Source organism: Sphingomonas aerolata, assembly GCF_003046295.1.
GTDB classification, from domain to species: Bacteria; Pseudomonadota; Alphaproteobacteria; order Sphingomonadales; family Sphingomonadaceae; genus Sphingomonas; species Sphingomonas aerolata.
The window spans coordinates 628,005-741,520 of record NZ_PZZN01000002.1; the positions used below are offsets into that span (position 1 = coordinate 628,005).

The window sequence follows — 113,516 nt, forward strand, 5'->3', positions numbered from 1 at the left end:
CGCGCCATGCGCGGCGGCAACGCGCGATGCACGCGTGCCGCCCGAGCCGGCGCCGATGACGAAGAGGTCATAGTCGAATTGGGTATCGGTCACGGGCTATCCTTGTACGTCGCGCTGCGGCTTTGGATGCCATCTGGGGCAGGGGGGATGCGCGGACAAGACCGGTGCGGCGATCAGGGTAATCGGCTGGCTCTATCGCCGACCCGCCCTGCGCATCGGCATCGCGTCGATCGTCCGCTCCAGCACGACGGCGGGGAAGGGGTGTGCGCTGCGCAGTTTTTCGCCGCCATCCTTGCCGATGAGGATCGCGGTGAAGGTGGCGGGGAGGCGGAACTTGCGGCGTAGCGCGGGGGCGCTGTCCCCGGCACCGCGAACCTGATCGCCGACGATTTCGACGACAGCGAGGTCGCGCTCGTCGCGTTTCGCAGTCCAATTGTCGAGGATGCGGCGCTGCTCGGCGAGTTCCGGGTCCTGCGGGGCGGGGGCCGCAACGATCAACACGCGGCGATCCCAGCGCATCTGCGCGAGGGTGGGAGAGGCGGCGAGCGCTATGGCGAGGAGGATGGGCATACCGCGGTAACGCTCGAGGTGCGCGCACGGTCCCCCCAAATACCAACCCGGCGAAGGCCGGGGTGGCGGAGTGGGGTGGGGCGCACTCAGCGCACGCCCACCCCAAAAATCACCCGAAGGCGCGCTTGATCAAATCGTCGGTCGAAGGATCGAACGTCTGCCCGCCCTTCTCCGCGGCCTTCGCCATTTCCTTGCCCAGCTCGACCCCGAACTGGTCGAACGAGTTGATCCCCAGCAGCACGCCGTTCACAAACACGCGGTGCTCGTAGAACGCGATCAGCGCGCCCAGCGTGCGCGCGTCGAGATCGTCGAGCAGCAACGTCGACGATGGCCGGTCGCCCGAATAGCTGCGCGCGGGATCCTCGACCTGCTTGCCCGCCATCAACGCCGCACCCTGCGCAAAGGCGTTGAGCAACAGCGCCTTGTGATGCTCCTCGGGCAGCGTGTCGCCCGGCTCGATCGACGCGACGAACTCGACCGGCACCAGATGCGTGCCCTGGTGGAGCAGCTGGAACACCGCATGCTGCGCCTCGGTGCCGACCCCACCCCAGGTGATCGCCGCCGAAGGCCGCCCGAGCGGCTGGCCATCCGCGGTCACCGACTTGCCGTTCGACTCCATCTCCAGCTGCTGGAGATAGCTTGGCAGCAACCGCAACCGCTCGTCATAGGCAAAGGTCGCACGCGTCTCGGCATGGCGGATCTGCGTGTAATAGAGGTCGGCAAACGCCGCGAGCGCCGGCGCATTCTCGTGCAGCGCGGCGAGGCGGAAATGGCGGTCCATCTCGGCCGCCCCCTCAAGCAGCTCCTCGAACCGGTCCCAGCCGAGCGCGATCGCGGCCGGAAAACCGATCGTCGACCAGAGCGAATAGCGCCCGCCGACGCTCTCGGCGAACGGCAGGATCCGCGTCTCGTCGACGCCCCATTCCATCGCCTTTTCGGGCGCGGCGGTCAGCGCGATCACGCGGCCGTAAGGATCCTCGACATTATGCTCGTTCATCCACTGAAGCACGGCTTCGGCGTTCATCAGCGTCTCGGTCGTGGTGAAGGTCTTCGACGCGACCACCAGCAACGTGGCGGCCGGATCGAAGCGTTCGAACACGTCCTCCAGCGCGACGCCGTCGACATTGGCGACGATCCCGACATCATATCGCTTGTCGTCACGCCCGAGCGAATCGACCAGCAGCTGCGGCCCCAGCGCGGAGCCGCCGATGCCGACATGCAGGATATGCCGCACGGGGCCGAGCGCATCCGCCTCGATCGCGTCGATCAGCGTGCGCATCCGCGAATGGCTCGCCTGTGCGATCGCGACGCTCTCGTGCTTGCCCTCACCGCGCTCGGCGGTGTGCTCGACCGCGCGGCCTTCGGTGACGTTGACGATCTCGCCCGCGAACATTGCCTGGCGCTTGCCCGACAGGTCCTGCGCCTTGGCCATTTCCTCGAACGCGCTGACCATGTCCGTGGTCAGGTGCGTCTTCGACCAGTCGAAGTGGATGCCTGCGACGTCGAGGCTCAGCTTGGACAACCGCTCAGAGTCGGCGGCGAACAGGTCGGTGAGTTTGGCGGCGGGCAGGGCTTCGATTTTGGACCAGTCGGCGGTCATGCAAAGTCTCCGATTTGGAATTCGTGCGCACCGATACGGCGACGCGAGCAAGAACACCATAACGTCCCGGGAGGCGATTGGGTCTCCGGGGGTGTCCGGATCGTATCCGGACATGGCGGATGCTGCATATGCTTGACGGCGCGCGCCGGTTGAGCAAACCCGCGGCCATGGCAAAAGACGCGAAGACCAAACCGGCCCGATCCGAAACCGCAGAGACGTTCCGCTTCCTGCTGAAGCTGGCGGTGGTCGTATTGATCCTGCGCAGCTTCATCTTCGCGCCGTTCAGCATTCCGTCCGAATCCATGCTGCCCCGGCTGCTGATCGGTGATTATCTGTTCGTGTCGAAGTGGAGCTACGGCTATTCGCGCTGGTCGCTGCCGGGTGGCGTGCCGTTGATCCCCGGACGGATCTTCGGCAGCACGCCGACGCGCGGCGACGTCGTCGTCTTCCGCGCCCCCGAAGTGCTCGATCACGACGTCATCAAGCGCGTGATCGGCCTGCCCGGCGAGACGGTGCAGATGCGGCAGGGGACGCTGTACCTGAACGGCACCGCGATCCCCAAGGCGCGGATCGCCGACTTCACGATCCCGCTGACCGCCAATTTCGATGCGGAGAAATGCGGCGCGCCGTTCGTCGATGTCGCCGACGGCGTCCAGATCTGTCGCTATCCGCGCTACCGCGAGACGTTGCCCGGCGGCCGCAGCTATTCCGTGCTCGACCAGGCGCAGCTGCCCGATCGTGACGACACGGGTGTCTATACGGTACCCGCCGGCCATATCTTCGTGATGGGCGACAACCGCGACGACAGCGGGGACAGCCGGTTCCCCGCACCAAGCGGGATGGGCTATGTTCCGCTCGAGAATGTCGAGGGCAAGGCGGTCGTCAGCTTCTTCTCGACCGACGGCAATGCCGAATGGCTGAAACCCTGGACCTGGGTCAGCGCCGCGCGCTGGGAGCGGATCGGGGAAGGCTTTTGAGCGACCTCGGCGACTGGCTGGCGGGCGTATTCGGTCGCCGGCCGCGCGATCTGGCACCCTATGAGCGCGCATTGACGCATGGCAGTCAGGCGAAGGCGAATTACGAGCGGCTGGAATTTCTCGGCGACCGCGTCCTGGGGCTGATCGTCGCCGAATGGTTGTACGAACTGTTCGCGACCGATCCCGAGGGGTCGCTGTCGAAACGGCTGAACGCGCTCGTCACGGGCCCGGTCTGTGCCGAGGTGGCACGCGAACTGGGGGTGCGCGCGCATCTGAAGCTCGGCAAGCAGGCGCGCGACGATGGCGCCAGCGACAGCGACAATGTGCTGGGCGACGTGATGGAGGCACTGATCGGCGCCTGGTACCAGGAGGCAGGGCTCGACGCCGCACGTGCGTTCGTCCGCGGCGCCTGGGGGGACCGCGTCCAGGCCGGTGCCAAGGCGCCGCAGCACCCCAAGTCCGCGCTTCAGGAATGGGCGGCCGCGCATAACCGCAAGCCGCCCGAATATACGATCGTCGAGCGTACCGGCCCCGGCCACGCGCCCAAATTCACGATGCTGGTCTCGATCGGCAAACTCGCCGAGGCGACGGCGACCGGCTCGAGCAAGCAGGAGGCCGAAACCGCGGCGGCCAAGGCGTTGCTGGAGAAGCTGGGCTAAAAAAGTTTTGTTCGCGCGGAGGCGCAGAGGACGCGGAGATGCTGCGAATGAGGCTCGCGGCCGCTGCGATCACGCGCCGCCGAATATCTCGGTGTCTCGTTGGGCACGACCTTGCCGCGATCGCACCACCTCCGCGTCCTCCGCGGCTCCGCGCGAACAAACTCCCTTTCTCGAAGTATCCGCGACGCGATGACGGACAGCCGTTTTCCCTGTACAGGTGCGCACAACACCAGTTCGAAAAGAGCATATGTGACTGAAACGAATACCACGCCCAATACCAAGCATTGCGGCCTCGTCGCCATCGTCGGCGCCCCGAACGCAGGCAAGTCGACGCTCGTCAACGCGCTCGTCGGCCAGAAGGTCGCGATCGTCAGCCCCAAGGCGCAGACCACCCGCGCCAAGCTGATGGGCGTCGCGATCGAAGGCGACACGCAGATCCTGCTCGTCGACACGCCCGGCATTTTCGAGCCCGAGCGCCGGTTCGACCGCGCGATGGTCGCCGCCGCCTGGGGCGGCGCGGAAGGCTCGGACATCATCGCGCTGGTCGTCGACGCCAAGGGCGGGATCGGCGGCAAGGTCACGACGATCGTCGAGTCGTTGGTCGGCCGACCTGAGCCGATCTGGCTAATTCTCAACAAGGTCGATCTGGCCGACAAGACCAAGCTGCTGATCCACGCGGAAAAGCTGAACGCGCTGCTCCCCTTCGCCGAGACGTTCTTCATCAGCGCGGGCACCGGCGACGGCCTTGCGGACTTCAAGACGCAGCTTGCCAAGGCGATGCCCGAAGGTCCGTGGCATTATCCCGAAGACCAGGTGTCCGACTCGACCGAACGCGCGCTCGCGTCCGAGGTGACTCGCGAGCAGCTCTATCTCCAGCTGCACGCTGAACTGCCCTATGCGAGCACGATCGAGACCGAGCAGTATATCGAGCGCCAGGACGGGTCGTTGGAGATCCACCAGCAGATTCTCGTCGAACGCCCGACTCAGCGCGCGATCGTGCTCGGCAAGGGCGGCGTGCGGATCAAAGAAATCGGCGCGCGCTCGCGCATCGAACTCGCCTCGATCACGGGCAAGCCAGTGCATTTGTACCTGCACGTCAAGGTGAAGCCGGGCTGGGACGAAGACCGCGAAGTGTACCGTGATATCGGGCTAGACTGGGTCGACTGACCCGCGACCACAACCACAATTACTACACGCCACCCCGGCGAAGGCCGGGGCCCAGTTGGGAGACGGGCGTCACGACGGACAGCGCTCCGTTACTCAGGCCTTCCCAACTGGACCCCGGCCTTCGCCGGGGTGGTAGTGTTCGGGCGAAGAACAGGCTTTGGCTCGGCACTCCGTCACGCCCACGCCCACGCCTATTGTACCAAACCCGCGACCTCCTGAAATCTATTGATGCTACCGTAAACCTCACCGGCTGACCCGGACGAGGACCACGCGATGCTAACCCTGATCGATGCGACGTCCGCGATCCGCTACGACCAGTTGCATCTGTCCCCGGTGGCGCTGGATTTCGGCCTGTTCCAGCTCCGATGGTACGCGCTCAGCTATATCGCGATGATCGCGCTGGGCTGGTGGTATCTGCGGAGGATGCTCCGCCGGTCCGGTGCGCCGATGACGGCGGGGCATGTCGACGATCTCGTCTTCTACCTGACGCTGGGCATCATCATCGGTGGTCGGCTCGGCTATTGCCTGTTCTACCGGCCCGAGATCTGGCGCGCGCCGCTCGACGTGCTGAAGCTATGGCAGGGCGGCATGTCGCTGCATGGCGGGTTCTTGGGCGTGATCGTCAGCCTGGTCCTGTTCACGCGGCGCCACCGGCTGTCGCTGCTCCGGGTGTGCGATTACGTGGCGTGTGCAACCCCGTTCGGCCTCGTGCTGGTGCGGATCGCCAATTTCGTGAATGGGGAGTTGTGGGGTCGGTTAAGCTCGTTTCCCTGGGCGGTGATCTTTCCCGGCACGCAGGACGGCATACCCCGCCACCCGAGCCAGCTCTACGAAGCCGCGCTCGAGGGCGGACTCAGCATGATCATGCTGGCCTATCTGTTCTGGCGCACCGACGCGCGGCTTCGTCCCGGACACCTGCTCGGCGCGGGGCTGATCCTGTACGGCACCGCGCGCTTCCTGCTCGAATTCGTCCGCCAGCCCGATGCCGGGCTGGAGCATCTGTGGTGGGGGCTGACGATGGGGCAGACTCTGAGCGTGCCGATGATCGGCGCCGGTATCTGGTTCTACGTCCGGTCGTTCAAGAGCGCGCGCGTCGCCCCGTGACTATCGCCCCAGGACCTCATTGACCCACGCTGGCACCAGCACCCCGGCCGCGCCGATCCGCGTCTCCTCGAAAAACACGCTCCCCATCGAAGGGTCGAGGTTCAGCTCCAAGGTAGCGGCGCCGTGATAGGCCGCGGTCTGCACGAAGCCGGCCGCCGGATAGACCGCCCCCGACGTCCCGATCGACACGAAGAGATCGGCCTGCGCCAGTGCTGCCTCGATCCGCTCCATCTGGTACGGCATCTCGCCGAAGAACACGATGTCGGGCCGCAGCGCCGCCGACCCGCAGGCGCCGCATATCGCCCCCTCTGGCAAGCTGCCGGCCCAAGGCTCGCGCGCGCCGCAGACGGCACACAGCGCCGACCGCAGTTCGCCGTGCATATGCAGCATCCGCGTCGCGCCCGCGCGCTCGTGCAGGTCGTCGACGTTCTGCGTCACGATCAGCAACTCGCCCGGCCACGCCGCATCCAGCCGAGCCAGCGCATGATGCGCCGCATTCGGCTCGACGCCCGCGAGCGCCGCGCGGCGCAGATCGTAGAATCGGTGCACCAACTCCGGATCCGCGGCGAGCGCCTCGGGCGTGCAGACATCCTCGACCCGGTGTCCTTCCCACAAGCCGCCCGGGCCGCGGAACGTCGCGATGCCGCTTTCGGCAGAAATTCCTGCGCCCGTCAGAATGACGATGTTTCGTAGATCCTGCATCGTCACCCTCTACGTATGGCGCTGTCGCCAGGATAGCCGGAGTCACGCCGATATCTCGCGTCTCCGAGCATCGGGTCGGCGGGATGCGCCCGGTTGCTCGTTTACGGCGTTGAACCGAACCGACCATGTCTTTGTGGCCGGCCGCACACCGTTCGCCGATGCCGTCATGGCACCGCGCGCCATGATATTCGAAGGATCCAATGCGATGGTGACCAAAAAATTGATGCTGTTGAGCGGCGTGATCGCGGTCCTTGGCGGCTGTGGCGACACGACATCGACCGGCGCCAACACTGCCACCGTCAATACCAGCGCGGCGGCAAGCGCAGCGTCCGACGTCACCCGCGTTCGCGGCGTGATCACCGCGGTCGGCGCCGACGCGGTGACCGTCCAGACCTATGACGGCAAGTCGGTCAGCGTTCCGCTCGACGCCAAGACCAAGGTCGCCTGGGTGGTGAAGTCCGATCTGTCGACGCTGAAGGACGGCGACTTCATCGGCACCGCGACGACCGGTCCCGACGACGCACTGCGCGCGGTCGAGCTCGTCATCTTCCCCGAGGCGATGCGCGGGACCGGCGAGGGCCATTATCCCTGGGACGTTCCCGGCGTGGTCGCGGCTGCCGGCGGCGGCGCGGCCGATGAGCAGAGTGCGATGACCAACGGCACCGTCGACGGGCAGAGCGCGATGACCAACGGCACCGTCGACCAGCAGAGCGGGATGACCAACGGCACGGTGACCGCCGGCGCGGGCAAGCCCGGCGAGACCAGGCTCAGCATCTCGTACAAGGGCGGCAAGGCACAGGTCGTCGTGCCCGTCGGCACGCCGATCGTCCGGTTCGAGCCGGCCGAGCGATCGGTCCTTGCAAAGGGCCAGAAGCTGTTCGCGATCACCTTGGCCGGCGCGTCGGGGGCGAGGTCCGTCGCGGTCGGCAAGGATGGCCTGACGCCGCCGATGTAAGACTGCTGCACGTAATCACAGCCTGAGGGGCTGGAGTGGTGATGTGTCCACTCCAGCCCCTTTTGTTTGGAGAACCTCGCACGTCGGACCTCGTGCCGGCGCGAACGTCGTGGCGGGTCGCGCGGCGATCGCCCGGCCGACCCTATCTTCATAAATCACCCGATCGCCGCTAAGACGCCTGCAAACCCGTATCCGTAAAGGCGCTGCATGACCGTCATCACCGAAGCCGACCTGATCGAAAGCGTCGCCGACGCGCTCCAGTTCATCAGCTACTACCACCCGATGGATTACATCCGTGCGCTGGGCGTCGCGTACGAGGCCGAGAAGAGCCCCGCCGCCAAGGATGCGATCGCGCAGATCCTGACCAACAGCCGGATGTGCGCAGAAGGCCACCGCCCGATCTGCCAGGATACCGGCATCGTCACGATCTTCGTGAAATGGGGCCAGGACTGCCGTCTCGACTCGACCCGCTCCTTGCAGGAGGTCATCGATGAAGGCGTCCGGAAAGCGTATCTCAATCCCGAGAACAAGCTGCGCGCCTCGATCCTCGCCGATCCCGCCTTCACGCGGCGCAACACCAAGGACAACACGCCGAGCGTGATGCATGTCGAGATGGTGCCCGGCAACACCGTCTCGATCGACGTCGCGGCCAAGGGCGGCGGCAGTGAGAACAAGTCGAAGTTCAAGATGATGAACCCGTCCGACTCGATCGTCGACTGGGTGCTCGAGATGATCCCGCAGATGGGCGCCGGCTGGTGCCCGCCGGGGATGCTCGGCATCGGTATCGGCGGCACCGCGGAAAAGTCGATGATCCTCGCCAAGCAGTCGCTGATGGGCGCGATCGACATGGCGCAGCTGAAGGAGCGGGGCCCCAGGAACGACATCGAGGCGCTGCGGATCGAGATCTACGACAAGGTCAACGCGCTCGGCATCGGCGCGCAGGGGCTGGGTGGGCTCTCCACCATCCTCGACGTCAAGATCTTCGACTGGCCGACGCATGCCGCGTCGAAGCCGGTCGCGATGATTCCGAACTGCGCCGCCACGCGCCACGCGCATTTCGTGCTCGACGGCTCAGGCCCGGTCTATCTGGAGGCGCCGAAGCTCGAGGAGTGGCCCGACGTCAACTGGACGCCCGACAAGGCCGCGATCCGCGTCGACCTCGACACGCTGACGCCCGAGGTCGTGCAGACGTGGAAGCATGGCGACCGCCTTTTGCTGAACGGCAAGATGCTGACCGGCCGCGACGCCGCGCACAAGCGGATCGCCGACATGCTGGCCAGGGGCGAGGAGCTGCCCGTCGATTTCCGTGGTCGCGTGATCTATTATGTCGGGCCGGTTGATCCGGTCGGCGACGAGGTGGTCGGGCCCGCGGGCCCCACTACCGCGACGCGGATGGACAAGTTCACGCGCATGATGCTCGACCAGGGCCTGCTCGCGATGGTCGGCAAGGCCGAGCGCGGCGGCGATGCGACTAAGGCAATCGCCGAGGCCAAGTCGGCCTATTTGATGGCGGTCGGCGGTGCGGCCTATCTGGTCGCGCGCGCGATCAAGGGATCGAAGGTCGTCGGCTTCGAGGATCTGGGTATGGAAGCGATCTACGAATTCGAGGTCGCCGATTTCCCGGTGACCGTCGCGGTCGATTCGGCGGGCGAGAACGTCCACCAGCTGGCGCCGCTCGTCTGGCGCGAGAAGATCGCGCGGGAGGGGCTGCTCGCGCCGGCGTGACCGTTCGTCCTGATGACGTGGAACGGGGAGGGCAGCCCTTCCGTTGAGCTTGCGAACCAGAGGAGTTTCGTATGTTCAAGCCCGCCAACCCCGTCGTCGCGATCGCGGTCGCAACATTGATGACGACGAGCGCCGTTGCCCAGAGCGGGGCACCCGCGCCCGCGCCGCGTACGTCCAGCGGGGGCCTCGGTAGCTTGGGTGACAGTCTTGGCGGGCTCGGCGGCGGACTGGGTGGCCTGCTTGGCGGTGGCGCGTCGAGCATCGGTTCGATCGGGGCTGGCAATGCAGCAGGTCTGCTAGGCTATTGCCTCAAGAACAACCTGCTCGGTCAGGGCGGCGCACTAGGCGCGTTAACGGGGCGGCAAACGGCGCCCCAGACCCGGACGCAGTCCCCTGCGACGGGCCAGGCGGCAGGCGCGCAGTCGATCCTGCAGCGGTTGACCGGGCGGCAGGGCGTGCGGACGTCGCCTGGCTTTGCAGCGGGACAGGCGGGGGAGCTTCAGGCGCCGAACGGTCAGGGGCTGTCGCTCGACAATCTCGGCGGACAGGTGAAGACGAAGATGTGCAGCCTCGTGCTCAACCGGGCCAAGGCGTTTCTGTAACCGGCGCATGCGCTAGGGCGGCTAGCCGTCGCCCGTCCCGTCATCCTGACGAAAGTCAGGATCAGGGTAATTAGGGGCAACCTGCGTGGCTCTGGATCCTGACTTTCGTCAGGATGACGGTGTGGGTTGGGGGAGCACCGTTCTCTTAAGGATGCGGGGAAACGTCCGCATCCTCCAAACAAAACCACCCAGAAATGAAAAGAGGTTGCCGGGGCGTCTCACGACGACCCGACAACCTCCTGACATGGTCAGCGGCCGGAGAGCTCCAGCCCGGAGGACCATGCGTACCACCTCATCCTGTGCCATGCGCGTTGATTGGAGGGCGATACCTCCCGCACATGCCGTCGGATATCAGTAGCGCGTCCCCCGAACGAACCGAACCGAACTCACTGCTGAACCATGAGACATCGGATCACCTCCTTTCGCTTGTTGAAACAACGCGGCCAAGCCTGACCGCAACCGCAATGTGTGCCGGGTGCCCTGTTGATACAAGTCTTGTTTTGCAGAAGATTTCGCGCAATCCTCAAAGGCTGTGCGGCACGCTGGGCATATGCCCGCCCTTACCCGCGACAATCCTCGGTCACGCGTTCGATCTCCGCCCATGAGGGGATGACGAGAGCGGGCTGACCCTCCTGGTCGATCACGAACCGACCGCGGCTGAACCCCATCGCCTCGAGCAGCGGATCGCTGGCCGGCAGCGTCGCCGTCACGGTGCCGGGCGTGCTGCCGGGCTGGACCGACAGCGCGCGCGTGACGCTCGACGTGCGGATCGTCATCGGCGTGGCGGCCGCGGCGGTGCGCGACAGATGGATTTGCCGCGTGCCGGTATCGCACTGGAGTGTCAGTGCGGGCAGCGCCGCCTGCGCTCCGAAACTCGCCACCGATCCGCGCGGATCGCGGCGATAGGTCCAGCTTCCCGGCGTATAGGGCCAGTCGCGCCAGTCAGCCGCAAGCGGGGCGGGGCGTGGGGCGGGGGCGGGCGCCTCGACGCGCGGTGCCGGCGGCGGCGGTTCGGCGCGGGGCGGCGCAACGCAACCGGCGATCAGCGTCAGCGTGGCGAGGCCGGCGGCGATGGGCCAGCCAGCGGCGATAGGGGTGTGGGCGCGCATGACCCGCTATGCGGCACGCCCGGCGGCCGCTCAAGGCGCGAGGACGGCGATCGCGTGGGAACCGGCGCACGCTGCTACCGGTTCAGCGACGGAACACTGTAAATCAGGAGACGATCCATGTCCGATACCGTTGCCCAGACCCCCACCCAGCTGCTCGTTCAGGCCAATATTTCGGGGACGATGAAGGTCGAGAGCCGCGATGGCGACGCGGTCGGGACGGTTTATGCCTTCATGGTGCACAAGGGTACCGGGCGCGCGACGCATGCCGTGCTGAGCCTCGGCGGGTTCCTGGGCATGGGCAAGAGCTTTTACCCGCTGCCGTTCGCGCTGCTCCAGTTCGACGCGGTGCGTGACCTGTATGTGGTGACGATCGACAAGCGCGTGCTCGAGGGAGGCCCGAGCTGGTCGAACAACGCGCCGGTCTTCGACCAGGCCTATGCCGACCGGGTGGCGAGCTATTATGGGTCGAGCAGCGAGGATCTCGTCGTCGGCTGACGCGAGCGCGGGGAAGGGGCGGTTTTTGCGGCTCTGGATCCTGACTTTCGTCAGGATGACGGAATGGATTTAAGCTTTGCGCTGTCCACCCCTTCCTCGTCATCCTGACGAAAGTCAGGATCCAGGGTTACCAGCCTTAACCGGCGTTTAAAACGGCAGCAAGGCGCGACCTTAGCGAGACCGCGAGCCACCCATCCGCATTTTCTGGCTCTTCCCGTAGCGCGTTTTCCGCGTGCCTGGCTTGCCCTCGTTCGAACGGCCCATGACCGGCGCCTTCTGCTGGTCCACCGGCAGGCCAAGCTCCTCGTTCTCCAGCTGCCGGATCTCGTCTCGCAGCCGCCCGGCGGTCTCGAACTCCAGATCCGACGCGGCCTTGCGCATCTGCTTTTCCAGATCCTCGATATAGGCACGCAGGTTGTGGCCGACCATGTGCGGGCGGTCCTCGTCGATCGGGACGGTGACCTGATCCTGGCTGGCGACGTGCGCGATGATGTCGCCGATGTTGCGGCGGATCGTCGTCGGCGTGATGCCGTGTTCGGTGTTGTACGCGACCTGCTTCTCGCGGCGCCGCGCCGTCTCGTTCATCGCGCGCTCCATAGAGCCCGTGACGCGGTCGGCGTACAGGATCACGCGGCCGTCGACGTTACGCGCCGCACGACCGATCGTCTGGATCAGCGAGGTCTCGGACCGCAGGAAGCCCTCCTTGTCCGCATCAAGGATCGCGACCAGCCCGCATTCGGGGATGTCCAACCCCTCGCGCAACAGGTTGATGCCGATCAGCACGTCGTACACGCCCAGCCGCAGGTCGCGGATCAGCTCGATACGCTCGAGCGTCTCGACGTCGCTGTGCATGTAGCGGACCTTGATCCCCGCCTCGTGCATATACTCGGTCAGATCCTCCGCCATCCGCTTCGTCAGCGTGGTGACGAGCGTACGGTATCCAAGCGCGGTGGTCTTCCCGACCTCGACGATCAGGTCCTGCACCTGCTCCTCGACCGGCTTGATCTCGACAGGCGGATCGATCAGCCCGGTCGGGCGGATGACCTGTTCGGCGAACACGCCGCCGGTCTGCTCCATCTCCCAGCTGCCGGGAGTCGCCGAGACATAGGTCGTCGGCGGGCGCATCGCGTCCCATTCGTTGAACCTGAGCGGCCGGTTGTCGATCGCGCTCGGCAGGCGGAACCCATATTCGGCGAGCGTCAGCTTGCGGCGGTGATCGCCGCGCGACATGCCGTTGATCTGGCCGATCGTGACATGGCTCTCATCGACGAACAGCAAAGCGTTGTCGGGCAGATATTCGAACAGCGTGGGCGGCGGCTCACCCGGCATCCGGCCGGTGAGGAAGCGCGAGTAATTCTCGATCCCCGCGCAGCTGCCGGTCGCCGCGATCATCTCGAGATCGAAGTTCGTGCGCTGCTCGAGCCGCTGCGCCTCGAGCAGCTTGCCCTCGAGCACCAGCTCCTTCAGCCGCTCGGCCAGCTCGTGCTTGATCGCCTCGCCCGCCTGTTTCAGCGTCGGGCCGGGCGTCACGTAATGCGAGTTCGCATAGACGCGCACCGAGTTGAGCGACGCGACCTTCTTGCCGGTCAGCGGGTCGAACTCGGTGATCTCCTCGATATCGTCGCCGAAGAACGAGATGCGCCACGCGCTGTCCTCGTAATGCGACGGGAAGATCTCGAGCGTGTCGCCCTTCACGCGGAAATTGCCGCGCTGGAACGCCGCGTCGTTGCGCTTGTACTGAAGCGCGACGAGCTTGCGCACGATCTCGCGCTGGTCGACCGTCGTGCCCTTTTTCAGGTCGAAGATCATCGCCGAATAGGTCTCGACGGAGCCGATGCCGTACAGGCACGATACCGACGCGACGATGATCACGTCGTCGCGTTCGAGCAGCGCGCGCGTCGCCGAATGCCGCATCCGGTCGATCGACTCGTTGGTCGAGGACTCCTTCTCGATATACGTGTCCGACCGCGCGACATACGCCTCAGGCTGATAATAATCATAATAGCTGACGAAATATTCGACCGCGTTGTCAGGGAAGAACGACTTCATCTCGCCGTAAAGCTGCGCTGCGAGGATCTTGTTGGGCGCGAGGATCAGCGCAGGCCGCTGCACGCGTTCGATCACGCTCGCCATCGTGAAGGTCTTGCCCGATCCGGTGACGCCCAGCAGCACCTGATCCTTCTCGCCCTCGCCGATCGCCGAGACGAGTTCGGCGATCGCGGTCGGCTGGTCGCCTGCCGGCTCATATTCGCTCACGAGCTTGAACCGCTTGCCGCCCTCGACCTTTGCGGGGCGCGCGGTCGGGCGGTGCGGGACGAAGGTGTCGCCGGTTTCGGGTTCGGCGAGGCTGGTGCGGATCTGGATGGCCATCGAGGGGGAATATGGGGAACAGGTGGCACGACGACAACGCCGCCATTGCCGGCATTCGTCAATCCGCAAACCACCCGTCGTCCCCGCGAAGGCGGGGATCCATAGCCTACCCCGCCAGCATTTTAAGGGAGAGCGCTGCCAGTAGGGATTCCCGCCTGCGCACCAATGACGGACGTTCTAATGCGGCGAGCATTGTGCGGCCCCAAGCTTTGCTAATGTTGACCCACTGCACGCGCATCCATAATGCGACCGTTTCGCAAGCCATCGACCCGCCGGCGCGAATCCGCGCGGCCAAGGAATAGACGCATGACCGCCGAAACCCTCGAAACCCGCGCGCCCGTGCTCATCCCGGAGACCCCCGCGTTCCTCAACGCCAAGGTTCTGTGGGTGCGCCACTGGAACGAGCATCTGTTCAGTTTCGCGATCGAGCGCCCGTCGACCTTCCGCTTCCGCTCGGGCGAATTCGTGATGATCGGCCTTCCGCAGGAGGGCGGCAAGCCGATCATGCGCGCCTATTCGATCGCGAGCCCGCATTATTCGGAAGAGCTCGAATTCCTGTCGATCAAGGTCGAGGACGGTCCGCTGACGTCGAAGCTCCAGCTGATCCAGCCGGGTGACGAGGTGTATCTGGGCAAGAAGCCGACGGGCACGCTGGTGCTAGACGCGCTGCTCCCGGGCAAGCGCCTCTTCATGTTCTCGACGGGCACCGGCCTTGCCCCCTTCCTCAGCCTGATGCGCGATCCCGACGTTTATTCGGCCTATGAGCAGGTGATCGTCGTGCACAGCGTGCGCCGCGTCAGCGACCTTGCCTATCACGACGAGATGGTCGCGTTGCTCGCCGAGGATCCGCTGATCGCCGAGGAGGCGGCCACGCAGTTCCACTACATCCCGACCGTCACGCGCGAGCCGTTCCGCACCACGCGGCGGATCGGTGCGCTGATCGAGGACGCGTCGCTGTTCGGCCATCCGGTGCGCGGCGACCAGAAGCTGAACCCCGAGACCGACCGCGCGATGCTGTGCGGATCGACCGAGATGATCAAGGAGTTCGCGGTGATGCTCGAGGCGCAGGGCTTTGAAGAGGGCGCGAATTCCAAGCCCGGTACGTTCGTGATCGAGCGCGCCTTCGTCGGCTGACCCGCCAGGGCGCTTGGCGCGCCGTCCGATCCCCGATAGCGTCCAGGCCAAAGGGGGACTGAAAATGCGCCATATCATCACGGGGATCCTGCTCGCCACCGCCGCCATGCCAATGGCGGCGGCGGCCAGGACCGTCGCGGTCGAGGAACGCTCGATCGATCAGCTTCAGGCGAGCATGACGGCGGGGACGGCGAGCAGCGTCGATCTGGTCCGGGCATATCTCGCGCGGATCGCGGCGATGGACCGCAAGGGGCCGACGCTGCGCAGCGTGATCGCGCTCAATCCCGATGCGCTGGCCCAGGCCAAGGCGCTCGACGCGGAGCGTCGGGCAGGGCGGGTGCGCGGACCGCTGCACGGCGTGCCGGTGCTGATCAAGGACAATGTCGAGACCGCCGACGCGATGCCGACCACCGCGGGCAGCCTGGCGCTCAAGGACAATATGACGCGCCGCGACGCGCCCGTGGTCGCGCAGCTGCGCGCGGCGGGGGCGGTGATCCTCGGCAAGACCAACCTCAGCGAATGGGCGAACATCCGGTCGACGCGGTCGATGAGTGGGTGGAGCGCGATCGGCGGGCTGGTCCGCAATCCCTATGCGCTCGACCGGACCGCGTGCGGATCGTCGAGCGGGTCGGGCGCGGCGATCGCGGCGAGCTTTGCAGCAGCGGCGATCGGCACCGAGACCGATGGCTCGGTCGTGTGCCCGTCATCGATCAACGGGCTGGTCGGGCTGAAGCCTACGATCGGGCTGGTCAGCCGGACGCATGTCGTGCCGATCAGCCATAGCCAGGACACGCCGGGGCCGATGGCGCGCAGCGTGCGCGACGTGGCGACGATGTTCTCGGCGATGATCGCAGCGGATCCGGCGGATGCCGCGACCGCGGGGGCAGGCGCGTACAAGCGCGACTATGCCGCCGCCCTGTCGACCAGCGCACTCTCGGGGTTGCGGATCGGGGTCGTCCGGCCCGAGATGACCGCGGACGTCGCGGCGCGGTACGAGGTGGCGCTGGGCGTGCTCAAGGCGGCGGGCGCGGTGCTCGTCGAGGTCAAGCAGCCCAAGCTCGACGGGATCGGCGAGGCGGAGCTGCTGGTACTCCAGACCGAGCTGAAGGCGGATCTCGACACCTATCTCGCGACCACCCCCGCGGCGGTGCGGACCCGGACGCTCGACCAGGTGATCGCGTTCAATCGCGCCAATGAAGCAGCGGAGATGCCGTTCTTTGCGCAGGAGACGTTTGAGGCGGCGGCCAAGACCAAGGGGCTCGACGACCCGGCCTACAAGGCGGCCCGTGCGAAATCGCTGCGGCTTGCAGGCGCGGAGGGGATCGACGCGATGCTGAAGACCGCGCGGGCGACGGTGCTCGTCGAGCCGACCTATGGTCCCGCCTGGCTCAGCGAGCCGGTCTATGGCGACCAATATGGCGGGCCGAGCGCGAGCGAACTGCCCGCGGTCGCTGGCTATCCTAACCTGACCGTGCCGATGGGGCTTGTCCGCGGGCTGCCGGTCGGGCTGTCGTTCATCGCGACACGCTACGGCGACGGCACGGTGCTGAACGCAGGCTATGCCTATGAACAGCGGGCCAAGGCGCGGACCGCGCCGCGTTACCTGCCGTCGGCGGCGGTGGGCACCGGACTCGACGGGGCCCGCTGCCCGGGGGCGACGAACACGCGGTCGTTGCGCAGATAGACGGCGCTGCGATCCTTCAGCCGGCGCGTGGTGAAGACGAGGCGATAGTCGCTCGCGAGCGTCGCCTTCAGCGCGCGCAGGCTGCCGACGTTCCAGATCGACAGGCGGCGCGTCGAGGTGACGATTACCGGCGGACGGTTGGCGAGGATACGGCGGACCTCTGCCGCCTCGTTGATCCCGGTCGCGCCCTGCTCGGTCGACAGGCTGAGCAGGTTGGGAAAGGCGTAGGGCGTCGGCACGCAGGTCCGTGCGAGCAGATAGGTGACGGTGTCGCCGCGGAACACATAGGGGCATTCGTCGCCACTGTTCGCCTGGACGATGCGGGCCAGCGCATAGGCGCCGGCGGAGTCGTCGCGCCGGACGACGCGTTCGACCGCAAGGATCGTGAAGGGGACGATCAGCGCGATGGCGAGCAGCTTGGCATGGCGTGACAGCGCGGGCGCGGCGGCGATCGCCAGCGGGGCGACCAGCGGCAGGCCGTAATGATCGAAGAAGGTACCAATCGCGAGGAAGCCGAGCGACGCCGCGATCAGCCAGCCAAAGGCGAGCCGCGCGACCGCACGGTCGATCCCGAGATGCGCGCGGCGATGCCAGGTGATCGCCGCGGCGGCGATCAGCGGCAGCAGCTGGACGAGGATGCCGAGCAGTCGCATCACCACCTGCGCGAGCGGATAGCCGGGGCGCAGGAAGATCGAGGTGACGTTGGCGAACCAGAAGGTCGCGAACAGGTCGTGCGCGGTGTACCAGCCAAGCGCGGCGAGCGACGGCGCGAGCCCGACGGCGATCCACAGCAGCGCCGCACCCAGCGTCGCTGAGACCGGCGCGCCGGTGCGGCGGTGGAACCAGAGATGCGCCAGCCCGAAGAACGCGCCTTCGAAGGCGGGCGTGTATTTCATCTGGATCGCGATCCCTGCGAGCAGGCAGGCCAGCGCGCCGCCACGCACGATCGCGCGGCGGTCGTTCGCCGCCGCGAGTGCGGGCAGGCGGAAGGTCAGCAGCGCGGCGATGGCGATCGGCAGATTGTAGAAGACCGGCGCCTGCCCGCCGCCGCCGCTGAGCAGCGACAACCCGGCCAGATAGGTCGCTCCTGCCGCCAGCGCACCACGCCGCGTCGCGCCGATCCGCATCGCGCCGTGATGAACGAGGACCGCAGTCAGCCAGGCGCAGCCGGTCGCGACCAGCTGATAGGCGAGAATCCCGTCGCCGGGGAGCAGCCGGATCGCCGCGAACAGCAGGAAAAGCCCGATCGGCTTGCGATCCCAGATGTCGAGAAAGGGGATCGCGCCGTGCAGCATACGGTCGCCGACTAGCAGATAATATTGCTCGTCGACGGCGATCACCGGATTGCCGAAATCCCAGACGCGGATCGCCAGCGCGATCATCAGCAGGATCAGCGCGGGGGTCCAGCGGGATCCGGACGATGCAGTCGTGGACGATGTCATCAGTAGAAAGTCCTGAGCGTCAGCGTGCGCGTCGTCCCGTCGCACAGCCCGAGTCGGACGACGCTGCCGGGCGGGCGGATGGTCCAGTCCGCCAGCGGGCTGGTTGGATAGTCGCGGGGGATGGGCTGGCCGTCGATCGAACAGATCAGGTCGCCGACCTGCCACCCGCTCGCCTCGGCCGGGCCGCCGCGCATCACGTGCAGGACCTTCAGCCGGTTGCTTTCGACACCCATCAGCAGGCCGCTGGTCGACCGGATGGGGCGGGGATCGGCGACGTCACCGCGGCGCAGGACCATCCGCGCCGCGCTCGGGTCGAGCAGCACGCGATAATGCTGGAGAAACCCCGAGCCGAGCCGCCCGGCGGCGCCGATCGACTGCGAAAAGCCCGCCTCGGGCTCGATCCGCACCTCGGTGTCTCGCGCGACGAGCGTACCGACCCGGATCTCGGGGGCGATCGCGAGGCCGCTGACGACCGAGCCGCCGAGCCCATAGGCGATCGCGGTGGTGGTCGGCAGCCCCGGCGGCGCGGCACGGCGCCAGCCCGCCGCGGTCACGGTGATCGCCGATCCGTCGCCGGTATCGACGACGATCGGCGCCAGCGCGTGCGTGCCGATCCGGATCGCGCTTTCATAGACGCGCCGATCGGACGAGATCGTCAGCGGCGCGGTATCGCCCGCAAAGGGCAGCCGCCCGGTCGGGATCAGCCGGAAGCGGCGCGCGGGATAATCGATGTCGAGCGCATGCGCGGCTAGCAGGTCCCGCCCGACCAGCAGGTCGACCGCGGTCGCGCTGCCGGTCGCGAGCGCAGGGAGGGCGGCAACACTGACACCGCCGCCGCTGCGCGTCAGGCCGCCGAGCGTGATCGACCGCGTCGGCATCCAGCGCAGCGCGACCGACCCGCCGATCGCGCTCGCCCGCCCGCCGGGCTTCAGCGCGCGCCGGACGACCGCGGGGGAGGTGTCTGCGAGCAACGTATAACTGACCCCCGTATCGAGGATCGCGGTGATGCTGCGCCCGTCGATCTGCATTACGAACCGGATCTGGTTGCCCGGCGTCAGGTCGAACGGCACCCAGCGTGTTTCGGTATCGGCGGCAAGACGGGCGACGCCCTGGTCGCGGTCGGCGGGGGAAGTGGCGGGGCCGGGGGATGTGCCGGGGGTGGAACCGGACGGATTGGCCTCGGGCACGGCCTCCGATGCCGGCTGCCGCGCCGAAACGCTCAGAACCGCCAATAGCGGGACGATGGCGAGGGTAAGCATACGCATGTGCACCCGTCCCTAGCGCGTTGGCGGGGCCTTACAAGCTGCACCTCCCTCGGGGGCAGGTAGGCTAGAGAGGAAACCGGCCGGGCGGCGTCTGGTGAAGCCGCAGTTTGTCGGCGCCGTTCATCCAGACTGGTGCGCCGCTCGCACGTAAGAGCGCGCTGTCTGCCCTTCCTGCCGCTGTCTTACGCTTCCATTGCAATGGTCCGACGCTTGTCCCGTCGCTCCTGACGACGGCGGCGTTGTCCGTCAGACGCCTACCGCCTACCCGACAGCGAGTGCCGCCCGTCGTCCGCGAAGCGATAAGCCTGAAAACCGCCCCCCCAAGGCCAGCGTCGTAGAATGCCGGTGTCCCATTTGGCACACCGGTACGCCTCACCCATCAACAGGATCAGCGCAGCCCCCATCGCAACGGCGCCGAACAGGGGCAGTATCCCGTAATTGAGCCTGGTTACCTGCGCGACCTCGCCGGCGCGGCCCCATACCGGGTCAAACGCGATGTAGCTGTCGGCAATAAATGGCACATAGGACAGGAGAGACGCTGTTTGGGCGAGGAGCATGGGTGCAAGGAAACGACGGTCACGGCAAGCCAGCGCTACCATAACCGGATCGACCAGATAGAAGTATCGATCATGCATTTTAGGTGTGACGTAGGGGACAATGATCAGCAGGATCGCCGCAGCCAACAGAAGCCCATTGCGCGCATGCAGCGTGCCTGCGCGCCATAGCAGCAGGATGGCAGTACCCGTCAGCATCACCGCGCAGGGCAGGCCCAGCATCAGGCCGCGTTCGTAACTCATCATGCTCTGCCCGACCTGCCAGACATTCGGCGCATTGACGGACAGAATTGCAAAAAAGTCGTATTGCTGGCTGTAGACGCCAAAGATCTCGATCGCTGAACGGCCCGCCATGGCCATGGGCAGCGCGAACAGCACGTACGTGAGCGGGACAAGCGCAAACGAACATAAGGGTTGGCGACGGTCCAGCCACAGCAGCACAAGCAACGGTGCGACCAAAATCGCCTGCAGCTTGACCGCAATGGCAGCCGAGAAGGCAAGCATCGCCCATACCGGCTTCTTTCGCAGAGCAGCGGCGATGCAAGCAGCGACCATGGCCCCATAGATCGCATCGGACTGGGCGAGCAGGGCCGAATTCATCGCGATGGTCGGCAGCGCCAGCGTAACTGCCGCGGCGAGCAGTCTTCTGCCTCGCGGCACGAGACGCGTGACGCTAAATGCCAGCACCCCGTCAAACAATACCCCAGAGATCTTGATCCGCAGGACCGCGGTTCCGGGAAACAGCGCCATGAGCGCCATGCAATGTTCGTAGAATGGCGTGTAGTTAGTGAACTTGTGTCGCAGATAGCTTCCGCCTGCTCGTTCGGCAGCCTGCAACCATGGCGTTTGATAGATCCCCATGTCCGACGTGCGCACCGGCAAAAATGCAAGCCGCTCGGCCAAGCCCAGCACGATCAACAGTGCACACAACAACACCATTCGGTGACGAACGAGAAAAGCTAAGCTAGATGGACGTTGGTGGTGCATATCGACGCTGATAACGCTGGCGCGCTCTTGGGCCGGACGGTCCGCCGCTCGCTTTACAATCACCGCTCGGAGGACAGGTAAAACAAGTCGAACAAGATCATCAGATTAAAATCAATAAACGACAATAGCTGGATAGTAGCGCAGACGATCCGAACGTCCGGAACTGGGCACACACAGACTGGCATTTTTAGCACGGTCTCAACCACCTGTCCTATATGCGGCCAGCAGAAGTCAGAGGCACGCCTCCAGATAGGCCTGGTCGAAGCCGAACTGCTTGGCCTTGTCGAGCGTGTAGGGGCGCAGGCCCATCGAGCGGTATTCGCCGAGGATCTTGCCGTCCGCGCTCTCGTCGAGATATTCGAACTTGAACAGCTCCTGCGTGACGATCACGGGGCCCTCCATGCCTATCACCTCGGTGATGTTGGTGACGCGGCGCGAGCCGTCGCGCAGGCGCTTCACCTGGATGATCAGCTCGACCGAATCGGCGATCTGACGCGAGATCGCCTCCTTCGGAACCTTGATGTCCGACATCATCACCATGTTCTCCATACGCGCGAGCGCCTCGCGCGGGGAGTTGGCGTGGAGCGTGCACATCGAGCCGTCGTGACCGGTATTCATCGCCGCGAGCATGTCGAAACACTCGGACCCACGGATCTCGCCCAGGATGATCCGATCGGGACGCATACGCAGCGCGTTCTTGACGAGATCGCGGATGCTGATCTCGCCCTGGCCCTCCAGATTGGCGGGCCGCGTCTCGAGCGGGAGCCAGTGCGGCTGTTGAAGGCGAAGCTCGGCGGCGTCCTCGATCGTGAGCACGCGCTCGCCCGGGTCGATCATTTTCGACAGCGCATTGAGCATCGTCGTCTTGCCCGAACCGGTACCGCCCGAGATGACGACGTTGAAGCGCGACGCGCCCGCGATCTTGAGCGCGGTCGCCATCTTGGGGCTCATGCTGCCGAACCCGGCCATCATGTCGAGCGTGATCGGCTTGGCCGAAAACTTACGAATCGAGATCGCGGTGCCGCGCAAGCTCAGCGGCGGCACGATCACGTTGACGCGGCTGCCGTCCTTGAGGCGGGCGTCGGCGAGCGGGGTGGTCTGGTCGACGCGGCGACCGACCGAATTCACGATCCGCTGCGCGATCTGGAACAGATGCTCCTCATCGCGGAACTGGATGGGGGCGAGTTCGAGCTTGCCCTTGCGCTCGACATAGGTCTGTTCGGGGCCGTTCACCATGATGTCGGTGATGTTCGGATCCGCGAGCAGTTCCTCCAACGGCCCGAGCCCGAGCAGCTCGTCGACCAGCACCTTTTCCAGCGCGAACTGTTCGCGGCGGTTGAGCGTCAGCTTCAGCTCGGCGAGCACCTCGCCGATGATCGGGCGGAATTCCTCCGCCAGCTCGTCCTTGCCGAGCGTCGCCGCGGCCTCGGGATCGACACGTTCGAGCAGGCGGGGGAGCACCTGTTCCTTGATCTTGTGGATCGACTGTTCGAAGCCCTCGACCTTGCTCGCGCCCGCATCGCCCGACGCGGCCTGACGATCCGCGAGTCGCTGCATCGCGTCGACCTGGCCGATCGGCACGCCGCCCTCGGTCTCGCCGGGCATCGGCAGGAGGGTGTCGAGCGCAGGAAATTGCGCGCCGCCTTCGGGATCGGGTCGCGGGGCGGGGCCGCCGCCCTGCATCGGTCGCGCGACGCCGAACGCGGGCCGCGCTGCCGTTCCGCCACTCATCCCACTGCGTCGTCCGAACGCGCTCATGCACCAGTCCCTCGATCGTTAATGCCGGGGTTACCGGCGAAGCCTTGCCAATTCGCTAACCAATCGGTCGGCGACCGCGCGGCGTCCGGAAACGGGTTCTGCCGCGGCGCGCGGGCGGATAAGGGGGGCGCATGCTGATCCGCCTGCTTACCCTGCTCGTCCTTCCGCTCGCCGCGCTCATCGGCATCGCCGCCCCCGCCAGCGCCGACGACATCAGCGCGACCGGGCGCGGGGTCGTGCGTGTTGTGACGATCGCGGTGGTCGACGACCAGGTCGTCGGCTTCGGTCATGGCAGCGGCTTCGCGGTCGCGCCCAACCGGATCGTCACCAACGCGCATGTCGTCGAGCTGGCGGAACGCTATCCCGACAATGTCGTCGTCGGCGTGGTGCCGACCGAGGGGGACAAATCCTATCAGGGCAAGGTGATCGCCTATGACGTGCAGCGCGATCTGGCGCTGATCGAGTTCACCGGCGCGCGCCTGCCGCAGACCGCGCTGTATACGGGACCGATCGATGAGGGCGGGGCGGTGGTGTCGCTGGGCTTTCCCGGCAATGTCGACCTCGCCACCGCGCGCTCGGCCGCGGACTATATCCGGCCGACCAGCCCAGTGCGGTCGGAGGGCGTCTTCTCGGGCCGGCGCAGTCTGAGCGATGTCGAGGTGCTGTTGCACACCGCCAATATCGCGCGCGGCAATTCGGGCGGACCGCTGCTTGACCGGTGCGGCCGCGTGATCGGCGTCAATTCGGCGATCACGCGCGGCGAGGAGGGCGATTCGACGTTCGGCTTCGCAATCGCGGACACCGAGCTCGCCGCATTCCTGCGCGAGGCGAAGCAGCCCTATACCGCGGTCGGAACGCCGTGCACCTCGATCGAGGAGCGGTTGCGGCAGGACAGCGACGCAGACGTGCGCGCGGCGGCCGATGCGGCGGCGGCGCGGCGTGATGTGGCGACGCAGGCGGCGCTGTCGCGTGAACGCGCGCTGGAACAGGCGCGTATCGAGGCGGAGCGCCGGCGCGAGAACGTCATGGCGATCGCGGGGCTGCTGCTGGTCGCAGGCGCGCTCGGGATCGGTGCGGCGGGGCTGCTCGAATCGCGCGGCCGGCGGCGTGCGGCGATCTGGACGGCAGCAGGCGGTGGCGTCGCGGTGGTCGCGGCGGTCGTCGTGTTCGTGGCCAGGCCGTCGGGCGCGGTCGACCTTCCCACGGCGTCGGTCGCGCGATCGGGGCCGGTGGTCGAGGACAAGGCGCTCGGCCGGCTAATGTGCCGGCTGATCCCCGAGCGGAGCCGGATCACGATCTCGTCGAGCGAAGACGTGCCGCTCGGCTGGGGTGCGGGCGGCTGCGTCAACGGCAAGACCCAATATGTCGCGGGCAATGGCCGGTGGGAACGCGTGCTGGTGCCCGAGGCCGAACAGACGGTGTCACTGCTGTCGTTCGACCCGGCGACGCGGACCTATGCCAATACGCGCTATTTGATGTCGGCGGCGGGGATGACCGCGGCGCGGGCGGCGCGTGGCGACACGCCGGGGCAGTGCACAACCGATCCGGCGGCGATCACGCGGCTGGTCGGTCAGCAGTCGGCAGTCCGGGCCACGCTGCCGCCGCTGCCCAACGAGAAGCTCGTCTATTCCTGCACATCGGCAGACTGATCGAGACTCCGTTTACCCCCTCGGCACGCGCCGATCCGCATGGCAGGATGGCGGTGTTGAGGGGGATGGCGATGCGGGTAATGCACAGAGTTAGGCATGGGGTGGCGTGGAGCGTCACGATCATGGCGGGACTGGTCGCGGCCTGGACGCCGGCAGCGGCGAAATGGGCGCACGCGACCTCCGATCATTTCGAGATCTATGCCGACATGTCGCCCGCCGCGCTCACGACGATGGCGACGCGGCTCGAGCAGTTCGACGGGGCGATCCGGCATCTCCACCGCACGCCGGAGGGCACCGGCGCGAAGGGCGCGAACCGCGTCACCGTCTATGTCGCGAACGACGTCGCGGCGATCCGCCGATTGTCGGGCGATCGCGGCATCGCCGGATTCTACCTGCCGCGCGCGAGCGGGTCGGTCGCCTTCACCCCGCGGATCGACGAGGGCGGGGACGGCAGCCGCTCGACGCGCGGCGGCGGGATCCCGCAAATCGTCCTGTTTCACGAATATGCGCATCACTTCCTGCTGGGCAATTACGCCGCCGCCTATCCGGCGTGGTTTTCCGAGGGCTATGCCGAGTTCGTCTCGACCGCCGCGTTCGAGAAGGAGTATGTCCAGCTCGGCGGCGCGGCGCAGCACCGGGCGTACAGCCTGCTCGCGGCGAAGCCGGTGCCCGCGGCGACCTTGTTCGCGACCGGGCAGACGCTGACCGACGAGCAGCGCGGGGTGATGTACGGGCGCGGCTGGTTGCTGACGCACTATCTTATGTTCGATGCGGCGCGCGGCCGGCAGTTCCAGCAGTATCTGACCGCGCTGAACGCGGGAACGCCGAGCGTTGCTGCGGCTACTGCGGCGTTCGGCGACTTGCGCGCGCTCGACAAGGCGCTCGATGCGTATTTGCGCCAGTCGCGCATCCCGGGGCTGCGGATCGCATATGATAAGCTGCCCGTCGCGCCTGTGGCCGTGACGCCGTTGTCGCCGGGCGCCGCGGCGATGGTCGAGCTGCGGATGCAGTCGGAGCGCGGCGTCAATCGTGCCACCGCCGCACCGATCTTCGCGCGCGCCGCCCGGATCGCGGCGGCCTATCCCGACGATGCGCTGGCGCAGGGCTGGCTGGCGGAGATGGCGTATGATGCGGGGCAGGACGATGTGGCGCTGGGTGCTGCCGACCGCGCGCTCGCCGCCGATCCGACGTCGCGGCAGGCGATGCTGTACAAGGCGCAGGTGATGATGCGGCGCGCCGCTGCGGCGACACCGCGCGATGCTTCAGCATGGAGTGCGGCGCGGCGCTGGATCGTCACGGCCAATCGCCAGGCGCCCGACGATGCCGAGGCGCTGTCGCTCTATTATGACAGCTTCGCCGCGGCGGGCGAGACTCCCAGCGCGGCCGCGATCCTCGGGATCGGTCGCGCGCTCGAGCTCGTGCCGCAGGACCCGGCGCTGCGCTTCAAGGTCGCGGCGCAGGCGATCCTGGATGGTCAGACCGATGCTGCCCGACGCGCACTGCGCCCGCTCGCCTATGACCCGCACCAGTCGGCAGACAACCCGGCGGCGCGGCTGATCGCGATCCTCGATACCGGCGTGACGGGGCCCGCGGCGATGCTGGCGCTTGCGAAGGCACGGGGGGAGACGGTGGCGGCGACGCCGTCGGGGCCGACACCGGCGAATTAGCAAGGAGGGCGCGGACCCCGACCGTCGTCACGATGTCGAAGGTCGGGGATCGCCTGAATGTGCTGGCGACAGGGTGGGTTGGCGCGGCGCCTCTTTCGCCAGCAGCGCGCGTTTGCGGTCGAGGCCATAGGCGTAGCCGCCGAGTGTCCCGTCGGTGCGAAGCGCGCGGTGGCAGGGGATGAGGATGGCGATCGGATTGGCACCGCACGCACTGCCCACCGCACGGACCGCGGCCGGGGTGCCGGCGGCAACGGCGAGTTGCGTATAGGTGCGCGTCTCGCCCGCGGGGATGCGGGCGAGTGCCTGCCAGACCGCCTCCTGGAACGCGGTGCCGCGGACGTCGAGTGGGAGGTCGTGCTGGCGGTCGGGTGATTCGACGCTGGCGACGACGCGCGCCGCAAGATCGGCGAGTACCGTATCGCCGGGCGTGACGATCGCACGGGGGAAGCGCGCGACGAGGTCGGCCGCGTCCTCGTCGAACGCCACGCGGCACAGCCCCGTATCGGTCGCGGCGATCAGTAGCGGCCCGAGGCTGGTCGCGACGATCGTCCAGCGGATCCGGACCCCGTCGCCGCCGCGCGCCCAGACGCTCGGCGGCATCCCCATGCGCGACGCGGCGCCGGCATAGAAGCGACTCGGCGCGGCATAGCCCGCATCGTAGATCGCGGCGGCGACGTGGGCCTCACGGGTCAGCGCGTCGGCGGCGCGTGCGCTGCGCAGGCCGCGGGCATAGGCGGCCGGCGTGACCCCGGTCGCGCGCTTGAACAGCCGGTGGAAATGATGCGGCGCATAGCCCGCTTGTGCTGCGAGCTGGTCGAGCGAGAGGCGGTCGTCCGTGGCTTCGAGCAGCGCGACGGCGGCGGCGACCGCTATCCGGTCGCGGCCCACGGAGTCCGGGGTACAGCGAAGGCAGGCCCGGAACCCGGCCGCACGGGCGCTAGCCGGGTCATCAAGGAAGACGACATTCTCGCGTCTGGGATGGCGGGCCGGACAGCTCGGCTTGCAATAGATGCCGGTGGTCTTCACCGCGACGATGAACCGACCGTCCCACGCCCGGTCCCGGTTGGCAAAGGCGGTCCAGGCGGTGTCCGGATCTGGGGCGATGTGCGTCATGGCCAAGATGTAGCGCGTCGGTCGGGGTGCTGCATCCCGCGGCTTGCGGTCAAACCGGGGAGCAGACGCCAGCGCTTGTCAGCCGCCGTTCGCGTGGAACAGCGCAAGCGTGCGGGCCTTTGCAAGATCGGCGCTCGGCTCGTGATAATCCTTGCGGCGATCCGAGTTGAAGCCGTGGCCCGCCTCGTAGACATTCACGGTCGCGTTCGGCCAGTCCTTGGCGATCACCTGCTCGACGCCCTCCATCGGGATGCCGTGATCGTGGCGGCCGAAATGGAGGATGACGGGGACCTTGGGCTCTTCGTCCGCCGCCGCCGGGATCATGCTGCCATAATAGCCGCTCGCGGCGGCCACGCCGGTGAGGCGGGTAGCGGCGAACCACGCGACCGACCCTCCATAGCAATAGCCGACGACGAACACCGGCCCGGCGGGGGCGAGCGAGTCGATGCAGGTCTGGACGTCGGTCAGCGACAGTTCGAACGGATGGAGCTGCCGCGCAAGCTCGATCCCGCGGGCGAGGCCGTCACCCGAATAGTCCGCCTCGAAGCCCGGATGCTCCCGGTCGAACAAGGCGGGTGCCAGCACTTCATAGCCATCGGCCGCATAGTCGTCGCACAGATCGCGGATATGGTCGGTGACGCCGAAGATCTCCTGCACGAGGACGAGCCCGCCGCGACGGTCTCCCGTCGGTTGCGCATGATAGACCGCGATCCTCGCGCCGTCGGACATCGTCATGCTTTCCATCGTGCCGGTCATTCCGATTCCTTGTCGTGTGATCCTGTTCCGACCATTATCGTCATTCCCGCGGACGCGGGAACCCATAGTGGCAGGCCCTGCGATGAATGCGCTGGGTCCGGAGGATATGGATCCCCGCCTGCGCGGGGATGACGAAGAGGGTGAGGTGGGCCTTCCAACCATCTACCGATGACAAAACAGTCACAAACCAGTCGTCTCCTCCGCCCGCCCGGCTTGCCAATGCTGGAACCCGATGCTACCCGCGCCGCGTCCCGGTAGAGGTGCTTTCGCGCCCTCTTCCCTTGTGGGACGGCGACATTCGGTTTCAGACGAGGATTGACAGGTCCGTGGAGACACTTCCCGGTAACGGCGGCGGCGCTATCCAGGCGAGCTTAGGTGGGCGTTATGCGCTCGCCCTGTTCGAACTGGCGCGTGACGCCAAGACGATCGACGCGGTCGAGCAGAGCCTGTCGACCGTGCGCGACGCGCTGGCGCAGTCCGACACGCTCCGCGACCTCACGACGAGCCCGATGGTATCGCGCGGCGCGGCGGTGAAGGCGATCTCCGCCGTCGCCGACGAACTCGGCGTCGATGCGACCACGAAGAATTTCCTGGGCGTGCTGGCCGAGAACCACCGGCTCGGCGCGCTGGCCAAGATCATCAAGGCGTATCGCACGCTTGCCGCGCAGCATCGCGGCGAGATCGCAGCCGAAGTGACCTCTGCGCATCCGCTGTCCGAAGAGCAGGTGATCGAGCTGAAGCATCAGCTCCGCCAGCGGGTCGGCCGTGAAGTTTCCGTCGACCTCAACGTCGACCCATCGCTGCTGGGCGGACTCGTCGTCCGCGTCGGCAGCCAGATGATCGATTCGTCGATCCGCACCCGTTTGAACACGCTCGCGCAGGCGATGAAAGGCTGACCATGGATATCCGCGCCGCAGAAATCTCGAAGATCATCAAGGATCAGATCGCCAATTTCGGCACCGAGGCCCAGGTCAGCGAGACCGGCCAGGTGCTGAGCGTCGGCGACGGCATCGCGCGCATCTTCGGCCTCGACAACGTCCAGGCCGGCGAGATGGTCGAATTCTCGAACGGCGTGCAGGGCATGGCGCTCAATCTCGAGGCCGACAATGTCGGCGTCGTGATCTTCGGGTCTGACTCGGAGATCAAGGAAGGCGACATCGTCAAGCGCACCGGCACGATCGTCGACGTGCCGATCGGCAAGGAGCTGCTCGGCCGCGTGGTCGACGGTCTCGGCAACCCGATCGACGGCAAGGGCCCGATCCACACGACCGAGCGCAGCCGCGTCGAGGTCAAGGCGCCGGGCATCATCCCGCGCCAGTCGGTCAGCGAGCCGGTCCAGACCGGTCTCAAGGCGATCGATGCACTCGTTCCCGTCGGCCGTGGCCAGCGCGAGTTGATCATCGGCGATCGCCAGACCGGCAAGTCGGCCGTCGCGATCGACGCGTTCATCAACCAGAAGACCGCGAACGCGGGCGACGACGAGTCGAAGAAGCTGTATTGCGTCTATGTCGCCATCGGCCAGAAGCGCTCGACGGTCGCGCAGCTCGTCAAGACGCTCGAAGAGAATGGCGCGATGGAGTATTCCATCGTCGTTGCAGCCACCGCGTCGGACCCCGCACCGCTCCAGTATCTCGCGCCCTATACCGGCGTCGCGATGGGCGAGTATTTCCGCGATCGCGGCATGCACGCGCTGATCTGCTACGACGATCTGTCGAAGCAGGCGGTCGCCTACCGCCAGATGTCGCTGCTTCTGCGTCGTCCTCCGGGCCGTGAAGCCTATCCCGGCGACGTGTTCTATCTTCACAGCCGTCTGCTCGAGCGTGCGGCCAAGATGTCGGACGCGAACGGCGGCGGTTCGCTGACCGCGCTGCCGATCATCGAGACGCAGGCGGGCGACGTTTCGGCGTACATCCCGACCAACGTGATCTCGATCACCGACGGCCAGATCTTCCTCGAAACCGACCTGTTCTTCTCGGGCGTGCGCCCGGCGATCAACGTCGGTCTCTCGGTCAGCCGCGTCGGCTCGGCCGCACAGACCAAGGCGATGAAGAAGGTGTCGGGCTCGATCAAGCTCGAGCTCGCGCAGTATCGCGAGATGGCGGCGTTCGCGCAGTTCGGGTCGGATCTCGATGCGTCGACGCAGAAGCTGCTCAACCGCGGTGCGCGTCTGACCGAGCTGCTCAAGCAGGCGCAGTTCTCGCCGCTGCCGTTCGAGGAGCAGACCGTGTCGATCTTCGCCGGCACCAGCGGTTTCCTCGACAAGGTGCCCGTCGCCGACGTGACCCGCTACGAGCAGGCACTGCTCGCCGACATGCGCGCGAACCATGCCGACGTGCTCAAGCTGATCCGCGATACCCGCGATCTGGGTAACGAGGCGAAGGACAAGCTGAAGGCAGCGCTCGAGGCGTTCGCCAAGACGTTTGCATAAGTAGAACATGCCCCCGCTGATGCGGGGGCAGGCTGGGCCTCCGCCGTCGCGGGGGAACAAAGGGACGTAGATGGCGAGCCTCAAGGCACTCAAGATCCGTATCGGCTCGGTGAAGTCGACGCAGAAGATCACCAAGGCGATGAAGATGGTCGCCGCTGCGAAACTGCGCCGTGCGCAGGACGCGGCGGTCGCCGGCCGGCCCTATGCCGAGCGGCTCGAAGCGGTGATGGCGAGCCTTGCCGGGCGCGTCGGCATCGCGCCGGGCGCATCGCCCCTGCTGGCCGGGACCGGCAAGGACCAGGTCCATCTGATCGTCATCGCGACGTCGGAGCGTGGTCTGGCCGGTGCGTTCAACACCAACATCGTCCGCGCGGCACGTCGCAAGGCCGAGGAGCTGATCGCGGCCGGCAAGACCGTGAAATTCTATGTCGCCGGCAAGAAGGGCCGCGTGATCAAGCGTTTCTTCCCGAACGACATTCTCGCCGATCACGAGATGGGCGGGATCAAGAAGCTCGCGTTCAGCGACGCGCAGGCGATCTCCGAAGACCTGATCAAGCGCTTCGGCGAGGGTCAGTTCGACGTCGCGCATCTGTTCTATGCCAAGTTCGTCTCGGCGCTGGTGCAGGTGCCGACCGGCATCCAGATCGTTCCCGTGCCGCTCTCGACCATCCCCGGCGCAGAGGCAAAACCCAACGCACCGGCGGAAGCCGTGGTCGAGTACGAGCCCGACGAGGAAGCGATCCTCGCCGATCTGCTGCCGCGCAACGTCGCGATCCAGATCTTCCGCGCGCTGCTCGAAAACGCAGCGTCGGAGCAGGGCAGCCGCATGAACGCGATGGACAACGCCACGCGCAACGCGGGCGACATGATCACGCGCCTCTCGATCCAGTATAACCGTACACGCCAAGCCGCGATCACGACCGAGCTGGTCGAAATCATCTCGGGCGCCGAAGCGCTCAAGTAAGCCCAAGGAAGCAGATAATGGCAACCGCCCCAGAGACCATCGCCCCAGTGGCGGCAACGAACAACACGGGTCGCATCTCGCAGGTGATCGGCGCGGTCGTCGACGTGCATTTTCCCGACAACCTGCCCGCGATTCTGTCGGCGCTCGAAACCGATAACAACGGCAACCGGCTCGTCCTCGAAGTCGCGCAGCATCTCGGCGAGAATACCGTCCGCACGATCGCGATGGACGCGACCGAGGGTCTGACCCGCGGCCAGACCGTCACCGACACCGGCTCGCAGATCCGCGTGCCCGTCGGCCCGAAGACGCTCGGCCGCATCCTCAACGTCATCGGCGAGCCGATCGACGAGCGTGGCCCCGTCGGCGCAGAGCAGACCGCCCCGATCCACGCATCGGCACCGTTGTTCGTCGACCAGTCGACCGAGAGCGCGATCCTGGTCACGGGCATCAAGGTCATCGATCTGCTCGCACCCTATGCAAAGGGCGGCAAGATCGGCCTGTTCGGCGGCGCCGGCGTCGGCAAGACCGTGCTGATCCAGGAACTGATCAACAACATCGCCAAGGGTCACGGCGGCACGTCGGTGTTCGCGGGCGTCGGCGAGCGTACCCGCGAGGGTAACGATCTGTACCACGAGTTCCTCGACGCAGGCGTCATCGCCAAGGATGCCGACGGCAACCCGCAGTCGGAGGGCTCGAAGGTCGCGCTGGTATTCGGCCAGATGAACGAGCCGCCGGGCGCACGCGCACGCGTCGCTCTCTCGGGTCTGACGATCGCCGAATATTTCCGCGACGTCGAAGGCCAGGACGTGCTGTTCTTCGTCGACAACATCTTCCGCTTCACGCAGGCGGGCGCAGAGGTATCGGCACTGCTCGGCCGTATTCCGTCGGCGGTGGGCTATCAGCCGACGCTGTCGACCGACATGGGCGCGCTGCAGGAGCGCATCACCTCGACCAACAAGGGGTCGATCACCTCGGTGCAGGCCGTGTACGTTCCCGCGGACGATCTTACCGATCCGGCGCCGGCGACGTCGTTCGCGCATCTCGATGCGACGACCAACCTCAACCGTGCGATCTCGGAGCTGGGCATCTACCCGGCGGTCGATCCGCTCGACTCGACCTCGCGTCTGCTCGAGCCCCGCGTCGTCGGCCAGGAGCATTACGACACCGCGCGTGCGGTCCAGTCGACGCTGCAGAAGTACAAGTCGCTGCAGGACATCATCGCCATTCTCGGCATGGACGAGCTTTCGGAAGAAGATAAGCTCACCGTGCAGCGTGCGCGCAAGATCCAGAAGTTCCTGAGCCAGCCGTTCCACGTCGCCGAGGTCTTCACCGGCATCAGCGGCAAGTTCGTCCAGCTCGAGGACACCGTCCGTTCGTTCAAGGCGGTGGTCGAGGGCGAGTATGATCACCTGCCCGAGAGCGCCTTCTACATGGTCGGCGGCATCGACGAAGCCGTCGCCAAGGCCGAGAAGATGGCTGCGGAGGCGTAAGCCAACCTGACTCCCCCTCCCGCAAGCGGGAGGGGGCTGGGGGGTGGGCACCCGCTCTCCACGTCGCGCGAGGCCGATAGCGCGAGCCCACCCCCGGCCCCTCCCGCATGCGGGAGGGGAGTGAGAAGATAGACATGCTGCATTTCGAACTCGTCACGCCAGAAAAGCTCGTCCGATCGGAGGAGGTCTATATGGTCGTCGTCCCCGGCACCGAAGGCGATTTCGGCGTGCTGGAAGGCCATGCGCCGTTCATGTCGACCGTCCGCGACGGGAGCGTGCAGGTGCATCGGACGCAGAACGGCACGCCCGAGACGATCGCGATCCGCGGTGGTTTCGCCGAGGTCAACGCCAAGGGCCTGACGATCCTTGCCGAGCAGGCGGGCGAGTAAACCGCCTCAGGCGAGCGCCGCGTCGGTAGCGACGGGCGCCGCCGCCTTGCGCTGCCGGGCTAGGACCTGCAGCAGCGGCCGTTCGATCCAGCGGTGGACGATGAGCCCCGCGACCGTCGACAGCATCACGAAGAGCGCGACGAAGACACCCGCCGGGCAGTCCGGCAGGACCCCGCCGATGCGCCACAGCAGCGCGATCAGGCAGGGGTGGACGAGATAGGTCGAATAGGAGGCGTCGCCGATCCGCGCGACGATCCGGCCGAACCGGCCGCCACCCGGCGTGTCGATCACCCCGAGCAGGACGAGCGCCCAGGGCAGCCCCCAGGTCCAGCTGCGTGCGAGACCGGAGGTGCCGGCGACCGCCGCCTGGACATCGCCCGAGACCGCAGGACCTAGCCCGACGGCGATACCGATAGCGAGCAGCGCGGTTCCCAGAACCGTGGCCATCGCCGCGACGGGTGCGGTGATGCCGCGTCGCCAGGCGATCCAGACAAGCAGGCCAAAGGCGAATTCCAGCTGCATCGGGTTGAAGAGCAACCGCACCGGCGCCCAGCCGGGCTGGACGATGCAGCCGAGCAGCGCAACAGTGAGCGTCGCGACCAGCAGCCACCGGATCCTGTGGTGGCGGGCGGTTATCGCGAGCGCGACGAGCGCGTAGAAGGCAAACTCGAAGCCCAGCGTCCAGCCGACATAGAGCGAAGGCTGATGATAGCCGGCGCCATCAAGCAGCGGAAGGACGGTGATCGACATGAGCATCGCCTCGACCGGCTGCGGCTCGGTCGCGACGAGGATATAGGCGATGCTGGCGAGCGCGAAGAGCGGAACGATGCGGCGCCAGCGCTGCAGGAGAAAGCCCCAGGGATCGCGTGGTGCGGTCGCGAGCGACTGCGCCATGACGAAGCCGCTGATGACGAAGAAGAGATCGACGCCGCTGATGCCGACCACGGCGAGATTGGGCACCGATGGAATGAACGCGCCGGTGATCCGGACCGGACCCGCATCAACCAGGTTCGCTGCATGCGCGGCAACGACCATCGTCGCGGCGAGCGCGCGCAGCCATTGAATCGGGGTAACACGCTGCGCCGACATCCACCTTGGATAGCGTGCTAGCGGTTAAGCGTCGGTTGCTGTCGTATCAGAGAAAATTATAGGGATCGACGTCGACGGTGACGCGTACCTTGGACGGCCAGTCGAGCGTGCCGAGCCATGCACGGATGACGTCCTGCACGTCGAGCGCGCGCTTTGCATGGACGAGCAGGCGGTAGCGGTGCCGGCCACGCAGCATCGCGAGCGGCGCCGGCGCGGGGCCATAGACATGCATTCCCTCGACCTGCGGCGCGCTTCGCCCGACGAGATTGGCGGTGTCGTGCGCACAACGCTGATCCTCGGAAGACACGACGATCGCGGCATAACGGCCGAAGGGCGGCGCGCCCGCATCCTTGCGCGCCTCGGTCTCGGCCGCATAAAAGGCGTCGGCGTCGCCGGTGATCAGTGCCTGCATCACCTGCGCGGCGGCGCTGTGCGTCTGGATGTAGACATGGCCCGGCTTCTCGCCACGACCGGCACGCCCCGACACCTGGCGGATCTGCTGGAAGGTGCGCTCAGCCGCGCGCAGGTCGCCGCCGTCGAGCCCCAGATCCGCATCGACGACGCCGACCAGCGTCAGATTGGGGAAGTGATAGCCCTTGGTGACCAGCTGCGTGCCGACGACGATGTCGATATCGCCCGCCTCCATCCGGTCGACGAATTCCGCCGCCTTGGCAGGCGACCAGATCGTGTCCGACGTGACGACCGCGGTCTTCGCCTCGGGAAACAGCGCGGCGACCTCGTCCGCGATCCGTTCGACGCCGGGACCACAGGCTACGAGCGTATCCTCGCCCTGGCATTCGGGACAGACGCGCGGCGTCGGCTCGGCATGGCCGCAATGATGACAGGCGAGCCGCCGCGTCAGCCGGTGCTCGACCATCCACGCGGTGCAGTTCGGACACTGGAACCGGTGCCCGCAGGTGCGGCACAGCGTCAGCGGTGCATAGCCCCGGCGGTTGAGGAACAGCAGCGCCTGTTCGCGCTTCTCCAGTGTCGCCTGCATCGCCTGGACCAGCGGCGGGGCGAGCCAGCGGCCGCGTTCGGGCGGCTCCTTGATCAGGTCGATCGGCTCGATCGTCGGCATTTCCGCCACGCCGAAGCGGCCGGGCAGCTTCAGTTCGGCATAGCGGCCGGTCGCGACCTGCTGGCGGGTCTCGATCGCGGGCGTGGCGGACGCGAGGATGACCGGGCATCCCTCGAACTTGCCGCGCATCACCGCGACGTCGCGCGCATGATAATGCACGCCTTCTTCCTGCTTGAAGCTGGTCTCGTGCGCCTCGTCGACGACGATCAGGCCGAGATCGCGATAGGGCAGGAACAGCGCGGAGCGTGCGCCGACCGTGACCAGCGCCTCGCCGCTCGCGATCGCACGCCAGGCGCGGCGTCGCTGGGTGGACCGCAGCCCCGAATGCCACGCGATCGGCTCGCAGCCGAAGCGGTCGTGGAAGCGCTTGAGGAAGGGCTCGGTCAATGCGATCTCGGGCAGCAGCACCAGCGTCTGGCGGCTGTCGCGGATCGCCTGCGCGACCGCCTCGAAATAGACCTCGGTCTTGCCCGAACCGGTCACGCCGTCGAGCAATGTCGGCGTGAAGATGTGGTCGGCGACGCCTTTGACGAGCGAGTCCGCCGCTGCGCGCTGATCGGGCGACAGCACGGGGACGTGATGCAGCGGGTCGGGGACAGGGTAGGTGCTGTCGATATCCACCTCGACCGCCTCGATCCCGCCGACCTTGACGAGACCGCGAATGACCGCGTCGCTCACCTCGGCGAGCTGCGCCAGTTCGCGGATCAGGCCCTGGCGATCGCCGATCCGTTCGAGCGCCTGTTCGCGTTGCGGCGTCAGGCGCGGGGGGATCGTGCCGGTCGCGCGATATTCGGTCGCGGTGCGCGCGCCCTCGAGCGCGGAAGTCGAGGCGAGTGACATCCGCAGCACCGAGGCGGGGGGCGCCAGATAATAATCGGCGGTCCATTCGATCAGCCGGCGAAGCGGCGCACCGAGCGGCGGTACGTCCGCGGCCGCGAGGAGATTGCGCAGGCGGTTGTCGCCGACCTCCGCATCCGACGGCATCCGCTCCGCCTCCCACACCACGCCGAGCAGCTGGCGCGGGCCCAGCGGCGCGACGACGATCGAGCCGGGCGCGACGTCCATGCCCGCGGGCACGCGGTAGTCGAGCGGCCCGAGGGCGGCGTTGAGGATCAGGACACGGGCGCGCGACGACATGGCCGACGCATATGGGGGCAGATCGACTCGACGGAAACCTTTTAGCGGCGTGTGGTCGTCGTCGCGGCGCCCATCGGGGTGAACCCGATCAGGCCGCGCGGCGCCGTTCGCCGATCCGTTCGCGCTTGGCGCGGTAGAGGACGATGTCGACGCGGTGGACGAAATCGCGGACCGTCTGGCAATCGGCTTCGAGCGCGGCGATGCCGACGGTGCCCGCGCTGATCATCGCCAGGCCGTCGACCGAGACCGGCACCTGCAACGCCTCCTGCAGCCGGCTGATGATCTCCTCGGGTGCACCGACCAGCGCCGGGTCGTCGACGATTACCGCGAATTCGTCACCGCCGAGCCGGGCGGCGAGGCTGCCGCGAAGCCATGGCGCCTGCAGGATCTGGCCAACGCCGCGCAGCACGTCGTCACCCGCGTTGTGGCCAAGCGTATCGTTGATCGCCTTGAACCCGTCGAGATCGACCAGCGCGAGCAGCAACGGCGTGGCCGCTGTACGCGCGCGCGTGATGGCCGCGTCGAGCGCCCGGTCGAAGGCGGCCCGGTTGGCGAGGCCGGTGAGCGCATCGGTTTCGGCCGTGCGTCGCAACGTGAGTTCGAGCGCGTGACGATCGGTCACGTCCTGGAAGATGCCGACGATCGCGACGGGACCGTCCACGTTGCGCTGGGCCTCATGTTCGAGCTCGCCCTGCACGCGCACGCGTCGTGGATTGCCCAGTGCCGTGGTGAAGTCGAGTTCGAGATCGATCGGGACACCGGTCCGGATGACGTCGGTGAGCGCCTGCGCAATCTGTTCGCGGGCATGGGGGGGATAGTGATCGATCGCCTTCGACGGGTCGGGTTGCGCGCCCAGCGGCAGCTCGTGGATCCGGAAAACGCCGTCGGACCATTCGAGCGGACCGTCGGGCCACAGCACCCGCCACGATCCGATCGCCGCCATCCGCTCGGCCTGGCGGAAGATGCGGTCCTGGCGAGCGAGAACGGACGACTGGCGATCCGCGGTCACCGCGATCGCCAGCGCCTGCATTGCCGCGGTCCGCGCGGCGATCGCCGCCTCGGCAAGCGTGGCGAGATGCACAAGCGCTTTCCGCCCTGCCGCGTTCAGGCTGCGCGGATGGGTGTCGAGCACGCACAGCGCGCCGATCGGGTGACGTCGACCGTCGTCGGCGATCGCGTGGATCGGGGCACCGGCATAGAATCGCACCCCGTCGGAGGCGGCAACCAGGGGGTTGGCAGCGAATCGCGAATCACCCGACAGGTCCTCCACGACCAGGGGTGCGGATCCCTGAATGGTGACGTTGCACATGGTCACGTCGCGCGCGATCTCGCCGCGTTCGCCGTCATTGGCGGCCTTGATCCACAACCGGTCGCGATCGATCAGCGTCATCATCGCACTGGGGCAGTCGAGCATTTCTGCCGCCAGCGCGACGAGCGCGTCGAATTCGCGTTCCGGTTCGGTATCGAGCAGCGCGAGCGCGTTGAGCGTCGCCACCCGGCGTTCCTCGTCGGCCGAGGCAAAACGCGATGGTGATCCGGGCATTTCGCGAGGGGCGGACTCGGGGAGCGACATGTCTTCGAATAGGCCTGCGTTAGTTAATTTTCTTTGTCGTTCAAACGCTCTAGCATGCTGGAATGACCTCACCCGACACGCTTCCCCCGTCTATGCTCTGGGCGACGCATCTGGCGCGGGACCGGATGCGGTCGGTCCACACGGTACGCGCCTATCGCGCGGTCGCCGAGCGGCTGACGGCGTTCCTCGTCGGGCATTGGGCGGGGGCGGTCGATCGCGCGGCGCTGGGCCGGACGAGCACGGCGGATCTTCGCGCCTATCTGGCCTATCGACGCGGACAGGGGCTGGGGAATGCATCGGCGGCGCGCGAGCTGTCCGCGGTGCGCGGCTTCCTCGCATGGGCGAATGCGGATGCCGAACCGCCGCGGCTGAAGGGGCCGCGGGTCCAGCGCGGCGTGCCGCGGCCGATCTCGCCAGCCGAGGCGGTGGCGCTGGCCGGGGAGGTCGCCGACGATGCGGCCGAGCCGTGGATCGGCGCGCGCGACTGGGCCGTGCTGATGCTGCTATACGGCGCGGGGCTGCGCATCGGCGAGGCATTGCTGCTGACGCCGGCGATCCTGCCGCTCGGCGAGACGCTGTCGGTAACCGGCAAGCGCGCCAAGACGCGGATCGTGCCGCTGTTGCCGCAGGTCCGGACCGCGATCGAGGCCTATGTCGCAACGTGCCCCTGGGCGCTGGTGCCGGGGGAGCCGTTGTTCCGGGGCGCGAAGGGCGGTCCGCTCGCCCCCGCGATCGTGCGCCGCGCGGTCCGCGGGGCCCGCGGGCGGCTCGGGCTTGGCGAGCGGACGACGCCGCACGCACTGCGCCACAGTTTTGCGACGCATCTGCTGGGACGCGGGGCGGACCTGCGCGCGTTGCAGGAGCTGCTCGGCCATGCGAGCCTCAGCTCGACGCAGATCTATACGCAGGTCGACGCCGCGCATCTGATGGACGTGTACCGCAACGCGCATCCGCGGGCGTAGCGCAGGGTCAGCCCTTCGGCTTCCATGTCAGCACGCGCCAGCCATAGGCCAGCGCGATGATGACGAACGTCGCGACCGAAACCGGGCCGACATAGCGGTCGAGCTGCTGGAACCGCGAGCCGAGCAGGATGCCGGCATAAGCGAGCACGGTGTTCCAGATCGCGCTACCCGCGGCGGTCCAGATCACGAATTTCCACAGCGGCATGAACGTCATGCCGGCCGGGAGCGAGATGATCGTCCGGAAGGTCGGCATGAAGCGGAAGACGAAGATCACCCAGCCGCCGCGCTTCACGAAGAACCGATGGACCTTCTCGATGTCCGACCATTCGATCGTCAGCCAGCGGCCATGCCGCTCGACGAACGGGCGGAACCGCTCGTAGCCGATGTTCCGGCCGATATAATACCAGAAGTAATTGCCCGCGACCGATCCGACCGTGCCCGCAACGATCAGCGGCACGACCGCCATATGGCCGCGCGCGACCGCAATGCCGCCTAGCCCCATGATCACCTCGGACGGTACGGGCGGGACGATATTCTCGAGCGCCATCAGCAGGAAGATGCCGAAATAGCCGCCCCAGGCGATCAGGTTGATGATGAATTCGGTCATGGCTAACCGATACTTCCGGGAGGCCGCATGTGTTCCCTCGACAGCGGTCGCACCATCCCGGCGTGAACCGGGATGGTGGTTTTCCTTACCGCGCCGCGACCTTTGCCTCGATCGCGTCCCAGATCATCGCGGAGACGTCGGTGCCGTCGAACCGTTCGATCGCGACGATGCCGGTGGGCGAGGTCACGTTGATCTCGGTCAGCCATTTGCCGCCGATCACGTCGATGCCGACGAACAGCAGCCCGCGCTTCTTGAGTTCAGGCCCGAGGACTGCGCAGATCTCGCGCTCGGTCGGGGTCAGTTCGGTCTTTTCCGCCGAGCCGCCGACCGCGAGGTTCGAGCGGATCTCGCCCTCGCCCGGAAGGCGGTTGATCGCGCCGGCGACTTCGCCGTCGACCAGCACGATGCGCTTGTCGCCCTTGGCCACGTCGGGAAGGAACGCCTGGACCATGTGCGGCTCGCGCCACGTCATGTTGAACACCTCGATCAGCGCGGACAGGTTGGCGCCGTCCGATTCGACCTTGAAGATCGCCTTGCCGCCATTGCCGTGGAGCGGCTTGATCACGATCGCGCCGTGCTCGGCCAGGAAGGCGCGCGCCTCGTCGAGGCTGCGCGTGACGAGCGTCGGCGGCATGAACTGCGGATAGTCGAGCACGAACACCTTTTCGGGTGCGTTGCGGACCTGTGCGGGGTCGTTGACCACCAGCGTCTTGCCGGCGATCCGCTCGAGCAGATGCGTCGCGGTAATGTAGCCGAGATCGAAGGGCGGGTCCTGCCGCATGAGCACGACGTCGGCCTCGTCGCCGAGATCGAGGTTCACCGGCTCGCCGACGCTGAAGTGATCGCCGGTCACGCGCTGCACGGTGACGGGGTGCGCCTTCGCCCAGACCCGGCCGTCGCGGTAGTTGAGATCCTCCGCCGCGTAGTGGAACAGGCGGTGCCCGCGGTGCTGTGCGGAGAGCATCAGCGCGAAGGTCGAATCGCCCGCGATATTGATGCTGTCGAGCGGGTCCATCTGGACGGCGACGGTGAGGCTCATGCGTCTTCCTTCTATGCGGTCGAGCGCATGTAGGTGCGCGCGGGCCGCAAGTCACCCGACCCGCTCAGCCGATCCATGCATTCTCGATATGGCGGGGGCGCGTGCCGGGCGCGAGCAGGATGACGTCGACGCGGATGTCGTCGCCGGGCCCGGCATAGCGCGGCATCAAAAACTCCGCCGCCGCCGCGACCCGCGCGAGCCGCCGCTCGTCGATCGCGAAATCGAGTTCGGCGGCGGTCGCGCGCGTCTTCACCTCGACGAACGCGACCAGCGTCCCCTTGCGCGCGACGATGTCGACCTCGCCCGCCGGCGTCCGCACGCGGCGGTCGAGGATGCTCCAGCCCTTCAGTCGCAACCACCAGCCGGCCAGCCGCTCCCCGCGCCGCCCCGCAGCTTCCGCGACCTGTCGATCGGCGGTGCTCGCTGTGCGCCTGCGGGGGGGGCGCGGGGCGGGGAGGGTCACCCCTTCGCCTTCAGTTCGAGCGCGCGGGCGTAGAGCGTCTTGCGGTCGAGCCCGAGTGCCTTCGCAACCTCGCTCGCGGCCTGGCCGGTGGAGAGGCGGGTGAGGGCATCGGCCAGCGCCGTGTCGGCGTCCTCCGCGCTGGCCGGGGGGGCGTCGCCGGGGGGCGCGATGACGATGACGATCTCGCCACGCGGCGGGGCGTCGGCGTAGCGAGTGGCGAGGGTCGTCAGCGTGCCGGTCACCGCCTCCTCGAACCGCTTGGTGATCTCACGTGTGACCGCCGCCTCACGGTCGCCGAGTCCTTCGGCGAGCGCGGCAAGGCTGGCACCGAGACGCGGACCCGATTCGTAGAGCACCAGCGTCGCGCGGATCGTGGCGATCTCGGCGATCGCCTCCGACCGGGCATGCGCCTTGGACGGCAGGAAGCCGACGAACAGGAAGCGATCGGTCGGCAGGCCCGCCAGCGTGAGCGCGGCGACCGCGGCGCAGGGGCCGGGGATCGTCACCACGAGATGCCCCGCCGCGCGCGCGTCGCGCACCAGCTTGAATCCGGGATCGGAAATCAGCGGCGTGCCTGCGTCGGACACCAGCGCCACCGCCTCGGTCGCCATCCGCGCGATCAGCGCCGGGCGGACGCCCTCGGCGCTGTGATCATGATAGGGGACCATCGGCGTCTTGGTACCGACATGGCGGAGCAGACCGGCGGTGACACGGCTGTCCTCGACCGCGACGACGTCGGCACGCGCGAGGATGTCGGCGGCACGCGGCGACAGATCACCGAGATTGCCGATCGGCGTCGCGACGATGTAAAGGCCGGGGTTCAGTGGAGTTTCAGGGTTCATGGGGATTGTCATGGCAGACGCAGCGACGATAGGGCAATCGGCCCGGCACCGGATGCGCGCGTTTGGGCGCTCGGCCGCACTCACGCTGGCCTGCCTGCTGGGCGCGTGCCAGACGATCGTCCCGCGCGGTCCCGTCGAGCCGTCGCAGCAGCGCCCGACCACCCGTCCTACCGACACGCCGACGATCGGGGTCGAGACTGGCATCCCGCGCGACGCCGAGCGCAACCGCGTCGCGCTGCTCGTGCCGCTGTCGGGAAGCAATGCGGGGGTCGGCACGTCGATCGCCAATGCGACGATGATGGCGCTGCTCGACACGCAGAACCAGCGCGTGCGGATCACCAATTACGATACCGCGACGGGTGCCGCGGCCGCGGCCCAGCGCGCGATCGCTGAAGGCGCGCAGCTGATCCTCGGGCCGCTGCTGTCCGAGGACGTGCGGACGGTCGCGCCGATCGCGCGCGCGGCGGGCGTACCGGTGCTGAGCTTCTCGAACGATCTCGGGGTGGCCGGCAACGGCGCCTATCTGATGGGCTATGTGCCGACCCAGTCGATTTCGCGCGTCGTCGATTTTGCGCGCGAGCGCGGCGTGTCGAACTTTGCCGGGCTGGTCCCGAACGGACTCTACGGCGAGCGCGCCTCGACTGCATTCCTCCGCGCGGTCGAGGGGGCGGGCGGCCAGGTCGTGTCGCTCCAGACCTATGGCCGGACGGCCGGTGGCGTGTCGGGCGCGGTCACGCGGCTCGCCGCAAAGGCACCCTATGATGCCGTGCTGATCGCCGACAGCGGTTCGACCGCGGCGTCGGCGGCGGCGCTGGTGAAGCGCGGCGCGGGCGCATCGACCCGGATCCTCGGCACCGAGCTGTGGAATTCCGAATCGAGCGTCGCCGCCAAGCCGGCGTTGAACGGCGCCTGGTATGCGAGCGTGTCGGATACGTTGTACCGGCAATATGCCGCCAAATACCGCGCACGCTTCGGCAGCGGACCGTACCGCCTGTCGAGCCTCGGCTATGATTCGGTGCTGCTGACGGTGCGGATCGCACGCGACTGGAAGCCGGGGACCGCGTTCCCCGTGTCGCGGCTGCGCGATGGCGACGGCTTTTCGGGCATCGACGGTGCGTTTCGCTTCGGCCGCGACAATGTCGCCGAGCGCGCGCTGGAGGTGAAGGAAATCCGCGGCGGCACGACGAGCGTGGTGTCACCGGCGCCGACCGGGTTCGGCAAGTAAGGCCGCGGCCTGCCGCCGTTCTCGCCCAAGGCGGCAACCGCGGGTAGGTTACGCCGTCACGATCTCGGGCAGGATCGCGTCGAGCAGCAGCGCCCCCGCTTCGGTGACGCGCAGCCGGCCCGGTGAGCGGGCGACGAGGCCGAGATCCTCAAGCCGTGCGACCGCGGTGAGATCCACCGGCACCACGCCGGCGTTGAGTCGGGTGATCCGGTCGAGATCCACGCCTTCCGCCAGGCGCAGCCCCATCAGCAACGCCTCGGTCGCGCGCGTCGAGGGGGTGAGCGGGTCCTCGACCTCCATCCCGTGGCCGTTGCGCTCGATCGCGGCGAGCCAGTTTTCTGGCTTCTTGCGACGCACCGTCGCCAGCCCACCGCGGCGGCCATGCGCGCCGGGGCCGATCCCGGCATAATCCTGGTAGCGCCAATAGGCGAGATTGTGGCGGCTCTCCGACCCCGGCCGCGCGTGGTTCGAGGTTTCATAGGCGGGGAGCCCGGCGGCTTTGGTATCGGCGCGTGTCGCCTCGAACAGGTCCGCCGCGCTGTCACCGTCGGGGATGACGATGCGCCCCGCGAGCGCCTCGGTCGCGAACCGCGTGCCGGGCTCGATGGTAAGCTGATAGAGCGACAGATGCTCCGTCCCGAAGCTCAGCGCGCGCGCGAGTTCGGCGCGCCAGTCGGCAAGCCGCTGGCCGGGGAGCGCATAGATCAGGTCGAAACTCACGCGCGGAAAGACGCTCTGCGCGGTCGCCAGCGCCGCCTGTCCCTCGTTCACGTCATGCGCGCGGCCGAGGAATTTCAGCGCCTGATCGTCGAGCGACTGCAATCCCAGCGACACGCGGTTGACGCCTGCGCTCGCGAGGTCGGCGAAGCGCGCGGCCTCGACCGAGGAGGGATTGGCCTCGAGCGTGATCTCGATCCCCTCGGCAAAGCCCCAGGCGCGTTCGGCGGCGTCGAGGATCGCGGCCACCGTTGCGGGTGGCATCAGCGAGGGGGTGCCGCCGCCGAAGAAGATCGACTGGAGCTTGCGTCCCGGCAGGACCGACGCCTCGTGTGAAAGGTCGGTGAGCAGCGCCGCGCGCCATGCCGCCTGGTCGACGCCCTCACGGACATGGCTGTTGAAGTCGCAATAGGGGCATTTCGACACGCAGAACGGCCAATGGACGTAGAGCGCGAGGTCCCCCGAAGGCGGCGGGGCGGGGCTTGGCGTTTCGATCGGGGGCATTATCTCGCGCATATGGTCGCACGGAGCGACAGAAGGAAGCGCAATGACGGTTCGGTTGGGTCTGGCAGTTGCGGCGGCGTTGTTCGCCGGCGCTTGCGCGCAGGGGCCGGAACGCGTCGTGGAGCGGCGCGAGACGCAGGCGCCGGCGCCCCGCGGGCCCGCGCTTCTCAAGGCGGCGATGATGGACGGGCATAATGCCGCGCGGGCGGCGGTGGGTGTTCCGCCGCTGGTATGGAGCGATACGCTGGCGACCACCGCGCGCGCCTATGCCGAGGAAATGGCCAACACGCGCAAATTTGCGCATGCGCATCAGGTTCAGGGGCCGGGCCGCGAGGGCGAGAATCTGTGGACCGGCACGCGCTATGCCTATGCCTATCCCGAGATGATCGGCCACTGGGTCGCCGAACGGAAGGATTTCATCAACGGCGTGACGCCCGCGTTCAGTCGGACCGGCAAATATGAGGATGTCGCGCACTACACGCAGATCGTCTGGCGCAGTTCGACCGCGGTGGGATGCGCGATGGCGAGCAACGAACGCGACGATTATCTGGTGTGCCGCTATTCGCCGCCGGGCAATGTGGTGGGCGAGCGTAGCTATTAGGCACCCGAGATCGCCGGACCTGCCATCCGCGGATGGCAGGTCCGGCAGTGTTTCAGAACACGGCGGCCTTCAGCAGTTCGAACGCGACATTGCGGTGGCTGATCGCGTTCTTCGTCTCGTGCGGCAGCTCGGCATAGGTCTGGTCATGGCCCAGCGGCACAAACATCGGGTCATAGCCGAAACCGACCTTGCCGCGTGGCGGCCAGACCAGCGTGCCCTCGGCGCGGCCTTCGAACCATTCGACATGGCCGTCGGGCCAGGCGAGCGCGAGCACGCTGACGAAATGCGCGCCGCGGGTCGCGTCGGGACCCTTGGCGGCGAGCGCGTCCTCGACCTTCTGCATCGCCATCGACCAGTCGCGACCGTTCGGCGTCTCCGCCCAGTCGGCGGTGTACACGCCCGGATCGCCACCCAGCGCATCGACGCACAGCCCGCTATCGTCGGCGAGCGCGGGATAGCCCGACAGGTCGGCGGCGGAGCGTGCCTTCAGCTCGGCATTGGCGAAGAAGGTCGTCCCCGTCTCGACCGGCTCGGGCAGGTCGAGATCCGCCGCCGACACGACGTCGAAGCCGCGGCCCGCGAGCAGGTCGGCGATCTCGCGGACCTTGCCCTTGTTGTGGCTCGCGATGACGAGCTTGCCGGGCTGGAGCTTGCGGATCGCCTGGGGGGTGCTGCCTTCGCCGCTCACTTGGCGACCGCCTTGGCCTGTGCCGCGAAGATGTCCGCGCAGCCGATCCGGGCGAGCCGCAACAGGCGGAGCAGCGCCTCCTCGTCATAGGTCGCGCCCTCGGCGGTCGCCTGCGCCTCGGCGATGTTGCCGTTTTCGAGCAGGACGAAATTCGCATCCGCGTCCGCACCCGAATCCTCGATATAGTCGAGGTCGAGCACGGGGTTGCCCTGATAGATGCCGCAGCTGATCGCGGCGACCTTCTGCGTCAGCGGGTCGGCGGTCAGCTTGCCGCTGTCCAGCAGCCCGTCGATTGCGAGCCGCAGCGCGACCCAGGCACCCGAGATCGACGCGGTGCGCGTGCCGCCGTCGGCCTGAAGCACGTCGCAGTCGAGCACGATCTGGCGCTCGCCGAGCAGCTTCAGATCGGTGACGGCGCGGAGCGAACGGCCGATCAGGCGCTGGATTTCCTGCGTGCGGCCCGACTGCTTGCCCTTGGCCGCTTCACGGTTGTTGCGCGTGTTGGTCGAGCGCGGGAGCATGCCGTATTCGGCGGTCACCCAGCCTTCGCCCTTGCCGCGCAGGAACGGCGGGACCTTCTCCTCGATGCTGGCGGTGACAAGCACCTTGGTGTCGCCGAAGCCGATCAGCACGGAGCCTTCGGCATGCTTGGTGAAGCGGGGTTCGATCGTGATGCTGCGCATCTGGTCTGGGGCACGGCCGGATGGGCGCATGATGTATTCCTAAACTTCTTCCGTTCGTCCTGAGTAGCTGCTGAGCTCGTCGAAGCGGCGTATCGGAGAATCGGCCCGCTTGGGGCACATCCTTCGATACGGGGCTTCGACTTCGCTCAGTCCCTACTCAGGACGAACGGGTGGTGGGCAATAAGCGCTGCCTAGCCTTTCGCATTCGGGCTCGCCAGCCTAGATCAGCCGCATGGCCACGCCCCCCGTCACCGAACTGACCGACCGCGCGCGCGATATTTTTCGTGCGGTCGTCGACAGCTATCTCGCCAGCGGCACGCCGGTGGGATCGAAGACGATCGCGCAGCTGGCCGGGCTCAGCCTGTCGCCCGCCTCGATTCGCGGGGTGATGGGGGAGCTGGAGGGGCTGGGGCTGCTCGCCAGCCCGCATACGAGCGCGGGGCGGATGCCGACCGATCGCGGCCTGCGGCTGTTCGTCGACGGGATGATGCAGGCGATGGAGCCGTCATTCGAGGAGCGCCAGACGATCGAGGCACGCGCCGGTGTCGGTGGTCCGGTCGAGGAGGCGCTCGCCGCCACCACGCTCGCGCTGTCGGGGCTGTCGGCGTGCGCGGGGCTGGTGATGGTGCCGAAACGCGAGATGACGCTGCGTCAGATCGCGTTCGTCGCGCTGTCGCCCGATCAGGCGCTCGCGGTGCTGGTCAGCGAGGATGGCTCGGTCGAGAACCGCGTGATCGCACTGCCCAAGGGCATGTCGCCGTCGACCCTGGTCGAGGCGGGCAATTACATGTCGGCGACGCTCGGCGGGCTGACGCTGGCCGAGGCGCGGCTGCGGATCGAGCGCGAGCTGGCGGACGGACAGGCGGCGCTCGACGGTGCGGCGCGGATGCTGGTCGAGGGCGGGATCGCGGTGTGGAGCGAGGATGCGGATCGCCGCCCGGTGCTGATCGTCCGCGGGCAGGGGCGGCTGATCGATGCGGCCGCCGCCGCCGATCTCGACCGGGTCCGCGACCTGCTCGACGACCTCGAGGGAAAACAGGAGGTCGCATCATTGCTCGACAGCGCGCGGGCGGGCGATTCGACGCGGATCTTCATCGGTGCGGAGACCAAATTATTCGCCCTGTCCGGCTCGTCGGTGATCGCGCGACCGTTCCGCGGATTGGACGGGCGGGTGGTCGGCGTGGTGGGCGTGATCGGCCCCACGCGGTTGAACTATGCGCGCGTCGTGCCCATGGTGGATTTCACGGCTGCAACGCTCGCCCGGTTGATGGGTTGAGCCGGCCCAACTTATAGGGAAAACAATGTCCGATATCGATCAGAACACGCCTGCCGACATGCGCGAAGAGACCGCCGAAGCCGCACCCGAAGTGGCCTCGAACGATCGCGTCGCCGAGCTGGAGAACCAGCTTGCCGAGGCCAAGCAGAATGTCCTCTACGCGCAGGCCGAGGTGCAGAATGTCCGCCGCCGCGCCGAGAAGGAAGCGCAGGACGCCCGCGCCTATGCCGCCACCGCGTTCGCACGCGACGTGCTGTCGGTTGCAGACAACCTGGCGCGCGGCCTGTCGGCGATCCCGGCGGACCTGCGTGCGGACGACAAGATGAAGGGCCTCGTCACCGGGCTCGAAGCCACCGGTCGCGAGCTGGAGAGCGTGTTCCAGCGCCACGGCATCACCAAGATCGCTGCCGAGGGCCAGATGCTCGACCCGAACAAGCATCAGGCGATGCTGGAAATCCCGAGCGATCAGCCGGCCGGCACGATCGTCCAGGAAATGCAGGCGGGCTACATGATCAAGGATCGCCTGCTGCGGCCTGCGATGGTGGGCGTCGCCAAGGCGGGGTGAGCCTGTCGGGCTGGTGTTCTCCCGCGAAGGCGGGAGCCCAGGGTTTCAAACGCTGTCGCCTGTGACCCTGGGCCCCCGCCTTCGCGGGGGAACGGCAGGAGGCGTCGCTCAACTTTCTGCCTCGCCGGGGTGACGCCATGAACGAGAATCTGACCACTGATCGCGAGACGTTCGTCACGCATCTCGAATGTTCGATCACCGGCGAACGCTATGAGGCGGACCAGCTTCATGGCCTTTCGCGTGCGGGCAGGCCGTTGCTCGTGCGCTACGATCTCGATGCGGTGCGCTCGGCGATTTCGCGCGACACGATCGAGGCGCGGCCAACCGATCTGTGGCGGTGGCGCGAGCTGCTGCCCGTGCGGCAGACGTCCAATATCGTCAGCCTCGGCGAGATCGAGACGCCGCTGGTGCCGATCCCGAAGTCCGGTGGCCCCAACGTCCTCGTGAAGGACGAAGGGCGTCTGCCGACCGGGAGCTTCAAGGCCCGCGGGCTGGTCATGGCGGTGGCGATGGCGAAGGAACTTGGCGTCGAGAAGATCGCGATGCCGACCAACGGCAATGCGGGCGCGGCGCTGGCGGCCTACGCCACGCGTTGCGGGATCGAGACGATCGTGCTCTGTCCCGACGACACGCCCGAGATCAACGTCCGCGAGATCGCGATGCAGGGCGCGCGCGTCTGGCGCGTCAACGGGCTGATCGACGATTGCGGCGCGATCGTCGGCAAGGGCGCCGCCGAGGGGCGCTGGTTCGACTTCTCGACGCTGAAGGAGCCCTATCGAATCGAGGGCAAGAAGACGATGGGGCTGGAACTGGCCGCGCAGTTCGGCTGGAAACTGCCCGATGCGATCTTCTACCCGACCGGTGGCGGCACGGGTCTGATCGGCATGTGGAAGGCGTTCGACGAGCTCGAGCAGCTCGGCTGGATCGGCTCCGAGCGGCCCAAGATGTTTGCCGTGCAGGCGAGCGGCTGTGCGCCGATCGTCCGCGCCTTCGAGGCGGGTGAGGAGCATGCCGAGCGCTGGGAGGATGCGAGCACCGTTGCAGCGGGCATTCGCGTCCCCAAGGCGGTCGGCGACTTCCTGATCCTGCGCGCGGTCCGCGAGAGCGGCGGGCAGGCACTGGCGGTCGGCGATCCGGCGATCCTGAAGGCGGTCGAGGCAGCGGCCAAGCAGGACGGGCTGTTGCTGTGTCCCGAAGGCGGCGCGACGCTCGCGGCCTATCAACAGGCGCTGAACACCGGTCTGGTCGACGAAGACGACCGCGTCGTACTTTTTAATTGTGCGACCGGACTGAAATATCCGATGCCCGAAGCCCCGCAAGCGCTTGATAGAACACAAGCTATCGATTTCGACGCATTGTAGGATGGGAATCGCCACCGGCGGGGCTCGCCTTCCGGTGGTTGATATTAATCCATGTTATCTGCAACGGGGCGCCCTTCATCACGAAAAGGGCGGAAATGCAGAAGATTCTTCAGGTCGTGTGTGTCGTGCTGGTCGCGGCGGCGGTCATGTTCGGCGGGCGCTGGTACATGTATGTCGCGCGCGGCGAGACCCCGTATGACGAGGTCGGCATCGCGCTGAACGGCTATGCGCCCGCGCCGCTGCGCGCTTGGGGCTGTCACAAGATGCAGGAACGGTTCTTCGGGCAGTTGCCGCCCTATGGCTGTGCGGGACCGGATGGGCGCAGCTGGCTCTGATATCGTCCTAGCCCACGTCATCCCAGCGTTCGCTGGGGTGACGGTCTAGGGAGGGGCGGACTAGGCCGACACCCGCGGCTTGAACGGAAGCAGCGTCTCGTACTGCGTGAGCGGCGGGGCGCCTGCGACCGGCGCGCCGGCACGCAGCAGAAAGGCGTGGCGGACGATCTCGCCCTGCTGCTCGATACCGTAGCGGTGCAGCGCGACGCCGGGGCGCAGCGCATAGTCATAGCGGCACCAGGGATGCCGTACGAGCGGGAGAAAGATACCGCGCTGGTGCTGCCAGATATGCGTCATCTCGTGGATGAACAGCCCCTGCAGCGTCAGATGGGCATGCGCGAAATCGTCGCACCACAGATCGCCCTTGGGGTGGAAATGGATACACCCGCGCGGCGCCATCACCGTGTCGCGCGGCTGGAAGAAGGCCCATTTGCGGCGTGCCAGCCGCACCGGCGCATAGTCGATCGCATCGCCGAAGACCGACGCCGCAAGCCTAGTCTCGGCCGGGGTCAGCGCTCGCGTCGACCGATCGCGAACGCTCACTTGGTTCCGGTGTCGCCGGCGCCGACGACTGCTGCGTTCTGCAGGATTCTGGTGCCGTCGGCGAAGGTGAGGGTGAAGGTGATGGTGCGTTCACCGGGCTTGATGCCGGGATTTACGTCGAACAGCATCACGTGACGGCCACCCGGCGCGAACACGACATCGGTCTTGGCCGGGATCTCGACGCGCGCGATCGGTTTCATCGACGACACGCCGCCGGCCGACATGCTCTCGTGCATCTCGCTCCGGATCGCGACGTCGGTGGTGACGTTGATCAGCGTCGCATCGCTCGGCCCGCCATGGATCGTGAAATAGCCTGCCGCCGGTCCACCCTTGACCGCAGCGAGCCGGACCCACGCCTTCTCGACGGACAGCTGTTGCGGTTGTGCACAGGCCGCCACCCCGACCAGGGCCGTCACGGCAAAAATACCACGCATCGTCATCATCGCCACTTCATACCCCTCTTGCGATCTCTACGGGCCGTACAATCTTGCGGCAAGCGCGAGCCAACCTATATCGCGCCCATCAATCGAAAGGTTCCACTGCCGTAACGGGGTGGAGCCCGAGACTTTTTTACGATGTGTGAGGGGCTATTTAAACTCATGGCTAAAGTAATCGGTATCGATCTCGGCACGACCAACAGCTGCGTTTCCGTCATGGAAGGCGGCAAGCCCAAGGTCATCGAGAATTCCGAAGGCGCGCGCACCACGCCGTCGATCGTCGCATTCGCCAAGGACGGCGAGCGACTGGTCGGCCAGCCGGCCAAGCGCCAGGCAGTGACGAACGGCGACAACACCATCTTTGCGGTGAAGCGCCTGATCGGCCGTCGTTTCGACGATCCGATCACCAAGAAGGACACCGAGTTGGTCCCGTACAAGATCTCGCGCGGGCCGAACGGCGACGCATGGGTCTCGGCCGGCGGCAAGGATTACTCGCCCTCGCAGATCTCGGCGTTCACGCTGCAGAAGATGAAGGAAACCGCGGAGTCGTATCTCGGCGAGACGGTCACGCAGGCAGTCATCACCGTTCCCGCCTACTTCAACGACGCACAGCGCCAGGCGACCAAGGACGCCGGCCAGATCGCCGGTCTCGAAGTGCTGCGCATCATCAACGAGCCGACCGCGGCGGCGCTGGCCTACGGCCTCGACAAGCAGGACGGCAAGACGATCGCGGTCTACGATCTCGGCGGCGGCACGTTCGACATCTCGATCCTCGAGATCGGCGACGGCGTGTTCGAGGTGAAGGCGACCAACGGCGACACCTTCCTCGGCGGTGAGGATTTCGACAACAAGATCGTCCAGTTCCTCGCCGACGAGTTCAAGAAGGCGGAGGGCATCGACCTCGCCAAGGACAAGCTGGCGCTGCAGCGTCTGAAGGAAGCGGCCGAGAAGGCGAAGATCGAGCTCAGCTCGGCACAGTCGACTGAGGTCAACCTGCCCTTCATCACCGCGGACCAGAACGGCCCGAAGCATCTGGTGAAGTCGATCACCCGCGCCGATCTGGAGCGGATGGTCGAGGACCTGGTCAAGCGGACGCTCGACCCCTGCAAGAAGGCACTCGCTGACGCCGGTCTGAAGGCCGACGACATATCCGAGGTCGTGCTGGTCGGCGGCATGACGCGCATGCCGCGCGTGCGTGAAGTCGTGAAGCAGTTCTTCGGCAAGGAGCCGCACACCGGCGTCAACCCGGACGAGGTCGTCGCGATGGGCGCCGCGATCCAGGCCGGCGTGCTGCAAGGCGACGTCAAGGACGTGCTGCTGCTCGACGTGACACCGCTGTCGCTGGGTATCGAGACGCTGGGTGGCGTGTTCACCCGGATGATCGATCGCAACACGACGATCCCGACCAAGAAGTCGCAGACCTATTCGACCGCGGACGACAACCAGGGCGCGGTGACGATCCGCGTGTTCCAGGGCGAGCGCGAGATGGCGGCCGACAACAAGATGCTCGGCAATTTCGATCTCGTCGGCATCCCGCCGGCGCCGCGCGGCGTGCCGCAGATCGAAGTCACGTTCGACATCGACGCCAACGGCCTCGTCAGCGTCTCGGCCAAGGACAAGGGCACCGGCAAGGAGCAGCAGATCCGCATCCAGGCGTCGGGTGGTCTTTCGGACAGCGACATCGACCAGATGGTCCGCGATGCCGAGACCTTCGCCGAGGAAGACAAGAAGCGTCGTGCCGGCGCCGAGGCGAAGAACAACGCCGAGAGCCTGATCCACACGACCGAGCGTCAGCTTGCCGATAACGGCGACAAGGTCGACGACGCGCTCAAGACCGAGATCCAGGCCGCGATCGACGCGACCAAGGCAGCGGTCGAGGGCGGCGATGCGGACGCGATGACCGAGAAGAGCACCGCGCTCGCCCAGGTCGCGATGAAGCTCGGCCAGGCAATCTACGAGAAGCAGGCTCAGGCGGATGCCTCGCCGTCGGCTGATGGCGATGCGGCGAAGAAGGACGACGACGTCGTCGACGCCGAATTCTCGGAAGTCGACGAGAACCCGAAGGCGTAACTGAAACTCCCTCTCCCCAGGGTCCCATGAAAGTAATACTTTCATGGGTGCCCGGTCGGGGAGAGGGCCGGGGTGAGGGGCAGTTCCGCGTACTGTTGTCCGGAACAACTCCTCACCCAACCCTCTCCCCGGAGGGGAGAGGGCTAAGAGGGCCGCTATGAGTACCCAGACAGACTATTACGAACTGCTCGAGATCGAGCGGACCGCGGATGCGGGGACGATCAAGTCGTCTTACCGCAAGCTCGCGATGAAATATCACCCGGACAAGAATGCCGGTTGCAAGGATTCCGAGGCCCAGTTCAAGGCGGTCAGCGAGGCGTATGACTGCCTCAAGGATCCCCAGAAGCGTGCGGCCTATGATCGCTTCGGCCATGCCGCGTTCCAGAATGGCGGCGGCGGCGGTCATGGCGGCGGCGCGCAGGATTTCGGCGGCTTCAGCGACATTTTCGAGAGCGTTTTCGGCGAATTCATGGGCGGCGCGCAGCGCGGCGGCGGTGGCCGATCGTCGGCACGTCGCGGCGCGGATTTGCGGTACGACATGGAAGTCAGCTTGGAAGAGGCTTTCCACGGCAAGGCGACCGAGATCACCGTCGACGTCTCGGCGGTGTGCGACACCTGCGACGGGTCGGGCGCGAAGGCCGGCACGCGCGCCAAGACCTGCCAGCATTGCGGCGGTCACGGCAAGGTCCGTGCACAGCAGGGCTTCTTCGTGGTCGAGCGCGCCTGCCCGGTCTGCAACGGCGCGGGTCAGGTGATCGCCGATCCATGCCCCGATTGCCGCGGCGAGGGCCGGGTCGAGAAGACCAAGACGCTCAGCATCAACGTGCCGCCCGGTGTCGATGAAGGCACGCGGATCCGGATGACGGGCGAGGGCGAGGCCGGCGCGCGAGGTGCACCGGCGGGCGATCTCTATATCTTCCTCCACGTCACCAAGCATAATCTGTTCGAACGCGAGGGCACGACGCTGTTCGCGCGCGCACCGATCAGCTTCACGGTCGCGGCACTCGGCGGATCGCTGTCGATTCCCGGCCTCGACGGGCGCACGCATGAGGTGAAGATCCCGGCGGGCATTCAGTCGGGCAAGCAGCTCCGTCAGCGCGGTGCCGGCATGCCGGTGTTGCAGGGGCGCGGTCATGGCGATCTGGTCGTGCAGATCGACGTCGAGACCCCGACCCGCCTGTCGAACCGGCAGAAGGAACTGCTCGAAATGTTCCGCGAGACCGAGACCGGCGACGAATGCCCCGACAGTCAGGGGTTCTTCGCCAAGCTGAAGGGCGTCTTCGCCGCGGAATAGGCAGTGCTGCTTGGCGCGAGTGACAGGGGGATAGTGTGGCGGCAATCGGTCTGACGTTTCTCGCTTGCTGGCTGCTGATGCTCGCGGCGCCCAGGATCCCCCTGTCTCGGTCCCTCCGCGTGCTCCTGGTCGAGGCGCCTGTCAGGCGGGCGGCGCGGCTGACGCGCGCGGACGTCGCGGTCGGCCTGGTGCTGATTGCGGCAGCGTGCGTCATGATGTTCGCCGATGACGGCGACAGGGTCCGGGTTGCCATGATGGGCGCGCCCGACATCGCGATCTGGCTGACATCGTTCGAAGTGTCGGCGTATCTGGACGTAGCGATTGGGTTGATCGGCGGGGTGTCGAGCCTGCGGATCCGGGGTTTGCCGGCTCGGCTGGCGGCGGTTCTACGACGTGGGCGGCCGGTGGGTGCAAACCGCCGTGCGATACGCGTGCGCAAACCCGACGCACCTAGTGGTGCCAACGACGATGATAATCGACGGGGTGTATCGCTAGCAGCCTGAAGGCGGGAGCCTGCGACCCTAGCCGCGCCCCTCCTTGGAGGGGCGGGCGGGCCGATGGATCAGAGGGTGGAAATGACCACCCCGACCACCAGCGCTTGAGCCGCGATCGCCAGCATCGAGCTGGTCACGGTTTCGAACGTGCGCATGGGTAGGTCTCCGATGCCGGAGTAATATCCGGCATCGGTGATATGGCGATAGTTGCGAGTTGTCGCAATTTTGTAACATGAAATCGTAATTGCGTTGCGTGCACTTTGGTGGGCTTTAGCCTCTCTCCACCCGTCATCCTGACTTTCGTCAGGATGACGAGGAGGTAGTCTAACTCCCGCCGTTAAGCCGCGCCGAACACCCGGGCGAAGATCGTGTCGACGTGCTTCAGGTGATAGCCGAGGTCGAACTTGTCCTCGAGCTCGGCATCGCTCAGCGTCACTTCCGGATCGGCCTTGAGCAGGTCGAGCAGCGAAAGTGCGCCGTCCGAATCCCACACCTTCATCGCGTTGCGCTGGACGAGGCGATAGGCGTCCTCGCGGCTCACCCCGGCCTGCGTCAGCGCGAGGAGGACGCGCTGCGAATGGACGAGTCCGCCCATCTTGTTGAGGTTCTTCTCCATTCGTGCCGGATAGACGACGAGCTTGTCCATCACCCCGGTCAGTCGCGCGAGCGCGAAGTCGAGCGTGATCGTCGCGTCGGGCCCGATGTACCGCTCGACCGACGAGTGCGAGATGTCGCGCTCATGCCACAGCGCGACATTCTCGAGCGCGGGGGTGACATAGCCGCGGACCATGCGCGCGAGGCCGGTCAGGTTCTCGGTCAGGACCGGGTTGCGCTTGTGCGGCATCGCCGAGGAGCCCTTCTGGCCGGGCGAGAAATACTCTTCCGCCTCGAGCACTTCGGTGCGCTGGAGGTGGCGGATCTCGGTCGCGAGCCGCTCGATCGAGCTGGCGATCACGCCGAGTGTCGCAAAGAACATCGCGTGGCGATCGCGCGGGATGACCTGGGTCGAGACGGGCTCGACCGACAGGCCGAGCTTGCCCGCGACATAGTCCTCGACGAACGGGTCGATGTTGGCGAACGTGCCCACCGCGCCAGAGATCGCGCAGGTCGCGACGTCGGCGCGCGCCGCCACCAGTCGTGCACGGTTGCGCGCGAACTCGGCATGCGCCTGCGCCATCTTGAGGCCGAACGTGACGGGCTCGGCATGGATGCCGTGGCTGCGGCCGATCGTCGGCGTCATCTTGTGCTCGCGCGCGCGGCGTTCGAGCACGACCAGCAGCGCGTCGAGGTCGGCGATCAGGATGTCGCTCGCCTTGGCGAGCTGGACCGCGAGGCAGGTGTCGAGGACGTCGGACGAGGTCATGCCCTGGTGCATGAAGCGCGCCTCGGGGCCGACATGCTCGGCGACGTTGGTCAGGAAGGCGATGACGTCATGCTTGGTCTCGCGCTCGATCTCGTCGATCCGGTCGACCTCGAACGCGCCCTTTTCCCAGATCGCGGCCGCGGCCTCTTTCGGCACGACGCCGAGTTCGGCGAGCGCGTCGGTGGCGTGCGCCTCGATTTCGAACCAGATCTTGAAACGCGCTTCGGGCGTCCAGATCGCGACCATGTCGGGGCGGGAATAGCGGGGGACCATCGGGATTTCCTGTGGCTGGGGAGAGGAGGCGCGACGCGCGCCCCGGCGGGACCCACGGCGGCGATCGATCGCGCGGTAGCAGGCCGGACGGCAAGGTTCAAACCCAACCCCGGGGGGGATCGGGCGATACCGACGGAACCATCAACGGCAGTCATGCATTGGTTGCGCCTACTATCCGAACGAACGACCTTCGCGACTGGAAAGTCGCCACCTAGGTCGCAGCAGGAGAGAAGACATGCTGAAATTCACTCTAATTGTCGGTGCGATCGCGCTTGCGACGCCGACATCCGCGCAGACCATGCCCGGCGGCGCGCCCAACTCACCAGCGCAGCCCACGGCGCAGACAGAATCTTCGCCGCAGTCGCCGTCATCTTCGACGATGCAAGGCGATCCTGCGGCTGCGACTGCGCAGCAGCCGGTGACGGGGGCGCAGGTGGCCCAGGTCGTCGATGCGGAATTTCCGGGATATGACAAGAATGGCGACAATCTGCTGAGCACGTCCGAATTTGGCGCCTGGATGGTCGCGCTGAAGACACAGGCGGACCCGACCACGGTCGCGGCCGCGCCCGAGACGCGCAAATGGGTCGACGGCGCATTCGCGCAGGCGGATGCCGACAAGAACAAGATGCTGACCAAGACCGAGCTGACCAGGTTCCTGACCCAGGCCGGCTGAACCAAACGCGCGGGAGGACCCTCGCGACATCAAGGCCGCCGGCTGACCCCGGCGGCTTTTTTGCGTCACGCGCTCCTTAAATCAGCCCTTGCGCGCGAAGGCTTACATGGCCGGCAGTGCCGATGACGATGTGGTCGTGCACCGCGACCCCCAGCCGCTTGCCCGCCTCCGCGATCGTGCGGGTGATCTCGATGTCCGCGCGACTGGGGGAGGGGTCGCCGCTGGGATGATTGTGGACAAGGATGATCGAGGCCGAGCCGAGATCGATCGCGCGGCGGATCACCTCGCGGACATAAACCGCGGCCTGGTCGATCGAGCCCTCGCTCATCACCTCGTCGCGGATCAGCATGTTGCGCGTGTTGAGATGCAGGACGCGGAACCGCTCGATGACGTGATGCGCCATGTCCGCGCGCAGATAGTCGAGCAGCGCCTGCCAGTTGGCGAGCACCGGCCGCTCGCCGACGCGTGCCTGCAACAGGCGAAGCGCGGCGGCGTGCGCGATCTTGACCGCGGCGGTCGAAATCTCGCCCATGCCATCGACGCGCGCGAGCGCCGCCGGATCCGCGGTCAGCACCCCGCCAATGCCCCCGAATTCGCGCATCAGCGCCTTGGCGAGCGCCTTGGTGTCGGCACGGGGAATCGCGACGGCGAGGAGATATTCGATCAGCTCGTGATCGAGCAGCGCCTCTCCGCCACCCTCGAACAGCCGCTTGCGCAGCCGCGCCCGGTGCCCCTTGCGCTCGTCGACTATATCGTCTGCCCCCGCCATGGCCGGATGCTAGCACATCCAGCCGCAATTGCATGACGCCCCCGCTACCGCCTATGCAGGCCGGGAAAGCGTGACGGAGTAAGCGGTTGACGGAGACGAGCGAGACAGGGCCCGACCCTCGCCGTCACGCGCCGGCTCGCCGTCGCGGCGGGCTCGCGCGGATTCAGCGAATCGTGCTGGTCGTAGCGCTCCTCCTGCTCGCCCTGCTCATCGGAGTCTGGGTACTCCGGAAGCAGATCGCTACGGGCTTCATCGATCGCGAACTCGCGCGTGCCGAGGTGCCTGCGCGCTACGAAATCGCCGATCTGGCGCTTGGCGGGCAAAGGCTGACCAATGTCGTGCTCGGCGATCCGGCCGATCCCGATCTGGTCGCAGACTGGGTCGAGACGCGGACCGGGATCGGGCTGTCGGGACCGTATCTGGAGGCGGTGCGCGCGGGGCGGGTGCGGCTGCGCGGGCGGCTGGTCGACGGGCGGTTGTCGCTGGGGGCGATCGACCGCCTCCTGCCCGCCCCCTCGGGCAAGCCGTTCGCGCTGCCCGCGCTCGACGCGACCGTCGACGATGCGCGGATGCGGCTGGAGACGCCTTACGGGCTGGTCGGGTTGAAACTCACCGGGACGGGGAAGCTCGATAACGGTTTCAGGGGCTCGCTTGCTGCGGTCAGCGACCGGCTGAGCGTCGGCGGCTGTACGGGTGACCGCCTTGCCGCGACGGTACGCGTGCGGATCGACGAGGCGAAACCGATCCTGAAGGGCCCCGTGCGGCTGGGGCGGCTGGCGTGCGGCGATTCGCGCGCGGACAGCGTGGTCGCGACGCTCGACCTGACGCTCGGTGCGGCGCTCGATCGCTGGCAGGGGCGGGCCGCGCTGGCGACCGGACCGGCCGTCCTGCCCGGAGCGACGTTCGCCGCGGCCAAGGGCGACGTCGCCTTCGCGGGCACTGCTGCGGGAACCTCGGGCAAGGCGGATATCGCAGCGGATACCGTGCGGACGGCCGAGGGCCGCGCACGTCGCGTGTCGATCGCAGGATCCTACCGGCTCGGCGAGACGATCGCGTTCGAAGGTCGCGTTCGCGCGGCGGGTGCCGCGATCGCCCCACGTCGGCTTGCCGGGGTGGAGGCGTTGCAGGGATCGGCAGCCGGGTCGCCGGTCGCGCCCCTCATGGACGCCGCGGTGCAGGCCGTGACGCGGGCCGCAAAGGGCTTTGCCGCCGATGCGGTGATCGCGGTGCGGCAGCGCGGCGGGCGCGGCGAGGCCGTGCTGTCACGCCTCGCGCTCGCATCGGCGAGCGGCGCGAGGATCTCGCTTGATGGCGGGGAGGGGCTCCGGTTCGCATGGCCCGGAGCCGGTGCGTCTGGCGGAGGCGTCACGCTCGATACGACTCTTGCGACGCAGGGTGGCGGGTTGCCGCAGGCGCGCATCGCGCTAGCCCAGGCCCGGCCGGGTGCGCCCGTCCGCGGCGTCGCGACGGTCGCGCCTTATGTCGTGGACGGCGCGCGGCTGGTGTTGACCCCGGTGCGGTTCAGCGCGACGCCCGGCGGGGCGACCGCGATCACGACGCGGGTGACACTCGACGGTCCGATCGGCAGCGGCGGCAAGGACCGGGTCGAAGGCCTGTCGATGCCGATCGATGCCCGCTGGGACGGGAAGACGCGGCTCGTCGTCAACACTGGCTGCACGCCGCTCGCGGTCCAGCGGCTGGCGGTGTCGGGGCTGGTGCTCGACCCTGCGCGGCTGTCGCTATGCCCGATCGACGGAGCGCTGGTGCAGACCGATCGCGGACGTCTGCGCGGCGGTGCGCGGATCGCCGCGGCCGCGCTGTCGGGGCGGCTGGGGCGGACGCCGCTTACGCTGAACGCGAGCGGAGCGACGCTGCGGCTGGCCGACCGGGGCTTTGCGATCGACGGCGTGCAGACCCGGATCGGCGCGCCCGAGCGGGTCACGCGGCTCGACTTCCCGACGATCACCGGGCGGATGACAGCGCAGGGAATCGCCGGCGCGTTCACCGGCGGGGCAGGGCAGATCGGCACTGTGCCGCTGCTGTTGAACGAGGCGGCGGGCGACTGGACGCTGATCGGCGGTGCGCTGGCGCTCGAAGGCACGATGGGTGTCAGCGACGCCGCCGCCACCGCGCGGTTCAAGCCGGTCGCGGCGCGCGGCGTGACGCTGTCGCTGGTCGGCGGCGCGATCACTGCGGCCGGAACGCTGTTCGAACCGGTCAGCAGCACCAAGGTCGCCGACGTCACGCTTGTCCACGCACTGAGCACGGGCATCGGCCGCGCTGACCTGCTGGTGCCGGGGATCGTGTTCGCCAAGGACGCGCTGCAACCCGAGGCGCTGACGCCATTGACGTTCGGCGTGATCGCCGACGTCAATGGATCGGTCAGCGGCGACGGGCACATCGCGTGGACCCCCGACGGCGTGACGAGCACGGGGGTGTTTCGGACCGCCGGCACCGACCTTGCCGCCGCGTTCGGCCCGGTGACCGGGATCGCGACCGAGATCCGCTTCACCGACCTGCTCAATCTGCAAAGCGCGCCGGGGCAGGTCGCGACGATCCGGACGCTCAACCCCGGCATTCCGGTCAGCGATGGGACGATCCGCTATCAGACCCTGCCGGGTGCGCGCGTCCAGGTCGAGGGCGGGGCGTGGCCGTTTGCGGGCGGATCGCTGACGCTCGACCCGACGCTGCTCGACTTCTCCGCGCAGAGCGAGCGGCGGATGACGTTCCACATCGTCAACATGGCCGCCGACCAGTTCCTTCAGCAGTTCGATTTCAAGAATCTCGACGCGACAGGGATCTTCGACGGCGTGCTGCCGATGATCTTCGACGAGACGGGCGGCCGGATCGAGGGCGGCGACCTGCGCGTCCGGCCGGGTGGCGGGACGCTCGCCTATGTCGGCGATCTCAGCCAGAAGGATCTCGGCATCTGGGCGAACATCGCATTCCAGGCGCTCAAGTCGGTGCGCTATCAGTCGCTCCGCGTCGGCATGAACGGGCCGCTGGCGGGCGAGATGGTGACCGACGTGCGCTTCGCCGGCATCAGCCAGGGCGAGGGGGCGAAATCGAACTTCATCGTCCGCCGGCTGCAGAAGCTGCCCTTCGTGTTCAACATCCGGATCAAGGCGCCGTTTCGCGGGCTGCTCGATTCGGCGCAGAGCTTCTATGATCCGAAGCGGCTGATTGAACGCAACCTGCCCGCGCTGATCCAGCAGCAGTCCGCGCCGCCATCCCCCGGGCCTGCCGTTCCCGCAGCCCCATCCATTCAGCCCGCCGAAAGCAGGATCGTGCCATGACCGAAACAGGATTGAACAAGCTGGAGCAAAGACCGATCTTGCACAGGATGAGGACGATCGTCTTTCTGGTCACGACCGCCGCCGCCCTGCCGGGCTGCATCAACGTGTCGGCGCCGGACAAGCCGATCGAGATCAACCTCAACATCAATGTGACGCAGGAAGTGGTCTATCGTCTCGATGGCGAGGCGAAATCGCTGATCCAGCAGAATCCGGGGATATTCTGAGATGAAGATCAAGGCTTTGACGATGATCGCGGCGGTGGCTGTGCTTGGCGGCCTGTCGGTCGCCGCGTCGGCGCAGCGTGACCCCGCCTATGCCGCAGCGCGCGCGGGCGGCGAGGTCGGCGAGCAGCCCGACGGCTATCTCGGGCTGGTCGGCGCGGCGAGCGGCGATTTGCGCGCGCTGGTCAACAGCATCAACATCCAGCGCAAGTCGGCCTATACCGCAAAAGCGCAGGCGAGCGGCGCGACGGTCGAGCAGCTGGCGTTCACCAGCGGTTGCAACCTGATCGCGGGGACCAATCCGGGCGAGAAGTACAAGACGCCGGGTGGTGTCTGGAAGACGCGCACCGCCGCCGCACCGGAGCGTGATTCGCGCTGCGTCTGAGCATGCTGTCCTGATGCCCTCCGTCATCCTGGGCTCGGCCCAGGATCCAGAACCACACATGGTCCGCCTGCGGCTCTGGATCCTGGCTTTCGTCAGGATGACGGATGATAGACGGCGTAACGCGCCCCGCAGTCACCACATTGATGACGATACTGTCACACCGGTTGACTTGGCCCCCCCCCTTTTCTAAACGGACCGCGCCTTGGCGGGATCGCTCGTCGCTGCGTATATCTCCCCGGTGTCGTATCAGGTGGAGAGCATGTCGTGGCGGAGATCGAACCCGGACAGGACCCCTACGGTGTTGAAGATCCGCGACTTTCCGCGCTCGATGAGCGATTGAGGGAGGTCAAGGCTCGGGAGACGCTGAAAAAGGGGCAGGGAGGGCCGGATGCCGAGCGGGGATACTCGCAGGGCAATCGGGTCATCTCCGCCCTGATCGGGAGTCTCGTCGGCAGTGCGCTGATCGGATGGTTGATAGACCATTGGGTCGGCACTGGACCTTGGGGTCTGATCGTGTTGCTGTTCCTCGGAATCGCGGTCGCGTTCAGGCAAATCATTCGAATTTCAGGCGAACGCCCGGAGTAGCCGGGCGTTTGTCGTTTCAAGACGGCAGGGATTCCACGTGGCGGCAGAACAGGGCGGCAAGATCGATCCGATGCACCAGTTCCTGATCGAGCCGGCGTTCGGCTCGCACTGGATCGTAGGTGGTTACGACCTGTCCTTCACCAATTCCGCGATGTGGATGGTGGTGACTCTGGTCGCACTTTGGGCCTTCATGATCGGCGGGATGAAGCGCGAGCTCGTCCCCGGTCGCTGGCAGGCCGCGGTCGAGGGCTTTACGGGCTTCATCTCGGGCATGCTCGAGCAGAATGTCGGGCCCGGCGGCAAGCGCTTCATTCCCTACGTCTTCTCGCTGTTCATGTTCATCCTGTTCGCGAACATCATCGGTCTGTTGCCGTTCGGTATCGTGCCAGGCGTTCACCCGTTCACCGTGACCAGCCACATGACCGTCACCGGCGTGCTGGCGCTGATCAGCTTTGCGATCGTCCTGATCGTCGGCTTCGGCAAGCACGGCTTCCACTTCTTCTCGCTGTTCGTGCCGAGCGGCACGCCTGCGCTGATGATCCCGCTGATCTTCGTCGTCGAGCTGATGTCGTTCCTGGTGCGTCCGTTCTCGCTGGGTCTGCGACTGTTCGTGGCGATGACCGCGGGGCATATCCTGCTCAAGGTGCTCGCGGCGTTCGTGATCAACGGCATCAACCTGGGCGGCGTCTATATCGGTCTGGTGACCGCGCCCAGCATGCTGCTGATGATCGGCATCACGCTGCTCGAGCTGCTGGTCGCCGCGATCCAGGCCTATGTGTTCGCGCTGCTGACGTCGGTCTATCTGAACGACGCGGTCAACCTTCACTAAGTTTTTTTCGAACCACTACTGATTTTCCAAGGGAGTTTTAACATGGACGTCAACGCAGCAAAGATGATCGGTGCCGGCCTCGCAGCGATCGGCATGGGCCTCGCCGCACTCGGCGTGGGTAACGTCTTCGCCCAGTTCCTCGCCGGCGCGCTGCGCAATCCGGGCGCTGCCGACAGCCAGCAGGGCCGTCTGTTCATCGGCTTCGCGGCTGCCGAGCTTCTCGGTCTGCTCGCATTCGTCACGATGATCATCCTGGTGTTCGTCGCCTAACATGCGCTGATCTGGCCGGGCGATATCCCGTCCGGCCGTATCACGAAGGACTGCCATGCCCCAGATTGCCCAGATAGCCGCCACCTACGCTTCACAGATCTTCTGGCTGCTCCTCACCTTCGGGATCCTGTATTTCGGGATCGGCAAGGGGATGGTGCCTAAGATCGTGTCGACCGTGGACGCGCGTGAAGGCCGAATCGCGGGCGATCTGGCAGCGGCAGTCGCTGCACGGGCGCAGGCCGATACGGTTCAGGCGACCTGGCAGGCCGAAATGGATGCGGCGCGCGTCGCGGCACAGGCCGAGACCGCGGCCGCAGCCAAGCGGGCGGCAATGGCCTTCGAGCAGCAGGTCCATGCGGCCGACGCCGAAATCGCCGAGCGTCTGGGTCATCACGATCTCGCCGTGGCGAATGCGAAGGCGCAGGCCCTCGCCAATCTTCAGAATGTCGCAGCCGAAGCGGCACAGCAACTGGCCGACAAGGTTGCCGGACTTCAGGTGAGCCTGGACTCGGCGAGCGATGCGGTACGCAGGACGATGGCTCATGGCTAATACCCCCGCCGCCAACCCGGACGCACCGGCCAAGGTGATCTCGGCCGAGGGCATGGCGCCCGAAGGCTCGATCGACAATCAGGGGTTGCAGGGTCACACCGTCGCACCCGGGACCGTCGAGCATGTCGTCGACCCGACCGCGCTCGGCGTCAACTCGACCGGCTGGGTCGCGATCGCAATGATCATCGTGCTGGCGCTGATGGTGTGGAAGAAGGTCCCCGGCATGATCGGGCGGTCGCTCGACGCCAAGATCGCCGGGATCCGCACGCAGCTCGACGAGGCCAAGGCGCTGCGCGCCGAGGCCGAGGCGATCCGCGCGGAGTATGAGGCCAAGGCCAAGACCGCGCATCTCGAAGCCGAAGCGATGAAGGCGCATGCGCACACCGAAGCTGCGGCGATCATCGCCAAGGCCAAGGCGGGTGCCGAGGACCTGATGACGCGTCGCGCCAAGATGGCCGAGGACAAGATCGCCGCCGCCGAGCGCGCCGCCATTGCCGAGGTCCGTGCGCGGGCCGCCGACGCCGCTGCCAAGGCAGCCGGTATCCTGATCGCCGAGCATCACGATGCCGCCGCCGACCGCGCGATGGTCGATCGGTCGATCTCGGGGCTTGGCCGCCTGAACTAATCGTCTGTTCCCCCGCGAAAGCGGGGGGCAGGTTCTCACGACACCGCGCCCGCAACCCTGGACCCCCGCTTCGACGGGGGAACGGTCGTTCGCTTGGCGCCTTTTTCGTTTTTCACAGGCGGCCGTCTCTTCCCGGGTTTCCGGCGGCTGCGTCTCCAATCTGAGCCCGTTGGAGATACCCTTATGTCCTGGCTCATCCTCGGCGTCGCCGTGATCACCGAAATCACCTGGGCGCTCAGCCTCAAATGGGCAGCGACCGTTGCCACGTGGCAGGCGTCTAGCGTTCCGATCGTGCTGAGCTTCGTCAACATGGGCCTGCTCGCGCTCGCTATGCGCGGCCTGCCTGCTGGCACTGCCTATGCGATCTGGACCGGCGCTGGGGCGATCGGCGTGATCATCGGTGGCGTGATCCTGTTCGGCGATAAGGTCAGCGGGGTCCAGGCCTGTTTCATGGCACTGACCGTAGTCGGTATCGTCGGCACGAAGGTGTTCGCACAGGCCTGAGCTTCTGCCTTTGCCCGCAGGGCGTTCAGAAGGTTCGTTCACGCGAAGGCGCTATGGCGCGAAGAGAAGGATGGTTCACGCGGAGGCGCGGAGACGCGGAGGTGCTGCATGCCGGGCTGGCGTCTTGGCCAGTGCCGGGTGAGTTTAAGCCTTCGGCGATTTGAGAACGGGCGCCGCTCTCCCCCAATCTTCTCTCCGCGCCTCCGCGTCTCCGCGTGAACCATCCTTCTCTTCGCGCCGTCGCGCCTTCGCGTGACCATCAAGTCCTCGGCTGGCATAACCCCCTCCGACTCCCTAGATTCCCCGACGATGTCCTCCCCCAATTCCCCCGACCGTTTCAACGAAGACAAATCCACCTTCGCCGTCCGCGGCGGCGGCGAGGCGCCCGATCTTGCGGCGGGCGTCGCGGCGATACGCAACGTGCTCGACACGCTGCCGATCCGCCCCGGCGTCTACCGGATGCAGGATGCGCGCGGCGACGTGCTCTATGTCGGCAAAGCGCGCGCGCTCAGGAACCGTGTCGCCAACTATGTCCAGGTCGAACGCCTGACCAAGCGGCTGCAGCGGATGGTGTCGCAGACCCGGTCGATGACGATCGTCACGACCAACAACGAGGCCGAGGCGTTGCTGCTCGAATCGCAGCTCATTAAGCGGTACCGGCCTGCGTACAACGTGCTGCTTCGCGACGATAAAAGCTTCCCCTTCATCCTGCTGCGCGACGATCACGACTTCCCGCGCGTCCAGAAGCACCGCGGCGCCCGGCGCGCGAAGGGCAATTATTACGGTCCGTTTGCCAGCGCAGGGTCGGTCAACAACACGCTCAACGCGCTCCAGAAGCTGTTCCTGCTGCGCAGCTGCACCGACAGCTTCTTCAAGACGCGCGACCGGCCGTGCCTGCTGTACCAGATCAAGCGCTGCTCCGCGCCGTGCGTCGGACGGATCGACGAGGCGGCGTACAAGGAGCTGGTCGAGGACGCGAAGAGCTTCCTCGCGGGCAAGTCGACCGGCGTGCAGGCCAAGCTCGGCGCGCAGATGCAGGCTGCCGCCGAAAACATGGACTTCGAACTCGCCGCGCTGCTGCGCGACCGGTTGAAGGCGCTGACGTTCATCCAAGGCACGCAGGCGATCAACGCGGAAGGCGTGGGCGACGCCGACATCTTCGCGATGGCGTGCAAGGACGGCCTCATCGGCATCCAGGCCTTCTTCATCCGCGGCGGCCAGAACTGGGGGCATCGCAGCTTCTTCCCGCAACACACCAACGACGTGCCCGAGGACGAGGTGCTGACCAGCTTCCTCGGCCAGTTCTACGAGGACGTGCCGCCCGCACGGCAGATCCTGCTCGACCGCGAGCTGCCCGAGGGCGCGCTGCTGGTCGAGGCGCTGGGCGAGCGCGCGGGTTACAAGGTTGCGGTGCAGGTGCCGCAGCGCGGCGATCGCCGCCGGCTGATGGATCAGGCCAAGCGCAACGCGATCGAGGCGATCGAGCGACGTCAGGCCGAGTCGACGACGCAGGCCAAGCTGCTGCGCGAGGTCGCCGACCTGTTCGACCTGGCCGAGCCGCCGCAGCGCATCGAGATCTACGACAACAGCCATATCCAGGGCACTGCCGCGACCGGCGCGATGGTGGTCGCCGGCCCCGAGGGCTTCCGCAAGGGCCAGTATCGCAAGTTCAACATCAAGAACAAGGAGACCATCCCGGGCGACGATTTCGGGATGATGCGTGAGGTTTTCACCCGGCGGTTCGCGCGCGCGCAGGCCGAGGATCCCGACCGCGACTCGGGCGAATGGCCCGACCTAGTGCTGATCGACGGCGGCAAGGGGCAGCTCAATACGGTGAAGGCCGCGCTCGAGGAGCTAGGCGTCGAGGACGTGTGCCTCGTCGGGATCGCGAAGGGGCCGCAGCATGGTCGCGACGGGCGCGAGGTGTTCCACATGCTCGACGGCCGCGAATTCCAGCTGCCCGTCAACGCGCCGGTGCTGTTCTACCTCCAGCGCTTACGCGACGAGGTCCACCGGTTCGCGATCGGCGTCCACCGTGACAAGCGCAGCAAGGCGATCGGTGCGAGCCCGCTCGACGAGGTCCCCGGCATCGGCCCGGCGCGCAAGAAGGCGCTGCTGATGCATTTTGGCACCGGCCGCGCGGTCCGCAACGCCAGCCTGCAGGATCTGCAGCAGGCGCCGGGCGTGTCCGCAGCGGTCGCACAGCAGGTGTACGACTTTTACCATTCAAGATAATTCAGTTTAATAATGTTGATCAATCTTCGGCTGAGGCCGATAGATTGCGGAGGTCGGGTCACGCCTGTCTCGTAGGCGGAAACCTTATCTTCACCACGGGACACTAGGCCAGTGACGTGACCACGGCAGTTTTCCTGACGATCGACACCGAATTTGCCTGGCGGCACCACCGCGAGGGGCTTTGTAGCGATGCGATCTACCACCGGTCGGTCGAGCCCGCGGGGGTCGGGATCAGCTATCAGCTCGACAAGCTTGCGCGGTACGGGCTGAAGGCCTGTTTCTTCGTCGACCCGATGCCCGCGCTGACCTTCGGGATCGAGCCGGTCCGGCGGATGGTCTCGACGATCCTCGACGCGGGGCAGGAGGTTCAGCTGCATCTCCATCCCGCCTGGACCGCCGCGATCGCGCGGGACCGAGGCGCGAATCACGCGAAGTTCGACCTGTCCGACTATCCGCTGGCCGAACAATACGCGCTGATCCTGCAAGCCACCGAACTGCTGATCGACGCGGGTGCGCCCGACCCGATCGCGTTTCGCGCGGGCAGCTATGCCGCGAACGACGATACGCTGGCCGCGCTCGCTGCGCTCGGTTTCGCCTATGACAGCAGCCATAACGGTGCGGCGGCGTGCGATGCGAGCAGGATCTCGCTGTCGCCGCGTCAGATCGCGCCGGTCGCCGCGCACGGCCTGATCGAGATCCCGGTGACCGTCATCGAGGATCGGCCGGGTCAGTTGCGCACGCTGCAGCTCTGCGCCCTGTCCGCGAACGAAAGCCGCGATGCGCTCGAGCACGCCGCGGCCCGGGGGCATGTCGCCGCGACGATCGTCAGCCATGGTTTCGAGCTGGCGAATCGGCAGGGCACGCGCGCGAACGCGGTCCATGTCCGCCGGTTCGAGGCGCTGTGCGCGACGCTGGCGGAGCTGCGCACCGACTTGCCGACCCGGCATTTCCGCGATCGCCCGCCACTGGTCCTTGGCCGGTACGACCGGCCGCTGGCACGCGATCCGATCCGGCGGGGCCTGCGCCAGGCCGAGCAGCTCTGGTCGAACTGGGTCGAAGAACGCGCCTGATGACCGCGGTCAGCGTACGCCTGAAGTTCCAGCTCGGCGCGCGCACGCTCGCGACGATCCCGCGCCGGCTGGTGCGCGTCGCGCTGTCGCTGGATGACGTGCTGGCGGGCGAAACGCCGATGCTGCCCGCGCTGCCGGCTCAGGCCGACGGCTATGTGGTCACCTCGTTGCCCGCGGACCGGGTGGACTCGCTGAACACGCATGGCCTGCTGACCGCCGTCCGCCAGCGTTATGTCCGGTATCACGCCGACCTGCGGATCGGTGAGGCGGCATGGCTCGCGACGCTGTCGGGCAGCGCGCGGTCGGGGCTGAAGCGCAAGACGAAGCGGCTGGCGGTGCTGTCGGGCGGTACGCTCGATGTCCGCGCCTATCGGACCCCCGCCGAGATCGCGGTGTTTCACCCGCTGGCGCGGGCGGTCTCGGCGACGACCTATCAGGAGCGGCTGCTGGGATCGGGGCTGCCCGACGGCGATGCGGCGCTGCAGGGTTTCGAGGCGCTCGCCGCAGCGGACCGGGTGCGGGCCTGGCTGCTGTTCGTCGAGGGCAGGCCGATCGCCTATCTCTGCTGTACCGCGCAGGGTGGGACGCTGCGCTATGACCATGTCGGGCATGACCCCGCCGAGAACGCTCTGTCGCCGGGTGCGGTGTTACAGGTCGAGGCGATGCGGCAGCTGTTCGACGACCGCTTCGCCTGGTTCGATTTCACCGAGGGGGAGGGGCAGCACAAGCGGCAGTTCGCGACGACGGGGACGGCGTGCGTCGATCTGCTGCTGTTGCGGCCGACGCTGGCGAACCGCGCGACGGTGGCCGCGCTGGGGGCGTTCGATGGCGCGGCGGGCTGGGCGAAGCGGACGCTGTCGCATCCGCGGCTCGCACGCATGATGCGCGGGATCCGGCGCTGAGCGCGCCTGACAGGCGGATCTGGAACAAGCGAAGTTTTCGAGGCTCCCGTTCGTCACGACGCACGCGTAAGAACGGGCGATGCATCTTCGCGCGTCCGCCATCGTCGTCGCCGTTCGCCAGCATGGCGAGCATGGCGCGATCGTGCGGGCATTGACGCGCGAGGACGGCGTGCAGCCGGGTTATGTGCGCGGCGGGCGGTCGCGCGCGATGCGGCCGGTGCTGCTCGCGGCGAACGTGATCCAGGGCGAATGGCGCGCGCGGACCGGTGACCAGCTCGCCGCGCTGACCGCCGAGCTGATCCACAGCCGCGCGACGCTGCACGGCGAGCCGCTCGCGGCGGGTGCGCTCGAATGGGCGACGGCGCTGGCCGCGGTCGCGCTGCCGGAGGCGCAGCCCTATCCGCATATCCACGACGCGCTGGACGGCGTTCTCGGCGCGATCGAGGCGGCGCCGTCGGCGCGCGGCTGGGCCGCGGCGCTGGTACGGTACGAACTGCTGCTGCTCGCGGAGCTCGGTTTCGGTCTCGATCTCGACCAGTGCGTAGCGAGCGGCGCGGTCGACGACCTCGCATTCGTCAGTCCGCGGAGCGGGGCGGCGGTGTCGCGCGGTGCGGCGCAGGGCTATGAAGCCAAGCTGTTGCCGCTGCCCGCTTTTCTTACTGCCGGGGGCGAGGCGGGGTGGCCGGACATCTTCGACGGACTGCGGCTGACCGAGCATTTCCTGACTCGCGATGTTCTGGTCGAACGCCGTGCCGAACCGCTCGCAGCGCGGGCTCGCCTCGTCGATCGGCTCAAAAGGGCGGTTGCGTGAGCGCGGCTTGCCCGGCAAGGGCGGCGGCGGAGGAACGCACATGCCCTTGATCGCGATACTGGCCGGCGACGGCATCGGACCCGAAGTGACTGCCGAGGCGCGCCGCGTGCTCGACCGGCTCGACCTCGATCTGAGCTTTGACGAGGCGCTGGTCGGTGGTGCGGCGTACAAGGCGGCGGGGCATCCGCTGCCGCCCGAGACGCTGGCGCTCGCGCGGCGCGCGGACGCCGTGCTGTTCGGTGCGGTCGGCGACCCCGATTGCGATCGGCTCGAACGGCATTTGCGACCAGAACAGGCGATCCTGGGCTTGCGCAAGGAGCTGGGGCTGTTCGCCAATTTGCGTCCGGCCAAGCTGTTCGCGGGGCTGGAGGATGCGTCGTCGCTGCGGCCGGAGATCGCACGCACGATCGATATGGTGATCGTCCGCGAGCTGACCGGCGACGTGTATTTCGGCGCCAAGGGCATCCGGACGACGGCCGAGGGCCTGCGCGAAGGCCATGACGAGATGCGTTACGACGAGGCGGAGATCGCCCGGATCGCGCGCGTCGGGTTCGAGACCGCCCGTACCCGCAAGAGCAAGCTGCTGTCGGTCGACAAGGCCAATGTCTTGGAGACGTCGCAGCTGTGGCGCGACGTCGTGATCGAGGTGTCGGCGGACTATCCCGACGTCGCGCTCAGCCACATGTATGTCGACAACGCGGCGATGCAGCTGGTGCGCGATCCCGGCCAGTTCGACGTGGTCGTCACCGGCAATCTGTTCGGCGACATCCTGTCCGACCAGGCATCGATGTGCGCGGGATCGATCGGCATGCTGCCCTCCGCTGCGCTCGATGGCCAGGGTCACGGTCTGTACGAACCGATCCATGGCAGCGCGCCCGACATTGCCGGGCAGGGCAAGGCGAACCCCTGTGCCGCGATCCTGTCCGCAGCGATGATGCTGCGGCATTCGCTCGACAAGGCCGACGCCGCCGACCGGATCGAGGCGGCGGTGGCCGCGGCGATCCTGGGCGGCGCGCGGACCCCCGATCTCGGCGGCACGCTGACGACGCGCGCGATGGGCGACGCGGTGATCGCATCGCTCGGGTGAGTCCGGTCGAGCTGGACGCGGTGCAGGGCGCGGGGGCGGACACGCTCGAGATCGCGGTCGTCATCCCGACGTTCAACGAAAAGGCGAACGTCGCTGCATTGATCGCCAAGCTCGACCAGGCACTGGCGGGGCGGCGCTGGGAGGCGATCTTCGTCGACGACGACAGCCCGGACGGCACCGCCGAGGCGGCACGCGTGCTCGGGCGCAGTGACATGCGCGTCCGCGTGATCCAGCGGATCGGCCGGCGGGGGCTGTCCTCGGCCTGTATCGAGGGGCTGTGCGCGACCGCCGCGCCCGTCGTCGCGGTGATCGACGGCGATCTGCAGCATGACGAGACGCTGTTGCCAAAGATGCTCGACCTCCTTCAGGCGGGCGATCACGACGTCGTGATCGGATCGCGCTTCGTCAGCGGCGGCGGGACCGGCGACTGGGATCGGGACCGCGTCGCCAAGTCCGCGCTCGCCACGCGGCTGTCGCGGCGCGTGCTCAAGGCGGATCTTAGCGATCCGATGAGCGGCTTCTTCGCGATCCGTACCGACGTCGCGCGCGCGCTTGCGCCCAGACTGTCGGCGATCGGGTTCAAGATCCTGCTCGACCTGCTGACCGCCGCGCCCGAGCCGCTGCGGTTCGCCGAGCTGCCCTATACCTTCCGCTGCCGGACCGAAGGGGAGAGCAAGCTCGATCACGTCGTGGCGCTGGAATATCTGATCGCGCTGTACGACCGGATGTTCGGGCGGTTCGTGCCCGTGCGGTTCGCGATGTTCTCGGCGATCGGTGTGCTCGGCATCGGCGTGCACATGGCGGTGCTCAGCGCGCTGTTCCTGGGGATCGGGACGTCGTTCCTGGTCGGGCAGATCGGCGCGACGCTGGCCGCGCTGACGATGAACTTCTTCCTGAACAATGCGCTGACCTATCGCGACCGGCGGCTGAAGGGGTGGCGGCAGCTCGCCGATGGCTGGGTATCGTTCGCGCTGATCTGTTCGGTTGGCGCGATCGCCAATGTCGGGATCGCGGCGTTCATGCACGACGTCCGCAACGACGCCTGGGCGGTGTCGGCGATGATCGGCGTGTTGGTCGGCGCGGTGTGGAATTATGCGCTGTCATCCAGGTTTACCTGGGGGCGCTACTAGCGCACGCGACCCTCCGCGGGGGTTGTCATCACCGCCCGCCCCCGGCAAAGCGTCGCCATGAAGCGCAAGACCGGCCAAGATCGTTCGATCACCCAGAACTGGCGTCCGCAGACGCAGGCCATCCGCGGCGGCACCGCCCGCAGCGAATATGGCGAAACGTCGGAGGCCCTCTTCCTTACCTCGGGCTATTGCTACGACAAGGCCGGTGACGCGGCGGCGCGCTTTGCCGGCGAGCAGGACGGGATGACCTATTCCCGGCTGCAGAATCCGACGGTGCAGATGCTCGAGGAGCGGATCGCGCTGCTCGAGGGGGCCGAGGCGTGCCGGTCGATGGCGACGGGCATGGCCGCGATGACCGCGGCGCTTTTGTGCCAGTTGCAGAGCGGCGATCACCTGGTCGGCGGCCGCGCGGCGTTCGGATCGTGCCGCTGGCTGACCGATACGCTGCTGCCCAAGTTCGGGATCGCGACGACGATCGTCGACGCGCGCGACCCGCAGGCGTTTCTCGACGCGGTGCGGCCCGAGACCAAGGTCTTCTTCTTCGAGACGCCCGCCAATCCGACGATGGACATCGTCGACCTGAAGGCGGTGTGCGGCATCGCGCGCGAGCGCGGCATCACGACTGTCGTCGACAATGCGTTCGCGACGCCGGCGTTGCAGCGGCCGATGGAGTTCGGTGCGGACGTCATCGCGTACAGCGCGACCAAGATGATGGACGGGCAGGGTCGCGTGCTCGCCGGCGCTGTATGCGGGACCGAGGATTTCATCACCAACACGCTGCTGCCCTTCACGCGCAACACCGGGCCGACGCTGTCGCCGTTCAATGCGTGGGTGGTGCTCAAGGGGCTCGAGACGCTCGATCTGCGTATCCGTCGCCAGTCGGAAAATGCGCAGAAGGTCGGCGCGTTTCTGGAAGCGCGCGTGCCGCGGATCCTGCATCCCGGCCTCGCCAGCCATCCGCAGCACGAGCTGGCGATGCGTCAGATGGACGCGTGCGGCCCGATCTTCGCGTTCGAGGTCGAGGGGCGCGAACAGGCACATGGCCTGCTCGACGCGCTGGAGCTCGTCGATATCTCGAACAATATCGGCGACTCGCGGTCGCTGATGACGCATCCCGCCTCGACCACCCATGCCAGCGTCTCGCCCGACAAGCAGGCTGAGATGGGCGTGACCGAGGGGCTGTTGCGGCTCAACGTCGGGCTTGAGGACGTGCGCGACGTGATCGACGATCTCGACCGGGCATTGGGCAAGGTCGGGCTGTGAAGGCGCTGTTCCCCAGTGCGGCGACGACGCGCGGGGTGACGGTGCGCGTCTCGGTCAGCTATCTGCCCGAACAGTCCGAGCCGCAGCGCGGGCGCTGGTTCTGGGCCTATCATATCCGGTTGGAAAATGACGGGCCCGGCGCGGTCCAGCTGCTGACGCGACACTGGATCATCACCGACGGGCATGGCGCGCGCCACACCGTCGAGGGTGAGGGTGTCGTCGGCGAACAGCCGCTGATCGAGCAGGGCGCGAGCTTTGACTATGTCTCGGGCTGCCCGCTCGCGACGCCGACGGGCGCGATGCGCGGATCCTACCGGATGGTCGACGACACCGGTGCGGTGTTCGAGGTGGCGATCCCGCATTTCTCGCTCAGCGCCCCGGCGGTGATTTCGTGAAGCGTACGCACCTTCCGCTGAACGGGCTGCGCGTGCTCGATGCGGCGGCGCGCCACCTGTCGTTCACGCGTGCCGCCGACGAGCTCGCAGTCACCCCCGCCGCGGTCGGGCAGCAGATCCGCGCGCTCGAGGACACGCTGGGCGTCGTGCTGTTCCGGCGTACCACGCGCGGGCTCGAACTGACGCCCGAGGCCGAAGCGGGGCTCGGGCCCTTGCGCAACGGCTTCCTCCAGTTCGAGGAAGCGGTCCGCGCGATGCAGGCGGGGCAGACGTCCAAGTCGCTGACGATCGCCGCGCCGCGCGACCTGACCGAGAAATGGCTGATGCCGCGGCTCGCCGAGATTGCTGCGGCGGATCCCGACCTGCGCTTCGTCCTGATCACCGCGGACGAGACGGTCGACTTTACCGAGGCCAATCTCGACCTCGCGATCCGCTGGGGCGATGGTCCTGGCGAGAATGAGGGCGAGGCGCTCGAATCCGAAGGGCTCGTCACGATCGCCGCGACCGGCAGCGCGTCCGAGGCGATCATCGCCTGGCCCGGCGCGCCCGCGCTCGACCCGGCGGCGGGGGATGCCACGGCACTCGTCCGCGTCGGTGATGCAGGGCTTGCGATCGATGCGGCGGCGGCGGGGCTCGGGCGGGCAACCGTGCCCGAACTGCTGGCGCGGCGCGGGCTCGATGCGGGGCTGGTCCGGATCATCGGCGACGCGCAGCCGTCGCGTGGCGGCTATTGGCTCGTCGCGCCGCTGCCGCAGTGGCGTCAGAAGAAAGTGCGCGCGCTCGTCGATGCGCTGATCGCTTGAGGCGTCGCGCGCTGCCCCATCCGGTGCTGGTGACGCCGCGGCTCCGGTTGCGTCGGCTCGTTCAGGCGGACGCGGTCGCGTTGCACCCGACGCTCGCCGACGCGGACCTGATGACCTATTCCGCGGATGGTCCTCTGACGTCGATCGAGGCGACGCGGCTCTATCTGGTCGAGGATGCCGCCGACGTGAACTGGCGCGCCTGGGCGATCACCCGGCACGGCGACGACCGGGCGATCGGCTGGGTGTCGGGCGGGCGGATGCGCGGGCAGGGGGTGACCGAGATCGGCTTCATCCTCGCGCGCGCGCACTGGGGCCGCGGCCTGGCTAGCGAGGCGGTATCGGCGGTGCTCGATCAGCTGTTTGCCGAGGGGCAGCACCGCGTGTTCGCCGATGCCGACAGCGAGAACCGCGCGTCGATCCTGTTGCTCGAACGGCTGGGGTTCCGGCGCGAACGGCTGCTGCGGGGCGAATGGGAGACGCATATGGGGCTGCGCGACAGCCTGATCTACGGGCTTCACGCCGATGACTGGCTGGCGGCGGCCCTGCCACAATCCGCGTAACGCGGTCACTTGAGCGAACCCGGTTGCTCGCCTAAGTCGGCGGCATGACATCGACGAACGACATCCGCCGCGGCTTCCTCGACTATTTTGGTTCGCAGGGACACCAGATCGTGCCCTCTGCGCCGCTCGTGCCGCAGAACGACCCGACGCTGATGTTCGTCAATGCGGGGATGGTGCCGTTCAAGAACGTCTTCACCGGCCTCGAATCGCGCCCCTATACGACCGCGACGTCCAGCCAGAAGTGCGTCCGCGCGGGCGGCAAGCACAATGATCTCGACAATGTCGGCTACACCGCGCGGCATCACACCTTCTTCGAAATGCTCGGCAATTTCTCGTTCGGCGATTATTTCAAGGAACAGGCGATCACGCATGCGTGGACGCTGCTGACGAAGGACTGGGGCCTGTCGCCCGACCGGCTGACCGCGACCGTCTATCACACCGACGACGAGGCGTTCGACCTCTGGAAGAAGATCGCGGGCCTCCCTGAGCACCGCATCATCCGCATCCCGACCAAAGACAATTTCTGGTCGATGGGCGACAACGGGCCGTGCGGGCCATGCTCGGAGATCTTCTACGACCACGGCGATCACATCCCCGGTGGCCCTCCCGGCAGCCCCGACGAGGACGGCGATCGTTTCGTCGAGATCTGGAACCTCGTGTTCATGCAATATGAGCAGGAAAATGCCGAGATCGTCGGCAATCTGCCCAAGCCCTCGATCGACACCGGCATGGGGCTCGAGCGTATCGCCGCGGTCATGCAGGGCGTCACCGACAATTACGACACCGACACGTTCAAGGCGCTGATCGCCGCCTCGGGCGCGCTGACGCATACCGCGACCGACGGCGCGAATACCGCGAGCCACCGCGTGATCGCCGACCACTTGCGCACCGCGGGCTTCCTGGTCGCGGACGGCGTGCTGCCCGCGAATGAAGGCCGCGGCTATGTGCTGCGCCGGATCATGCGCCGCGCGATGCGCCACGCGCATATCCTGGGCGCGAAGGAGCCGTTGATGCACCGGCTGGTGCCGTCGCTCGTCACCGAGATGGGCGCGGCCTATCCCGAGCTGTTCCGTGCGCAGCCGCTGATCGAGGCGACGCTGCAGCAGGAGGAGACGCGGTTCCGGCAGACGCTCGACAAGGGGCTGAAGCTGCTCGACGAGGCGACCGCGGACATGACCGAGGGTACGCTGGCCGGTGACGTCGCGTTCAAGCTCTACGACACCTATGGCTTCCCGTACGACCTGACCGAGGACGCGCTGCGCGAACGCGGGCTGGCGGTCGACCGCGACGGTTTCGACACCGCGATGGCCGAGCAGAAGCGCGCCGCGCGTGCTGCGTGGAAGGGGTCGGGCGCGAAGGCCTCGGACGATATCTGGTTCGACATCGTCGAGCAGAGCGGCGGCACTGAGTTCCTCGGCTATGCCTCGGACACCGGTGAGGGCGAGGTCGTCGCGCTCGTCAAGGACGGCGCGCGCGTCGACCATGCGACGACGGGTGATACGGTGTCGATCGTCGTCAACCAGACGCCCTTCTACGGCGAGAGCGGCGGCCAGGTCGGCGATGCCGGGCACATCTCGACCGACACCGGGCTGCGCGCGACTGTCACCGAGACGTCGAAGCAGCTCGGCCGCGTGTTCGTCCACCATGCGATGGTCGAGTCGGGCGGGATCAAGGTCGGCGATACGGTCAAGCTGCAGATCGACGTCGCGCGCCGCGCGCAGATCCGTGCCAACCATTCGGCTACGCATCTGCTTCATGAAGCGCTGCGGGAACGGCTCGGAAAGCATGTCGCGCAGAAGGGGAGTCTGGTCGCGCCCGACCGCCTGCGCTTCGACTTCTCGCAGCCGGTCGCGATGACGCCTGCCGACATCGCGCAGGTCGAGGCCGACGTGAACGCGCAGGTCCGCGGCAACGGCGCGGTCACCACGCTGCTGATGACCCCCGACGACGCGATCGCGATGGGTGCGATGGCGCTGTTCGGCGAGAAATATGGCGACGAGGTCCGCGTCGTTTCGATGGGGTCGCAGGACGACGGCAAGACCTATTCGATCGAACTGTGCGGCGGCACGCATGTGTCCGCGCTCGGCGATATCGGGCTGTTCAAGGTCGTCGGCGAAGGCGCGGTGTCGAGCGGCGTGCGGCGTGTCGAGGCGCTGACCGGCGAGGCAGCGCGCGCCTATCTGACCGGGCGCGACGATCGCCTGCGCGAGGCGGCGGCGGCGCTGAAATCGACTCCCGACGAGGTGCCCGCGCGCGTCGCGGCGCTGATCGAGGATCGCCGGCGTCTCGAGCGCGAACTGGCCGATGCGAAGAAGGTGCTGGCGCTCGGCGGCGGCGGTTCCGGTGAGGCGGCGGGACCCGAGCAGGTCGGCGGCGTGGCCTTTATCGGACAGGTGCTCAATGATTTCGAGGCGAAGGGCCTGCGCGGCGCGGTCGACGAGGCCAAGCAGCGGCTGGGGTCGGGGATCGCGATGCTCGTTGCGATCAACGACGGCCGCGCCTCGGTCGCGGTCGGCGTGACCGCGGATCTGGTCGCGAGCCACAATGCGGTCGACCTGCTGAAGATCGCGGTCGCCGCGCTTGGCGGGCAGGGTGGCGGTGGCCGTCCTGATATGGCTCAGGGCGGTGGGCCTGATGGGGACAAGGCGGCGGAGGCTGTAGCTGCGGTGCGGGCGAAGCTGGCGGGCTGAGAGGCTATTGTTTTGGGCCGTTCCCCCGCGGACGCGGGGGCCCAGCTAAATACCGGTAGCGCCCGGTACCCTGGGCCCCCGCCTTCGCGGGGGAACGGTGAGAAGAGAGCTGTCAAATATCCCCATGCCACCCCGGCGAAGGCCGGGGCCCAGGTGGGAAGGCCGAGGTAACAGCGGACCGTCCGCGGTTACTGCTGTCCCCCACCCTCCACCCCGGCCTTCGCCGGGGTGGAGGGTGGGGTGGGTTAGTGGCCTCATCACCCAATAAGGATCACGCCGCCCCGCGCACTGCCGCCAGCGTCGTCCCGGCGGTGATCGCCTCGATATCCGTGACCAGGTGCAGCATCCGCACCCCGGACCGCCCCATCGCCCGGTCCAGCGCCGCGGCGAAATCCTCGGTCTTGGTGACCGTTTCCGCCCAGCACCCATAGGCGCGGCCCAGCGCGGCGAAGTCCGGATTGCGCAGCGCGGTTCCCGACACCCGCCCCGGATATTCGCGCTCCTGATGCATCCGGATCGTGCCGTAGCCGCCATTGTCGACGACCAGCACCAGCATGTCCGCGCGCTGCGCGACCGCGGTGGCAAGTTCCTGCCCGTTCATCAGGAAGCACCCGTCACCCGCCAGCGCGACCACGGTCCGCTCGGGATGTCGCAGGGACGCGGCGACCGCGGCGGGTACGCCGTAGCCCATCGCCCCGGCGGTCGGCGCAAGCTGCGTTCCCGGCCCGGCATAGGCCCAGTAGCGATGCCACCAGCCCGAATAATTCCCCGCGCCGTTGCAGAGGATCGCATCCGCGGGCAGCCGCTCGCGCATCGCCGCGACGCACGGCCCCAGGTCCATGACCAGATCGCGCGGCGCGGGCGTCGACCAGGCGCGCCACTCGGCATGCGCTTCCTGACCCGCAGTCCGCGGCGGCAGGTCGATCGCAAGCAGTGCCTCGGCGAATTCGGCCATTCCCGCGCACACCGCGACGTCGGCGTGATAGCTGCGGTTCAACTCATTGGGATCGGGATGGACATGGACGATCCGCTGCCCCGGATGATCGGGCGTAACCAGCGCATAGCCGTCGGTCGTCGCTTCCCCCAGCCGCGGCCCGACGACGAGCAGCAGATCGGCGACCTTCACCCGCTCAACGAGCTTCGGATTGGGGCCATAGCCGAGGTTGCCTGCCCAGACCGGGCAGGCGTTCGGGATCGCATCCTGCCGCCGGAACGCCGCGGCGACGGGAATGCCGTTGCGATCCGCCCAGGTCGAGAACGCCCCCGACGCGGCCGCATCCCAGCCTGCGCCGCCGACGATCGCCACCGGCCGTTCGGCGGTCGTCAGCAGATCCGCGAGCAGGTCCATCATGTCCGCGTCGCACGCCTGCGCGACGCGCTCGACCCGCGGCCGATCGACCGCCTCGACCACGTCTAGCAGCATGTCTTCGGGGAGTGCGAGCACCACCGGCCCGGGGCGTCCCGACATCGCGGTCGCATAGGCGCGCGCGACATATTCGGGGATCCGCCGGGCATCGTCGATCCGCGCCGCCCATTTGGCGATGGGCGCGAACATCGCCTGGAAATCAATCTCCTGGAACGCCTCGCGGTCACGCGTGCCGCGGTCGATATCGCCAACGAACAGGATCATCGGCTGGGAGTCCTGCATCGCGACATGCACGCCGATCGACGCGTTGGTCGCGCCGGGCCCGCGCGTCACGAAGGCGATGCCGGGGCGGTGGGTCAGCGTGCCGTCCGCGCAGGCCATGAACGCCACGCCGCCTTCCTGCCGGCACACCACCGTCTCGATCGCGGGCGTGTCGTGCAGCGCGTCGAGCACCGCGAGGAAGCTTTCGCCGGGTACGGTGAAAATACGGTCGCAGCCTTGTGCGACGAGTTGGTCGACGAGAATTTGGCCGCCGGTACGCTGGGTCATGACAATCTCCTGCCGCCACCGTAGCCCGGCAATCGTCACCAAGTCGAGAACGCCCGCCCGACATTGCCGTCCACTGCCCGGCGCATTATGCCGCGGTAAAGACGATAGGAGGATGCATGGCGAACAAGCGCTACACCGACGCGGCGGCGGCACTCGAGGGCGTGCTGTTCGACGGGATGACGATCTGCGCGGGCGGGTTCGGGCTGTGCGGCATCCCCGAGCGGCTGATCGACGCGATCGAGGCGTCGGGCGTCAAGGACCTGACGATCGCCAGCAACAATGCCGGCATTGACGGGCAGGGCCTTGGTAAACTGCTCCGTTCGCGCCAGGTGAAGAAGATGATCTCGTCCTATGTCGGCGAGAACAAGGAATTCGAGCGGCAATATCTGAGCGGAGAGCTCGAGGTCGAATTCTGCCCGCAGGGGACGCTTGCCGAGCGCTGCCGCGCGGGCGGCGCGGGTATTCCCGGCTTCTACACCAAGACCGGCGTCGGCACTCTGGTGGCGGAGGGCAAGGAGGTGAAGAGCTTCGACGGGCAGGATTATATCCTCGAACGCGGCATCCGTGCGGACCTAAGCATCATCAAGGGCTGGAAGGCGGACGAGAGCGGGAATCTGATCTTCCGCAAGACCGCGCGCAACTTCAACCAGCCGATGGCGACGGCGGGCAAGATCTGCATCGCCGAGGTCGAGGAGATCGTCCCCGTCGGCAGCCTGGATCCCGATGCGATCCACCTGCCGGGGATCTATGTGAAGCGGATGATCGTCGGCGCACCCTACGACAAGAAGATCGAATTTCGCACCGTTCGCGAGCGGGTCTCCGCGTGAAACCAAACCCGATAGTGCGCCGCAAGCGCGGCCATTTTCCCTGGACCGCTGCGCTCGCAGGATCACTGGTTCTGCAAGGGTGCGTCAGCGTGACCTCGCCGACCGCGATCGTCTCCGCACCGGTGACCGTCGACGGCGTCCCCGCGGGCATGCAGTATCTCTACGCCTCGGGCGAGGCCGCCGCTGCCAGCATCCAGGCGTGGAACGCGCTTGTCGGCTATGTCCGTGCGCAGCGTACGCCGACATCGGTCGTCCTCGCGCCCGGCGCGACGCTCGCCGCGCCGCGCTGGACCGCATGCGGCAGCAAGGCAAAGGCCGCGGTGTTCGACGTCGACGAGACCGTGCTGCTCAATCTCGGCTTCGAATATGATGCGTCGACGGGGCGGCCCTGGTCCGAACCGCGCTGGCAGGAGTGGGAGCGCACCGGCATCAAGCAGGTCGCGCCCGTTCCCGGCGCGCTCGCTGCACTGACGCAGTTGCGCGCGATGGGCGTGACGGTGGTCTTCAACTCCAACCGCGCCGCCGCCAATGCCGCACAGACGCAGGCGGCGATCGAAGCCGCGGGACTTGGCCCCGCCCGCCACGGCGAGACCCTGTTCCTCGCCGGCGACGACGCGACCGGATCAAAGAAGGACGGCCGCCGCGCGACGATCGCCGCCCGATATTGCGTCGTCGCGATGGGCGGCGACCAGCTGGGCGATTTCAGCGACCTGTTCAACGCAGGGCAAACCCCCGCCGCGCGGCGTGCGGTGGTGCAGTCGCCGGTGATCACCGCGAAATGGGGGGCAGGGTGGTTCGTGCTGCCCAACCCCGTCTACGGCACCGCGCTGAAAGGCAGCCGTGACGAGGTCTTTCCGCCCGCGATCCACTGGGCGCCGACACAGGGAATCCACTGATGACCGACCACCCCAACGCGATCAAGCTCGATCCCGGCGCCGCGTTGACGGACGAATCGGTCGAGGTCGCGCGGATCTGGATCACCAACAATGCAGGCAGCAACGTGCTGATCGACGCGGGCATCCTCGAGGATCCGGCCGTGTTCGGCTACCTCCTCGCCGACACGATCCGTCACGCCGCCCGCGCCTATGCGGGCACCTGGGGCATCGCCGAGGATGCCGCGCTGCAGGCGATCGTCGACGGCGTCAGCGCCGAACTGCGCGACCAGGTCACGACCATCACCACCATCCAGGAAGGAACGCTCAACTGATGCCGTGGGATCGTAACCAGATGGCGGCGCGGGCCGCACAGGAACTGAAGGACGGCTATTACGTCAATCTCGGCATCGGCATCCCGACGCTCGTCGCGAACAACATTCCCGACGGCATGACCGTCACGCTCCAGTCGGAGAACGGGATGCTCGGGATCGGGCCGTTCCCATATGCCGGCGAAGAGGATGCCGACCTGATCAACGCGGGCAAGCAGACGATCAGCGAACTGCCGTCGTCGGTCTATTTCAGCTCGTCCGACAGCTTCGCGATGATCCGCGGCGGGCATATCGACCTGACGGTGCTCGGCGCGATGGAGGTCAGCGAAGACGGCGACATCGCCAACTGGATGATCCCGGGCAAGATGATCAAGGGCATGGGGGGCGCGATGGATCTGGTCGCGGGCGTCAAGCAGATCATCGTCGTGATGGATCACACCGCCAAGGACGGGACGCCAAAGTTCATCCCGTCCTGCTCGCTGCCCCTGACCGGCAAGAACGTGGTGGACATGATCGTCACCGACTTGGCGGTGTTCCAGCGCGTAGACCATGAGTCACCGTTCAGGCTGGTCGAACTCGCCCCCGGCGTGACCGCGGACGAGGTCGCGGCCAAGACCACCGCGCGCTACACCACCTGATGGGCTATACGCTCGTCACCGCGAACCGGAATTATTCCAGCTGGTCGCTCCGTCCGTGGGTGTTGATGCGGGCGCTGGGGATCGCGTTCGAGGATCGGATCGAACCCTTTCTCGCGCCCGAAAATTACGACACGTTCCGGCTGTTCTCGCCGACCGGGCAGGTGCCGGTGCTGATCGATGGCGAGCGGACGGTGTGGGATTCGCTGGGGATCGCGCTCTACCTCGCCGAGCGGCACGATGGCGTCTGGCCGTCCGATCACGACGCGCGCGCATGGGCGGTCTGCGCGGCGGCAGAGATGCATGGCGGGTTCGCGGCGTTGCGCAACGAGCGGACGATGAACGTCGGCGTCCGCGTCGATCCGGTCCGCGGCAGTGACGCGCTCGACCGCAACGTCGCGCGCATCACCGAACTCTGGGCGGAAGGTCTCGATCGGTTCGGCGGGCCCTGGCTCGCAAGCGCCGACTTCACCGCCGTCGACGCCTTCTTTGCGCCTGTCGCGTTTCGCGTCCGCACCTACGGGATCGATGTCGGTCCGCAGGGCCTTGCCTGGGTCAAGCGGATCATCGCGCATCCGGCGATGCGCGAATGGGAAGACGCCGCGCTCGGCGAGACGTGGCGCGAGGCCGGGCACGAGGCCGAACTGGCGGCCAGCGGATCGATCATCGCAGATTTCCGCCGCTGATGCGCCGCGTTGCCATTGTCATCGCGCTGGTCGTGATCCTGATCGCGGGTACGGCATTCACCGCGGGGCCGGGGACGCTCAGCGTGCTCGACGGCATGATGGGCGGCGGCCGCGGCACTGCGCGGGTGCGGGAGGGCGTTCGGTTCGGCACGCATGGCCAGAAACTCGACGTATGGCGGCCATCGGGCGGCGCGAAGACGGGGCTGCCGGTGCTGATCTTCTGGTATGGCGGCGGCTGGGTACACGGGTCGCGCAGCGCCTATGCGTTTGCCGCGCGGGCCTATGCGACGGCGGGCTACGTCGTCGTCATGCCCGATTACCGCAAGGTGCCAGACGTCCGCTTCCCCGCCTTCCTTCAGGATGGCGCCGAGGCGGTGAAGTGGACGCGCGATCATATCGAGGCGTCGGGCGGCGACCCGAACCGGATCGCCGTCGCCGGTCACTCCGCGGGGGCGTATACGGTCGCGATGCTGACGCTCGACCCGCGCTGGTTGCGTGCGGAAGGTGTCGACCCGCGGATCATCAAGGCCGCGGTCGGGTTGTGCGGGCCCTATGACTTCTACCCGTTCACCGCCAGGCGCGCGATCGATGCGATGCAGGGGGCGGCGGATCCGGTGATGACCCAGCCGATCCACTTCGCGCGACGCGATGCGCCGCCGATGTTGCTGGTGTCGGCGGGCGACGACACGCAGGTGAAGGCGCACAATGCCGACAACCTGACGGCGAAGCTGACCGGGCTCGGTGCACCGGTGCGGCATGTCGACTATCCGGGGCTCAGCCATGAGGATGTGGCGATGGCGCTGTCCAAGCCGTTCCGCGGCAAGGCGACGGTGCTGGCGGACAGCGTGGCATTCCTGAACCGGGCGATGCGCTGACCGCGTCCCGGCCGTTCGAGCGTCGGGGGCGAGGGTGACGACGGACGAGCAAGAACACCGCCACCCTCGTTGACAGGACGGAGCCCTGCCGCCCCGACCTTGGCCCGCCGCCGGATTTTTTCGTGCCCGGCGGCGGGCTTGCGGCCTTACCAGATCCGGACGCGGTCCGCGGGCGCCAGATATTGCGCGTCCCCGGGCTTCACGTCGAACGCCTTGTACCAGGCATCGACGTTGCGCAGCGGGTTGATCGCACGGATCTGCCCCGGCGAATGCGGATCGCTGACGAGCTGCTGGCGCAGCGCCTCGGTGCGGAACAGGGTGCGCCAGACCTGACCCCAGCCGAAGAAGAAGCGCTGGTCGCCGCTATAGCCGTCGAGCACCGGCGCGGGCTTGCCGCCGAGCGACGTGTGATAGGCGTCGAGCGAGATCAGCACGCCACCGAGATCGCCGATATTCTCACCCATCGAGGCGCGACCGTTGATCTTCACGCCGGGCAGGCCCTCGAACGTATAGGCCTCGTACTGCGCGCCGAGTTTGACCGCCTGCGCCTCGAACTTGGCGGCATCCTGTGCGGTCCACCAGTCGCGCAGCACGCCCTTGCCGTCGGACTTGCGACCCTGGTCGTCGAAGCCGTGGCTGATCTCGTGCCCGATCACGCCGCCGATGCCGCCATAATTGACCGCGGGATCGGCATCCGGATCGAAGAACGGCGGCTGGAGGATCGCGGCGGGGAAGACGATCTCGTTCTTCACCGAGTTGTAATAGGCGTTCACGGTCTGCGGGGTCATGCCCCATTCGGCCTTGTCGACCGGGCCGCCCATGCGGTTGCGGCGATAGTCCCATTCGAACCGCCCGGCGCGTTCGACATTGCCGATCAGGTCGCCCGGGGTGATCTGTAGCGCGCTATAGTCACGCCATTTGTCGGGATAGCCGACCTTCACGCTGAAATTGGAGAGCTTGGCCTGCGCTTCCTGCTTGGTCGCGGCACCCATCCAGGGAAGGCCGTCGATCCGCCCGCGCAGCGCGATCCGCAGGTTTCCGACGAGTTCGTCCATCTTGGTCTTCGAAGCCGGCGGGAAATAGAGCGCGACGTAATCGCGGCCGATCGCCTCGCCCAGCGCGCGTTCGGTGACGCCGATCCCGCGCTTCCAGCGATCGCGCTGCTGCGGCTGGCCGTTGAGGAATTTCGAGCGGAAGTCGAAATTCGCGTCGACGAACCGCTTCGACAGCAGGGGCGCGATGTCGTCGGCAGTACGGAACGCCTGCCACGCCTTCAGCGTGTCGAGATCGGTGGTGGCGAAGACCTCGGCGATCTTCGGAAAGGCGGTGTTCTGCGCGACGATCGCGCGATTGGCCTTGTCGATGCCCGCGGCGGTCCAGAATTTGGCCCAGGGGAAGCCCGGCGCCTGCGCCTGAAGCTGCGCGAGCGTCATCGGGTTGTAGGTCTTGTCGCGGTCGCGGCTCTGCGCCCGGGTCCAGTGCGCCTGCGCGATCCGCGTCTCCATCGCGACAATCTTTGCCGCGGCGGCCTGCGCATTCGGCCAGTTCGCCATGCCGAGCATCTGCGCGACATAGGCCTGGTAGCGCACGACCTGCGGAGCGAATTTCGGATCGAGATAGAGGTCGCGGTCGCCGAGCCCGAGGCCCGACTGGCGCAGATACAGCGCGTAGATATCGGGCTGCTTCGCGTCGTCGTTGACGCCGGGACCGAAGAAGCTGGCGCCGAACCCGCCCATCGATTTGCCCATCAGCACCGCGACATCGTCCTTCGTCGCGGCAGCCTTTACCGGGGCGAGTCGCAGCAACAGCGGTGCAGCGTCAGCGCGCTCGATCGCGGCTTCGTCCATGAAGCCCTGGTAGAGCATCGCGACCTTGGCGCGATCGGGGTTGGCGGCGTCGCCGGGCTTGTAGCCCTCGACCAGCGTGCGCATGCGTGCCTCGGACAGGTCGCGCAGCACCGCGAAGGCGCCATAGGACGAGCGGTCCGCCGGGATCTGCGTCTTCTTGACCCAGCTGCCGTTCACATAGTCGAACCAGTCGTTGCCGGGCTTCACGCTCTTGTCCATGCCGGCAAGGTCGAAGCCCCAGCGGCCATAGCGCGTCGCGGCCGCCGCATCGGTTGCTGGCGTGCCCGATGCCGCGTCCTGCGGCAGGATCGATTCGAGCGTGCACGCCTCGTCGATACAGGCGTGAAGGTCCTGCGCGGTGGCGGGCGTGGCGGCGGCGATGGCGATCAGCGAGACAAGAACGGCGAACTTCGATTTCACAGGGCGATCTCCGGGGGAGGGCCAGACCGGGACCGGCAGGCCATGGACGAGAAAGTGCAACAGCGCTGTCGTTTGTGCAATCCTTCTATGTTCCCCGTGCGTTGCGCGTGCCGGCTGTGCGCCGGGCAGCTTTGCGCCTATCGAGCGGGCACGATGATTTCGCAGCAAATGGGGGCAGGATGACACGTATCGCGGGACCGGACGATCATGTCGTCATCGTCGGGGGCGGATTTTCGGGCACGTTGCTGGCGATCAACCTGATGCGGCACGGCGGACCGCGCGCGACTTTGGTCGAGCGGCGCCAGCGCCAGCTCGCACGCGGCGTTGCCTATAGTGCAGCGCATCCGAGCCACCTGCTCAACGTACGCGCGGGCAACATGAGCGCGCTCCCCGACGATCCCGACCATTTCGTCCGCTGGCTCGAAGCGCGCGGTGACGGCGACCGCAAGACGTTCGTGCCGCGTACGACCTACGGCCTGTATCTGCGCGAGATGCTCGACGCGACGATCGCGCAATCGGCGGGGCGGCTGGTGCTTGCGCAAGGGGAGGTCTGCGCGATCGACTTCGCCGGTACCGACCGGCTTGCGGTGACGATGGCAGACGGCAGCGCGATCGCCGCGGACAGTGCGGTGCTCGCGCTCGGCAACCTGCCGCCGCACACGCCGCCGGGGCTAAGCCCCGACGATCTTCCGCCCGGACGCTATAGCGCGGATCCCTGGGCCTCGGACATTGGCGAGGGGCTCGGGCCGGACGACACGGTCGTGCTGGTCGGGACCGGGTTGACCGCGATCGACGCCGCGCTGCTGCTCGATGCCGGCGGATTTTCGGGGCAGATCCTGGCAGTGTCGCGGCGCGGGCTCTCACCGCGGCGGCATGTCGATGGCGCGCCGCCCGCGCGGGTCCTCGACAAGCCGCAGGGGGATGTGTCGGCGATCGTCCGGCACGTCCGCGACCGTGCCAAGGCGGATGGCTGGCGCGCGGCGGTCGACGAGCTTCGCCCCGTGACCCAGATGCTCTGGGCGGCCGCCCCGACGTCGCAGCGCGCACGGTTCCTGCGGCACGCACGGCCATATTGGGACGTCCACCGGCATCGGCTGGCGCCGGAGGTCGCGGACCGGGTCGATGCGCTGGTCTCGACCGGGCGGCTCCGGTTCACAGCGGGAAAGATCGTGTCCGCCGCGGCAGCCGGTGATGCTGTGGACCTTAGCTGGCGGCCACGCGGCACGGACCAGGCGGTCGTCACGCGCGCGGCGCGGATCGTGAACTGTACCGGGCCGCAGGGCGACCTGATGCGATCGAGCGAGCCGCTGATCCGGCATCTGATCGCGGACGGGGCGATCCGGCCCGATCCGCTTCGTCTCGGGGTCGATGTCGATGCCCAGTCGCGGGCGATCGGCCGGGACGGGCATGCCGAACAGCGGCTTCACTGTATCGGGCCGATGACCCGCGGCGGATTGTGGGAGGTCGTCGCGGTCCCCGATATCCGGCAGCAGAGCTGGGATCTGGCAAGGCGCCTGTCGAACGCGCAATGGGTAGGCGGCGAGGGGCTTTAGGATCGCCGGAAGCTTTACGCTGCCAGCATCATGCGATGCTGGCAGCGTATGGGCTCAGAACCGGAACGCCGCGGTGGCGCGCAGGCTGTGCCAGCGGAACTTCTCATCGCTGCGGCGGAAATCGGTGCCGCTGGTGTTTGGCGCGATCAGGAACGGGTTGTTCGCCAGCAGAACCGGGCTGCCGGCCAGCGCCGTGCCCGCCGTCACGCGAACGCGCGCATCGTCATCCTGATACTGGTGGAACATATATTCCATGCCGATCGAGATGTTCTTGGTCAGCTTCTGCTCGATGCCGCCGCCGCCGAGAATGCCCCACTGGTTCTTCGAGCCAGTCGCCGAAAACGCGTTCGCCGTGTTCGTCGTGAAGAACAGATTGTCGATCTTGGCATAGCCGGCACCGAACGTGCCGTAGAACAGCGTGGTGTTGGCAGCATAGCCCAGACGGCCGCGGGCCGACGCTTCCCACTTCAGTTTGCGCGCCATCGTGTAGCTCGCAGGCGTCGTCGAGAAGCCCGAGGTGCTGTCGGTGATGTCGCTCGTGCCGAATTCGCCGACGACGCCGACGACGATGTTGCCGCGCTGAACGTCGAGGCCTGCACGACCATAATAGGCCCAACCATCGTCGTCGTTACGGCAGCCGGAAGCCGCAGCACCGGTACGCGCCGAGCCGTTGCAGAAGCCCGGCGAGAAGGCGTTGGCGCCGGTGATGGTGTTGACGCTGTCGTTGAAGTTGCCGTCGCCGTTGCGGTCGAACAGGATCGACGAGCCGACGTCGTTGCCCTGCACGTCATACCCACCGGCCGCGCCGATATAGACGCCCGAGAACGGACGATCTGCGGTGGTTTCCTGCGCGGCGGCCGGAACGGCAAAAACGCCCGCGACGGCGACGCCGGCGAGCGCGGTCAGTTTCATGTAATGCTTCATGGTCGTTCCCCAAACGAGGGGCCGCGACGCGCCCAATGTGCGCCGCGGCCCAGGTTGTCCTGTTTCAGTTCGTGACGACGATCACGCGTTGGCGCCGCTGGTGCGCAGTGCATCGGTGCGGTTGTTGGTGCCGTTGGGGAAGAAGCCCCCGCCGATCTTTGCGGTGTTGGTCAGATAGGCGATGTTGTGCACCTGTGCGACCGACCGGCTGAACGCCAGCCCGTTGGAGTCGGTCGGGACGATGTTCGACACGGTTGGATCCATGCCGGTGATGCCCTGATCGATGTCGCCGACGATGCCCGTCGTTGCGTTGGTAACGGTGCCGTCCAAGCTGTCGCGCGCGTCGCTGATCTGGTTTGCGGCGGTACGCAGCGACGGCGTCTGCAGTCCCTTGCGATACAGGATCGTGCGGATCAGGCCGGCGTGATACGCCTCTGCCGCGAGGATGCCGGCGGCCGCCTCGAGATAGGTCTTGTTGCCGATCAGCGTTGCGCCGCCCTTATACGCCGAGACGCCGACATCCTCGAAGATGAACGCGCCGAGCAGGAAGCTGTTGTCGTCGGCATACGGATCGAACACGCCCGTATCCGGTACGACACGTGCCGCACGTGCGGCCAAGGTGAAGGCGCCCGGCGCAGCCGCGGTGCCGGCAGAGATGTCCAGTGCAGGCTGTGCGACCGCGGCAGTGCCGAGTGCCCGGCGCAGGAAGGCAACGTGCGCGACTTCGTCGATGGCGATTTCGCGCGCATATTCACGGACGATCGCGTCCTGGAACGGCACCTGTCGGCCACCCGTCACGGCGCCCTGAGTCCCGGTACCGGTCAGCAGGCTGGCGTTGAGGCCAACGCCGAACGTCGCGAATGCGTAGAACTGCGCCTCGAGATATTCGAGGTTGAGCGCGAAGTTCAGCACGTCGGCATCGGTGATGGCGGACCCCGTCGCGGGTGTCGGCGTGGGCGTCGGCGACGGTGCGAGATCGGCATCGTCGTTGCCGCAGGCCGCGAGCAGCGACGCACCGCCGACGGCAAGCGCGCTGCCACCGGCAAAGCGCAGGAAGCCGCGGCGTTCGTTGCGCCGGGCGGCGATGGCGTCGAATATTTCGAGCTTGGTATTGAGGTCGGTCATTGGGTTAATCCCCTGAATAGCAAAGAAAGCTTACGGCAGAGCTGAAGCGGTTCAGGCTGCTGCGGTGCTCGTCTTGATGTTGCCGTTCATGCCTGCCGGGAAGAACCCGCCCGCGGCCACTGCGCCACTGTTCAGGTACACGATGTTGAGCACCTGGCTCACCGAGCGGCTATAGGCGACACCGTCGGCGTCGAGCGGCACGATGTTCGACACGGTCACCGCCGCCTGGGTGGCGGACAGGTTGATCGGCGTCGCGCTGTAGGACGAGATGCCCTGGTCGATATCGTTCGCGCCGAAGATCGTCGTGTTGGCGCCACCGCCGTCGAGGCTGTCGCGCGCGCGCGAAATGGCATCTGCGGAGGTCCGCAACGACGGCACGTCGATACCCTTGCCGTACAGCGTCGTGCGGACGATCGCGGCATGATAGGCCTCGACCGCGAGCAGGCCGGCCGCGGCATCGAGGAACGTCTTGTTCGTGAGCAACGGCGCGGCGCCCTTATAGGCGGTGACGCCGACATCCTCGAAGATGAACGCGCCGAGCAGGAACGCCTCGTCCGAGCCATAGGGATCGAAGGCGGTGCCGGCAGGCACGAGCCCGGCGGCCTGCGCGGCGACCGAGAAGGCGCTGGTCGGCGAGACGCTGACGTCGATCACCGGCTGCGACACGGTCGAGCTGCCGAGCGCGATGCGAAGAAACCTGACATGCGCGATCTCGTCCTGTGCGATCTCGCGCGCGTATTGCTCGACGATGGGATCGGTGAACGCGACCTTGCGGCCGCCACGAACGGCACCCTGCGTACCGCTGCCGGTCAGCAGGGCGTTATCGAGTCCTGTGCCATAGGCTGCGTAGGAGTAGAATTGCGCCTCGAGATATTCGAGATTGAGCGCGAAGTTCAGGACGTCGGCGTCGGTTACCGATTGTGCCGCGGCGGCGCTCGAGAGCGACATAGCGGTCGCTCCGGCTGCCGTCATCGCAGCCGCACCAAGTGCGTTTTTGAAGAACTCACGCCGGTCGTTGCGCCGTTCGACACGGGCATCGAGGGCATCGATCAGATGGGTTGATTGGGTCATTGGCTTCATCTCCCTGAACCAGGCACGTCGGCACACGGTCGGCCTCGATCGCCTCTGGCGGGCGATCCTGTGTGCACAACGGTTCAAGGAACGGGAGCTGGGAGATAAAGTTGCAACTAAATGGAATACTTGGGCAAACTTCTCCAAATACACTAATCATGCGCAATGTTTTCAGTAATGCTGCACCACAGCATTTATAGCGCCATTCAGGATGGCGGGCTTAACTTGTCCTGTGTACGGGTCGCAAAATCCGTGGCGTCATGGCGTTCGTGGAGTTGGCTCGCGGGATCGCCCATGACGCGGTTGACCATGCGGCCACGCTGGACCGCGGGGCGTGCGCCGATCGCATCCGCCCAGCGCTTCACGTTCGGATAGTCCTGGACCTGGAGGAACTCACCAGCGTCGTAGAGCTGCCCCTGGACCAGCGCCCCGTACCAGGGCCAGGCGGCCATGTCGGCGATCGTATAGGCGGCGCCGGCCAGATACGCGCTGTCGGCGAGCCGGCGGTCGAGCACGTCGAGCTGGCGCTTGGCCTCCATCGCGAACCGGTCGATCGCATACTCGATCTTGACCGGCGCATAGGCGTAGAAATGGCCGAAGCCGCCGCCGACGAACGGGCCGCTGCCGACCTGCCAGAACAGCCAGGACAGGCAGGTCGCGCGCGCCGCGGGTTCGGTCGGCAGGAACGCGCCGAACTTCTCTGCGAGATGCATCAGGATCGCGCCGGATTCGAAGATCGGCAGCGGCGTCGTGCCGCTGCGGTCCATGAGCGCCGGGATCTTCGAATTGGGATTGATCGCGACAAAGCCGCTGCCGAACTGGTCGCCTTCGTTGATCCGGATCAGCCAAGCGTCATATTCGGCGCCTGCATGGCCGAGTGCCAGCAGCTCCTCGAGCATGATCGTGACCTTCACCCCGTTCGGTGTGCCGAGCGAGTAGAGCTGCAGCGGGTGGCGCCCGACCGGCAGCCCCTTGTCATGCGTCGATCCGGCGACCGGCCGGTTGATCGCGGCGAACCGGCCGCCATTGTCGCGATTCCAGGTCCAGATTGCCGGGGGGGTATAGGTCGGGGCGTCGGTCATCGGGCTGCTCCGTGCATCGAAAGGGTGGGCTCGGGTTCGGTCTCGACGATCCTAACGCCTAGACGCCGTGATAGTCGCGATACCATCGGATGAAGCGTGGCACGCCCTCGGTGATGCTGGTGGTGGGGGCGAAGCCGAGATCGTTGCCGATCGCGCTGACATCGGCGCAGGTGCGCACGACATCGCCCGCCTGCATCGGCAGGTCCTGGCGGATCGCCTTGCGACCGATCGCCTGTTCGAGCACGTCGATGACCTCGCCCAGCTGTTCGGCGCGACTGTTGCCGATATTGTAGACGCGGTGCGGCCCCATGCTGCCGCCGGGCTTCGCCTGGCCGTCATCCGCGGGCGGCGCATCGAGCGCGGCGACGATGCCGGCAACGATGTCGTCGATATAGGTGAAGTCGCGCTCCATCCGGCCTGCGTTGAACACCGGAATCGGTTCGCCCGCGAGGATCGCCTTGGTGAAGATCCACATCATCATGTCGGGACGACCCCAGGGGCCGTAGACGGTGAAGAAGCGCAGCCCGGTCTGCGGCAGGCGATAGAGATGCGCGTAGCTCTCGCTCATCAGCTCGTTCGACTTCTTCGTCGCGGCATAGAGCGACAGCGGGCGGTCGGTGCGATCCTCGACGCGGAAGGGCACGCTGTCATTGCCGCCATAGACCGACGAGGACGAGGCGTAGACCAGGTGCCGGACTTGCCGCGCGCGCGCGAGTTCGAGGATGTTGAGATGCCCGACCAGATTGGCCCGGGCATAGGCCATCGGATTCTCGATCGAGTAGCGGACGCCGGCCTGCGCACCGAGATGGACGATCCGGTCGATGTCGAGGCCTGCCACCGCCGCGTCGAGCGCGGGCGTATCCGCGAAATCGAGCTTGGCGAAGGTGAAGGCCGCGCCGTGCCGGTCACGCAGATAGGCGAGCCGCGCCGCCTTGAGCGCGGGGTCGTAATAGGCGTTGCATTCGTCGATGCCGAACACCGTCTCGCCACGTGCCAGCAACGCGTCCGCGACATGCATGCCGATGAAGCCGGCGGCGCCGGTTACGATCACTGTCATCGCTGTTCTTTCCTGATGGGTTCGGCGGCACCGAGAAGCGATGCCGATACCAGTGTCAACCCCATCAATCCCGCATCCCTGCTGTGCCGCGCGAGGCGGCGCGAGCGCGACGTCCATCATCGGGACGGCGGCGGCGGTGGCCGGTCTTCAATGTCGAGACCCGGAGAAGAACGGGCAAAGTATTGAAGCCAATCAATACTAAGCCAGATTATAGGACAACTAGCATTTCGCTGCAAAGCAGTATAGCCATAGGCCGCAAGCGCGCGGATACTTCCGTACAGAAACGAGTGGGTGGTATGAACGTAGATCAAGTTTTTGGTGGAACACACTCTCCGGGTGTATCGCCGGAAAAATTTGCGATGCCACCGGGAATGCGGATGCGGTATGACTTGCCCCAGGCAAGCCTTGCCGAATGCCTGACCGGATATGCGATCTATTCGGCCAGTGATCGCAATCCGCTCGTCAACTGGTATCTACCTGCACCAGTTATGATTTCTATTCTGGCGGATGCGGGGCCGATCACCGTGGCGATCGGCAACCATCGGTTCGGGCCGCTCGAGCGCGCCAGTCTCTACGGCCCGACCAGCCGCGCGTTTCGCACCGTCACGCATGGCGGCGTCGCGGTCGGGATCGGAATCAGCGCGATCGGCTGGTCCCGGATGACGTCGCGGCTGGCGGGTGATTTCCGCAACCGCATCGTGCCGCTCGAGACGCTGCTCGGTCCGGAAGTGTCGCGCCGGCTGACGACGGGGCTCGACGCGCTGTCCGACGATGCGATGATCAAGCCGTTCCTGGACGACGTGCTGGAACCGCTGTTCCAGCGCCGGCACCCGCAGGAGGAACTGATCCGTGCATTCGCCGCGCTGACGGTGACCGACGGGGTGATCGAGATGCAGGATGTCGCCGACCGGCTGGGGATCGAGACGCACGCGCTCAGGCGGCTCGCCACCCGCCATTTCGGTATGCTGCCCAAGATGCTGTTGCGGCGCGCGCGCTTCCTGCGGTCGTTCATCCGGCTGATCCGGCCCGATGGCCATGTCGATTATTCGGCGATCGACAGCAGCTATTTCGATGCGTCGCATTTCCTGCGCGACGCGACGACGTTCCTCGGCACGACGCCGCGGCGTTTCCTCGCATCGGAGACGCTATTCCTGAAATCCAGCCTGCGCGCCCGCGCGGCGGTGATCGGCACGCCGACCCAGGCGCTGCACATCCCGACGCCCCCGGTCAGCGTCAGCAGCATCATCCGTACCGTCCATGACGGTCGCGACCAGCTGTCGAGCTAGCCGCAGCGGGCAAATCCGGTTGTGCCCTCCATCGCCGATATGCGTTACGGTAAGGAGAACGCAGATCGGACACGCGGATGATGCAGGAAGTTGAATTGAAGCTCGTCCTGACGGCGGACGCCGCGGACCAGGTCGCGCGCGAACTGCCGTCGGATGACGCGACCCGTACCACGATGCTCGAGGCGATCTATTTCGACACGCCCGAGCAAACGCTGCGGGAGCACGGCGCGTCGCTGCGGATCCGGCGCGCGGGCGATACGCGGATCCAGACGATCAAGATCGACCCGGCAAAGGGCGCGGGGTTGTTCTCGCGCCCCGAATGGGAACGGCCGGTCACGGACGATCGTCCGCGTCTCGACGACACCACGCCGGTCTTCGCGCTGCTCGACGGGACCACCGAGCGGCTCGCGCCGGCCTTCACCGTGTCGGTGGAACGACGCAGCTGGGAGATCAGCGAGAACGGGGCGGAGATCGAACTCGTGCTGGACCGCGGGATGGTCCGGGTCGGCGAGCGGCAGTCGCCGGTCTGCGAAGTCGAGATCGAACTGAAGTGCGGCGACCCGACCGCGCTGTTCACGCTGGCCCGCCGGATCGCGGATATGGTGCCGCTGCGCCTCGGCGTCGTGACCAAGTCCGAGCGCGGTTACGGCCTGACCGGTCCGGTGCGTCGCGCCTTCAAGGCCGAGCCGGTGTCGCTCGATGACGACGCGACGACGATCGAGGCGCTCCGGACGGTTATTGGCGCCTGCCTGCGGCATTATCGGCTGAACGAGACGATCTTGCTCGAGACGCGCGCGCCGGAGGCGCTGCACCAGGCGCGTGTCGCGTTGCGGCGGACGCGCGCCGCGCTCGGGCTTTTCAAGCGCGTGCTGGGACGCGAGCAGACGGCGCATTTCCGGTCCGAGCTGCGCTGGCTGGCCCAGACGCTGGGGCAGGCGCGCGATCTCGACGTGCTGGCGGACATGGCGGCGGCGAAGCTGGGCGCGGGGGACGTCTTTGACCGGATCGAGGCGGCGCGCGGTCTGGCCTATGACGAGGTCGAAGTGGCGCTGGAGTCGTCGCGCGTGCGGACGGTAATGCTCGATCTGACGCAGTGGCTCGCGGTTGGCGACTGGTCGACGGGGGATGCGACGCGGGCGGTGCGCGAGGCGCCCGCCCGCGCGTTTGCAGCGGCGGCGCTCCGCAAGCGACGCCAGGCGCTCAAGATTGACGCGCCATCGCTCGCGCTGCTGACGGACGACGAGCGTCATGCGATCCGCAAGGACGCCAAGACGCTGCGCTATGCGACGGAATTCTTCGCCGACCTGTTCGTCGATGCGGTGCAGCAAAAGCGGCAGACCAAGTTCGTCTCGACGCTCGAAACGCTGCAGGACCGGCTCGGCACGCTGAACGACGCGGCAACGGTGCCCACGATCCTCGCCCGGCTGGGGATGGAGGATAATGAAGCGGCGCTGGTCGACGATCGCAAACACGCCAAGCGGCTCGACCGCGCTGCCGCGGCGCACTCGGCGCTGCTCGACCGGAAAGCCTTCTGGCGCTGATCGGGTTTACGACCGGCGCAGGTCGATGCAGATCAGCCTGTGCGCGATGGTCGTCGTTGTCGGGGGTGGCCTCGCCCGGCTGATCCTGCCGCCGCCGCTGCAAAGCTATGCCGGGATGCTCGGCTGACGCGTCATTGCGACGTCAGGCCGCGGCTGAATCGGTCCAGTCGCGCTCTGCCAGCGTGCGGGTTTCGGTGACGGGGAGGGCGCGGCCGAACAGATCGCCTTGCGCGTGCGTGCAGCCGAGTGCCGCGACAAGCTGACGCTCGTCCTGTGTCTCCACCCCTTCGGCGATGGTCGCGATGTCGAGGCTTTGCGCGAGCGCGACCACCGCGCGGATGATCGCCAGCGCCTCGCGGCCGCCGCGCGCTGCGGCACGGACGAAGCTGCCGTCGATCTTGATCGAGGAGAAGCGGGTGCGGCTGAGATAGCCCAGCGACGAGTGGCCAATGCCGAAATCGTCGAGGCTCAGGCGTACGCCAAGGTCGAGGATACGCGCGAGGGTCGTCGTCGCGCCACGATCCTCGCGCAGGAAGACACCCTCGGTAACCTCGAGCTCGAGCCGGTCGGCCGACAGCCCGCTGTCGGCAAGCACGGTCGCGACGGTCGTGACGAAACCGTCATTCTGCAGCTGGACCGGCGACACGTTGACGGCGATGCGCAGACCCTCGGGCCAACTTGCGGCCTCGGCGCAGGCGGTGCGCAGAACCCAGGCGCCGATCTGCGCGATGATCCGTGCGTCTTCGGCGAGCGGGATGAAGCGGGACGGCGGGACCGTGCCGAACTCCGGGCTTTCCCAGCGCAGCAGCGCCTCGAAGCCGCGCAGCATGCCGCCCTGCGTGTCGATGATCGGCTGGTAGGCGAGGGACATCTCACCCCGATCGAGTGCGCCGCGCAGCGCGATCTCGAGCACCCGCCGCTCCTCCGCCTGGACGTAAAGCGCGGGCTCGTAGACGCGAAACACGCCGCGACCGGCATCCTTGGCGCGATAGAGTGCCAGATCGGCGGACCGGATCAGCATCTCCGACGTGCGCCCGTCGCGCGGCCCGAAGGCGAGCCCGATGCTGGCGCCGATATGCAGCGTATAGTGATCGACGTCATAGGGCCGCGACAATGCGGTGATGATGCGCCCGGCAAGCTCCTCGACCGCGCCCGTATCGCTGGCGTCGCGGACGACGAGCGCGAACTCGTCGCCGCCGAGCCGCCCGCAGGATTCGTTCGCGCTCATCATATGACCGAGCCGTTCCGCGACCTGGCACAGCAGCCGGTCGCCGACCGGGTGGCCGAGCGTGTCGTTGACCGCCTTGAACCGGTCGAGATCGAGCATCATGAACGCGCAGCGTCCGCCACAGGCCTCCGCCGCGATCATCGCGTCGGACAGCGTCTCGGTGATCAGCCGGCGGTTGGGCAGCCCGGTCAACGTGTCGAAGCGCGCCATGCGGTTGATCTTGTCCGCGGAGGCGCGCTGATCCGTGACATCGGCACCGACGCCGCGGAAACCGCAGAATATTCCGCGGTCGTCGTATCGCGGCGCGGCGGCCAGCTGCCACCAGCGCTCCTGTTCGGTAAAGCGGATCGGCAGTCTCAGATTGACGAAGCTGTCCCGGTTGCGCAGCTTTTCGGCAAGCGCGCGCAGACCGGCCGCGAACGTGCCGCTGTCCCAGGAGGGTCCGGCCAGCAGCTGGAGGATCGGCATGCCGTCGATATCCGCCGGCGCGCGACCGCACGCCCGCGCGAAGCGGGCGCTGGGCCGGATCACGCGTCGTGTCGCGTCGGTCTCCCACAGCCATTCGGCTGCGCTTTCCTCGAACTCGAGCAGGAGCACGCTGATCGTCTCGTCGCGTTCGTCGAGCACCGCCTGCGCATTGTGGATCGTGACGAGCGCGCGCGTCCGGCTGAGGCAGGCGGTCATCAGCAACAGGGTGAAGGCGAGCACCCCCCCGGCGATCGCAACCGCGTGCATCAGCATGAGCTGGACGAACGATACGAAACCGAGCGTGCCGACGAACATGAGCGTGGCGAGCGGCAGCGGCGCCATCGCGAAGGCTGCCCCCGTCATCACGATCATCAGCGTGAGCCCGAGCCCGATGCTCGTTGCGACCGGGACCTGCGGGCAGAAGAAAACCGGGATGACCGACCAGGCCAGAGCGAGGCTGCCCCCCTCCCACAAGGTTGCCCGGATATCCGTCCTGCCGCCATGCCCGGCAGCGCGCGAGGGAGCGAGGCGGCGGCGGATGGTCACCCACACGGTCCCCGCGATCAGGAGCGTCGACCATGACGCGACCTGCCAGAACGGCATCCGGGGATAGAGCAATGCGGCACAGACGGCTGTCGCGAGCAGGTTGGCGGCGAGGGCGAACCAGGCGAGTTGCCGGCCGGCGTCGAGCTGCGCCGCGCGAAGCCGGCCCCATTCCCTGGGATCGCACCCTTCCGACAGCGCGAGAAGCGCGCGCATGTCGATGGGCATGTGATGCGTCGACATTCGTGTACGCGCCGGCATGGTTGGCGGGGGCGTATCGGATCCGGAAGGCGACTGGCTGTTCACACCGCCGGGCTTAATGCACGTTGGTTATCGCAACGTTCCCATCCCCCGCGTTGTGAAAAATAACCGGGTCGGGGGCAGGGGCCGCGACCGTCCCGCCGCACTGGCGGGACGGTGCGGCGGGGCATGCAACGTCAGGCGGCGATGTCATAGGGCTTGATGTCGCCGCTCAGGTACAGGTTGCGCGCCTTGGCGCGGCTGAGCTTGCCCGACGAGGTGCGCGGCAACGTGCGGGGAGGGATCAGTTCGATCACGCAGTTCATGCCCGTCACAGAGCGGACGCGTTCGCGGATCTCGTCGCGCAGGCGCAGGCGTTCACCCTCGTCGGAGCTGCGGCACTGGACGAGGACGGCGGGGGTTTCCTCGCCTCCCGGGGTCGTGATCGCGAATGCGGCGATGTCGCCCGCCTTGAACCCGGGCAGCTGCTCGACCGCCCATTCGATGTCCTGCGGCCAGTGGTTCTTGCCGTTGACGATGATCATGTCCTTCGCCCGGCCGACGATGTAGATATAGCCATCGGACATATAGCCCATGTCGCCGGTATCGAGCCAGCCATCGGACATGCACGCCGCGGTCGCGGCATCGTCGCGGAAATAGCCGACCATCACCGACTTGCCCTTGCACCAGACCTTGCCGATCGCACGCTCGGGAAGGGGGGTGCCGTCCTCCTCGCGGATCTCGATCGTCATGTCGCGCACCGGCTTGCCGCAATTGACGATCGCCCGGTAGCGCTGCGGGCGGTCCTCGCCGCGCGCGCCGCCGGACAACTGAGTTTCCTCGACCAGCTCGACGCGGATCCCTTCGCCCGGCGGCATCAGCGATACCGCCAGCGTCGCTTCGGCAAGGCCGTAGCTGGGCAGGAAGGCAGACGCCTGGAATCCGGCGTCGGCAAAGGCGTCGACGAACGACTGCATCACGTCGGGACGGATCATGTCGGCGCCATTGCCCGCGACGCGCCAGCGCGACAGGTCGAACCGGTCGCTCGCCTTGGTCTGCGGCGACATGCGGCGCGCGCAGATGTCATAGCCGAAGGTCGGCGAATAGCTGAGCGTGGTGCCGGTGTTGCGGCTGATGAGATCGAGCCAGGCGAGCGGACGGCGCGCGAAATCCTCGGTCTTGAGGTAATCGGTCGAGACCTGGTTGGCGATCGGCGACAGGAAGCAGCCGACCAGCCCCATGTCATGATACCAGGGCAGCCAGGACACGCACCGGTCGGTGTCGCAGACTTCCATGCCGTGGCTGTGCGCGGCGAGATTGTTGAGCAGAGCCTCGTGCGTGATGACGACGCCGTGCGGGAACCGCGTCGAGCCGCTCGAATATTGCAGATAGGCGATGTCGTCGGGACGTGCCTCGGGCAGCGTGGCGGCGGGGGCTTCGCGGGTCGCGAATTCGGACCAGTCGATCCCGTGCGTGCCCGCCAGACGCGCCGCCTCGCTCGCCATCTGCGCGAGCTCCGGCGGAAAGATCAGCATCTTGGGATCGCAGCTCGAAAGCTGGACGCGGAGCTGTTCGATATAGGAATCGCGGCCGCCGAACGATGTCGGCAGGGGCAGCGGCACCGGCCAGGCGCCCGCATACACGACACCGAAGAACAGCGCGGCGAATTCGGGGCCGGTCTCGGCGACCAGCGCGATGCGGTCGGCAGGGGCGACGCCGGCGGCGATCAGGCGATCCGCCATCGCCAGCGCGTCACGGCGCAGCGTCGCATAGGGATAGGGCTGGCTGAGCGTACCGCGCGCGTCATGGAAGTTGAGGCCGCGCTGCCCCGTCGCCGCATAGTCGAGTGCCTCGCCAAGTGTCGTGAAGTCGGCGAAGCGGCGCGGCAGCGTGTCCGCGGTGGGGGTCGCCGTGCGCTGCGCCGGCATCGGATCGGCCGACGGTGCGACCGCAGGCTTTACCAGCCCGTTCGTCGCCGTCGTCTGAAAGGTGTCGATCGTCATGTGCGTCCTGTCTTCCACGTCGCGGCCTGTCCGGGGACATTCGCCGCTTGAGACCGTGCAAAGGCCAGCCATGCACGGTCGTGGCGTTCAAAATCCTATCCCAGTGTGGCACAATGATGGCGTGACCCAGGATCGCCGCCGAGAAAGACAGGAGAAACGCCCGCCAAAACCGCTGGATGCCGCGGGACTGGAGGGGTTGGCGCTGCGCTATGTCGAGCGATTCGCGACCACGCGCGGCCGCCTGAGCGATTATCTGCGGCGCAAAATACGCGAGCGCGGCTGGGTCGAGGCGCCCGAAACCGGTCCGGCGGTGCCGCCCGCCGATCCCGAGGGGCTGGCGCAAAGACTGGCAGATCTCGGCTATATCAACGATCGCGGCTTTGCAGAGGCGCGGGCGGCAGCGATGCAGCGTCGCGGCCTGGGTGCGCGGCGCGTCGCGGGGGCGTTTCGCGAGGCGGGGATCGACGAGGCCGATGCCGATGCGCTCGCCCCCGAAATCGCGGCGCGCGACGTCGATGCGGCGCTGGCCTATGCGAAGCGCAAGCGGCTGGGCCCGTATGCCCGGTCGGACAATAGCGACGGGGGCGGGGCCGAGAATCGTGCGCTGCGGCAAAAACAGCTCAGCGCGATGGTGCGCGCCGGCCACGGTTTCGATCTGGCACGCAAAATTCTTGCCGCGTCCCCGTCTGAGACGATCGATACGACAGATTTTGACTGAGGACGCATTGCAGGTTGTTGCGGCTGCGACGAAGCGTGCTAGCAAGGTGCAGGGGTGCGTAACGATGCGTAGTGAAGCGCAATATGACGGGGACAGGCCGGCCACGGTACCGGACGCGGTGGCGGCTGCCGGACCGCGCGCAGTGCCGGACATCGATCAAGGCGTCGATCAGCCCGCTGTACAAGCGACTGCACAGGCTATCGCGGAGCCGTCCGTGCTCGGCGGGGTGATCAAATGGTTCGATGTGACGCGCGGTTTCGGCTTCGCGGTCGCTGACGATACGGCGATCGGCGATATCCTGATCCATTTCTCGGTACTCCAGCCGCATGGCCGGCGCAGCCTGCCAGAGGGCGCGCGGGTCGACGTGGTCGCGGTGCAGCGCGGGCGTGGGTTCCAGGCGCGCGAAGTCCTGTCGATCGATCTGAGCGGCGCGGTCGAGGAGACGGCGGCACGACCGGGCACGGCGGCGCCGGTCGACCGGATCGATCCGGTCGCGCTGATCGATGCCGCAGGCCCGTTCGAACCCGTCGTCGTCAAGTGGTTCAACCGGCTCAAGGGCTATGGCTTCCTGGTACGGGCAAGCGACGACAGTGACGTGTTCATCCATATGGAAACGCTGCGGCGGGCGGGGATCGACGTCGTTGAGCCCGATCAGCCGTTGCAGGCGCGAATCGTGACCGGTCGCAAGGGGCCGCTGGCCGTCACGGTGGAGCGATCCGCGCCGGCGTGGTAACCGGCCCGCCGCAACCGGGGATATATGTAATGAGTAAAACCGTCTTCGCCGCGCTTCTGGCGCTCGGCCTGTGCGCGTGTTCGAACGGCGACGCCCGGGCGGGCGACGCCGCCGCCCCAGACGCTACCGTCGCGGGCACTGCGACCGGCACGGGCACCGGTGCTGGACCGGGTCAGGCTGCCGCGACGCTGGCCGTGACGATCCACAGCGCGAACGGCGCGCATGTGTTCACCGTCGAGAGCGCCAAGACCGAGGCGGAGCAGGCCCGCGGGCTGATGTACCGGACCGATCTCAAGCCGAATCGGGGCATGCTGTTCTGGCCCTATCCGACCGACGGCAGCGGGCCGCGCGAGGCGAATTTCTGGATGAAGAACACGCCGAGCCCGCTCGACATCATCTATATCCGCGCCGACCGGACGATCGCGCGGATCGCCGAGAACACGATCCCGTTCTCCGAAACGCCGATCCCGTCGGGCGAACCCGTCGGCGCGGTCCTCGAGATCATGGGCGGACGTGCCGGGGAACTCGGCATCGCCGAGGGCGACCGCGTCGAATGGCCGGGTGCGCCGGGCTGAACCGCCATATCCACCGCAAAGTGCCGTCCCGCCATGGCGCGGGCACTGCGTTCGAGGTTGATGGCGCGGCGTGCACCCGCTAAGCGGCGGCTATGGGATTTCTCGCATCGACCTTCACCTGGTGGAACGGCGCCACGCTCGGCACCAAATTCGGGCTCCGCGGCAAGACGCGGATGGGCGAGGACGCGCTCGGCAACGTCTATTATGAAGGCGGCAAGGACACCGCGGGCAATCCGCGCCGCTGGGTGATCTATCAGGGTGCGACCGACGCCAGCCGGGTACCGCCCGCCTGGTTCAGCTGGCTGCACCATCAGGTCGCCGACGTGCCCGATCGTGCCCTGCCGCCGGTCCGCCCCTGGCAAAAGCCCGCCCTGCCGAATCTGACGGGTACCGCACTCGCCTATCGCCCGACGGGCGCGATGGAAAAGGGTGGCCAGCGCGCTGCGGCGACCGGCGATTACGAAGCGTGGGTGCCTGAGTGATGCAGCGCCGGATCGCTGCGGCGATCCTGGTCGTGGTTCTCGCGGTCGGTGGCTGGTTCGGCTATCGCGCCTGGACGAACCGCAGGGCCGATACGACCGTCGTGGTCCAGCAGGATCTGCCGGGCGGTGATCAGGCCGGTGACGGATCGGTCGAGACGATCGACACGGGCGGCGCGGCGCTCGCCAATGGCGGGACGCCGATGGCACAGCGCGTCGCGGTGATCGGCCTGCTCAACAAGCGGAACGGGGTGACGCGCGACGTCACGTTGAAGCCCGGACAGGCAACCCGGATGGGCGACGTCGTCCTCCGCCTGCGCGCCTGCGAACAGACCGCCCCCTGGGAGCCCGAACAGCTGACGGGGGCCTTTGTCCAGGTGATCGTCCGCGGCGTCGACAAGAAATGGCGGCGGACATTTTCGGGCTGGCTGTACAAGGAGCGCCCCGCGCTGAACGCGGTGCAGCATCCGATCTACGACGTCTGGACCAAAAGCTGCGCGATGACCTTCCCCGCAACCGGGCCGGATACGGCATCGTCGGGCGCAACTGCAGCGGCGCGGTCGAGCGCGAAGAAATCCCCGGTGGCGGCCGACGACGCAGCCGCGCCGGACGAGCCGGTCGAGCCGACCACCCCATCGAGCGCCGCGGCGAGCAACGCGATATAATCGGCACGCTCGATCTCGATCGCGCCGAGCGATTCGAGATGCGAGGTCTGGAACTGGCAATCGAGTAGGTCGAAGCCGCCGGCCTTCAGCCGCGCGACGAGATGCGCCAGCGCGACCTTCGACGCGTCGGTCGCGCGGCTGACCATGCTTTCGCCGAAAAAGGCCCGCCCGAGCGCCAGCCCGTATAGCCCGCCGACCAGCCGGTCGCCGTCCCAGCATTCGACCGAATGCGCAAAGCCCATCAGATGCAGCGTGTGGAAGACCCGCTCGATCCCCGCATTGATCCACGTCTCGGGCCGGCCCTCGACGCTTTCGGCGCACAGCGCGAGGATCTGGCCGAACGCAGTGTCGACGGTGACGCGGAAGCGGTCCGCGACGATGGTCTTGCGCAGCGAGCGCGAGAGACGGAACCCGTCGAGCGGCAGGACCGCGCGCTGGCGCGGCTCGACCCAGTAGACGTCGATCGCGTCGCGGCTGTCGGCCATCGGGAAGACGCCGGCCGCATAGCCGCCAAGCACGAGGCGCGGATCGAGAATGTCCATCGGTCGCGCCTTAGCCCGCTGCCAACCCCGCCGCCAGCCGATGTTCGATCGTCCGCCACAGCTGATCGAACGCCGCCGCGGCGGTCGAGCGTGGTGCGAAGGCCCCGACCGCCGCGCGTTGTACCGTCATCGCCTCGATCACACTGCTCATTGGAATGACCGGCCAGTCGGGGTTGGCGGCCAGCGCGTCGGCATGCAGGCGCCGTCGGCGATCGACCATCGCATGGACGGGCAGCACGGGCACCTTGCCGCCGAGATGGCGGATCACCTCCTCATAGGCGCGTTGCGACAGTGGCGAGGGGATGACGGGAACGACGATCAGATCGGCGGCGCGCATCACCTGATCGGCGGTTTCGGTAAGTCCCGGCGGGCAGTCGAGCAGGACGCGATCATAATCGGTCAGCGCGCCGATCAGCTTGCCGAGCCGCTTTTTCTTGTCGAGCGTGTGAAACAGCTGGTCGAGACCGCGGAGTGAAGCGTCGGCGGTGATCAGGTCGAGCTTCGCGACCGGCGTCGGCTGGGCGCGTTTGGCGACGCTGATATCGCGGGAGAACATCGCTTGGGCCTGATCCCGCCCGGCGGTACCGTGCAGCAGGAAACTGCTCGCGGCCTGCGGGTCGAGGTCCCAGAGAATCGTGCGGCGTGCCGACCGGGTTGCCGAACACCAGGCGAGATTGACCGCCAGCGTCGTCTTACCGACGCCGCCCTTCAGGCTGTAGATCGCGATGGTTGCCATGCCGGCCAGCGTGCCGGTGCGCGCCGCCGATGGCAAGGCATCGCGGCAAAACTACGCCCCGGGCGACGCTGGCGGTCGTCCGGGGCGCGGGATCATCCGGCCGTGGCCGGCTGAAGGATCAGGTGTGGCAGGTCTGGCCGGGCTTGCCCGGCTGGGTCAGCTCGATCGACTTCTCGGTGCCCGTCATCGACCAGCCGCCGTCGGCGACCAGTGGCTCACCCTCGGCAGCCGCCTTGAGCGTCGTGGCCGGACCGCCTTCCTTGAGACGAACCACGGCCTGCTTGCCCCCCTGGAAGAAGGTCACATAGGCCAGGCTGTTGTCCTTGCAGCGCATCGTCTGCTCCGACTTGATCGACGGCGGCAGCTCGACCGGTGCCGCATTGGCGAGCTGGTTCGCCATCGGATCGGGATTGCTGTCGACCACCTCGGGTGCAGCCGGTTTGGAGTTGCAGGCAGCCAGCGCGAACAGCGCGGCGACGGCGGTGAGGGGGAGCGTCTTCTTCATATCGTCGGGGCTTCGCGCATGCAGCAAATCGCGTCAAGCCGTAGCGGCCGCGATGCGCGCGCGGCGGGACGGGTCATCCCCGGGATGCGCCGGTTCGTCGCATTGGCGATGGCGCCCGGCAGTGTTGCGCCACCACATTCCGGCAGTGGCGACGCGGGAATAAAGGCACCGGGGTCGTCCGATGTCACGCATCTGCCACTATATTTCACGGAACCGTTGTAAGAGGACGTTGCATGCCGGGCCAAATTCCTGCCGCCGAGCGCCTGTCGGCGATATCGACGCTCATCACCCAGGCGCTCTGCCTGGCCGACGAGGGGGGCGAATTGCTGCTCGGCGCCAAATTGTCCGACGCGCTGGATTGCGTTCAGGCCCGCATCGAAACGGTGAGGAGCGACGCGGCGTGAAAGGGGCGGCCTGACGGGGCTTGGTGCGCCGGCTTGTCCGGTGGATAGTTTTAGCGCGCTTGTGGCGGACCGGGAGTGGCGCCATCTACAGACAATGCAGATGAGATCCGACACGCTGACCGCCCCCGATACGCTTGCCCTGATCGGGAATACGCCGCTGGTGCGACTGAAGGGGCCAAGCGACGCGACGGGGTGCGATATCTTCGGCAAGTGCGAATTCACCAATCCGGGCGCGTCGATCAAGGATCGCGCTGCGCTGTTCATCGTCGAGGACGCCGAGGCGCGCGGCCTGCTCCAGCCGGGCGGGACGATCGTCGAGGGGACCGCGGGCAATACCGGGATCGGCCTGGCACTGGTCGCCAATGCCAAGGGCTACAAGACGATCATCGTGATGCCCGAGACGCAGAGCCGCGAGAAGATGGACACGTTGCGCGCGCTGGGTGCCGAACTCGTGCTCGTGCCCGCCGCCGCCTTTTCCAACCCGTGTCATTTCGTGCACACGTCGCGGCGCATCGCCGAGGAGACGCCCGGCGCGATCTGGGCGAACCAGTTCGACAACACCGCCAATCGCCACGCGCATATTATCGGGACCGCCGAGGAGCTCTGGCGGCAGATGGACGAGCGGATCGACGGCTTCACCTGCGCGGCGGGGACGGGCGGGACGATCGCCGGCGTCGGCCTGGGTCTGAAGGCGAAGGACGAGGCGATCTGCATCGCGCTGACCGATCCGCATGGCGCTGCGCTGTATAACTATTACGCGCATGGCGAGCTGAAGTCCGAAGGGTCCTCGGTTGCGGAAGGCATCGGGCAGGGGCGGATCACCGCCAATCTCGATGGCGCGCCGATCGATACGCAGTTCCGGATCTCGGACGCGGAAGGCTATGCCTGGACCCGGCAGTTGCTCGACGAGGAGGGGCTGTGCCTCGGCCTGTCGTCCGGGATCAACGTCGCGGGCGCGGTCGCGCTGGCGCGGCAGCTCGGACCGGGCAAGCGGATCGCGACGATCCTGTGCGATACGGGGTTCCGCTACCTCTCGACGCTGTACAATCCTGAATGGCGCGCGGCGAAGGGCCTGGTGTGAGCGAGGGCGGCGGCGCGCCGCGGGATGGTGAAATTCGACAAGTGCGCGATGATCGGGTAGATGCGCGCGACAAGATGCAGACGCAACGCGCACCTTCGCAAACCATGCAGCGGATAAAGGTCGGCATGATCGGGCTCGCCGCAGTGGTGATCTTCATCGGGCTCGCCAGCGCGATCATCGGGTCGGCGACACGCGAACGACCCGTGGTCGCCGCCGGCTCGGCACAGGCCGATGTCGTCGCGAACATGGCCGTGTCGAACACGACCGCTGCCGCCGACGGTGCCGACGAGCCACTGGCGGAAATGGGCCTCGCACCCAGCGTCAATGCACAGGCACCCGCTACTCCGAACTGATCCGGGCTTCCCGCCGCTGCCGCGCCGGGGAAATCACGGGACCACGCTGACGTGCAGCGCGTCCGCATGCCAGGTGCGACTCGACCTTGCTGTGGATCAATGTGCGCGCCGCGTCGTCCCGGCAGGGCACATGGTCCCGGATCAAGGGCAATGCAGCGCTTGATTCCCGGAAATCCCCAAATATCCCGTTGCGTCCCCGTTCCGCTGTGATAGACGGAGATTAACACAGGGGCACGTTCACCGTTCACCGTTCGCGATTGCGCGGCCGGGCCGCGGCGAAGGCTGCGGTTCGAGGCGGGAAGACGTGCGCGCCATTCGCGGGATATTGGCGTGTCGGATCGAGGGCGATATCAAGGAGATGGCATCGGCCTTGTCGACGACAAGGGCCGGGTAGCCATCCCTTCCGCCCTTCGGACGATCTTGTCGGCAAATGCCCCCAAGGCGAACGGCAAGGACGGCGGAACCATCATCATCGGCGCACACCAGAAGAACCGCTGCCTGGTCGCCTATGATCCGGGTTATGTCGCGCTGCTCGCCGAAAAGCTCGACCGCCGCGAGGCCGAGAATACCCGTGAAGACGGCGAATATGACTATAACATCAAGCGTCGCGCGGCGTCGGGCGAGGCCGTACCGTTCGATGGCTCGGGGCGCTTCATCATGCCCGCCTTCCCGCGCTTCTATGCCGGGATCAAGGGGCACGCATTCTTTTACGGCGTCCTCGACTATATCGAGATCTGGGACCCCGCCGCGCTGGTCGCGACCGACGACATGCCCCCCGTCGTCAAGGAAATGGCGCGCTTCTACATGGCCGAAAAGGGGATTTCGCTGTGAGCGACACGATCCCCGCCGCCCCGCACATCCCGGTCCTGCTCGACGAGGTGATCGCCGCGCTGGCCCCCGCGCCCGGCGAGACGATCGTCGACGGGACGTTCGGCGCGGGCGGTTATACGCGGGCGCTGCTGTCGCGTGGCGCCTGCGTCATCGCGTTTGACCGCGACCCCGACGCGATTGCCGCCGGACAGGACTGGGCCGATGGCGAGGAGCGCCTGACGCTGGTTGCCGCCGACTTTTCCGCGATGGTCGCCGAACTCGAGGCACGCGACGCGTTGCCCGTCGACGGCATCACGCTCGACATCGGCGTCTCGTCGATGCAGCTCGACCAGGCCGAGCGCGGTTTCTCGTTCCAGTCGGACGGACCGCTCGACATGCGGATGGCGCAGGCGGGCATGACCGCCGCCGATTTCGTCAACGAGGCCGACGAGGACGAGATCGCCGACGTCCTCTATCATTTTGGCGACGAGCCCAAGTCGCGTCGCGTCGCGCGGGCGATCGTTGCCGCACGACCAATGACGCGTACCGGCGAGCTCGCGCATGTCGTCCGTCGCGCGCTGGGGTACAAGGCGCACGACAAGAAGGACCCCGCGACGCGCGCGTTCCAGGCGATCCGGATCCATATCAACCGCGAACTCGGCGAGCTCGCCGATGGCCTGCTGGCGGCGGAGCGCGCGCTCAAGCCCGGCGGACGGCTCGCCATCGTGACCTTCCACAGCCTGGAGGATCGCATGGTGAAGCGGTTCCTGCGCACGCGGTCGGGCAGTGCGCCTTCAGGTTCCCGTCATCTTCCACAGGCAAAAACCGTGGTAGAACCGAGTTTTACCGATGTCGGCCGCCCCGTGCGCGCCGGCGAGGACGAGCTGGCGCGCAATCCGCGCGCACGCTCTGCGACTTTACGAACGGCGCGGCGGACCTCCGCGCAACCTTGGACGGAAGAGGTGACGACATGACGGCGGCGTATCGGTTGAAGGGTGTGGGCTGGTTCGGTGGCTGCGTTGCCGTCGTACTCGGCTTTTACCTCGTTTCGCTGCAGGTGGCCGCCGAGCGTAAGAAGCTTGAGACCGTCAACGGCCAGATCCGGTCGGCCGAGCGCGATATCCGCGCGCTCGAGACCGAGTTCGACACGCGCGCGAACCTCGCGCAGCTCGAGCGCTGGAACGGCGATACGCTGGCGCTGTCCGCGCCGACCGCCGGGCAGTTCGTCGCAAGCGAATCGGCCCTCGCCAGCCTCGACGTGAACCAGATCGGCGGGCCCGCGGGCGCCACCGTCCAGACCGCGCAGCTGCTCGTGCCGTCGCTGCCGGTTGCGGCCGCCGCCGCGGCACCGCAGGCGGTCGACGTCGCCGTGCAGGCCGTCGCTGCCGCAGCGCCGCTCAAGCCCGTCACCGTCCGCGCCACCGTCCAGACCGCCCGTGCCACCGACACGGCGATCGTCCGCGCGGCCGCCCCCGAGCGCCTCGCCGCGGTCGCCAAGGTCCGTCCGCAGGCAGTCGCGATGCTCGACCGCAAGCTGCTGTCCGACAACACGCTGGGTTCGATCCTGAGCGGCGCGCGGGCCGAGGCAGGGCGTCTGCGTTGACCACCCTCGTCGCCCGGCCGGTTTCCGAGCGGCGTACCGCAACGCAGCGCCACGCGCTGGTCGCGACCGCTCATACGCGCCTGATGATGTTGATGTTCTTGTTCGGGGCTGCGGTGCTGGTCGTGATCGGCCGGCTCGGCGTGCTCGCGATCCAGTCGTCGCTGAGCGATCCCGGCGCCCGCGCCGCGGCGATCGCGGCGCGCGGCGATATCGTCGATCGCAACGGCGCGCCGCTGGCCAGGACGATCGACGCGTGGACGATCGCGGTGCATCCCAAGAAGATGATCGGCGATCCGACCGAGATCGCCGCGCGGCTGGCGGCGCTGATGCCCGATCGCGGCAACCAGGCCTTTTTCTACGGTCTGCTGACCAAGGATGTGAATTTCAGCTACCTGCAACGCCGCGCGTCGCCCGCTCTGGTCGAGCAGGTCAACGCGATCGGCGAACCCGCGATCGTGTTCGCGCGCGAGACGCAGCGCCTGTATCCGCAATCGACCATGGCGGCGCATGCGCTGGGGTTCCTGTCGACCGACGGCCACGGCATGTCAGGGATGGAGCGCGTCCTCGACGAGCGGCTGACCAACCCCGCGCTGAACGGCGCGCCGGTCGCGCTGTCGATCGACACGCGCGTCCAGGCGGCGATGGAAAGCGAGCTCGCGCGTGCGGTCGCGTCGTTCCAGGCCAAGAGCGCGGCGGGCATCGTCCTCGACGTCGACACCGGCGAAGTGATCGCGATGACGTCGATGCCGGTCTTCAACCCCAACCGGGTCGGCATGGCGGGCACCGAGCAGCTGCGCAACATGGGTACGCAGAGCGTGTACGAGCTGGGGTCGGTGTTCAAGCCGATCGCGATGGCGGCGGCGATCGATTCGGGCACCGTCACCTCGATGGCGCGGCGCTTCGACGCGACCGTCCCGCTGCGCGTTGGCGGCTACACGATCCACGACGATCCGGGCGATGAGGAGAAGCGCTGGCTGAACATCCCCGAGACGCTGATCTATTCGTCGAACATCGCGACCGCGCGGATCGCCGACCAGATCGGTGCGGCCGGGATGCAGAACATGTTCCGCAAGCTCGGCTTCGACACCAAGCCCGATATCGAACTGCGCGAGAAGGGCCGGCCGATCTGGCCGACCTTCTGGGCGCGCACGACCCTGATGACGTCGGCCTATGGGCACGGTATCGCGGTAACGCCGCTGCACCTCGCCAACGCCTATGCGACACTGGTGAATGGCGGGATCTGGCGCCCGACGACGCTGCTGAAGATCGATCCGGCGCATATCCCCGCCGGGCGACGCGTGATCAGCACGACGACGAGCGCGCGGATGCGGCAGCTGCTCCGGCTGGTCGTGCAATATGGCACGGGCCGCAAGGGCGAGGCGCCCGGCTACCGCGTCGGTGGCAAGACCGGTACGGCCGAAATCGCGCAGGCGGGTGGCTATAACAAGCACACCAACGTCTCGACCTTCGCCGCCGCGTTTCCGATGGACGCGCCGCGCTACGTCGTTGTGGTGACGCTCGATTCCGCCAAGGGTAACAAGGAATCCTATGGCTTCACCACCGCGGCCTGGACCGCGGCGCCGGTGGTATCGCGCGTGATCAGCCGGACCGGATCGATGCTCGGCGTCATTCCCGACGCGAACCGCGACATTGACGAAAGCGACTTGTTGCCGCTGTTGTGGCATGCGCCGGGCACGCCGGCCTTTGGCGCAAAGCCGACGTCCGGTGCGGAATGAGGGGCGATACATGAGGATCGGTGCATGAAACTGGCAACGCTGATCGGTAAGGGCCCCGTCAGCGATGGCGGGGCATCAGTGCACGGATCTGCACCGCGCGACGCGTATGACGGCAATGTCACGGGCTTCGCGATCGACCATCGCAAGGTCGCGCCGGGGACGATCTTCGGGGCGTTCGAGGGCGCGCGCGTCAATGGCGAGGATTATATCGCCGACGCGATCCGCGCAGGGGCGATCGGCATCGTCGCGCGGCCGGGCCTCGCGGTCGAGGGGGCGGCGTACATCGCCGACGAGACCCCACGCGAACGGTTCGCGCAGCTCGCGGCGGCGTTCTTCGCTCCCTTTCCTGCGACAACGGTCGCGATCACGGGCACCAACGGCAAGACGAGCTGTGTCGAGATGACCCGCCAATTGTGGCGGATGGCCGGCCATCACGCCGCGTCGATCGGGACGCTGGGCGTTACGACCGCCGACGAGCGCGTCACCACGGGCCTCACGACGCCCGACGTCGTCACCTTCCTGTCGAACGTCGCCGGGCTTGAGCGCGAAGGCGTGACGCATCTCGCCTTCGAGGCGTCGAGCCACGGGCTGACCCAGTATCGGACCGAGGGACTGCCCGTATCGGCGGCCGCCTTCACCAATCTCAGCCGCGACCATCTCGATTATCACGGCGACATGGCGGCCTATTTCACCGCCAAGATCCGGCTGTTTTCGGAAGTGCTGGGCCCCGATGGGGCGGCGGTGGTGTGGGCCGACGATCCGCAGGCGGCGCGCGTCGTCGACCTCGCGCGGGAGCGGGGGAATCGGCTCGTGACCGTTGGCACGCGCGGGGATACGCTGCGGCTGGTCGATCGCGATCCGACATTGCTGGGGCAGGGGCTGACGATCGAGGCGGGGGGCCAGACCTACCGCGTGACGCTGCCGCTGATCGGCGGATATCAGGCAGCCAATGCGCTGATGTCGGCGGGGCTGGTGATCGCGACCGGGGGCGATATCGCAACGACCATCGCCAATCTGGCGCGGTTGCAGCCCGTACGCGGGCGGCTCGAGCGTGCGGTCATCGCGCGCTCGGGTGCGCCGGTCTATGTCGATTATGCGCATACCCCCGACGCGCTGGAGGCGGCGATCGCTGCGCTCAAGCCGCACGCGGGCGGCCGGCTGATCGTCGTGTTCGGCGCGGGCGGCGACCGCGATACCGGCAAGCGCGAGACGATGGGGCAGGTCGCGATGCATTACGCCGACCGCGTGATCGTCACCGACGATAATCCACGTACCGAGGATCCCGCCGCGATCCGCCGCGACGTGCTGAAGGGCGCGCCCGGCGCGATCGAGATCGGCGACCGGCGCGCGGCGATCCAGGCGGCGATCGACGAAGCGGGCAGCGACGACATCGTGCTGATCGCGGGCAAGGGGCATGAACAGGGCCAGATCGTCGGCGACATGGTGCTGCCGTTCGACGATGTCGGCGTCGCGCGCGAGTGTGCGGTATGAACGATGCGGTGCCCCTGTGGACGTCCGCCGAGATCGCCGCCGCGACCGGCGGGGTGGCATCGGCCGAGTTTGCCGTGACGGGCGTGGCATTCGATTCGCGCGAGGTCGGTCCGGGCGACCTGTTCGTCGCGATGAAGGGCGAGGCGAGCGACGGCCATCTGTATCTCGACCAGGCGTTTGCGCAGGGTGCGGCCGGGGCGATCGTCTCCGAGCCCTGCGCGCATCCGCATGTGCTGGTCGCCGACAGCTTCACGGCCTTGCAGATGCTCGGGCGCGCGAGCCGGGCGCGCAGCGGCGCGACGATCATCGGCGTTACCGGATCGGTCGGCAAGACGAGCGCGAAGGAGGCACTGTTCGCGGCGCTC

The 113,516-nt window shown here is 67.3% G+C and carries 108 protein-coding genes and 1 pseudogene (2 of these 109 cut by a window edge); 71 read left to right on the top strand and 38 right to left on the bottom strand.

The features are described from left to right. The 3 genes from gorA to pgi form a co-directional block, all read right to left on the bottom strand. Positions 1-93, bottom strand: partial view of a glutathione-disulfide reductase gene (gene gorA, locus C8J24_RS10265; RefSeq protein WP_107932150.1) — the start only. 1,263 nt of this gene lie to the left of the window's left edge; only the first 93 of its 1,356 coding nucleotides appear in the window; its start codon is at positions 91-93; its stop codon lies beyond the left edge, outside the window. A 99-nt stretch (positions 94-192) separates the two neighbouring features. After that, positions 193-570 carry a DUF4174 domain-containing protein gene (locus C8J24_RS10270; protein ID WP_107932152.1) on the bottom strand — a complete coding sequence of 126 codons (378 nt, stop codon included), beginning with the start codon at positions 568-570 and terminating at the stop codon, positions 193-195. 109 nt (positions 571-679) lie between these two features. Then, the gene (gene pgi / locus C8J24_RS10275) at positions 680-2,170 is read right to left on the bottom strand and encodes a glucose-6-phosphate isomerase (RefSeq protein WP_107932154.1); all 1,491 of its coding nucleotides are present in this window, start codon (positions 2,168-2,170) and stop codon (positions 680-682) included. 167 nt (positions 2,171-2,337) lie between these two features. On the opposite strand from pgi, the gene lepB reads away from it, so the two are divergent. The 4 genes from lepB (at position 2,338) to lgt (ending at position 6,077) form a co-directional block, all read left to right on the top strand. Further along, positions 2,338-3,147, top strand: a complete 810-nt coding sequence (gene lepB / locus C8J24_RS10280) for a signal peptidase I (RefSeq protein WP_031395171.1) — start codon at positions 2,338-2,340, stop codon at positions 3,145-3,147. Then, on the top strand, positions 3,144-3,806 hold the full coding sequence (gene rnc, locus C8J24_RS10285) for a ribonuclease III (protein ID WP_031440039.1): 663 nt from the start codon (positions 3,144-3,146) through the stop codon (positions 3,804-3,806). Before lepB ends, rnc begins: the two co-directional genes overlap by 4 nt. A gap of 249 nt (positions 3,807-4,055) precedes the next feature. Further along, positions 4,056-4,973: a GTPase Era gene (gene era / locus C8J24_RS10290; RefSeq protein WP_244180613.1), complete on the top strand. Its 918-nt coding sequence runs from the start codon at positions 4,056-4,058 to the stop codon at positions 4,971-4,973. A 273-nt stretch (positions 4,974-5,246) separates the two neighbouring features. After that, positions 5,247-6,077 (top strand): prolipoprotein diacylglyceryl transferase, encoded by an 831-nt coding sequence (gene lgt, locus C8J24_RS10295; protein ID WP_107932160.1) that lies wholly within the window; start codon positions 5,247-5,249, stop codon positions 6,075-6,077. On the opposite strand, the gene C8J24_RS10300 is transcribed toward lgt, so the two are convergent. Beyond that, entirely contained in the window at positions 6,078-6,779 is a 702-nt protein-coding gene (locus C8J24_RS10300; protein WP_107932162.1) for an NAD-dependent deacylase, read from the bottom strand. A 205-nt stretch (positions 6,780-6,984) separates the two neighbouring features. Between C8J24_RS10300 and C8J24_RS10305 the strand changes: the two genes are divergently transcribed. The 3 genes from C8J24_RS10305 (at position 6,985) to C8J24_RS17980 (ending at position 10,061) form a co-directional block, all read left to right on the top strand. Then, positions 6,985-7,734: a hypothetical protein gene (locus C8J24_RS10305; protein WP_107932787.1), complete on the top strand. Its 750-nt coding sequence runs from the start codon at positions 6,985-6,987 to the stop codon at positions 7,732-7,734. Between the two features lie 207 nt (positions 7,735-7,941). After that, complete coding sequence (locus C8J24_RS10310; RefSeq protein ID WP_107932164.1) at positions 7,942-9,459, top strand: fumarate hydratase; 1,518 nt, start codon at positions 7,942-7,944, stop codon at positions 9,457-9,459. Positions 9,460-9,530: 71 nt separating this feature from the next. Then, positions 9,531-10,061: a DUF2501 domain-containing protein gene (locus C8J24_RS17980; RefSeq protein ID WP_052149325.1), complete on the top strand. Its 531-nt coding sequence runs from the start codon at positions 9,531-9,533 to the stop codon at positions 10,059-10,061. A gap of 560 nt (positions 10,062-10,621) precedes the next feature. Here C8J24_RS17980 and C8J24_RS10320 read toward each other — a convergent pair. Next, the gene (locus tag C8J24_RS10320; protein WP_107932166.1) at positions 10,622-11,170 is read right to left on the bottom strand and encodes a hypothetical protein; all 549 of its coding nucleotides are present in this window, start codon (positions 11,168-11,170) and stop codon (positions 10,622-10,624) included. Between the two features lie 117 nt (positions 11,171-11,287). Here C8J24_RS10320 and C8J24_RS10325 point away from each other — a divergent pair, with 117 nt between their 5' ends. Further along, positions 11,288-11,665, top strand: a complete 378-nt coding sequence (locus C8J24_RS10325) for a PRC-barrel domain-containing protein (RefSeq protein WP_031395809.1) — start codon at positions 11,288-11,290, stop codon at positions 11,663-11,665. Between the two features lie 171 nt (positions 11,666-11,836). Here the strand turns inward: C8J24_RS10325 and uvrB are convergent, their stop codons facing one another. Continuing rightward, positions 11,837-14,035: an excinuclease ABC subunit UvrB gene (uvrB, locus tag C8J24_RS10330; protein WP_031441377.1), complete on the bottom strand. Its 2,199-nt coding sequence runs from the start codon at positions 14,033-14,035 to the stop codon at positions 11,837-11,839. Between the two features lie 306 nt (positions 14,036-14,341). Here uvrB and C8J24_RS10335 point away from each other — a divergent pair, with 306 nt between their 5' ends. Together C8J24_RS10335 and C8J24_RS10340 are read left to right on the top strand one after the other, a co-directional pair. After that, positions 14,342-15,169 carry a ferredoxin--NADP reductase gene (locus tag C8J24_RS10335; protein ID WP_037530558.1) on the top strand — a complete coding sequence of 276 codons (828 nt, stop codon included), beginning with the start codon at positions 14,342-14,344 and terminating at the stop codon, positions 15,167-15,169. Positions 15,170-15,233: 64 nt separating this feature from the next. Further along, a complete protein-coding gene (locus C8J24_RS10340; RefSeq protein WP_167396741.1) occupies positions 15,234-16,853 on the top strand; it encodes an amidase in 1,620 nt (539 codons plus the stop codon). On the opposite strand, the gene C8J24_RS10345 is transcribed toward C8J24_RS10340, so the two are convergent. The 4 genes from C8J24_RS10345 to C8J24_RS10360 form a co-directional block, all read right to left on the bottom strand. Further along, entirely contained in the window at positions 16,769-18,295 is a 1,527-nt protein-coding gene (locus tag C8J24_RS10345; RefSeq protein WP_107932168.1) for a hypothetical protein, read from the bottom strand. The two genes, C8J24_RS10340 and C8J24_RS10345, sit on opposite strands and share 85 nt — an antisense overlap. Beyond that, positions 18,295-19,560: a PDZ domain-containing protein gene (locus C8J24_RS10350; protein WP_244180614.1), complete on the bottom strand. Its 1,266-nt coding sequence runs from the start codon at positions 19,558-19,560 to the stop codon at positions 18,295-18,297. The genes C8J24_RS10345 and C8J24_RS10350 overlap by 1 nt, the downstream gene beginning before the upstream one ends. Before the next feature lie 254 nt (positions 19,561-19,814). Next, positions 19,815-21,026: a glycosyltransferase 87 family protein gene (locus C8J24_RS10355; protein ID WP_244180682.1), complete on the bottom strand. Its 1,212-nt coding sequence runs from the start codon at positions 21,024-21,026 to the stop codon at positions 19,815-19,817. Between the two features lie 306 nt (positions 21,027-21,332). Then, complete coding sequence (locus C8J24_RS10360) at positions 21,333-22,859, bottom strand: TadA family conjugal transfer-associated ATPase (protein ID WP_166746812.1); 1,527 nt, start codon at positions 22,857-22,859, stop codon at positions 21,333-21,335. 131 nt (positions 22,860-22,990) lie between these two features. On the opposite strand from C8J24_RS10360, the gene C8J24_RS10365 reads away from it, so the two are divergent. Next, entirely contained in the window at positions 22,991-24,508 is a 1,518-nt protein-coding gene (locus tag C8J24_RS10365; protein ID WP_107932173.1) for a S1C family serine protease, read from the top strand. A gap of 80 nt (positions 24,509-24,588) precedes the next feature. Beyond that, positions 24,589-26,175 (top strand): tetratricopeptide repeat protein, encoded by a 1,587-nt coding sequence (locus C8J24_RS10370; RefSeq protein WP_244180615.1) that lies wholly within the window; start codon positions 24,589-24,591, stop codon positions 26,173-26,175. A gap of 27 nt (positions 26,176-26,202) precedes the next feature. Here the strand turns inward: C8J24_RS10370 and C8J24_RS10375 are convergent, their stop codons facing one another. Together C8J24_RS10375 and C8J24_RS10380 are read right to left on the bottom strand one after the other, a co-directional pair. Continuing rightward, the gene (locus C8J24_RS10375; protein ID WP_107932177.1) at positions 26,203-27,288 is read right to left on the bottom strand and encodes a bifunctional transcriptional activator/DNA repair enzyme AdaA; all 1,086 of its coding nucleotides are present in this window, start codon (positions 27,286-27,288) and stop codon (positions 26,203-26,205) included. Positions 27,289-27,366: 78 nt separating this feature from the next. After that, positions 27,367-28,044 (bottom strand): dienelactone hydrolase family protein, encoded by a 678-nt coding sequence (locus tag C8J24_RS10380; protein ID WP_107932179.1) that lies wholly within the window; start codon positions 28,042-28,044, stop codon positions 27,367-27,369. A 326-nt stretch (positions 28,045-28,370) separates the two neighbouring features. Here C8J24_RS10380 and C8J24_RS10385 point away from each other — a divergent pair, with 326 nt between their 5' ends. From C8J24_RS10385 to C8J24_RS10405, 5 genes are all read left to right on the top strand, one after another. After that, the gene (locus C8J24_RS10385; RefSeq protein WP_031394433.1) at positions 28,371-28,940 is read left to right on the top strand and encodes a F0F1 ATP synthase subunit delta; all 570 of its coding nucleotides are present in this window, start codon (positions 28,371-28,373) and stop codon (positions 28,938-28,940) included. A gap of 2 nt (positions 28,941-28,942) precedes the next feature. Beyond that, entirely contained in the window at positions 28,943-30,472 is a 1,530-nt protein-coding gene (gene atpA / locus C8J24_RS10390; RefSeq protein WP_031394432.1) for a F0F1 ATP synthase subunit alpha, read from the top strand. Positions 30,473-30,542: 70 nt separating this feature from the next. Then, on the top strand, positions 30,543-31,436 hold the full coding sequence (locus tag C8J24_RS10395) for a F0F1 ATP synthase subunit gamma (protein WP_056405313.1): 894 nt from the start codon (positions 30,543-30,545) through the stop codon (positions 31,434-31,436). Between the two features lie 17 nt (positions 31,437-31,453). Next, positions 31,454-32,926 carry a F0F1 ATP synthase subunit beta gene (gene atpD, locus C8J24_RS10400; RefSeq protein ID WP_037530472.1) on the top strand — a complete coding sequence of 491 codons (1,473 nt, stop codon included), beginning with the start codon at positions 31,454-31,456 and terminating at the stop codon, positions 32,924-32,926. Positions 32,927-33,060: 134 nt separating this feature from the next. Next, the gene (locus C8J24_RS10405; protein WP_037530474.1) at positions 33,061-33,315 is read left to right on the top strand and encodes an ATP synthase F1 subunit epsilon; all 255 of its coding nucleotides are present in this window, start codon (positions 33,061-33,063) and stop codon (positions 33,313-33,315) included. Positions 33,316-33,321: 6 nt separating this feature from the next. Here the strand turns inward: C8J24_RS10405 and C8J24_RS10410 are convergent, their stop codons facing one another. The 3 genes from C8J24_RS10410 to C8J24_RS10420 form a co-directional block, all read right to left on the bottom strand. After that, positions 33,322-34,404 (bottom strand): acyltransferase family protein, encoded by a 1,083-nt coding sequence (locus C8J24_RS10410; RefSeq protein WP_107932184.1) that lies wholly within the window; start codon positions 34,402-34,404, stop codon positions 33,322-33,324. Between the two features lie 46 nt (positions 34,405-34,450). Beyond that, the gene (locus C8J24_RS10415) at positions 34,451-36,622 is read right to left on the bottom strand and encodes a primosomal protein N' (RefSeq protein ID WP_107932186.1); all 2,172 of its coding nucleotides are present in this window, start codon (positions 36,620-36,622) and stop codon (positions 34,451-34,453) included. 88 nt (positions 36,623-36,710) lie between these two features. Beyond that, positions 36,711-38,117, bottom strand: a complete 1,407-nt coding sequence (locus C8J24_RS10420) for a sensor domain-containing diguanylate cyclase (protein ID WP_244180616.1) — start codon at positions 38,115-38,117, stop codon at positions 36,711-36,713. Between the two features lie 140 nt (positions 38,118-38,257). Here C8J24_RS10420 and C8J24_RS10425 point away from each other — a divergent pair, with 140 nt between their 5' ends. Continuing rightward, positions 38,258-39,157: a tyrosine recombinase XerC gene (locus C8J24_RS10425; RefSeq protein ID WP_236559138.1), complete on the top strand. Its 900-nt coding sequence runs from the start codon at positions 38,258-38,260 to the stop codon at positions 39,155-39,157. A gap of 7 nt (positions 39,158-39,164) precedes the next feature. On the opposite strand, the gene C8J24_RS10430 is transcribed toward C8J24_RS10425, so the two are convergent. The 4 genes from C8J24_RS10430 to rsmI all read right to left on the bottom strand — a co-directional run bounded on the left by C8J24_RS10430 (position 39,165) and on the right by rsmI (position 42,108). Continuing rightward, positions 39,165-39,764, bottom strand: a complete 600-nt coding sequence (locus tag C8J24_RS10430) for a DedA family protein (protein WP_107932192.1) — start codon at positions 39,762-39,764, stop codon at positions 39,165-39,167. Between the two features lie 85 nt (positions 39,765-39,849). Then, the gene (gene gshB, locus C8J24_RS10435; protein ID WP_107932194.1) at positions 39,850-40,803 is read right to left on the bottom strand and encodes a glutathione synthase; all 954 of its coding nucleotides are present in this window, start codon (positions 40,801-40,803) and stop codon (positions 39,850-39,852) included. Positions 40,804-40,867: 64 nt separating this feature from the next. After that, positions 40,868-41,266 carry a YraN family protein gene (locus C8J24_RS10440; RefSeq protein ID WP_107932196.1) on the bottom strand — a complete coding sequence of 133 codons (399 nt, stop codon included), beginning with the start codon at positions 41,264-41,266 and terminating at the stop codon, positions 40,868-40,870. Then, positions 41,263-42,108 carry a 16S rRNA (cytidine(1402)-2'-O)-methyltransferase gene (gene rsmI / locus C8J24_RS10445; protein WP_243845804.1) on the bottom strand — a complete coding sequence of 282 codons (846 nt, stop codon included), beginning with the start codon at positions 42,106-42,108 and terminating at the stop codon, positions 41,263-41,265. Before rsmI ends, C8J24_RS10440 begins: the two co-directional genes overlap by 4 nt. A 10-nt stretch (positions 42,109-42,118) precedes the next feature. Here rsmI and C8J24_RS10450 point away from each other — a divergent pair, with 10 nt between their 5' ends. Further along, a complete protein-coding gene (locus C8J24_RS10450) occupies positions 42,119-43,333 on the top strand; it encodes a penicillin-binding protein activator (protein ID WP_107932201.1) in 1,215 nt (404 codons plus the stop codon). Between the two features lie 48 nt (positions 43,334-43,381). Here the strand turns inward: C8J24_RS10450 and hemW are convergent, their stop codons facing one another. Further along, positions 43,382-44,554, bottom strand: coding sequence for a radical SAM family heme chaperone HemW (gene hemW, locus C8J24_RS10455; protein ID WP_107932793.1), 1,173 nt, complete (start codon positions 44,552-44,554; stop codon positions 43,382-43,384). A 43-nt stretch (positions 44,555-44,597) separates the two neighbouring features. On the opposite strand from hemW, the gene C8J24_RS10460 reads away from it, so the two are divergent. Beyond that, on the top strand, positions 44,598-45,155 hold the full coding sequence (locus C8J24_RS10460; protein WP_107932203.1) for a CAP domain-containing protein: 558 nt from the start codon (positions 44,598-44,600) through the stop codon (positions 45,153-45,155). Between the two features lie 52 nt (positions 45,156-45,207). Here the strand turns inward: C8J24_RS10460 and rdgB are convergent, their stop codons facing one another. Then, complete coding sequence (rdgB, locus tag C8J24_RS10465) at positions 45,208-45,843, bottom strand: RdgB/HAM1 family non-canonical purine NTP pyrophosphatase (RefSeq protein WP_056405330.1); 636 nt, start codon at positions 45,841-45,843, stop codon at positions 45,208-45,210. Next, a complete protein-coding gene (gene rph / locus C8J24_RS10470) occupies positions 45,840-46,556 on the bottom strand; it encodes a ribonuclease PH (protein ID WP_031441505.1) in 717 nt (238 codons plus the stop codon). The genes rdgB and rph overlap by 4 nt, the downstream gene beginning before the upstream one ends. A 202-nt stretch (positions 46,557-46,758) precedes the next feature. On the opposite strand from rph, the gene hrcA reads away from it, so the two are divergent. The 4 genes from hrcA to C8J24_RS10490 all read left to right on the top strand — a co-directional run bounded on the left by hrcA (position 46,759) and on the right by C8J24_RS10490 (position 50,063). After that, the gene (hrcA, locus tag C8J24_RS10475) at positions 46,759-47,802 is read left to right on the top strand and encodes a heat-inducible transcriptional repressor HrcA (RefSeq protein WP_031441504.1); all 1,044 of its coding nucleotides are present in this window, start codon (positions 46,759-46,761) and stop codon (positions 47,800-47,802) included. 25 nt (positions 47,803-47,827) lie between these two features. Then, a complete protein-coding gene (grpE, locus tag C8J24_RS10480) occupies positions 47,828-48,367 on the top strand; it encodes a nucleotide exchange factor GrpE (RefSeq protein ID WP_107932205.1) in 540 nt (179 codons plus the stop codon). A gap of 137 nt (positions 48,368-48,504) precedes the next feature. Continuing rightward, positions 48,505-49,728 carry a threonine synthase gene (locus C8J24_RS10485; protein ID WP_107932207.1) on the top strand — a complete coding sequence of 408 codons (1,224 nt, stop codon included), beginning with the start codon at positions 48,505-48,507 and terminating at the stop codon, positions 49,726-49,728. A gap of 95 nt (positions 49,729-49,823) precedes the next feature. Then, the gene (locus C8J24_RS10490) at positions 49,824-50,063 is read left to right on the top strand and encodes a hypothetical protein (protein ID WP_031394647.1); all 240 of its coding nucleotides are present in this window, start codon (positions 49,824-49,826) and stop codon (positions 50,061-50,063) included. Positions 50,064-50,123: 60 nt separating this feature from the next. Here the strand turns inward: C8J24_RS10490 and C8J24_RS10495 are convergent, their stop codons facing one another. Further along, positions 50,124-50,606, bottom strand: coding sequence for a vgr related protein (locus tag C8J24_RS10495; RefSeq protein ID WP_107932209.1), 483 nt, complete (start codon positions 50,604-50,606; stop codon positions 50,124-50,126). Beyond that, positions 50,603-51,049, bottom strand: a complete 447-nt coding sequence (locus C8J24_RS10500; protein WP_031394649.1) for a copper chaperone PCu(A)C — start codon at positions 51,047-51,049, stop codon at positions 50,603-50,605. The genes C8J24_RS10495 and C8J24_RS10500 overlap by 4 nt, the downstream gene beginning before the upstream one ends. Positions 51,050-51,205: 156 nt before the next feature. On the opposite strand from C8J24_RS10500, the gene dnaK reads away from it, so the two are divergent. The 3 genes from dnaK (at position 51,206) to C8J24_RS10515 (ending at position 54,910) form a co-directional block, all read left to right on the top strand. Continuing rightward, positions 51,206-53,113, top strand: a complete 1,908-nt coding sequence (gene dnaK / locus C8J24_RS10505) for a molecular chaperone DnaK (RefSeq protein ID WP_031441499.1) — start codon at positions 51,206-51,208, stop codon at positions 53,111-53,113. A gap of 157 nt (positions 53,114-53,270) precedes the next feature. Next, a complete protein-coding gene (dnaJ, locus tag C8J24_RS10510; RefSeq protein WP_031394651.1) occupies positions 53,271-54,407 on the top strand; it encodes a molecular chaperone DnaJ in 1,137 nt (378 codons plus the stop codon). A 35-nt stretch (positions 54,408-54,442) separates the two neighbouring features. After that, on the top strand, positions 54,443-54,910 hold the full coding sequence (locus tag C8J24_RS10515; RefSeq protein WP_146163675.1) for a hypothetical protein: 468 nt from the start codon (positions 54,443-54,445) through the stop codon (positions 54,908-54,910). A gap of 328 nt (positions 54,911-55,238) precedes the next feature. Here the strand turns inward: C8J24_RS10515 and purB are convergent, their stop codons facing one another. Then, complete coding sequence (gene purB / locus C8J24_RS10520; protein ID WP_031441496.1) at positions 55,239-56,537, bottom strand: adenylosuccinate lyase; 1,299 nt, start codon at positions 56,535-56,537, stop codon at positions 55,239-55,241. A 235-nt stretch (positions 56,538-56,772) separates the two neighbouring features. On the opposite strand from purB, the gene C8J24_RS10525 reads away from it, so the two are divergent. Beyond that, positions 56,773-57,210, top strand: a complete 438-nt coding sequence (locus tag C8J24_RS10525; RefSeq protein ID WP_146163676.1) for an EF-hand domain-containing protein — start codon at positions 56,773-56,775, stop codon at positions 57,208-57,210. 76 nt (positions 57,211-57,286) lie between these two features. On the opposite strand, the gene radC is transcribed toward C8J24_RS10525, so the two are convergent. Beyond that, complete coding sequence (gene radC, locus C8J24_RS10530) at positions 57,287-57,979, bottom strand: RadC family protein (RefSeq protein ID WP_031441495.1); 693 nt, start codon at positions 57,977-57,979, stop codon at positions 57,287-57,289. Positions 57,980-58,152: 173 nt separating this feature from the next. On the opposite strand from radC, the gene C8J24_RS10535 reads away from it, so the two are divergent. The 20 genes from C8J24_RS10535 to alaS all read left to right on the top strand — a co-directional run bounded on the left by C8J24_RS10535 (position 58,153) and on the right by alaS (position 78,190). Next, a complete protein-coding gene (locus C8J24_RS10535; protein WP_244180617.1) occupies positions 58,153-61,275 on the top strand; it encodes an intermembrane phospholipid transport YdbH family protein in 3,123 nt (1,040 codons plus the stop codon). Between the two features lie 47 nt (positions 61,276-61,322). After that, positions 61,323-61,499 carry a YnbE family lipoprotein gene (locus C8J24_RS10540; RefSeq protein ID WP_081874129.1) on the top strand — a complete coding sequence of 59 codons (177 nt, stop codon included), beginning with the start codon at positions 61,323-61,325 and terminating at the stop codon, positions 61,497-61,499. Between the two features lies 1 nt (position 61,500). Continuing rightward, on the top strand, positions 61,501-61,881 hold the full coding sequence (locus tag C8J24_RS10545; RefSeq protein WP_031439562.1) for a YdbL family probable chaperone protein: 381 nt from the start codon (positions 61,501-61,503) through the stop codon (positions 61,879-61,881). A gap of 264 nt (positions 61,882-62,145) precedes the next feature. Then, entirely contained in the window at positions 62,146-62,466 is a 321-nt protein-coding gene (locus C8J24_RS10550) for an AtpZ/AtpI family protein (protein WP_031394298.1), read from the top strand. Positions 62,467-62,536: 70 nt separating this feature from the next. Then, positions 62,537-63,295 carry a F0F1 ATP synthase subunit A gene (locus tag C8J24_RS10555; RefSeq protein WP_037529996.1) on the top strand — a complete coding sequence of 253 codons (759 nt, stop codon included), beginning with the start codon at positions 62,537-62,539 and terminating at the stop codon, positions 63,293-63,295. Between the two features lie 42 nt (positions 63,296-63,337). Then, on the top strand, positions 63,338-63,565 hold the full coding sequence (locus C8J24_RS10560; RefSeq protein WP_031394300.1) for a F0F1 ATP synthase subunit C: 228 nt from the start codon (positions 63,338-63,340) through the stop codon (positions 63,563-63,565). 55 nt (positions 63,566-63,620) lie between these two features. Further along, the gene (locus C8J24_RS10565; RefSeq protein ID WP_037529994.1) at positions 63,621-64,115 is read left to right on the top strand and encodes a F0F1 ATP synthase subunit B family protein; all 495 of its coding nucleotides are present in this window, start codon (positions 63,621-63,623) and stop codon (positions 64,113-64,115) included. Next, entirely contained in the window at positions 64,108-64,740 is a 633-nt protein-coding gene (locus tag C8J24_RS10570; protein WP_037529993.1) for a F0F1 ATP synthase subunit B family protein, read from the top strand. Before C8J24_RS10565 ends, C8J24_RS10570 begins: the two co-directional genes overlap by 8 nt. 183 nt (positions 64,741-64,923) lie before the next feature. After that, positions 64,924-65,244 carry a DMT family transporter gene (locus C8J24_RS10575; protein ID WP_056405346.1) on the top strand — a complete coding sequence of 107 codons (321 nt, stop codon included), beginning with the start codon at positions 64,924-64,926 and terminating at the stop codon, positions 65,242-65,244. A 309-nt stretch (positions 65,245-65,553) separates the two neighbouring features. Continuing rightward, complete coding sequence (gene uvrC / locus C8J24_RS10580) at positions 65,554-67,479, top strand: excinuclease ABC subunit UvrC (RefSeq protein ID WP_107932217.1); 1,926 nt, start codon at positions 65,554-65,556, stop codon at positions 67,477-67,479. A 116-nt stretch (positions 67,480-67,595) separates the two neighbouring features. Continuing rightward, positions 67,596-68,549, top strand: coding sequence for a polysaccharide deacetylase family protein (locus C8J24_RS10585; protein WP_107932219.1), 954 nt, complete (start codon positions 67,596-67,598; stop codon positions 68,547-68,549). Then, positions 68,549-69,451 (top strand): GNAT family N-acetyltransferase, encoded by a 903-nt coding sequence (locus C8J24_RS10590; RefSeq protein ID WP_107932222.1) that lies wholly within the window; start codon positions 68,549-68,551, stop codon positions 69,449-69,451. The genes C8J24_RS10585 and C8J24_RS10590 overlap by 1 nt, the downstream gene beginning before the upstream one ends. A 79-nt stretch (positions 69,452-69,530) precedes the next feature. Further along, positions 69,531-70,262 (top strand): DNA repair protein RecO, encoded by a 732-nt coding sequence (gene recO / locus C8J24_RS10595; RefSeq protein ID WP_107932224.1) that lies wholly within the window; start codon positions 69,531-69,533, stop codon positions 70,260-70,262. Between the two features lie 40 nt (positions 70,263-70,302). Next, positions 70,303-71,349 carry a 3-isopropylmalate dehydrogenase gene (gene leuB, locus C8J24_RS10600; protein ID WP_107932795.1) on the top strand — a complete coding sequence of 349 codons (1,047 nt, stop codon included), beginning with the start codon at positions 70,303-70,305 and terminating at the stop codon, positions 71,347-71,349. Then, positions 71,346-72,479, top strand: coding sequence for a glycosyltransferase family 2 protein (locus C8J24_RS10605; protein WP_244180618.1), 1,134 nt, complete (start codon positions 71,346-71,348; stop codon positions 72,477-72,479). Before leuB ends, C8J24_RS10605 begins: the two co-directional genes overlap by 4 nt. A gap of 57 nt (positions 72,480-72,536) precedes the next feature. Further along, the gene (locus C8J24_RS10610; RefSeq protein WP_107932226.1) at positions 72,537-73,742 is read left to right on the top strand and encodes a trans-sulfuration enzyme family protein; all 1,206 of its coding nucleotides are present in this window, start codon (positions 72,537-72,539) and stop codon (positions 73,740-73,742) included. After that, positions 73,739-74,137 (top strand): Co2+/Mg2+ efflux protein ApaG, encoded by a 399-nt coding sequence (gene apaG, locus C8J24_RS10615; RefSeq protein WP_031393907.1) that lies wholly within the window; start codon positions 73,739-73,741, stop codon positions 74,135-74,137. The genes C8J24_RS10610 and apaG overlap by 4 nt, the downstream gene beginning before the upstream one ends. Further along, positions 74,134-74,940: a LysR family transcriptional regulator gene (locus C8J24_RS10620; RefSeq protein ID WP_056680126.1), complete on the top strand. Its 807-nt coding sequence runs from the start codon at positions 74,134-74,136 to the stop codon at positions 74,938-74,940. The genes apaG and C8J24_RS10620 overlap by 4 nt, the downstream gene beginning before the upstream one ends. Next, entirely contained in the window at positions 74,937-75,500 is a 564-nt protein-coding gene (locus C8J24_RS10625) for a GNAT family N-acetyltransferase (protein ID WP_183935213.1), read from the top strand. The genes C8J24_RS10620 and C8J24_RS10625 overlap by 4 nt, the downstream gene beginning before the upstream one ends. 44 nt (positions 75,501-75,544) lie before the next feature. Beyond that, positions 75,545-78,190: an alanine--tRNA ligase gene (gene alaS / locus C8J24_RS10630; RefSeq protein ID WP_107932228.1), complete on the top strand. Its 2,646-nt coding sequence runs from the start codon at positions 75,545-75,547 to the stop codon at positions 78,188-78,190. A gap of 271 nt (positions 78,191-78,461) precedes the next feature. Here the strand turns inward: alaS and C8J24_RS10635 are convergent, their stop codons facing one another. Then, on the bottom strand, positions 78,462-80,105 hold the full coding sequence (locus C8J24_RS10635) for a thiamine pyrophosphate-binding protein (protein ID WP_107932230.1): 1,644 nt from the start codon (positions 80,103-80,105) through the stop codon (positions 78,462-78,464). A gap of 116 nt (positions 80,106-80,221) precedes the next feature. On the opposite strand from C8J24_RS10635, the gene C8J24_RS10640 reads away from it, so the two are divergent. The 6 genes from C8J24_RS10640 (at position 80,222) to C8J24_RS10665 (ending at position 84,332) form a co-directional block, all read left to right on the top strand. Next, entirely contained in the window at positions 80,222-80,932 is a 711-nt protein-coding gene (locus C8J24_RS10640; protein WP_107932232.1) for a CoA transferase subunit A, read from the top strand. Positions 80,933-81,021: 89 nt separating this feature from the next. Then, the gene (locus tag C8J24_RS10645; RefSeq protein WP_420894106.1) at positions 81,022-81,828 is read left to right on the top strand and encodes an HAD family acid phosphatase; all 807 of its coding nucleotides are present in this window, start codon (positions 81,022-81,024) and stop codon (positions 81,826-81,828) included. Then, the gene (locus tag C8J24_RS10650) at positions 81,828-82,139 is read left to right on the top strand and encodes a DUF5076 domain-containing protein (RefSeq protein WP_107932234.1); all 312 of its coding nucleotides are present in this window, start codon (positions 81,828-81,830) and stop codon (positions 82,137-82,139) included. The genes C8J24_RS10645 and C8J24_RS10650 overlap by 1 nt, the downstream gene beginning before the upstream one ends. Then, entirely contained in the window at positions 82,139-82,774 is a 636-nt protein-coding gene (locus tag C8J24_RS10655; protein WP_107932236.1) for a 3-oxoacid CoA-transferase subunit B, read from the top strand. The genes C8J24_RS10650 and C8J24_RS10655 overlap by 1 nt, the downstream gene beginning before the upstream one ends. Then, on the top strand, positions 82,774-83,457 hold the full coding sequence (locus C8J24_RS10660) for a glutathione S-transferase family protein (RefSeq protein WP_107932238.1): 684 nt from the start codon (positions 82,774-82,776) through the stop codon (positions 83,455-83,457). Before C8J24_RS10655 ends, C8J24_RS10660 begins: the two co-directional genes overlap by 1 nt. Continuing rightward, the gene (locus C8J24_RS10665) at positions 83,457-84,332 is read left to right on the top strand and encodes an alpha/beta hydrolase (RefSeq protein WP_107932240.1); all 876 of its coding nucleotides are present in this window, start codon (positions 83,457-83,459) and stop codon (positions 84,330-84,332) included. Before C8J24_RS10660 ends, C8J24_RS10665 begins: the two co-directional genes overlap by 1 nt. A 146-nt stretch (positions 84,333-84,478) precedes the next feature. Here the strand turns inward: C8J24_RS10665 and C8J24_RS10670 are convergent, their stop codons facing one another. Further along, positions 84,479-86,599, bottom strand: coding sequence for a M13 family metallopeptidase (locus tag C8J24_RS10670; protein WP_167396743.1), 2,121 nt, complete (start codon positions 86,597-86,599; stop codon positions 84,479-84,481). Between the two features lie 179 nt (positions 86,600-86,778). Here C8J24_RS10670 and C8J24_RS10675 point away from each other — a divergent pair, with 179 nt between their 5' ends. Continuing rightward, positions 86,779-88,152: an FAD/NAD(P)-binding protein gene (locus tag C8J24_RS10675; protein WP_107932242.1), complete on the top strand. Its 1,374-nt coding sequence runs from the start codon at positions 86,779-86,781 to the stop codon at positions 88,150-88,152. Positions 88,153-88,206: 54 nt separating this feature from the next. On the opposite strand, the gene C8J24_RS10680 is transcribed toward C8J24_RS10675, so the two are convergent. From C8J24_RS10680 to C8J24_RS10700, 5 genes are all read right to left on the bottom strand, one after another. Beyond that, positions 88,207-89,076: an outer membrane protein gene (locus tag C8J24_RS10680; protein WP_107932244.1), complete on the bottom strand. Its 870-nt coding sequence runs from the start codon at positions 89,074-89,076 to the stop codon at positions 88,207-88,209. Between the two features lie 81 nt (positions 89,077-89,157). After that, positions 89,158-90,201, bottom strand: a complete 1,044-nt coding sequence (locus C8J24_RS10685) for a ferritin-like domain-containing protein (protein WP_107932246.1) — start codon at positions 90,199-90,201, stop codon at positions 89,158-89,160. A gap of 51 nt (positions 90,202-90,252) precedes the next feature. Further along, entirely contained in the window at positions 90,253-91,272 is a 1,020-nt protein-coding gene (locus tag C8J24_RS10690; protein WP_107932248.1) for a ferritin-like domain-containing protein, read from the bottom strand. A 206-nt stretch (positions 91,273-91,478) separates the two neighbouring features. Next, on the bottom strand, positions 91,479-92,354 hold the full coding sequence (gene yghU, locus C8J24_RS10695; RefSeq protein WP_107932250.1) for a glutathione-dependent disulfide-bond oxidoreductase: 876 nt from the start codon (positions 92,352-92,354) through the stop codon (positions 91,479-91,481). Between the two features lie 58 nt (positions 92,355-92,412). After that, positions 92,413-93,411: an NAD-dependent epimerase/dehydratase family protein gene (locus tag C8J24_RS10700; protein WP_037528139.1), complete on the bottom strand. Its 999-nt coding sequence runs from the start codon at positions 93,409-93,411 to the stop codon at positions 92,413-92,415. 377 nt (positions 93,412-93,788) lie between these two features. On the opposite strand from C8J24_RS10700, the gene C8J24_RS10705 reads away from it, so the two are divergent. Further along, the gene (locus tag C8J24_RS10705) at positions 93,789-94,697 is read left to right on the top strand and encodes a helix-turn-helix domain-containing protein (RefSeq protein WP_167396744.1); all 909 of its coding nucleotides are present in this window, start codon (positions 93,789-93,791) and stop codon (positions 94,695-94,697) included. A 77-nt stretch (positions 94,698-94,774) separates the two neighbouring features. Next, complete coding sequence (locus C8J24_RS10710) at positions 94,775-96,238, top strand: CYTH and CHAD domain-containing protein (protein WP_107932254.1); 1,464 nt, start codon at positions 94,775-94,777, stop codon at positions 96,236-96,238. 142 nt (positions 96,239-96,380) lie between these two features. On the opposite strand, the gene C8J24_RS10715 is transcribed toward C8J24_RS10710, so the two are convergent. Together C8J24_RS10715 and C8J24_RS10720 are read right to left on the bottom strand one after the other, a co-directional pair. Next, complete coding sequence (locus C8J24_RS10715; protein ID WP_244180619.1) at positions 96,381-98,705, bottom strand: putative bifunctional diguanylate cyclase/phosphodiesterase; 2,325 nt, start codon at positions 98,703-98,705, stop codon at positions 96,381-96,383. Positions 98,706-98,914: 209 nt separating this feature from the next. Continuing rightward, entirely contained in the window at positions 98,915-100,645 is a 1,731-nt protein-coding gene (locus C8J24_RS10720; RefSeq protein ID WP_107932804.1) for a fatty acyl-AMP ligase, read from the bottom strand. A gap of 271 nt (positions 100,646-100,916) precedes the next feature. Between C8J24_RS10720 and C8J24_RS10725 the strand changes: the two genes are divergently transcribed. The 5 genes and pseudogenes from C8J24_RS10725 to C8J24_RS17865 form a co-directional block, all read left to right on the top strand. Continuing rightward, entirely contained in the window at positions 100,917-101,438 is a 522-nt protein-coding gene (locus C8J24_RS10725; protein WP_244180620.1) for a regulatory protein RecX, read from the top strand. Between the two features lie 64 nt (positions 101,439-101,502). Next, on the top strand, positions 101,503-102,171 hold the full coding sequence (locus C8J24_RS10730; RefSeq protein WP_107932806.1) for a cold shock domain-containing protein: 669 nt from the start codon (positions 101,503-101,505) through the stop codon (positions 102,169-102,171). A gap of 29 nt (positions 102,172-102,200) precedes the next feature. Beyond that, entirely contained in the window at positions 102,201-102,746 is a 546-nt protein-coding gene (locus tag C8J24_RS10735; protein ID WP_107932260.1) for a DUF192 domain-containing protein, read from the top strand. A 92-nt stretch (positions 102,747-102,838) separates the two neighbouring features. Then, on the top strand, positions 102,839-103,228 hold the full coding sequence (locus C8J24_RS10740; protein WP_031395586.1) for an NADH:ubiquinone oxidoreductase subunit NDUFA12: 390 nt from the start codon (positions 102,839-102,841) through the stop codon (positions 103,226-103,228). A gap of 200 nt (positions 103,229-103,428) precedes the next feature. After that, a pseudogene (locus C8J24_RS17865) lies at positions 103,429-103,662 on the top strand (DUF2155 domain-containing protein); the annotation flags it as partial. Between the two features lie 35 nt (positions 103,663-103,697). Here C8J24_RS17865 and aat read toward each other — a convergent pair. From aat to C8J24_RS10760, 3 genes are all read right to left on the bottom strand, one after another. Then, a complete protein-coding gene (aat, locus tag C8J24_RS10750; RefSeq protein ID WP_107932262.1) occupies positions 103,698-104,432 on the bottom strand; it encodes a leucyl/phenylalanyl-tRNA--protein transferase in 735 nt (244 codons plus the stop codon). A gap of 10 nt (positions 104,433-104,442) precedes the next feature. Further along, a complete protein-coding gene (locus C8J24_RS10755; protein ID WP_107932809.1) occupies positions 104,443-105,168 on the bottom strand; it encodes a ParA family protein in 726 nt (241 codons plus the stop codon). Positions 105,169-105,286: 118 nt separating this feature from the next. Continuing rightward, the gene (locus C8J24_RS10760) at positions 105,287-105,673 is read right to left on the bottom strand and encodes a hypothetical protein (RefSeq protein WP_107932264.1); all 387 of its coding nucleotides are present in this window, start codon (positions 105,671-105,673) and stop codon (positions 105,287-105,289) included. 233 nt (positions 105,674-105,906) lie between these two features. On the opposite strand from C8J24_RS10760, the gene C8J24_RS17560 reads away from it, so the two are divergent. The 9 genes from C8J24_RS17560 to C8J24_RS10800 form a co-directional block, all read left to right on the top strand. Continuing rightward, complete coding sequence (locus C8J24_RS17560) at positions 105,907-106,077, top strand: hypothetical protein (protein ID WP_156363533.1); 171 nt, start codon at positions 105,907-105,909, stop codon at positions 106,075-106,077. Positions 106,078-106,177: 100 nt separating this feature from the next. Then, a complete protein-coding gene (locus tag C8J24_RS10765; protein ID WP_107932811.1) occupies positions 106,178-107,158 on the top strand; it encodes a cysteine synthase A in 981 nt (326 codons plus the stop codon). A 125-nt stretch (positions 107,159-107,283) separates the two neighbouring features. Further along, positions 107,284-107,511, top strand: a complete 228-nt coding sequence (locus C8J24_RS10770; protein ID WP_244180621.1) for a hypothetical protein — start codon at positions 107,284-107,286, stop codon at positions 107,509-107,511. A 420-nt stretch (positions 107,512-107,931) separates the two neighbouring features. Then, positions 107,932-108,342, top strand: coding sequence for an MraZ C-terminal domain-containing protein (locus C8J24_RS10775; protein ID WP_320481608.1), 411 nt, complete (start codon positions 107,932-107,934; stop codon positions 108,340-108,342). Further along, positions 108,339-109,295, top strand: coding sequence for a 16S rRNA (cytosine(1402)-N(4))-methyltransferase RsmH (gene rsmH / locus C8J24_RS10780; protein WP_244180622.1), 957 nt, complete (start codon positions 108,339-108,341; stop codon positions 109,293-109,295). Before C8J24_RS10775 ends, rsmH begins: the two co-directional genes overlap by 4 nt. Next, entirely contained in the window at positions 109,292-109,924 is a 633-nt protein-coding gene (locus C8J24_RS10785; protein ID WP_031440797.1) for a hypothetical protein, read from the top strand. The genes rsmH and C8J24_RS10785 overlap by 4 nt, the downstream gene beginning before the upstream one ends. Continuing rightward, positions 109,921-111,660 (top strand): peptidoglycan D,D-transpeptidase FtsI family protein, encoded by a 1,740-nt coding sequence (locus tag C8J24_RS10790; protein ID WP_037528403.1) that lies wholly within the window; start codon positions 109,921-109,923, stop codon positions 111,658-111,660. The genes C8J24_RS10785 and C8J24_RS10790 overlap by 4 nt, the downstream gene beginning before the upstream one ends. 24 nt (positions 111,661-111,684) lie before the next feature. Further along, positions 111,685-113,151, top strand: coding sequence for a UDP-N-acetylmuramoyl-L-alanyl-D-glutamate--2,6-diaminopimelate ligase (locus tag C8J24_RS10795; protein ID WP_107932266.1), 1,467 nt, complete (start codon positions 111,685-111,687; stop codon positions 113,149-113,151). Then, a protein-coding gene (locus C8J24_RS10800; RefSeq protein WP_107932268.1) for a UDP-N-acetylmuramoyl-tripeptide--D-alanyl-D-alanine ligase crosses the window boundary here: on the top strand, positions 113,148-113,516 show its 5' end (the start). Its footprint extends 1,014 nt past the window's final position; 369 of the gene's 1,383 nt are visible here — the first part of the coding sequence; the start codon lies at positions 113,148-113,150; its stop codon lies off the right edge, out of view. The genes C8J24_RS10795 and C8J24_RS10800 overlap by 4 nt, the downstream gene beginning before the upstream one ends.

Bases quoted from the DNA above. Each gene is read 5' to 3' on its own strand.
- C8J24_RS17980 (WP_052149325.1), top strand. From the start codon at position 9,531: ATGTTCAAGCCCGCCAACCCCGTCGTCGCGATCGCGGTCGCAACATTG.
- C8J24_RS10760 (WP_107932264.1), bottom strand. From the start codon at position 105,673: ATGAAGAAGACGCTCCCCCTCACCGCCGTCGCCGCGCTGTTCGCGCTG.
- C8J24_RS10705 (WP_167396744.1), top strand. From the start codon at position 93,789: ATGCGGTATGACTTGCCCCAGGCAAGCCTTGCCGAATGCCTGACCGGA.
- C8J24_RS10655 (WP_107932236.1), top strand. From the start codon at position 82,139: ATGCCGTGGGATCGTAACCAGATGGCGGCGCGGGCCGCACAGGAACTG.
- alaS (WP_107932228.1), top strand. From the start codon at position 75,545: ATGACATCGACGAACGACATCCGCCGCGGCTTCCTCGACTATTTTGGT.
- leuB (WP_107932795.1), top strand. From the start codon at position 70,303: ATGCCCTTGATCGCGATACTGGCCGGCGACGGCATCGGACCCGAAGTG.
- C8J24_RS10700 (WP_037528139.1), bottom strand. From the start codon at position 93,411: ATGACAGTGATCGTAACCGGCGCCGCCGGCTTCATCGGCATGCATGTC.
- hrcA (WP_031441504.1), top strand. From the start codon at position 46,759: ATGGCCACGCCCCCCGTCACCGAACTGACCGACCGCGCGCGCGATATT.
- C8J24_RS10690 (WP_107932248.1), bottom strand. From the start codon at position 91,272: ATGACCCAATCAACCCATCTGATCGATGCCCTCGATGCCCGTGTCGAA.
- aat (WP_107932262.1), bottom strand. From the start codon at position 104,432: ATGGACATTCTCGATCCGCGCCTCGTGCTTGGCGGCTATGCGGCCGGC.
- C8J24_RS10300 (WP_107932162.1), bottom strand. From the start codon at position 6,779: ATGCAGGATCTACGAAACATCGTCATTCTGACGGGCGCAGGAATTTCT.
- C8J24_RS10425 (WP_236559138.1), top strand. From the start codon at position 38,258: ATGACCTCACCCGACACGCTTCCCCCGTCTATGCTCTGGGCGACGCAT.
- C8J24_RS10640 (WP_107932232.1), top strand. From the start codon at position 80,222: ATGGCGAACAAGCGCTACACCGACGCGGCGGCGGCACTCGAGGGCGTG.
- C8J24_RS10685 (WP_107932246.1), bottom strand. From the start codon at position 90,201: ATGACCGACCTCAATACCAAGCTCGAAATATTCGACGCCATCGCCGCC.
- atpD (WP_037530472.1), top strand. From the start codon at position 31,454: ATGGCAACCGCCCCAGAGACCATCGCCCCAGTGGCGGCAACGAACAAC.
- C8J24_RS10565 (WP_037529994.1), top strand. From the start codon at position 63,621: ATGCCCCAGATTGCCCAGATAGCCGCCACCTACGCTTCACAGATCTTC.
- grpE (WP_107932205.1), top strand. From the start codon at position 47,828: ATGTCCGATATCGATCAGAACACGCCTGCCGACATGCGCGAAGAGACC.
- C8J24_RS10490 (WP_031394647.1), top strand. From the start codon at position 49,824: ATGCAGAAGATTCTTCAGGTCGTGTGTGTCGTGCTGGTCGCGGCGGCG.
- C8J24_RS10375 (WP_107932177.1), bottom strand. From the start codon at position 27,288: ATGACGCACATCGCCCCAGATCCGGACACCGCCTGGACCGCCTTTGCC.
- dnaK (WP_031441499.1), top strand. From the start codon at position 51,206: ATGGCTAAAGTAATCGGTATCGATCTCGGCACGACCAACAGCTGCGTT.
- C8J24_RS10320 (WP_107932166.1), bottom strand. From the start codon at position 11,170: ATGCGCGCCCACACCCCTATCGCCGCTGGCTGGCCCATCGCCGCCGGC.
- uvrB (WP_031441377.1), bottom strand. From the start codon at position 14,035: ATGGCCATCCAGATCCGCACCAGCCTCGCCGAACCCGAAACCGGCGAC.
- C8J24_RS10770 (WP_244180621.1), top strand. From the start codon at position 107,284: ATGATCGGGCTCGCCGCAGTGGTGATCTTCATCGGGCTCGCCAGCGCG.
- C8J24_RS10380 (WP_107932179.1), bottom strand. From the start codon at position 28,044: ATGACCGGCACGATGGAAAGCATGACGATGTCCGACGGCGCGAGGATC.
- C8J24_RS10560 (WP_031394300.1), top strand. From the start codon at position 63,338: ATGGACGTCAACGCAGCAAAGATGATCGGTGCCGGCCTCGCAGCGATC.
- C8J24_RS10650 (WP_107932234.1), top strand. From the start codon at position 81,828: ATGACCGACCACCCCAACGCGATCAAGCTCGATCCCGGCGCCGCGTTG.
- C8J24_RS10325 (WP_031395809.1), top strand. From the start codon at position 11,288: ATGTCCGATACCGTTGCCCAGACCCCCACCCAGCTGCTCGTTCAGGCC.
- C8J24_RS10345 (WP_107932168.1), bottom strand. From the start codon at position 18,295: ATGACATCGTCCACGACTGCATCGTCCGGATCCCGCTGGACCCCCGCG.
- C8J24_RS10365 (WP_107932173.1), top strand. From the start codon at position 22,991: ATGCTGATCCGCCTGCTTACCCTGCTCGTCCTTCCGCTCGCCGCGCTC.
- C8J24_RS17560 (WP_156363533.1), top strand. From the start codon at position 105,907: ATGCCGGGCCAAATTCCTGCCGCCGAGCGCCTGTCGGCGATATCGACG.
- rsmI (WP_243845804.1), bottom strand. From the start codon at position 42,108: ATGAACCCTGAAACTCCACTGAACCCCGGCCTTTACATCGTCGCGACG.
- hemW (WP_107932793.1), bottom strand. From the start codon at position 44,554: ATGCCCCCGATCGAAACGCCAAGCCCCGCCCCGCCGCCTTCGGGGGAC.
- C8J24_RS10730 (WP_107932806.1), top strand. From the start codon at position 101,503: ATGCGTAGTGAAGCGCAATATGACGGGGACAGGCCGGCCACGGTACCG.
- C8J24_RS10590 (WP_107932222.1), top strand. From the start codon at position 68,549: ATGACCGCGGTCAGCGTACGCCTGAAGTTCCAGCTCGGCGCGCGCACG.
- purB (WP_031441496.1), bottom strand. From the start codon at position 56,537: ATGGTCCCCCGCTATTCCCGCCCCGACATGGTCGCGATCTGGACGCCC.
- C8J24_RS10540 (WP_081874129.1), top strand. From the start codon at position 61,323: ATGAGGACGATCGTCTTTCTGGTCACGACCGCCGCCGCCCTGCCGGGC.
- yghU (WP_107932250.1), bottom strand. From the start codon at position 92,354: ATGACCGACGCCCCGACCTATACCCCCCCGGCAATCTGGACCTGGAAT.
- C8J24_RS10460 (WP_107932203.1), top strand. From the start codon at position 44,598: ATGACGGTTCGGTTGGGTCTGGCAGTTGCGGCGGCGTTGTTCGCCGGC.
- C8J24_RS10370 (WP_244180615.1), top strand. From the start codon at position 24,589: ATGCACAGAGTTAGGCATGGGGTGGCGTGGAGCGTCACGATCATGGCG.
- C8J24_RS10795 (WP_107932266.1), top strand. From the start codon at position 111,685: ATGAAACTGGCAACGCTGATCGGTAAGGGCCCCGTCAGCGATGGCGGG.
- radC (WP_031441495.1), bottom strand. From the start codon at position 57,979: ATGGCGGGGGCAGACGATATAGTCGACGAGCGCAAGGGGCACCGGGCG.
- atpA (WP_031394432.1), top strand. From the start codon at position 28,943: ATGGATATCCGCGCCGCAGAAATCTCGAAGATCATCAAGGATCAGATC.
- uvrC (WP_107932217.1), top strand. From the start codon at position 65,554: ATGTCCTCCCCCAATTCCCCCGACCGTTTCAACGAAGACAAATCCACC.
- C8J24_RS10430 (WP_107932192.1), bottom strand. From the start codon at position 39,764: ATGACCGAATTCATCATCAACCTGATCGCCTGGGGCGGCTATTTCGGC.
- C8J24_RS10665 (WP_107932240.1), top strand. From the start codon at position 83,457: ATGCGCCGCGTTGCCATTGTCATCGCGCTGGTCGTGATCCTGATCGCG.
- gshB (WP_107932194.1), bottom strand. From the start codon at position 40,803: ATGAGCCTCACCGTCGCCGTCCAGATGGACCCGCTCGACAGCATCAAT.
- C8J24_RS10270 (WP_107932152.1), bottom strand. From the start codon at position 570: ATGCCCATCCTCCTCGCCATAGCGCTCGCCGCCTCTCCCACCCTCGCG.
- C8J24_RS10545 (WP_031439562.1), top strand. From the start codon at position 61,501: ATGAAGATCAAGGCTTTGACGATGATCGCGGCGGTGGCTGTGCTTGGC.
- C8J24_RS10485 (WP_107932207.1), top strand. From the start codon at position 48,505: ATGAACGAGAATCTGACCACTGATCGCGAGACGTTCGTCACGCATCTC.
- C8J24_RS10525 (WP_146163676.1), top strand. From the start codon at position 56,773: ATGCTGAAATTCACTCTAATTGTCGGTGCGATCGCGCTTGCGACGCCG.
- C8J24_RS10680 (WP_107932244.1), bottom strand. From the start codon at position 89,076: ATGAAGCATTACATGAAACTGACCGCGCTCGCCGGCGTCGCCGTCGCG.
- C8J24_RS10340 (WP_167396741.1), top strand. From the start codon at position 15,234: ATGCGCCATATCATCACGGGGATCCTGCTCGCCACCGCCGCCATGCCA.
- C8J24_RS10450 (WP_107932201.1), top strand. From the start codon at position 42,119: ATGGCAGACGCAGCGACGATAGGGCAATCGGCCCGGCACCGGATGCGC.
- C8J24_RS10720 (WP_107932804.1), bottom strand. From the start codon at position 100,645: ATGCCGGCGCAGCGCACGGCGACCCCCACCGCGGACACGCTGCCGCGC.
- C8J24_RS10660 (WP_107932238.1), top strand. From the start codon at position 82,774: ATGGGCTATACGCTCGTCACCGCGAACCGGAATTATTCCAGCTGGTCG.
- C8J24_RS10755 (WP_107932809.1), bottom strand. From the start codon at position 105,168: ATGGCAACCATCGCGATCTACAGCCTGAAGGGCGGCGTCGGTAAGACG.
- C8J24_RS10405 (WP_037530474.1), top strand. From the start codon at position 33,061: ATGCTGCATTTCGAACTCGTCACGCCAGAAAAGCTCGTCCGATCGGAG.
- C8J24_RS10710 (WP_107932254.1), top strand. From the start codon at position 94,775: ATGATGCAGGAAGTTGAATTGAAGCTCGTCCTGACGGCGGACGCCGCG.
- C8J24_RS10310 (WP_107932164.1), top strand. From the start codon at position 7,942: ATGACCGTCATCACCGAAGCCGACCTGATCGAAAGCGTCGCCGACGCG.
- C8J24_RS10410 (WP_107932184.1), bottom strand. From the start codon at position 34,404: ATGTCGGCGCAGCGTGTTACCCCGATTCAATGGCTGCGCGCGCTCGCC.
- C8J24_RS10785 (WP_031440797.1), top strand. From the start codon at position 109,292: ATGACGGCGGCGTATCGGTTGAAGGGTGTGGGCTGGTTCGGTGGCTGC.
- lgt (WP_107932160.1), top strand. From the start codon at position 5,247: ATGCTAACCCTGATCGATGCGACGTCCGCGATCCGCTACGACCAGTTG.
- C8J24_RS10715 (WP_244180619.1), bottom strand. From the start codon at position 98,705: ATGCCCATCGACATGCGCGCGCTTCTCGCGCTGTCGGAAGGGTGCGAT.
- C8J24_RS10350 (WP_244180614.1), bottom strand. From the start codon at position 19,560: ATGCGTATGCTTACCCTCGCCATCGTCCCGCTATTGGCGGTTCTGAGC.
- lepB (WP_031395171.1), top strand. From the start codon at position 2,338: ATGGCAAAAGACGCGAAGACCAAACCGGCCCGATCCGAAACCGCAGAG.
- C8J24_RS10610 (WP_107932226.1), top strand. From the start codon at position 72,537: ATGAAGCGCAAGACCGGCCAAGATCGTTCGATCACCCAGAACTGGCGT.
- C8J24_RS10635 (WP_107932230.1), bottom strand. From the start codon at position 80,105: ATGACCCAGCGTACCGGCGGCCAAATTCTCGTCGACCAACTCGTCGCA.
- dnaJ (WP_031394651.1), top strand. From the start codon at position 53,271: ATGAGTACCCAGACAGACTATTACGAACTGCTCGAGATCGAGCGGACC.
- C8J24_RS10305 (WP_107932787.1), top strand. From the start codon at position 6,985: ATGGTGACCAAAAAATTGATGCTGTTGAGCGGCGTGATCGCGGTCCTT.
- rph (WP_031441505.1), bottom strand. From the start codon at position 46,556: ATGCGCCCATCCGGCCGTGCCCCAGACCAGATGCGCAGCATCACGATC.
- pgi (WP_107932154.1), bottom strand. From the start codon at position 2,170: ATGACCGCCGACTGGTCCAAAATCGAAGCCCTGCCCGCCGCCAAACTC.
- C8J24_RS10395 (WP_056405313.1), top strand. From the start codon at position 30,543: ATGGCGAGCCTCAAGGCACTCAAGATCCGTATCGGCTCGGTGAAGTCG.
- C8J24_RS10735 (WP_107932260.1), top strand. From the start codon at position 102,201: ATGAGTAAAACCGTCTTCGCCGCGCTTCTGGCGCTCGGCCTGTGCGCG.
- C8J24_RS10575 (WP_056405346.1), top strand. From the start codon at position 64,924: ATGTCCTGGCTCATCCTCGGCGTCGCCGTGATCACCGAAATCACCTGG.
- C8J24_RS10570 (WP_037529993.1), top strand. From the start codon at position 64,108: ATGGCTAATACCCCCGCCGCCAACCCGGACGCACCGGCCAAGGTGATC.
- C8J24_RS10765 (WP_107932811.1), top strand. From the start codon at position 106,178: ATGAGATCCGACACGCTGACCGCCCCCGATACGCTTGCCCTGATCGGG.
- C8J24_RS10675 (WP_107932242.1), top strand. From the start codon at position 86,779: ATGACACGTATCGCGGGACCGGACGATCATGTCGTCATCGTCGGGGGC.
- recO (WP_107932224.1), top strand. From the start codon at position 69,531: ATGCATCTTCGCGCGTCCGCCATCGTCGTCGCCGTTCGCCAGCATGGC.
- C8J24_RS10335 (WP_037530558.1), top strand. From the start codon at position 14,342: ATGACCGCCGAAACCCTCGAAACCCGCGCGCCCGTGCTCATCCCGGAG.
- C8J24_RS10415 (WP_107932186.1), bottom strand. From the start codon at position 36,622: ATGTCGTCGCGCGCCCGTGTCCTGATCCTCAACGCCGCCCTCGGGCCG.
- C8J24_RS10555 (WP_037529996.1), top strand. From the start codon at position 62,537: ATGCACCAGTTCCTGATCGAGCCGGCGTTCGGCTCGCACTGGATCGTA.
- C8J24_RS10360 (WP_166746812.1), bottom strand. From the start codon at position 22,859: ATGAGCGCGTTCGGACGACGCAGTGGGATGAGTGGCGGAACGGCAGCG.
- C8J24_RS10500 (WP_031394649.1), bottom strand. From the start codon at position 51,049: ATGATGACGATGCGTGGTATTTTTGCCGTGACGGCCCTGGTCGGGGTG.
- C8J24_RS10740 (WP_031395586.1), top strand. From the start codon at position 102,839: ATGGGATTTCTCGCATCGACCTTCACCTGGTGGAACGGCGCCACGCTC.